General features: G+C 71.3%; 75 protein-coding genes and 1 pseudogene (2 of these 76 cut by a window edge). 42 read left to right on the plus strand and 34 right to left on the minus strand.

Going from position 1 to position 115343, the window contains the following annotated elements; all coding sequences use genetic code 11:
• The 4 genes from WMF34_RS23440 to rpsO all read right to left on the minus strand — a co-directional run.
• On the minus strand, positions 1-113 hold the beginning of the coding sequence (locus tag WMF34_RS23440; protein WP_437994601.1) for a protein kinase domain-containing protein. Its footprint begins 1801 nt before the window's first position; 113 of the gene's 1914 nt are visible here — the first part of the coding sequence; it begins with the start codon at positions 111-113; the stop codon falls past the left edge of the window.
• Positions 110-1537, minus strand: coding sequence for a pyruvate kinase (gene pyk / locus WMF34_RS23445; protein WP_012237172.1), 1428 nt, complete (start codon positions 1535-1537; stop codon positions 110-112). The genes WMF34_RS23440 and pyk overlap by 4 nt, the downstream gene beginning before the upstream one ends.
• Before the next feature lie 290 nt (positions 1538-1827).
• The gene (pnp, locus tag WMF34_RS23450; RefSeq protein ID WP_012237173.1) at positions 1828-4101 is read right to left on the minus strand and encodes a polyribonucleotide nucleotidyltransferase; all 2274 of its coding nucleotides are present in this window, start codon (positions 4099-4101) and stop codon (positions 1828-1830) included.
• 553 nt (positions 4102-4654) lie between these two features.
• Complete coding sequence (rpsO, locus tag WMF34_RS23455) at positions 4655-4921, minus strand: 30S ribosomal protein S15 (RefSeq protein ID WP_012237174.1); 267 nt, start codon at positions 4919-4921, stop codon at positions 4655-4657.
• Positions 4922-5276: 355 nt separating this feature from the next.
• Between rpsO and WMF34_RS23460 the strand changes: the two genes are divergently transcribed.
• The gene (locus WMF34_RS23460) at positions 5277-6839 is read left to right on the plus strand and encodes a serine/threonine-protein kinase (RefSeq protein WP_157906859.1); all 1563 of its coding nucleotides are present in this window, start codon (positions 5277-5279) and stop codon (positions 6837-6839) included.
• Positions 6840-6897: 58 nt separating this feature from the next.
• Here WMF34_RS23460 and ruvX read toward each other — a convergent pair whose 3' ends face one another.
• Entirely contained in the window at positions 6898-7323 is a 426-nt protein-coding gene (ruvX, locus tag WMF34_RS23465) for a Holliday junction resolvase RuvX (RefSeq protein ID WP_044965551.1), read from the minus strand.
• Positions 7324-7436: 113 nt separating this feature from the next.
• Here ruvX and hisS point away from each other — a divergent pair, with 113 nt between their 5' ends.
• Genes hisS through WMF34_RS23480 form a run of 3 tightly spaced genes read left to right on the plus strand, consistent with a single transcriptional unit; the run spans position 7437 to position 11112 of the window.
• A complete protein-coding gene (gene hisS / locus WMF34_RS23470; RefSeq protein WP_012237177.1) occupies positions 7437-8723 on the plus strand; it encodes a histidine--tRNA ligase in 1287 nt (428 codons plus the stop codon).
• Entirely contained in the window at positions 8720-10504 is a 1785-nt protein-coding gene (locus WMF34_RS23475; RefSeq protein WP_012237178.1) for a hypothetical protein, read from the plus strand. The genes hisS and WMF34_RS23475 overlap by 4 nt, the downstream gene beginning before the upstream one ends.
• Positions 10501-11112, plus strand: coding sequence for a COMM domain-containing protein (locus WMF34_RS23480; RefSeq protein WP_437989183.1), 612 nt, complete (start codon positions 10501-10503; stop codon positions 11110-11112). The genes WMF34_RS23475 and WMF34_RS23480 overlap by 4 nt, the downstream gene beginning before the upstream one ends.
• Positions 11113-11214: 102 nt before the next feature.
• Here the strand turns inward: WMF34_RS23480 and WMF34_RS23485 are convergent, their stop codons facing one another.
• Both WMF34_RS23485 and WMF34_RS23490 read right to left on the minus strand, forming a co-directional pair.
• Positions 11215-13434 (minus strand): hybrid sensor histidine kinase/response regulator, encoded by a 2220-nt coding sequence (locus WMF34_RS23485; RefSeq protein WP_012237180.1) that lies wholly within the window; start codon positions 13432-13434, stop codon positions 11215-11217.
• 47 nt (positions 13435-13481) lie between these two features.
• Complete coding sequence (locus WMF34_RS23490; protein ID WP_437989184.1) at positions 13482-15884, minus strand: hypothetical protein; 2403 nt, start codon at positions 15882-15884, stop codon at positions 13482-13484.
• A gap of 242 nt (positions 15885-16126) precedes the next feature.
• Here WMF34_RS23490 and WMF34_RS23495 point away from each other — a divergent pair, with 242 nt between their 5' ends.
• Positions 16127-17377 (plus strand): MFS transporter, encoded by a 1251-nt coding sequence (locus WMF34_RS23495; protein WP_012237182.1) that lies wholly within the window; start codon positions 16127-16129, stop codon positions 17375-17377.
• Positions 17378-17402: 25 nt separating this feature from the next.
• Here the strand turns inward: WMF34_RS23495 and WMF34_RS23500 are convergent, their stop codons facing one another.
• The 3 genes from WMF34_RS23500 to WMF34_RS23510 all read right to left on the minus strand — a co-directional run bounded on the left by WMF34_RS23500 (position 17403) and on the right by WMF34_RS23510 (position 29396).
• Entirely contained in the window at positions 17403-21992 is a 4590-nt protein-coding gene (locus tag WMF34_RS23500) for a serine/threonine-protein kinase (RefSeq protein WP_012237183.1), read from the minus strand.
• Positions 21993-22454: 462 nt separating this feature from the next.
• Positions 22455-27641, minus strand: a complete 5187-nt coding sequence (locus WMF34_RS23505; protein ID WP_437989185.1) for an nSTAND1 domain-containing NTPase — start codon at positions 27639-27641, stop codon at positions 22455-22457.
• An 849-nt stretch (positions 27642-28490) separates the two neighbouring features.
• Positions 28491-29396, minus strand: coding sequence for a hypothetical protein (locus WMF34_RS23510; RefSeq protein ID WP_012237185.1), 906 nt, complete (start codon positions 29394-29396; stop codon positions 28491-28493).
• 244 nt (positions 29397-29640) lie between these two features.
• Between WMF34_RS23510 and WMF34_RS23515 the strand changes: the two genes are divergently transcribed.
• On the plus strand, positions 29641-29871 hold the full coding sequence (locus tag WMF34_RS23515) for a Uma2 family endonuclease (RefSeq protein WP_420877279.1): 231 nt from the start codon (positions 29641-29643) through the stop codon (positions 29869-29871).
• Positions 29872-30085: 214 nt separating this feature from the next.
• On the opposite strand, the gene WMF34_RS23520 is transcribed toward WMF34_RS23515, so the two are convergent.
• Positions 30086-33676: a DEAD/DEAH box helicase gene (locus WMF34_RS23520; protein ID WP_044969020.1), complete on the minus strand. Its 3591-nt coding sequence runs from the start codon at positions 33674-33676 to the stop codon at positions 30086-30088.
• Between the two features lie 135 nt (positions 33677-33811).
• On the opposite strand from WMF34_RS23520, the gene WMF34_RS23525 reads away from it, so the two are divergent.
• The 4 genes from WMF34_RS23525 to WMF34_RS23540 all read left to right on the plus strand — a co-directional run bounded on the left by WMF34_RS23525 (position 33812) and on the right by WMF34_RS23540 (position 40374).
• Entirely contained in the window at positions 33812-34285 is a 474-nt protein-coding gene (locus WMF34_RS23525; RefSeq protein ID WP_437989186.1) for a hypothetical protein, read from the plus strand.
• A 330-nt stretch (positions 34286-34615) separates the two neighbouring features.
• Entirely contained in the window at positions 34616-35086 is a 471-nt protein-coding gene (locus tag WMF34_RS23530) for a hypothetical protein (protein WP_012237188.1), read from the plus strand.
• Positions 35087-35440: 354 nt separating this feature from the next.
• A complete protein-coding gene (locus tag WMF34_RS23535) occupies positions 35441-36691 on the plus strand; it encodes a serine/threonine-protein kinase (protein WP_012237189.1) in 1251 nt (416 codons plus the stop codon).
• Between the two features lie 845 nt (positions 36692-37536).
• The gene (locus tag WMF34_RS23540) at positions 37537-40374 is read left to right on the plus strand and encodes a DUF4215 domain-containing protein (protein ID WP_437989187.1); all 2838 of its coding nucleotides are present in this window, start codon (positions 37537-37539) and stop codon (positions 40372-40374) included.
• 329 nt (positions 40375-40703) lie between these two features.
• Here WMF34_RS23540 and WMF34_RS23545 read toward each other — a convergent pair whose 3' ends face one another.
• Both WMF34_RS23545 and WMF34_RS23550 read right to left on the minus strand, forming a co-directional pair.
• Positions 40704-40892: a sigma factor-like helix-turn-helix DNA-binding protein gene (locus WMF34_RS23545; RefSeq protein ID WP_231865024.1), complete on the minus strand. Its 189-nt coding sequence runs from the start codon at positions 40890-40892 to the stop codon at positions 40704-40706.
• A gap of 13 nt (positions 40893-40905) precedes the next feature.
• On the minus strand, positions 40906-41214 hold the full coding sequence (locus tag WMF34_RS23550) for a hypothetical protein (RefSeq protein WP_044965555.1): 309 nt from the start codon (positions 41212-41214) through the stop codon (positions 40906-40908).
• A gap of 178 nt (positions 41215-41392) precedes the next feature.
• On the opposite strand from WMF34_RS23550, the gene WMF34_RS23555 reads away from it, so the two are divergent.
• Positions 41393-42883: an RCC1 domain-containing protein gene (locus WMF34_RS23555; RefSeq protein ID WP_437989188.1), complete on the plus strand. Its 1491-nt coding sequence runs from the start codon at positions 41393-41395 to the stop codon at positions 42881-42883.
• Between the two features lie 47 nt (positions 42884-42930).
• Here WMF34_RS23555 and WMF34_RS23560 read toward each other — a convergent pair whose 3' ends face one another.
• Together WMF34_RS23560 and WMF34_RS23565 are read right to left on the minus strand one after the other, a co-directional pair.
• Complete coding sequence (locus WMF34_RS23560) at positions 42931-44631, minus strand: tetratricopeptide repeat protein (protein WP_437989189.1); 1701 nt, start codon at positions 44629-44631, stop codon at positions 42931-42933.
• Complete coding sequence (locus WMF34_RS23565; RefSeq protein ID WP_437989190.1) at positions 44618-45967, minus strand: hypothetical protein; 1350 nt, start codon at positions 45965-45967, stop codon at positions 44618-44620. The genes WMF34_RS23560 and WMF34_RS23565 overlap by 14 nt, the downstream gene beginning before the upstream one ends.
• Positions 45968-46454: 487 nt before the next feature.
• Here WMF34_RS23565 and WMF34_RS23570 point away from each other — a divergent pair, with 487 nt between their 5' ends.
• Positions 46455-47420, plus strand: a complete 966-nt coding sequence (locus WMF34_RS23570) for an ADP-ribosylglycohydrolase family protein (RefSeq protein WP_437989191.1) — start codon at positions 46455-46457, stop codon at positions 47418-47420.
• A gap of 192 nt (positions 47421-47612) precedes the next feature.
• Here the strand turns inward: WMF34_RS23570 and WMF34_RS23575 are convergent.
• Positions 47613-47980: pseudogene (locus WMF34_RS23575) on the minus strand (Rid family hydrolase); the annotation flags it as partial.
• Positions 47981-48039: 59 nt separating this feature from the next.
• Here WMF34_RS23575 and WMF34_RS23580 point away from each other — a divergent pair.
• The 3 genes from WMF34_RS23580 to WMF34_RS23590 all read left to right on the plus strand — a co-directional run bounded on the left by WMF34_RS23580 (position 48040) and on the right by WMF34_RS23590 (position 51840).
• A complete protein-coding gene (locus WMF34_RS23580) occupies positions 48040-49155 on the plus strand; it encodes a hypothetical protein (RefSeq protein ID WP_437989192.1) in 1116 nt (371 codons plus the stop codon).
• A 572-nt stretch (positions 49156-49727) separates the two neighbouring features.
• Positions 49728-50597, plus strand: a complete 870-nt coding sequence (locus WMF34_RS23585; protein ID WP_012237194.1) for a hypothetical protein — start codon at positions 49728-49730, stop codon at positions 50595-50597.
• A 763-nt stretch (positions 50598-51360) separates the two neighbouring features.
• On the plus strand, positions 51361-51840 hold the full coding sequence (locus tag WMF34_RS23590; RefSeq protein ID WP_437989193.1) for a DsrE family protein: 480 nt from the start codon (positions 51361-51363) through the stop codon (positions 51838-51840).
• A gap of 59 nt (positions 51841-51899) precedes the next feature.
• Here the strand turns inward: WMF34_RS23590 and WMF34_RS23595 are convergent, their stop codons facing one another.
• A complete protein-coding gene (locus tag WMF34_RS23595; protein WP_044965563.1) occupies positions 51900-52082 on the minus strand; it encodes a hypothetical protein in 183 nt (60 codons plus the stop codon).
• Between the two features lie 74 nt (positions 52083-52156).
• Here WMF34_RS23595 and WMF34_RS23600 point away from each other — a divergent pair, with 74 nt between their 5' ends.
• From WMF34_RS23600 to WMF34_RS23620, 5 genes are all read left to right on the plus strand, one after another.
• Positions 52157-52345, plus strand: a complete 189-nt coding sequence (locus WMF34_RS23600; protein WP_012237196.1) for a hypothetical protein — start codon at positions 52157-52159, stop codon at positions 52343-52345.
• 180 nt (positions 52346-52525) lie between these two features.
• The gene (locus WMF34_RS23605) at positions 52526-54559 is read left to right on the plus strand and encodes a multicopper oxidase family protein (protein ID WP_437989194.1); all 2034 of its coding nucleotides are present in this window, start codon (positions 52526-52528) and stop codon (positions 54557-54559) included.
• Between the two features lie 321 nt (positions 54560-54880).
• Positions 54881-56368: an APC family permease gene (locus tag WMF34_RS23610; protein WP_012237198.1), complete on the plus strand. Its 1488-nt coding sequence runs from the start codon at positions 54881-54883 to the stop codon at positions 56366-56368.
• Positions 56369-56513: 145 nt separating this feature from the next.
• Positions 56514-59144 (plus strand): cation-translocating P-type ATPase, encoded by a 2631-nt coding sequence (locus WMF34_RS23615; RefSeq protein WP_231865027.1) that lies wholly within the window; start codon positions 56514-56516, stop codon positions 59142-59144.
• 430 nt (positions 59145-59574) lie between these two features.
• A complete protein-coding gene (locus WMF34_RS23620; RefSeq protein WP_012237201.1) occupies positions 59575-60195 on the plus strand; it encodes a pyruvoyl-dependent arginine decarboxylase in 621 nt (206 codons plus the stop codon).
• A gap of 22 nt (positions 60196-60217) precedes the next feature.
• Here the strand turns inward: WMF34_RS23620 and ppsA are convergent, their stop codons facing one another.
• Positions 60218-62545: a phosphoenolpyruvate synthase gene (gene ppsA, locus WMF34_RS23625; protein WP_012237202.1), complete on the minus strand. Its 2328-nt coding sequence runs from the start codon at positions 62543-62545 to the stop codon at positions 60218-60220.
• A 165-nt stretch (positions 62546-62710) separates the two neighbouring features.
• Here ppsA and WMF34_RS23630 point away from each other — a divergent pair, with 165 nt between their 5' ends.
• The 11 genes from WMF34_RS23630 to hypE are packed head-to-tail and all read left to right on the plus strand — an operon-like array spanning position 62711 to position 73400.
• The gene (locus WMF34_RS23630) at positions 62711-64039 is read left to right on the plus strand and encodes a 4Fe-4S dicluster domain-containing protein (protein WP_012237203.1); all 1329 of its coding nucleotides are present in this window, start codon (positions 62711-62713) and stop codon (positions 64037-64039) included.
• Positions 64040-64045: 6 nt separating this feature from the next.
• On the plus strand, positions 64046-64513 hold the full coding sequence (locus tag WMF34_RS23635) for a cyclic nucleotide-binding domain-containing protein (RefSeq protein WP_012237204.1): 468 nt from the start codon (positions 64046-64048) through the stop codon (positions 64511-64513).
• Positions 64510-65388, plus strand: coding sequence for an FAD/NAD(P)-binding protein (locus WMF34_RS23640; protein ID WP_080598971.1), 879 nt, complete (start codon positions 64510-64512; stop codon positions 65386-65388). Before WMF34_RS23635 ends, WMF34_RS23640 begins: the two co-directional genes overlap by 4 nt.
• A gap of 5 nt (positions 65389-65393) precedes the next feature.
• The gene (locus WMF34_RS23645) at positions 65394-66170 is read left to right on the plus strand and encodes an oxidoreductase (protein WP_012237206.1); all 777 of its coding nucleotides are present in this window, start codon (positions 65394-65396) and stop codon (positions 66168-66170) included.
• Positions 66160-67572: a Ni/Fe hydrogenase subunit alpha gene (locus tag WMF34_RS23650; RefSeq protein WP_012237207.1), complete on the plus strand. Its 1413-nt coding sequence runs from the start codon at positions 66160-66162 to the stop codon at positions 67570-67572. Before WMF34_RS23645 ends, WMF34_RS23650 begins: the two co-directional genes overlap by 11 nt.
• Positions 67569-68291 (plus strand): hydrogenase maturation protease, encoded by a 723-nt coding sequence (locus tag WMF34_RS23655; RefSeq protein ID WP_437989195.1) that lies wholly within the window; start codon positions 67569-67571, stop codon positions 68289-68291. Before WMF34_RS23650 ends, WMF34_RS23655 begins: the two co-directional genes overlap by 4 nt.
• Before the next feature lie 4 nt (positions 68292-68295).
• Positions 68296-68637 (plus strand): hydrogenase maturation nickel metallochaperone HypA, encoded by a 342-nt coding sequence (locus tag WMF34_RS23660; protein ID WP_437989196.1) that lies wholly within the window; start codon positions 68296-68298, stop codon positions 68635-68637.
• 2 nt (positions 68638-68639) lie between these two features.
• A complete protein-coding gene (gene hypF / locus WMF34_RS23665; protein ID WP_437989197.1) occupies positions 68640-70979 on the plus strand; it encodes a carbamoyltransferase HypF in 2340 nt (779 codons plus the stop codon).
• A gap of 2 nt (positions 70980-70981) precedes the next feature.
• A complete protein-coding gene (locus tag WMF34_RS23670) occupies positions 70982-71227 on the plus strand; it encodes a HypC/HybG/HupF family hydrogenase formation chaperone (protein WP_012237211.1) in 246 nt (81 codons plus the stop codon).
• Positions 71224-72375: a hydrogenase formation protein HypD gene (gene hypD, locus WMF34_RS23675; RefSeq protein ID WP_437989198.1), complete on the plus strand. Its 1152-nt coding sequence runs from the start codon at positions 71224-71226 to the stop codon at positions 72373-72375. The genes WMF34_RS23670 and hypD overlap by 4 nt, the downstream gene beginning before the upstream one ends.
• Positions 72372-73400, plus strand: a complete 1029-nt coding sequence (gene hypE / locus WMF34_RS23680) for a hydrogenase expression/formation protein HypE (RefSeq protein ID WP_044965566.1) — start codon at positions 72372-72374, stop codon at positions 73398-73400. The genes hypD and hypE overlap by 4 nt, the downstream gene beginning before the upstream one ends.
• Positions 73401-73528: 128 nt before the next feature.
• On the opposite strand, the gene WMF34_RS23685 is transcribed toward hypE, so the two are convergent.
• A complete protein-coding gene (locus WMF34_RS23685; RefSeq protein ID WP_012237214.1) occupies positions 73529-74194 on the minus strand; it encodes a hypothetical protein in 666 nt (221 codons plus the stop codon).
• 467 nt (positions 74195-74661) lie between these two features.
• Between WMF34_RS23685 and WMF34_RS23690 the strand changes: the two genes are divergently transcribed.
• A complete protein-coding gene (locus tag WMF34_RS23690) occupies positions 74662-75402 on the plus strand; it encodes an SGNH/GDSL hydrolase family protein (RefSeq protein ID WP_162144009.1) in 741 nt (246 codons plus the stop codon).
• 12 nt (positions 75403-75414) lie between these two features.
• On the opposite strand, the gene WMF34_RS23695 is transcribed toward WMF34_RS23690, so the two are convergent.
• The 3 genes from WMF34_RS23695 to WMF34_RS23705 all read right to left on the minus strand — a co-directional run bounded on the left by WMF34_RS23695 (position 75415) and on the right by WMF34_RS23705 (position 80680).
• Positions 75415-77115, minus strand: a complete 1701-nt coding sequence (locus WMF34_RS23695) for a S9 family peptidase (RefSeq protein WP_044965569.1) — start codon at positions 77113-77115, stop codon at positions 75415-75417.
• Positions 77116-77829: 714 nt separating this feature from the next.
• Positions 77830-78402 carry a NosD domain-containing protein gene (locus tag WMF34_RS23700; RefSeq protein WP_157906863.1) on the minus strand — a complete coding sequence of 191 codons (573 nt, stop codon included), beginning with the start codon at positions 78400-78402 and terminating at the stop codon, positions 77830-77832.
• Positions 78403-79165: 763 nt separating this feature from the next.
• Complete coding sequence (locus WMF34_RS23705) at positions 79166-80680, minus strand: serine/threonine-protein kinase (RefSeq protein WP_437989199.1); 1515 nt, start codon at positions 80678-80680, stop codon at positions 79166-79168.
• 28 nt (positions 80681-80708) lie between these two features.
• Between WMF34_RS23705 and WMF34_RS23710 the strand changes: the two genes are divergently transcribed.
• Together WMF34_RS23710 and WMF34_RS23715 are read left to right on the plus strand one after the other, a co-directional pair.
• Positions 80709-84722: a protein kinase domain-containing protein gene (locus WMF34_RS23710; protein WP_437989200.1), complete on the plus strand. Its 4014-nt coding sequence runs from the start codon at positions 80709-80711 to the stop codon at positions 84720-84722.
• A 50-nt stretch (positions 84723-84772) separates the two neighbouring features.
• Positions 84773-86503 carry a hypothetical protein gene (locus WMF34_RS23715; RefSeq protein ID WP_437989201.1) on the plus strand — a complete coding sequence of 577 codons (1731 nt, stop codon included), beginning with the start codon at positions 84773-84775 and terminating at the stop codon, positions 86501-86503.
• Positions 86504-86550: 47 nt separating this feature from the next.
• On the opposite strand, the gene WMF34_RS23720 is transcribed toward WMF34_RS23715, so the two are convergent.
• A complete protein-coding gene (locus WMF34_RS23720) occupies positions 86551-87984 on the minus strand; it encodes a sigma 54-interacting transcriptional regulator (RefSeq protein WP_437989202.1) in 1434 nt (477 codons plus the stop codon).
• 262 nt (positions 87985-88246) lie between these two features.
• The gene (locus WMF34_RS23725) at positions 88247-89029 is read right to left on the minus strand and encodes a hypothetical protein (protein WP_437989203.1); all 783 of its coding nucleotides are present in this window, start codon (positions 89027-89029) and stop codon (positions 88247-88249) included.
• Between the two features lie 1001 nt (positions 89030-90030).
• Here WMF34_RS23725 and WMF34_RS23730 point away from each other — a divergent pair.
• The 3 genes from WMF34_RS23730 to WMF34_RS23740 all read left to right on the plus strand — a co-directional run bounded on the left by WMF34_RS23730 (position 90031) and on the right by WMF34_RS23740 (position 94232).
• Positions 90031-91545 (plus strand): endo-1,4-beta-xylanase, encoded by a 1515-nt coding sequence (locus tag WMF34_RS23730; RefSeq protein WP_086018251.1) that lies wholly within the window; start codon positions 90031-90033, stop codon positions 91543-91545.
• Positions 91546-91730: 185 nt separating this feature from the next.
• On the plus strand, positions 91731-93350 hold the full coding sequence (locus WMF34_RS23735) for a non-reducing end alpha-L-arabinofuranosidase family hydrolase (RefSeq protein WP_437989204.1): 1620 nt from the start codon (positions 91731-91733) through the stop codon (positions 93348-93350).
• 204 nt (positions 93351-93554) lie between these two features.
• Positions 93555-94232 (plus strand): hypothetical protein, encoded by a 678-nt coding sequence (locus WMF34_RS23740; protein ID WP_231865028.1) that lies wholly within the window; start codon positions 93555-93557, stop codon positions 94230-94232.
• Positions 94233-94527: 295 nt separating this feature from the next.
• Here WMF34_RS23740 and WMF34_RS23745 read toward each other — a convergent pair whose 3' ends face one another.
• Positions 94528-95889: a DUF1552 domain-containing protein gene (locus WMF34_RS23745; protein ID WP_437989205.1), complete on the minus strand. Its 1362-nt coding sequence runs from the start codon at positions 95887-95889 to the stop codon at positions 94528-94530.
• 29 nt (positions 95890-95918) lie between these two features.
• Positions 95919-97409, minus strand: a complete 1491-nt coding sequence (locus WMF34_RS23750) for a DUF1592 domain-containing protein (protein ID WP_437989206.1) — start codon at positions 97407-97409, stop codon at positions 95919-95921.
• A gap of 1503 nt (positions 97410-98912) precedes the next feature.
• On the opposite strand from WMF34_RS23750, the gene WMF34_RS23755 reads away from it, so the two are divergent.
• The gene (locus WMF34_RS23755) at positions 98913-99953 is read left to right on the plus strand and encodes a Gfo/Idh/MocA family protein (RefSeq protein WP_012237228.1); all 1041 of its coding nucleotides are present in this window, start codon (positions 98913-98915) and stop codon (positions 99951-99953) included.
• 88 nt (positions 99954-100041) lie between these two features.
• Here the strand turns inward: WMF34_RS23755 and WMF34_RS23760 are convergent, their stop codons facing one another.
• The 8 genes from WMF34_RS23760 to WMF34_RS23795 all read right to left on the minus strand — a co-directional run bounded on the left by WMF34_RS23760 (position 100042) and on the right by WMF34_RS23795 (position 110595).
• On the minus strand, positions 100042-101217 hold the full coding sequence (locus WMF34_RS23760) for a family 16 glycosylhydrolase (protein WP_012237229.1): 1176 nt from the start codon (positions 101215-101217) through the stop codon (positions 100042-100044).
• A gap of 30 nt (positions 101218-101247) precedes the next feature.
• Positions 101248-103011, minus strand: coding sequence for a glycoside hydrolase family 43 protein (locus WMF34_RS23765; RefSeq protein WP_437989207.1), 1764 nt, complete (start codon positions 103009-103011; stop codon positions 101248-101250).
• Positions 103012-103250: 239 nt separating this feature from the next.
• Positions 103251-103475, minus strand: a complete 225-nt coding sequence (locus tag WMF34_RS23770; RefSeq protein ID WP_044965580.1) for a hypothetical protein — start codon at positions 103473-103475, stop codon at positions 103251-103253.
• Positions 103472-104698 carry an endo-1,4-beta-xylanase gene (locus WMF34_RS23775; RefSeq protein ID WP_437989208.1) on the minus strand — a complete coding sequence of 409 codons (1227 nt, stop codon included), beginning with the start codon at positions 104696-104698 and terminating at the stop codon, positions 103472-103474. The genes WMF34_RS23770 and WMF34_RS23775 overlap by 4 nt, the downstream gene beginning before the upstream one ends.
• Positions 104699-104799: 101 nt before the next feature.
• Positions 104800-106176, minus strand: coding sequence for a DUF1552 domain-containing protein (locus WMF34_RS23780; RefSeq protein ID WP_012237234.1), 1377 nt, complete (start codon positions 106174-106176; stop codon positions 104800-104802).
• Entirely contained in the window at positions 106173-107867 is a 1695-nt protein-coding gene (locus WMF34_RS23785) for a DUF1592 domain-containing protein (protein ID WP_012237235.1), read from the minus strand. Before WMF34_RS23785 ends, WMF34_RS23780 begins: the two co-directional genes overlap by 4 nt.
• Before the next feature lie 577 nt (positions 107868-108444).
• On the minus strand, positions 108445-109575 hold the full coding sequence (locus tag WMF34_RS23790; RefSeq protein ID WP_437989209.1) for a hypothetical protein: 1131 nt from the start codon (positions 109573-109575) through the stop codon (positions 108445-108447).
• Positions 109576-110457: 882 nt separating this feature from the next.
• Entirely contained in the window at positions 110458-110595 is a 138-nt protein-coding gene (locus WMF34_RS23795) for a hypothetical protein (protein WP_162143947.1), read from the minus strand.
• Between the two features lie 46 nt (positions 110596-110641).
• Between WMF34_RS23795 and WMF34_RS23800 the strand changes: the two genes are divergently transcribed.
• The 4 genes from WMF34_RS23800 to WMF34_RS23815 form a co-directional block, all read left to right on the plus strand.
• Complete coding sequence (locus tag WMF34_RS23800) at positions 110642-111427, plus strand: alpha/beta hydrolase family esterase (protein ID WP_437989210.1); 786 nt, start codon at positions 110642-110644, stop codon at positions 111425-111427.
• Between the two features lie 126 nt (positions 111428-111553).
• Positions 111554-112756 (plus strand): alpha/beta hydrolase family esterase, encoded by a 1203-nt coding sequence (locus WMF34_RS23805; protein ID WP_012237238.1) that lies wholly within the window; start codon positions 111554-111556, stop codon positions 112754-112756.
• A 165-nt stretch (positions 112757-112921) separates the two neighbouring features.
• Positions 112922-114574, plus strand: coding sequence for a DUF1592 domain-containing protein (locus WMF34_RS23810; protein WP_437994662.1), 1653 nt, complete (start codon positions 112922-112924; stop codon positions 114572-114574).
• Positions 114571-115343, plus strand: partial view of a DUF1552 domain-containing protein gene (locus WMF34_RS23815; protein ID WP_012237240.1) — the 5' portion only. 673 nt of this gene lie beyond the right edge of the window; the window shows 773 of its 1446 coding nt (coding positions 1-773); the start codon lies at positions 114571-114573; its stop codon lies beyond the right edge, outside the window. The genes WMF34_RS23810 and WMF34_RS23815 overlap by 4 nt, the downstream gene beginning before the upstream one ends.

Below are 115343 nucleotides of genomic sequence, written 5' to 3' on the forward strand. Positions count from 1 at the left end.
AGCTCCTCGATCAGCTCGTATTTCTCGAGCTTCGGGAGGACTTCTGCGCCCGCGTTTCTGGAGAGGGATTCCTGCTCGCCCGACGAGCCCCTATCGCGGGCGGGCAGGCTCATTCAACGACCTTCACCCGAATCGTGTTGGTCGACCCCGAGACGCCGACAGGAGCGCCGAAGATGGTGACGAGCTTGTCGCCCGGCGAGACGAGGCCGTTCGCAAGCAGGTACCCGGTGGCGCGCTCGATCATCTCGTCCGAGTTCCGGAGCGCGTCGACGGGGAACGGCACCACGCCCCAGAGCAGCGCGAGCCGCCGGCGCGTCGTGTCGTTCGGCGAGAAGGCGACGATGGGCACCACGGGGCGCGCCTTCGACGCGTACCGCGCGGTGAGGCCGCTCTCGGTGAACGCGATGATGAGCTTCGCGCCGATGTCCTTCGCGATGTCGCACGCGGCGCGCGCTGTCGCCTCCGGGACGTTGGCGCGCTGGCCGGGCTGCTCGCTCGAGAGATACCGGTAGAACGAGCTCTGCTCGGCCTCGGTGACGATGCGGGCCATCATCCGCACGACGAGCGGCGGGTGCGCGCCGGTCGCGGTCTCCTGCGAGAGCATGACCGCGTCGGTGCCGTCGAAGACGGCCGTCGCCACGTCGCTCGCCTCGGCGCGCGTCGGGCGCGTCGCGGTCACCATCGACTGGAGCATCTCGGTCGCGACGATGACCGGCTTCTGGTGCACACGCGCGAGGCCGAGGATCTCGCGCTGGATGATCGGCACCCGCTCCGGGTTGAACTCCACGCCGAGGTCGCCGCGCGCCACCATGACCCCGTCCGAGGCGAGGATGATCGACTCGAGGTTGTCGATGGCGCCTGGCGTCTCGATCTTCGAGACGATCGGCGTCGGGCGACCCCAGGCCTCGCAGATGTCGCGCACGTGCCGGACCTCGTCCGCGTTGCGCACGAACGAGAGGGCGACGTAATCGACCCCCTGCGCGAGACCGAAGCTCAGGTCGGCCTTGTCCTTCTCGGTGAGGGCCGAGATGCGCACGCGCCTCGCGGGCAGGTGCACGCCGACGCGATCGCGCAGGCGTCCGCCCTGCGTCACGCCGGCGTGGACGCGCTCCCCTTCGACCTTGGTCACGGTGACCACGACGCGGCCGTCGTCGATCAGGACGACGTCGCCCGGCTGCAGGTCGGACGCGAGCCCCTCGTAGAGGATCGGGATCTCGCCGGGCGTGGCAACTGGGCTGTCCCTGTTCGCCTCGATCAGGGTGACGGAAGCCCCGTCAGCCACCTCGAAGGTGTTGCCGGGGAAGCGACCGGCTCGGATCTTCGGGCCGCAGAGGTCCTGCAGGATCGCGACAGGCTTCCCGCATGCCTCCGCAGCCGCACGGACCGTGGCGATTGCTTTGCCATGATCCTCATGCGAGCCGTGAGAGAAGTTGAGTCGAGCGACATCCATACCGGCGCGGATGAGCTGCTCCAGCGTCGTTTGAGAGTCACACGAAGGGCCAATGGTACAGACGATTTTCGCTCTGCGTACGAGCACGGGCGGAGCATGCCACGAGCAGGGGTCGCGACACTACCCTGATTGTGAACGGGCCATGCGGACTTCACCGGATTCCAACAAAGCAGCTGGGGGATGAGCCGCTGCGCGGCGCGGCGCACGCGCGCGTCAACGCAGCAGCGGAGCGCGGCGTCCGGCCGTGCGCAGCGGCGACCCGCGCGCACGGCCGCGGATCGCTGCGAATCGGAGATCTCTCTGAAGGGTAGTGAGCGGCGGGACGGCTCGGGCGCGCGCCGCAGCGCGGCATGAGGTCCCGCCTTGGGGTCTTGTACCTAGGAGCGGCGCTCTCGGCGCTCGCGCGGCGGGCCGCCACGATCGCGGTCCAGGCCGGGCCGCGATCCGCGATCGCCGCCGCGATCGCCGCCTCGCCCGCCCGGTCCATCGCGCCGGGGCGGCGGGCCGGCGTCGCGCGCCTGCGCCATGCGCTCGCGCGCCCGATCCCCCTCTTCGCCTTCAGGGAGCGGGAGCAACTCGCGCCGGCTCAGCCGGATCTTCCCCTCGCGATCGACGCTCAGCACCTTCACGTCGAGCGAATCTCCCTCCTTGACGACGTCCTCGACGCGCTCGACGCGCGTGTGGGCCATCTCCGAGATGTGCAGCAGGCCGTCGGTGTTCGGGAGGATCTCGACGAAGGCGCCGAAGTCGGTGATGCGCTTGACCGTCCCCTTGTAGGTCGCGCCGACCTCGGGCTCGGCCGTCAGGCCCTTGATGATGTCGAGCGCCCTCTTCACCGCGTCGGAGTCGGCCGACGCGACGTTCACGGTGCCGTCGTCCTCGACGTCGATCGCGACCCCGGTCTGGTCGACGATGCCCTTGATGGTCTTGCCGCCGGGGCCGATGATCAGCCGGATCTGGTCGGGCTTCACGCGCACCGTGGTGATCCGCGGCGCGTACTGGCTGAGCTCGGGCCGCGTGGTCGGCAGCGTCTCGAGCATCTTGCCCAGGATGTGGAGCCGCCCCTCGCGCGCCTGATCCAGCGCCTGCGCCAGGATCTGCCGGCTCAGGCCCGCGATCTTGATGTCCATCTGGATCGCGGTCACGCCGCGCGCCGTGCCGCAGACCTTGAAGTCCATGTCGCCGAGGTGATCCTCGTCGCCGAGGATGTCCGAGAGCACCGCGTACTTATTGCCCTCCATGATGAGCCCCATCGCGATGCCCGCGACGGGCGACTTGATCGGCACGCCCGCGTCCATGAGCGAGAGGCACCCGCCGCAGACGGCCGCCATCGACGACGAGCCGTTCGACTCGAGCGTCTCCGACACGATGCGGATCGTGTACGGGAACTGATCCGGCGCCGGGATCATCCGGGAGAGCGCGCGCTCGGCGAGCGCGCCGTGGCCGATCTCGCGCCGGCCGGGGCCGCGGAGCGGCTTCGTCTCGCCCGTCGAGAAGGGGGGGAAGTTGTAGTGGAGATAGAAGCGCTTCCACGTCTCCCCCATCAGGCCGTCGATCTTCTGCTCGTCGGTCGAGGTGCCGAGCGTCGTCGTGACGATCGCCTGCGTCTCGCCGCGCTGGAACAGGGCGCTGCCGTGCACGCGCGGGAGCAGGCCGACCTCGCACATGATGGGCCGGATGCTCCTGCCGTCGCGGCCGTCGATGCGCCTGCCCTCCTCGGTCACGTAGGTGCGAACGACGTGCGCCTTGCGCTCCTCGAACTCCGCCTTCACGAGCCCCTGGAGGGGCAGGAGCTTCTCGGCGCCGAGCTCGGCGCTCAGCGTCTCGGTCAGCTTTTTCTTGAGCGAGCTGTAGCCGTCGTAGCGCGCCTTCTTGTCGGTCACCTTCGTCGCGGCCTTCAGGTCCTCGTCGACGATCTGGGCGACGCGCCGCTTGATCTCGTCCGGCAGCGCCGGCGCGACGAACTCGCGCTTCGGCTTGCCCACCGCGGCGCGCATCTTCTCGATCAGATCGATCACCGGCTGCGCCGTCTCGTGCGCGAACATCAGCGCGTCGATGATCTCCGCCTCGGTCGCCTCCGCGGCGCCGCCCTCGACCATCACGATCGCGTCGCGCGAGCAGGCGACGACGAGGTCGATGTCGCAGCGCTCGATGTCCGCGACCGTGGGGTACGCCACGAACTCGCCGTCGAGCCGGCCCACGCGCACGCCCACGACAGGCCCGTGCCAGGGGATGTCCGAGATGTGCAGCGCGGCGCTCGCCCCCGTCAGCGCGAGGACGTCGGCCTTGTTCTGCTTGTCGCTGGAGAGGACGGTCGCGATGATCTGCGTGTCCCGCTTGAAGCCCTCCGGGAAGAGGGGGCGGAGCGGGCGATCCATGAGGCGGCTCGAGAGGATCTCCTCCTCGCGCTGGCGCGCCTCGCGTTTGAAGAAGCCGCCGGGGATCTTGCCGGCGGCGTACGTCTTCTCGACGAACTCGCAGGTGAGGGGGAAGAAGTCGAGGCCCGGCCGCTCGTCCTGCGAGACGGCGGTCACGAGCACCATCGTATCGCCGTAGGTGACGAGCACGGCCCCGTGGGCCTGCTTGGCCAGGCGGCCGGTCTCGAGGGTGAGGGCACGGCCGCCCACCATGACGGATTCACGAACGAACATTGGGATTTCAGCTCTCTCTCGCACGATCGCGAGGGCCGCTGCGTGCGGCGCTACGCCGAGCGCGAGGGGCTGCTCTTCTTCCTCGGTTCCTGCGCAGGAGCCGACCTGCTGCGCACGAAGCGAAGACGAAGACGCGCGGAGCCCGCGCTCGGGAACGGCGAGGCCCGATCGCCCCGCCGGTCCGTGGTCAATGAGTGACCTCCTTAGAGCGTCCGCTCCACTCTCGCCAGCGCAAAACGCAGGCGTTCAGGGGTGCGTGCCGCAAAACCTCCCGAACGGAAGGGACCGGAACGGCCGCGCGCGCAGGGGTGCTTGTGCAGAAAGGCGCGCGCGCAGCCGCGGATGAGGCGGACCGCGCGCGTGCGAGCCGCGAGCAGGACCGACCCCACGCGGACGGGCCGCCGGGGAACCGCCAGTGGTGGCGTGAAGCAGCAGGTGGGACAGACAGGCCCAGCGGGCCGACGGCAGGCGAGGTCGCCTGCTCTCGCGCAGCGCGGGCGTGCGGCGCACGCCTCGCGCCGGGACCTCAGGCCTGATCGGCCCGAGGATCGCGCTACTTGCGGAGGTTGAGGCGGTTGATGAGGCTGCGGTAGCGCTCGATGTCGACGCGCTTCAGGTAGTCGAGCTGCCGGCGGCGCTGGCTCACCAGCTTCAGCAGGCCGCGGCGGGAGTGGTGGTCCTTCTGGTGCGTGCGGAAGTGCTCCTGCAGCTGGTTGATCCGCTCGCTGAGGAGGGCGATCTGGACCTCCGGCGACCCGGTGTCGCCGTCGTGGATCGCGTACTTCTGGATGATGTCCGTCTTCTGAACCGAGTGCAGCATGGCTGGCTCTCCATGGCCCTGCCGGTGCGCTACCGAGCGTCCGGGCCGGCTCGTCCTCTCCGACAACGGAAGAACGGGACCGGCGGCTGGCCAAGTGACGCCTGAATGTGAGCCCCACGCCCGTAGTGGCGGGAGCCCGCGAAGTTCAGGCCAGTGAGCTGAGGAGCGCGCGAGTATACGCAGGTGCCTCGGTCCGTCAACGCGGTCGACACGGCCGCGCGATTTGTCACCCCCAGAACGGCCGATTGGTTACCCTCGGTCGGCGATGCCCGGCACCATCCGGCCCCCCGACGAAGCCTCCCGACCGCAGTCGGACGCGCGCGGCTCGCAGTCGGACCTTCATATCGCGAACGCGATGACGAGCCTCTCCTCCTCCGCCACGGCGCTCCCGACCACCGGGAGCGACAACTCGACCCCCAAGGTCTGCCCCACCTGCGGGGTCCGGTACCCGGCCGAGTTCAGGGTTTGCCCGCGCGACGCCGCGACGCTCGACGAGTCGGAGGACGACGCGCTCCGCGACGATCTCGTCGGCAAGACGCTCAACGAGACGTACACGGTCGTGCGCGTCGTCGGCGAGGGCGGCATGGGGCGCGTCTACGAGGCGCGCCACACGCGGATCTCCAGCAAGCGGTTCGCCATCAAGATGCTGCACCCGGAGTTCGCGCGGCAGCCCCAGGTGATCTCGCGCTTCCAGCGCGAGGCCGAGGCCGCCGCCGCGGTGCAGAGCCCGTACGTCGTCACCGTCTTCGACGTCCACCGCACCGCGGAGGGCCGTCCGTTCCTCGTGAACGAGTTCCTCGAAGGCAAGGAGCTCGCCGACTACCTCAACGAGGCCGGCAAGATGAAGACCGGCCCCGCCGTGCGCATCGTCCGGCAGATCTGCAAGGCGCTCGCCGCGGCCCACGCGAAGGGCGTGGTGCACCGCGACATGAAGCCGGAGAACGTGTTCCTCACCGGCGACCTCGCGATGCCGACGGCCAAGGTGATCGACTTCGGCATCTCCAAGGTCGACGACGCGCCGGGCGCCGCGCTCACGCAGACCGGCATGATCATGGGCACGCCCTCGTACATGGCGCCGGAGCAGGCCCGCGGCGAGCGCGTCGATCACCGGGCGGACATCTACGCCGTCGGCGCGATCCTCTACTGCGCCCTCACCGGCAGCCGCCCGTTCGACCGCAACGATCCGACCGCGACGCTCACCGCGGTCCTCACCGAGGACCCGCCCCGCCCGCGCTCGCTCGAGCCGAGCATCCCCGAGCCGCTCGAGATGATCATCCAGCGGGCCATGGCGAAGGAGCCCGGCCATCGGTACCAGACGATGGAGGAGCTCGACGCGGAGCTCGCGCTCTACGACACGAGCGAGGCCGAGCCCAAGGAGCTCGACGCCCCCGGGTCGCCCGGGCCGCGCGTGTCGATGCCGTCGGCGCCGCGCGTGGCGCCGACGATGCAGCTCCGCCAGGCGCAGCAGGTGACCATGGCGAGGCCGCTCATCCTGCTGCTCTTCGCGCTCGGCCTCTTCTGGGTCGCCGGCAGCCTGATCACGCTCGTCACCGCGATCATCCGCCTGTCGCGCGGCGGCCAGGTGACCGACAACCTGACGGGCCTCGAGGCCGTCCTGCTCGCGTCCGGGATCGGCTTCGCGCTGATCACCCCCGCGCTGATCAGCGCGAGCCACGTGCGCAAGACCGTCTGGAACAACAGCATGAAGGCGGTCGATCTGGCCGACAACCTGCGCCGGCCGATCGTGGTCGGCCTGTGCGCGTACGGCTTCGCGTCGCTGCTCGTGCGGGTGGTGGAGGCCGTCGTCCTCCGGCGCGCGGCCGGCGTCGCGTGGCCCATGTGGGACGTCGTGCTGTTCGCGGTCGGCGCGGTCGGCGCCGCCGGCGCGTACCTCTTGCTCCGCAGCGAGAGCCGGTAGCCGCGACGGTCCCTGGCCACGCGCCTCCCGGTCGAGGCCAGAGCCGGGTGGCAGCGGTCTAGCCCCGACGGTCCAGCCACGCCTGGAGCAGCAGCGCCGCCGCCGCCCCGTCGACGCGCTCCTTGCTCTTCCGCCCCGAGACGCCCCCGTCGCGCAGCCGCCGTGCCGCCTCGACCGTCGTCAGCCGCTCGTCGACGAGCTCCACCTCGACGCCGGCCGCGTCCGCCAGCGCCTGCGCGAAGGCCAGCGCCCGCCGCGCGGCGGGCCCCTCGTCCCCGTTCATCTCGAGCGGCAGACCCACGAGGAACCGGGTGATGCCTTCGTCCCGAGCGAGCGCCGCAAGGGCTTCCAGGAGCGCCTTCCGGTTTCGCCCGTCGAGCAGCGGCCGCGGGTGCGCGTAGAGCCCGAGCTCGTCGGTCACGGCCACGCCCACGCGGGCCTTCCCAAGATCGATCGCCGCAGCGCGTGCCTTCGCCTTCGCCATGCCTCTGGAAAGACCCCATAGTCCTCGGGCGACGCGCCGGCGAGACCGAAGCTCACCCGGAAGCATCCGACCGGCTTGACCCGCTCGCCAGCACCGACCATAAGCGCCGCGCGATGGAACTGCGCGCGGTACGGGGGATGAACGACATCCTCCCCGAAGAGGTGGAGCGCTGGCACAAGCTCGAGGGGGCCTTCCGCCTCCACGCGGAGCTCCACGGCTATGCCGAGGTGCGCACGCCGCTGCTCGAGCCGACGGAGCTCTTCCGGCACCAGATGGGGGAGACGACGGACGTGGTCGAGAAGGAGATGTACTCCTTCGAACGCCACGGCGATCACCTCACCGTCCGCCCCGAGGGCACCGCGGGCGCCGCGCGCGCCTACGTCGAGCACGCGGTCCACGCGAAGGAGCCGGTCACCCGCTGGTACTACCTCGGCCCGATGTTCCGCGGCGAGCGGCCGGCGAAGGGGCGCTACCGCCAGTTCTACCAGGCCGGCTGCGAGCTCTTCGGCGATCCCGGTCCGCTCTGCGACGCCGAGACGATCGACCTCGTCGCCGGCTTCCTGCAGCGCATCGGCGTCGGCGAGTTCGTGGTCCACGTGAACTCGCTCGGCAGCGCGGGCACGCGCGAGCGCTACCGCGAGGCGCTGCTCGCCCACTACACGCCGCGCAAGGCCGAGCTCAGCGAGGACTCGCAGCGCCGCCTCGAGAAGAACCCCCTGCGCATCCTCGACTCGAAGGACCAGCGCGATCACGAGGTGTCGCGCGACGCGCCGTCGATCCTCGATCTGCTCGACGACGCGGACCGGGCGCACTGGGACGGCGTGCGCCGCTGCCTCGACGTGCTCGGCGTGAACTACGTCGTCGATCGGTCGCTCGTGCGGGGGCTCGACTACTACACGCGCACGCTCTTCGAGGTGAAGGCGACCGCGGGCGATCTCGGCGCCCAGAGCACGCTCGCGGGCGGCGGCCGCTACGACGCCATGGTCGCGGGGCTCGGCGGGCCGAGCGTGCCCGCGATCGGCTTCGCGATGGGGATGGAGCGGCTGCTCACGATGATGCCCGGCGCCTCGCCCCGCCGGAGGCCAGGCTGCTTCCTCGCCCCGCTCGGCCAGAGCGGCGCGGATCAGGCGCTCGTGCTGGCGAAGCAGCTGCGCGCGCTCGGCGTCCCGGTCGAGCTCGACGGGCGCGGCGGGCGGCTCAAGGCGATGCTCCGGCGCGCGGACTCCCTCGGCGCGCGGCTCTGCGTGATCCTGGGCGACGCGGAGATCGAGCGCGGCGTGCTCCAGATCAAGGATCTCGTGGCGCACGTGCAGGAGGAGATCCCGCTGGAGGGTGCGGCGCGCGTGCTCGCGGATCGGGCCCTCGAGGCGCCGCCCGGCGGCCAGCGGGGAGCGCGTTGACCTCCGAGGCGATGGGAGCGCGGGGCTGCTCGCGAGGGGCGCGCGGCGCGCCGGCGGGCGAGGGGCGGGGCCGCGCTCGGCGCGCGCGATCGGCGCTGTCGCTCGCCGCGGCGCTCGCCGCGCTCGCCGCGCCGTCCGTCGCGGCGGCGCAGCTCGGCTTCGGCCAGCCCGGCATGACGCAGCCGCCGCCCGCGAGCGCGCCGCCGAAGCCGCCGCCCGGCACGCCGGAGACGCACGCGGCGCCGACGTCCGAGGAGAGCCCGATCCAGACCCAGGAGCCGACCCTGCCGGAGGACCCGCTGGCGGTGCCGCCCGCGGTCAAGAAGCAGATCGGCACGAACGACGTCGGCGAGTGGGAGCGCGGGCGCGCCGCGGAGATCCAGCGCGACTGGTACGGCCCCTATTACAGCGAGCGGAGCGGCAGCTACCAGTTCAGGACGCTCTTCCCCCTGTGGGCCGAGCGCCGGATGCCCGGCGACCGGGCCACGATGGTGACGCCGCTCTACTACAACCGCCGGAGCAAGGACGTCGACGCCGACGTGCTCTTCCCCTTCTTCTGGAAGCTCCGCGACGAGAACACGTACACGACGATCGTCGGCCCGTTCATGCACCGCGAGTCCGAGGGGCGCCCCGCGAGCCCGGGGCGGAAGGCAGAGCCGGGCCGGCACGACAACTGGCTCGCGCCGCTCTTCTTCGAGGGCAAGCGCGACGACGGGAGCGGCTACTTCCACATCCCTCCCCTGCTGACCTTCACGCACCACACGGCGCAGAGCGGCTTCAACCTGGTCGGCCCCCTCTTCTGCAGCTGGAAGGGCGGCCCCGCGTGCGACACGCGCTCCGCCGACAAGATCGATCTCGGCCTGGCCCCCCTCTACTTCTACGGCCACGACGAGAGCAGCGAGTACGAGGTCATCCCGCCGCTCCTGCACTACTACCACTACAGCGACGTCGGAGACCGCTCCACGAACGTGTGGGGCCCGCTGATGTGGCAGCACTCCCGCAAGGGTGACGTGTTCAACGTCATGCCCTTCTACTGGCACAGCTGGGGCAAGAACTACGATCGCACGACGCTGTTCCCGTTCTTCCACTACGGGTACGAGGGCAACAAGAGCCTGCTCGTCACGCCGCTCTTCCTGAAGGCGCGCGGCGAGGAGGGGGAGAGCACCTTCGCGACCTGGGGCTACGCTCGCTACCGAGGGCGGACGGAGCTCGACATGATCACGCCGCTCTTCTGGCAATACCGGGATCCGGACATCGATCTCGAGCGGACGTTCCTGCTCCCGTTCTATTACCGGAACACCTCGCCGCGCAGCGATGATCTCGTCCTCTTCCCGTTCTATGGCCGCTTCAAGCGCCACGGGTTGAGCGACACCACCTGGCTCACGCCGCTCGTGCGGCACACGCGGGATCTCACCGGCTGGGAGACGGACATCTATCCGTTCTTCTACTCGGGGAGGAACCGCGACTCGACGCACCTCGTCGTCGCGCCGTTCCTCTGGGACTTCGCGTCGCCGACGTCGCGCACCACGGTGGCCCTGCCGTTCTTCTTCCGGTTCGCGGATCCAAACTCGGTGACGCAGGTCGCGCTCAACACCGTGTACCGGGAGCACCGGGTGCGGAACGGCAAGGAGTGGGAGTTCCATCTCGTCCCCCTGTTCTCGTACGGCGAGACCCCGGACGGTCACTGGTGGAACGTCCTGTTCGGCCTCGCCGGGTACACGCGCGCGGGCACGGCGGCGAAGATGCGGGCGCTCTACATCCCGATCCAGCTGAGCCAATGAGCCCGCGCGGCGCCGAGCTCCGCTCCCTCGGCGGCGCGCCGCCGCCCCCGGAGCTCGCCGCCGACCTGCGCCGGCTCCTGGAGCTGCCCGAGGGCGCGCGGCAGCGCCTCTGGGAGGCGCTCGGGCCGAGCCTCGGCGAGCCGGTGCCCGCCGCCGTCGAGCGGCTCCTCGACGCGTTCTGCCGCCGGCACGAGGTCGGCTCCGAGGCGCTCGCGCGCGTGCTCAAGGCGTGCCGGTTCCTCGTCCGCGAGGCGAGCAAGCGCGACCTCGACCGCGCCGCGCTCGCGGCCGACCTCGCGGCGCTCGCGCCGGGCGAGGGCGCCGAGGAGCTCCAGGCGATCCTGCTCGCCGGCTACGACCAGGCCCGAGCGGTCGTGCGGCGGGAGATCGTGCGCGGCGCGCTGCTCGACCACGGCAAGCTGCTCACCGGCGTCGACTGGCGCGTCGACACGATCGCGGCCGCGAGCCGCGGGGCGAAGATCGCGGCGCCCGTCGTCCTGCTCACGCTGAGCTACCAGGAGGGCGAGCACCGCTCCCGGATCACCTTGCAAGCCACCCCAGACGTGCTGCGGGAGCTCCAGCAGATCTGCGCGCAGCTCCTCGGCTGATCGGTCCGTGACCAGCGCGCTCCAGCGGGCGCGCCGGTCACGGATCGCGAGCGCGCGACGTGGACGGCGGTGAGGCCCCGCTGGCGACAGCGCGGGCGCCTCTCACCTGCTGCTGTCGCGCGCCTCCGGGCGGGGCGCGGAGTTCGCGGAGACGACCTCGGCGATCGCGGAGAGCGCGTCCTCGGCGGAGAACGGCTTCTCCAGGAGCGGGCGGCCCGACGAGGCGAGGAACCGCTCGACGTCCGCGCCGAAGCCGACGCCGGTCATGAAGATGAACCCCTGCGCCAGCACAGGATCGCTCTCGCGGATCCGCGTGTAGAAGACGTCGCCCGACATGCCGGGCATGCGCAGATCGCAGAGCACCACGTCGAAGCGCTGCCCGCCCGCGAGCATCCCCATCGCGGCGTCGGCGCTCGGCGCGAGCGCCACCTCGTGCACGCGGCCCAGCTGATCGGACAGCGCGCGGGCGAGCGACGCCTCGTCCTCCACCACGAGCACCCGCACCCGCTTCGAGACGAGCCGCGGCACAGGCGAGACGCTCGGCGTCGCCTCGTCCGTCCGCCCCGCCGCGGGCAGCGAGATGATGAACCGCGCGCCGCCGGGCGGGACGCGCCCGGGGACCGGGCTCTCCGCCGTGATCTGCCCGCCCGCGCGCTCGATGATCTCGCGGCTGATCGACAGCCCGAGCCCCGTGCCGACCTCCGGACCTTTCGTCGTGAAGAAGGGCGCCCAGATGCGCGGCAGGTTCTCCTCCGCGATGCCGGCGCCGGTGTCGGTCACCACGATCTCGACCGTCTCCCCGTCGCTCCGCGTCTCGACCGTCACCGTCTGGTCGCGGGCTTCGTGCTTCGAGCCCGGCTTCGGGATCGCCTGGGCCGCGTTGACGAGGAGGTTCACGATGACCTGGCCGAGCCGGCCGTCATCCATGAGGATCGGCGGCACCTCGGACAGGTTCTTCACGATCTGCGCCCGCTCGATGATCTGGCCGCGCGTGAGGCTCAGCGCGGAATCGACCGTGCGGTTCGCGTCCGTCAGCGTGCGCCGCGAGCCCTCGGGCTGCGGCGGGCTCGCGAACAGCTTGAGATCACGGACGATGTCGACGATGCGCTTGATCGAGTCGCGCAGCTCCTTCACGAGCTCCGACGCGCTGGAGGCGGCGCTGCCCTCCATGCGCACGTTCGGGCCGCGCAGGAGGCGGTCGAGCATGTCCAGGCCGAGCAGGATGAACGCCGCGGGGTTGTTGATCTCGTGCGCCACGCCGGCCGCGAGCGTGCCGAGCGTCGAGAGGCGATCGACCTGGATGAGCCGGGTGCGCGCCGCGTGCTCGGTGCTCACGTCCGCGAGGACGCCCTCGATCGCCACGACGCGGCCGCGATCCGAGACGAGGGGGTACACCGTGCCGCGCGCGGTGATCGCGTCGCCGCCCCGCCGCCGCAGGCGCGCCTCGTAGGAGGCCGACGGGGCCCCGAGCTTGGCCCGCGCGACCGCGTCCTCGAAGCACATCACGCCCTCCGGGTCGGCGTGGGCCTCCCCGAGGAAGCCCGGCGTCCTGAGCGCCTCGGCCACCGGCACGCCCAGGAGCCGCTCGGCGTGCCGGTTCAGGAACGAGAGCTCGCCGGACTCGGGATCGAGCCGGAAGATGATGAGCGGCGCGTTGTCGAGGAGGTTCCGGTGCTGCTCCTCGAGCTCGCGGATCCTGAGCAGCCGCTCGGCGGCCTCGCGCTCCCCGGCGACGACGCGCAGCGAGCGATCCAGGCCGGCGCCGAGCGCGTCGGCGATCTCCTCGAGGAGCGGGATCGGCGCCGAGGCCGCCGCGCCGGCGTCTCCGTAGCCGACGACGAGCGCCGCGATGATCGGGCAGCCGAAGCCGCCGGCCGCGGCGCCGGCCGGCCCGGAGCGCGCGGCGGGGTGGCCGGGCTCGGCGCCCGGAGGCGCGGCCCGCACCGGGAGCGCGACGTACGAGAGGCACCCCTCGCTGGCGCCCATCTCGGCGAGGGCGTTCCCCGCGCGGGCGTCGTCGCAGGAGAACGGCTCGCCCTCGGCGAACACGCGCCGGAAGAGCGCCGCGGGCGCCGGCAGGCGCGCGCCGAACGGCGCGGCGGCGAGCGCGTCGCCGCGGAAGACCGCGTACGCGCGGAGCCCGCCCTCCGGCTCCGGGAACACCACCGCGAAGAGCTGGAACGCGGCGAACCGGCCGACGGCCCCGGCGAGCTCCTCGAACGGCCTCGGCAGGAGCAGGTTCGAGTGGCGGGCCACGACGGTGAGGACGGCGTTCAGCGCGACGAGGCGGCCAACCCTCTCGCTCGCAGGCTCAGCGTGCATTTCCACGACATCTCACCACGTCAGCGCGCAGGGACGAGAGGCATTCTTCACTTTTCTCCGGCCGGCGGGTCGCCCGCGGTCGCCGAGGACGTAGGCCGGGCCGCCGCGCCGGCGCAGCGCTCGAGCAGGCGGAGGGCGGCGTCCCGGCGCTCCTCGCTCACGGCCGGCCCCGTGCCGGCGGCCCCGTCGTGCGCTGCGTACTGGGCGAACATCCTGCGGGCGGTCTCGACGTCCTCGACGCCGCACGCGACCACGAGCCGCAGCCGCTCGGCCTCGATCCAGACCCGCTGGACGGGCAGGTGGGCCGCGAGCGCCCGATCCAGGCGATCTGCGGCCTCATCGAAGCGGCCGTCGCTCAGGTAATGGCGGCCGAGCAAATAGTTCGGCAGACCATCGCCGGGGGATTGCGCGGCCCACGCGCCGAGGAGCTCCGCCGCACGGATCCTGTCGGGCGCGCCGCCGCGCGTACCGATCAGCAGCTCGACGATGGCCGCGCGGGCGCGTTCGTCGTTCGCGGCAGCGATCTTCACGTCGAGCGTCCGGAGCCGATCCTCGTCGACGAGCCGGCCGGCGACCTCGCTGTACCGCGCCGCGGCGCGCTCCCGGTCGCCCGCCGCGAGCGCGACGTCGCCGAGGCGCTCGGCCGCGCGATCGCGCAGGTGGCGCGGGATCGACGCGTCCCCGGCGATGCCCTCGAGCTCGCGGATCCCCTCGCTCCGCGCGCCGGGCGCGTCGCTGGCGAGCCGCGTCTCGGCGATGGCGATGCGCGGCGCGGGGCTCCGGTCGAGCGACAGCACGCGCCGGTACGCGGCGATGGCGCCCTCGTGGTCGCCGCGCGCGCGCAGCGCCTCCGCCTCGTGGGTGCACGCGTCGACCACGTGCGGGCAGCGCCGCTCGAAGAGCGCCGGCCGATCGAAGCGGGCCTTCGCCTGCGCCTTCGCCGCGTCGGGGAGCGTGAGCGCGTCGAGATCGGCGTGCCACGCGCGCTCCATCACCTCCCACGAGGCGCCGGTGATCTCCGGCAGCGCCTTGCCGCCGTACCAGGCGCGCACCGCGTCGGCGCCGTACGTCGCGCGCACGTGGCCGACGAACGCGCCGCTCACGGTGTACGCGGTCGACGAGTTCTCGGCGAGGAAGCCGAGCGCGAACAGGCGCGCGAGCGGCGGCAGGATCCCGAGATCTTTCATCGCCTTGGCCCACGCGCGCGGGCTCAGGTCCTCGCCCTCCCTGGGCGAGCCGGCGACGGCGATCCCCTCGATGAGCCCCGGGTCGGGGAGCCACCCGCCGAGCCGCCCGGCGATTTTGAACGGGCCGCGGGCGAAGGCGCCGGCGAGCACGTGCATGATCTCGTGCCCGAGCGTCGGGTGCGGGTAGCCGGCGGCCTGCAGGTACACCTCGTGGCGCCATGGCTTCGCGACGTACGTGCGCGACGCGCCCATGAGCGCGCCCTTCTGCGCCGCGCTCTCGAACAGGTAGGCGCGGACCCGCAGCGGCTGGCCATCGACCGCCGCGGGCGCCCCGAGCCAGCGCTCGCCGGCCTCGATGTGGGCGTCGCACTCGCGCACGAAGCGCTGGACGTCGGCCTCGCGCATGCCGCGCGGGTGGACGACCTCGCAGCGCTGGCCCTTCGAGAGCGCGCCGAGCTCGGCCGCGATGCTCTCGGAGGTCTGGAAGTGGCCGAGGCGCTCGCCCTCCAGGACGGTCGCGGCGCTCAGCGCGGCGCTCACGCCGCCGAGCAGGAGCAGCCCGGGCCGGCCCTGCGGCTGGAACGACACCCGCCCGCCCGCGTCGTGCACGAGGTGCTGCGCGAGCGCCGACGCCGCGAACAGGGTGGCCAGCGTCCCCGCGCGGTACGTCAGCAGCCCGGACGCGTCGACGACCGTGTCGTAGAGGGTGCCGCTGAAGAAGCCGGCGAAGGGGTCGTAGGCGAAGACGATCGGGCTCGTGTAGAAGCGGACGGCGCTCACGCCGATCGCGCCGAGGGGGGCGGCGAGCGCCGCGAGGACGGCGATGAGCCGGCGCCGCCACGCCGGGCGGGGAGGCGCGGCGTCGTCGCGCCGGATGCCGGCCGCGAGCTCGCCCGCGACGGCGCCCCAGGCGCCGCCGAGCGCCGCGCCGAGCCCGGGCCCGAGGGCGAAGTGCGCCGAGCCGCCGAGCACATCGCAGAAGCCGGCGCGCAGGCCGTGCGCCAGCGTGGTGGCGTACGCGACGACCGCGAGCAGGGCGCCGCTCGCGACGCCGCGGCGGAACGCCTCGACAGGCGGCGGCCGATGCGCGGCGACGTCGAGGGCGGTCACGATCGCCGCGGCGCCCGGGACGATCAGGCCGGCGGCGAGCGCGCTCTCGTAGCCGGGGCCGTCGAAGAGGGGCAGGAAGCCGACGAGCGCCATCGCGATCGCGACGAGCGCGGCGCCGAGCCTGGTGGCCGGGGAACGCAGCAGCGTGGGCATGGTCGCGTGGGACTCCAGGCCCGCCTTCGTAGCCGCGCCTGCCCGGAGAGGCGAGCGGGATGCGGGCGCCCCGGCGCAATCCAGCGAGCTGCGTTCTCCATGGACGGTCCGGGGAGGACGGCGGTGTCTTCCGAGAACCGGACGAAGCCGTGAGCGGTGATCGCATGGCCACCGATCGGCCGCGTTCGATAGTGCGCGCTTCTCCTTCCCTCCTCTTTTCTGCTCTGCTCACGCCCCAGACGATGTCCCCTCCCCCCGCCGGCCTCTCTCGCCATCCCGACTTCCTGCGCCTCTGGGCGGCGCAGGCGGTGAGCGCCGTAGGCAGCCGCATCAGCCGGACGGCGCTGCCCGTGATCGCCATCGTGGGCCTCGGGGCCGACGCGTCGGGCGTGGCGGTCCTGTCCGCGGTATCCACCGCGCCGGGCGTCCTCGTGGGGCTCTTCGCGGGCGGGCTCGTCGATCGCTCGCGCAAGCGGCCGCTCCTCGTCGGCGCGGATCTCGTGCGCGCGGCGCTGATCCTCTCGGTCCCGATCGCGGCCTGGACCGGCACGCTCACCCTGCTCCAGCTCTCCGTGGTGGCCGCGCTGGTGGGCATGGCCACTTCCCTGTTCCAGATCGCCGACAACGCCTACTTGCCGGCGCTCGTGGGGCAGGAGCACCTGGTCAAGGCAAACGCCAGGCTGGAGGGGACCGAGGCCGCCGCGGAGATCGCCGGCCCCGGCGCCGCGGGCATCCTGATCCAGGCGCTGACGGCCCCGGTGACGATGGTGGTGGACGCGCTGTCGTATCTCGTGTCGGCGGCGCTCCTCGGGCGCATCCGGGCGACGGAGGCGCCGGCCGTCCCGGCGGGCGGCGGAGGTGATGGGGGCGCCTCGCTGGTCGAGGATCTCCGGGTCGGGCTGCGCCACGGCCTGGGCCACCCCGTGGTCGGGGCGACGTTCCTGGCGATGGGCGTCCACGCCCTCCTGCTCGGCGGGGTCTTCTCCGCGCTGTACATGCTCTATCTCCTGGAGCATCTGCGGCTGGACACGACCACGGTCGGGCTGATCATCAGCGTGGGCGGCATCGGCGCGCTGGGCGGCAGTTTCCTCGCCGGCTGGCTGGGCCGACGCCTCGGCGCCGGGCCGGCGATGATCCTCAGCCTGTTCATGAGTCAGGCCGGCTGCGCGCTCATCCCGCTGGCGGCGCAGCTCGGGCGGCTCGCGGTCCCTGCCCTCGTGGTGCACCAGCTCGTGGGGGACGCGTTCCTCATGGCGTTCATGATCCACGCGGTGAGCACCCGGCAATCCATCCTGCCGTTGCACGTGCTCGGCCGGGTCGATGCAACGCTCCATGTGCTCACCGGGGCGCTCCTGCCGGCGGGCACCCTGGCGGCCGGCTGGCTCGCGGGGCGGATCGGCGTGGAGGCGACCGTCTGGGCGTTCGTCATCGCGGGGTTTGCCGCGCCGCTCCTGCTGCTGCGGCCCGCGGTGTGGAGGCTGCGGGCGGGGTGAGGGCGCGCTCGATGGAGGGTGCTCGTCATCGACCGGCGGTGTCGCTCGGTCGGGCAGCCGAGCCTGGCTGGGACCCGGGGGCGGCCACGCGGGCCGCCGCGACGCGGCGCAGGCAGTCTTCCTGATGGGTCCGGGCCAAGGCTTCTGGCAGACGGAGAAGCTCTATCCGCCGCTCGATCGGCATGCAGTAGGTGGTCGCAGCCCACAGCTTCGGGTCATCGACGCCGCGGAGCGGCTCCAGATCGGTCCACACCCGGACGGCCCTGTCATCCGACGCGCTGAGGATGCGCTTGCCGTCGGGGCTGAACGCTACGCTGTTGACCGGAGACTCGGAGCCGCGAAGAACCAACGGCTCGCCAGTACCATCGGCATTCCATACCCGTACCGTTCCGTCCTGGGACCCGGTGACGACGCGCTTGCCATCAGGGCTGAACGCCACCCCCAGAACCCAGTGCTCGTGACCACGAAGAACCACCGGATCGCCGGCGCCATCCGCTTTCCATAGGCGCGCCGTCTTGTCCCAGGAGGCCGTAGCGATGCGCTCGCCATCGGGGCTGAACGCCACCCAGTAGACGACATCCTCGTGGCCGCGAAGGATCAGCGGCTCACCTTCGCCATCCGCGTTCCATACCCGTACCGTCTTGTCGAAGGACACGGTGACGATGCGCTTGCCATCGGGGCTGAACGCCGCTGAATAGAGCTGAGCCTCGTGACCGCGAAGGACCACTGGATCGCCGGTGCCATCCGCGTTCCACACACGTGCTGTCCTGTCCCACGACGCCGTGACGACGTGCTCGCCATCGGGGCTGAACGCCGCGGAACAGACCTGAGCCTCGTGACCGCGAAGGATGAGCGGCTCACCCTTGCCATCCGCGTTCCACACACGTGCCGTCCTGTCCCACGACGCCGTGACGATGCGCTTGTCATCCGGGCTGAACGCCACCGAATGGACAACGTCCCTGTGACCGCGAAGGACCACGGGATGGCCGGTGCCATCCGCGTTCCACACGCGCGCGGTCCTGTCCTCGGGCGCCGTCACGATGTGCCCGCCGTCGTGGCTGAACGCCACCGAAGCGATCGGCTCGTGGTCACGGAGAAGGACCAGAGGCTCGCCCGTGCCATCCGCGCTCCACACGCGCACGGTGGTGTCGTACGATGCGGTCGCGATGCGCTTGCCGTCGGGGCTGAACGCCGCCCAGACCGCATCCTGGTGACCACGAAGGACCAGGGGCTCGCCCGTCCCGTCGGCCTTCCACACCCGCGCCGTCTTGTCCCGGGACCCAGTGACGATGCGCCGGCCATCGGGGCTGAATGCCGCCGAATAGACCGGAGCCTCGTGACCCCGGAGGACCAGCGGCTCGCCCGTCCCATTGGCCTTCCACACACGTGCGGTCTTGTCCGACGACGCCGTGACGAGTTGCTGGCCATCGGGACTGAACGCCACCCCCTGAACCTCGTGCTCGTGGCCGCGAAGGACGACTGGCTCGCCGCTCCCATCCGCGCTCCACACGCGCGCGGTGTGGTCGTACGATCCGGTCGCGATGCGCTTGCCGTCAGGGCTGAATGCCACCGCATAGACCGGAGCGTCGTGCCCCCGAAGCACCAGCGGCTCGCCCGTCCCATCGGCCTTCCACACACGTACGGTCCTGTCGTGGGACGCGCTGGCGATGCGCTGGCCATCGGGGCTGAACGCCGCCGAATTGACCCGCCCCTCATGGTCCCGGAGGACCAGCGGCTCGCCCGTCCCATCGGCCTTCCACACACGTACGGTCCCGTCCCATGACGCCGTGACAATCCACCTTCCATCCGGGCTGAACGCCGCGGAGCTGACCCCGTTCTCATGACCTCGGAGGACCAGCGGTTCACCCGTCATGTCGGCCTTCCACACGCGCGCATTCCTGTCCAACGACGCGGTGACGACGTACTTACCGTCGGGGCTGTAGCTCGCCCCCATGACGCCGCCTGGATGGGTGAGCACCGCCCGAGCGACCCAGCTGTGCAGCGCCCCGCGCGCCACGACGGCCCACCCGCGCGGCACATCGGGCGGCTCGACCTCGCGCAATATCGAGAGCGCGGTCGTGGGGTCGGCCTGCAGCTCGCGCGCCGCGGCCATGCGGGTGGCGTTGCGCGCTTGCAGGGCTTCGGCTTGTGCACGGGCCGTTTCCTGGTCGGCGCGCGCGGCTTGCTGCTCGGCGCGCCTGGCTTGCCGGTCGGCGCTGATCGCGAGATAGGACACCATGAGAGCGATCGCGGTGAGCATCGCGATCACGCCCATGGCGATCTGCCGCCGCAGCCGCCGCGCGCGCTCGGACAGGGCCACGACGGCAAGGAGATAGCGCTCCTCGCGCTGGCCGAGCCCGGAGCGCCACTCGGCGCCCTGCTCGGCGCGGCGGCGCTCACGCCACGCTCGAGCCTCGCGCGCCGCGCGATCCCGCCAGAGCAGCCCCTCGGCGTGACCGCTCGCCTCCCACTGCTGGGCCGCGGCGCGCAGCCTGGCAAGGAACTGCGCGTCTTGCTCGCTCTCGGCGAGCCACTGCCGGAGCTTTGCCCACCTCTCGATCAACGACTCGTGAACCAGCTCCACCGTCGTGCCCTCGCGCTCGCCGCCGGCCTCGGTGAGCAGCAGCCGCGCCCCGGCCAGGTGCTGGACCACCTGCGCGATCGCCTCACCGGCGTGGTCTTCGCCGTCCTGTGCGAGCTCACACAGCTCGTCCAGGCTGACCACCGCGCGCGTGCGCTCGGGCGTGACGAGGCGCGCCAGCACCGCCCGAGCCAGCCGCTGCTCGCGCACCGGCAGCGCCGAGAGCACCGCGTCCGCATGCGCGGACAGCGCCCCGGCCACGCCGCCGAGCTGCTCATAGCTGTCCCGCGTCAGCAGCCGGCGCGCGCGGTCCCGCGCCTCCCACAGCTTCGCGGCCGTGAATTGCAGCAGCGGCAAGGGGCTGCGCGTGCTCTCCAGCGTGTCCAGCATGTGCTCGACCATCTCGGCGGTCTCGAAGCGAAGACCGGCCGCGTCCAGCGGCCTCGTCAGGGCTTCACGCAAGCCTTCGCGCCCCATGGGCGGCAGCAACGAGAGACCACGAGTCACGTGGGTCATGAACTCGTAGTCATCGGCGACGCGGTCGAGGAAGTCCGAGCGGATGGCGAGCAGGACCCGCAGGGGCGACGAGGCGTCGTCGGCCGCGCCCTCCAGACAGGCGACGAACGCCGCCCGTTCCTCGCGGCTCGCGCCGAGCGTGTACAGCTCCTCGAACTGATCGACGAAGAGCAGGACGTGGTGCCTCGTCCCCTGACGGCGGCAGCGCGCTCGCAGCCGGGTGCCCAGGTAGCCCGGCTGCGCGCGCAAGGTGGCGACGAGCCCACCGTTCCCGGCGAGCTCGACCGGGCCCGCCGGCGCGCCCGCGCGCTCGGACTCGGCCACCTGCGCGAGCACATCGACGAGCGCCGATATCGGGTGGCGCCCCGGGCGCAGGGTGAACGTCTCCCAGCGGTCGCTGGAGCGCTTCAACGCAGGGATCACCCCCGCGCGCACGAACGACGACTTGCCTGCCCCGGAGGGGCCGGCGACCGTGACGAGCGGCTGGTAGCGCAGCCGCGCCGTCATGGCGGTCACGTCCCGATCGCGGCCGAAGAAGCGCGCAGCGTCCGACTCCTGGAACGCGGAAAGCCCCGCGAACGGGCAGTCGTCCTCGCCGAGCCCGGGCGCCTTGCGACCGGGCAGCAGCGCCTCGAGCTCGGCGAGCAGCTCCCTGGCCGAGCCGATGCGCTCGTCCTTCCGCTTCTTCAGGCACCGGTCGACGAGGGCGCCCAGCGCGCCCGCATCAGGGCGCCGCGTGCCGACGCGCGGCATGGGAACATCGAAGTTCACGATGTCCGCGAGCCGCTCGATCGGCGATGGGTCAAGCGGGTGCGCCCCCGTGAGCAGCGTGTGCAGGAGGATGCCCACGGCCCAGAGGTCGCTGCGCGCGTCCACGTCCTCACCCAGCAATTGCTCGGGCGACATGTAGGACGGCGTTCCGACGAGCGCGCTCCGAAAGCTCTGTTCATCATCTCCCGGGAGCTCCCCCCGCGCCTCCGTGAGCGTCGATAGCAGCTTGGCATCGAGTTGCTTGGCGATCCCGAAGTCGACCACCTTGATGCACCCTGCGTCGTCGATGAGGATGTTCTCCGGCTTGAGATCGCGGTGCACGATCCCGAGCTCGTGCGCGCAGACCAGCGCGCGGACCACCGGGATCATGAGCTCGACAACCAGCCCGACCGGCATCGGGCCCGGCGCGCCGGTGCGCTCGCGCTCGGCTCGCCACTGGCTCAGCGTCCGACCCTTGATGTACTCGAGCACGAGGTACGGGTGTCCACGGATCTCGTCCACCTCGTGGATCACCACGATGTGCTCGTGCCGGCAGCTCGCCGTGGCACGCGCCTCGGCCAGGAAGCGCTCGATCCCCTGCCCGCTGTACTCGAGCAGCAGCTTGATCGCGACGAGGCGCCCGAGCTTCGTGTCCCGGGCCAGGTACACGATGCTCATGCCGCCTTGCCCCAGCTCGCGGATGATCTCGTAGTGCTTGATCGTCCCGCCGACATCCACGAGCGTCGAGCCCTGAGCGCGGTACGCCATCGTCGCTCCCGCCAACGTCTTCGACGCCGGCGACGGCCGGACCGCGGTCTCTTGCGCTCGCTCCTCGGGCATCGGGCCGGCCACGTCCTCCTCCGCGCGCGCGTGCTCGGGGAGCACGAGCGTGCGCACCGCCTCTTCACCAGGAGCGCTGCTCGAGGCGAGAGAGCTCGACGGCGCATCCGGCTCGACGCTCAGGCAGCCTTGCTGCCTATCCTTGCTCGACGGCATCGTCCCCCCCGCCCCGTCCGGCGTCGCCGCTCTGGAGGTCCGGACGGCTCCCTTCCCCACAATCTCAGTTCACTCGACGTTCCAGCGATTTCCGCGCAATGGTCTTGTCGAGCGTGACACCCTGTTATTGCAGTCGCACCTCGGGTGAGCAACCTGGCCGACGGGCAGACCGCGACGTTGCGCTGCGTGCCGACCCGCCATGGCAGCATGTACGACGCGGGGGAACAACGCCCGTCATCGGCCGGCCGTGCCGCGCAGCCGGCCCCCCGAATCCGCCTGCCCCCTCGGCGCGGCCGCGCGGACCGCGGCGACCTGACGCAGACAGGCCTCCTGGCTCGCCCGGGCCGCCGACTCGGGCACACGAAGGAGCTCGATCCTCCGCTCGACGGGCATGCAGTAGGTCGTCGCCGTCCACAGCTTCGGGTCATCGACGCCGCGCAGCGGCTCGAGGTCGGTCCACACCCGCGCGACCTTATCGTCGGACCCGGTGACGATGCGCTTGCCATCGGGGCTGTACGCCACCGCGTTGACGGACGCATCGGACCCGCGCAGCACCAGGGGCTCGCCCGTGCCGTCGGCATTCCATATCCGCGTCGTCTTGTCGTCGGACGCGGTCACGACATACTTGCCATCAGGGCTGAACACCGCAGCATTGACCAGGTGCTCATGACCGCGCAGGACCACGGGCTTGCCTGTGCCGTCGGCGTTCCACACCCGCACCGTCTTGTCCCACGACGCCGTGACGACGCGCTTGCCGTCAGGGCTGAACGCCGCCGATACGACCCAACGATCGTGCCCTCGCAGGACCACGGGCTCGCCCGTGCCATCGGCGTTCCACACACGCGCCGTGTTGTCATACGAGGCGGTGACGATGCGCTCGCCGTCGGGGCTGAACGCCGCCGAACGCACCCTGTCCGCGTGACCACGGAGCGTCACGGGCTCTCCAGACCCATCGGCGTTCCACACACGCGCCGTCTTGTCGAAGGACGCCGTGACGATGCGCTCGCCGTCAGGGCTGAACGCCGCTGACCGAACCCTGTCCGCATGACCACGGATCACCAGCGGTTCGCCCGTGCCGTCGGCGTTCCACACACGCGCCGTCTTGTCGTCGGACGCGGTGACGATGCGCTTGCCGTCAGGGCTGAACGCCGCCGAGAACACCTCCCCCTCGTGGCCACGGAGGATCACGGGCGCTCCCGCGACCTCAGCGTTCCACACCCGCGCCGTCCGGTCCCACGACGCCGTGACGATGCGCTTGCCATCCGGGCTGAACGCAGCCGAGGAGACCGAATCGTCGTGACCACGGAGGCTGAGGGGCTCACCCGTGCTCTCGGCGTTCCACACCCGCGCCGTCTTGTCATAAGACGCCGTGACGATGCGCCTGCCGTCGGCGCTGAACACCGCAGAGTAGACCCGATCCTGGTGCCCGCGCAGGATCCGAGGCTCCCCCGACCCGTCGGCGTTCCACACCCGCGCCGTCTTGTCCCACGACGCCGTGACGATCCGCTCGCCATCCGGGCTGAACGCCGCGGAGTAGACGACATCCTCGTGGCCGCGCAGGATCCGGGGCTCGCCCGACCCATCGGCGTTCCACACCCGCGCCGTCTTGTCCCACGACGCCGTGACGACGCGCTTGCCATCCGGGCTGAACGCAGCCGAGTAGACGGCGTCCTCGTGACCGGGCAGGACCACCGGCTCGCCCGTGCCGTCCGCCTTCCACACCCGCGCGGTCCGGTCGAACGACGACGTCACGATGCGCCCGCCGTCGAGGCTGAACGCCGCGAAATAGACCGGCTCCGCATGACCCCGGAGGACGACGAGCTCGCCCGTGCCATCGGCCTTCCACACCCGCGCGGTCCGGTCGAACGACGCCGTCACGATGCGCCCGCCATCGGGGCTGAACGCCGCCGAATAGACCCCTTCCTCGTGACCGCGGAGGACGAGCGGCTCGCCCGCACCCGCCGTGCGCCACACCCGCGCGGTCCTGTCGTCGGACGCCGTCACGATGCGCTCGCCGTCGGGGCTGAACGCCACCGAGTTGATCGGCGCGTCGTGGCCACGAAGGACCAGCGGCTCGCCCGTGCCGTCCGCGTTCCACACTCGCACGGCCCTGTCCGCGCAGATCGTCGCGATGTGCTTGCCGTCGGGGCTGAACGCCGCGCGGATGACGAAATCCGGATGGGTGAGCACCACGCGCGCTACCCAGCTGTGCAGCGCCCAGCGCGCGAGGGTGGCCCACCCGCGCGGCACCTCGGGCGGCTCGACCTCCCGCAAGAGCGCCAGCACCGTCGTGGGATCGGATTGCAGCTCGCGCGCCGCGGCCATGCGGGTGGCATTGCGCGCCAGGAGCGCGTCCGCCTGCGCGCGGATCGCCAGGTACGACACCATGACCGCGAACGCGCTGAGCGTCGCGATCACGCCCACGGCGAACTGCCGTCGCAGGCGCCGCGCGCGCTCGGCGAGCTCCACGACGGCCAGGAGATAACGCTCCTCGCGCTTGCTCAGCCCCGCTCGCCCGTCGGCGCCCTGCGCGGCGCGCCGGCGCTCGTACCATGCCCTCGCGTCCTGGGCCGCGCGGTCGCGCCAGAGCAGCCCCTCGGCCCAGCCGCTCGCCTCCCACTGCTGCGCCGAGGCGCGCAGCCGGGCCAGGAACTGCGCGTCTTGCTCGCCCTCGGCGAGCCACTGCCGGAGCTTGGGCCACCGCTCGATCAGCGACTCATGCACCAGCTCCACCGTCGTGCCCTCGCGCTCGCCCCCGGTCTCGATCAGCAGCAGCCGCGCGCCGGCCAGGTGCTGGACCACCTGATCGATGGCCTCGCCCGCAGGACCCCTGCCGCTCTGCGCCACCCCATGGAGCTCCTCCAGGCTGACCACCGCGCGCGTGCGCTCGGGCGTGACCAGGCGCACGAGCACCGCGCGGGCCAGCCGCTGCTCGCGCACCGGCAGCGCCGAGAGCACCGCGTCCGCGTGCGCGGACAGGGCGCCCGCCACGCCGCCCAGCCTCTCGTAGCTGTCTCGCGTCAGCAGCCGGTGCTCGCGATCCCGCGCCTCCCACAGCTTCGCGGCCGTGAACTGCAAGAGCGGCAGCGGGCTCCGCGTGCTCTCCAGCGTGCCCAGCATGTCCTCGATCATCTCGGCCGTCTCGAAGCGATGACCGGCCGCCTCCAGCGGCCTCGTCAGCGCGTCGCGCAGGCCGTCGCGCCCCATCGGCGGCAGCAGCGACAGACCGCGCGTCACGTCGATCACGAAATCGTGATCATCGGCCATGTGATCGAGGAAATCCGAGCGGACGGCGAGCAGCACGCGCAGGGGCGATGACGCGTCGTCGGCCACGCCTTCCAGGCAGGCCACGAACGCGGCCCGCTCCTCGCGGCTGGCGCCCAGCGTGTACAGCTCCTCGAACTGATCGACGAAGAGCAGGACATGGTGCCTCGTCCCCTCGCGGCGGCAGCGCGCGCGCAGCCGAGCGCCCAGGTGCCCCGGCTGGGCGCGCAGCGTGGCGACGATCGCGTCGTGATCGGGGAGCTCGGCCGACCCGGAGCCCGTACTGGCCACCTCGGACTCGGCCACCTGCACGAGCACATCGACGAGCGCCGACAGCGGCCGGCGCCCCGGCCGCACGATGAACGTCTCCCACCACTCGCTGCCGCGCTTCAACGCAGGGATCACCCCCGCGCGCACGAACGACGACTTCCCCGCCCCCGACGGCCCGACGACCGTGAGGAGCGGCTGGTAGCGCAGCCGCGTCGCCGTGGCGGCGATCTGGCGATCGCGGCCGAAGAAGCGCGCCGCGTCCGACTCCTGGAACGCGGACAGCCCCGCGAACGGGCTCTCGTCGTCGCCCAGCTCGAGCGCCTTTCGACCGGGCAGCAGCGCCTCCAGCTCCGCGAGCAGCTCCTTGGCCGAGCCGATGCGCTCGTGCTGGCGCTTCTTCAAGCACCGATCGACCAGGTCGCCGAGCGCGCCCACGTCCGGGCGCCGCGCGCTCACGCGCGGCATGGGGAGATCGAGCTTCACGATGTCCGCGAGCCGCGCGACCGAGAACGGGTCGAGCGGATGCGCCCCCACGAGCAGCGTGTACAGCAGGATGCCCACGGCCCACAGGTCGCTGCGAGGATCGATGTCCCCGCCCAGCAATTGCTCGGGCGACATGTAGGCCGGCGTGCCGATGAGCCCGCTCCGGTGGCCGTCGCCCTGGCCTCGCGCGAGCGTCGCCTGCGTGCCCGTGAGCGTCGACATCACCCTGGCGTCGAGCTGCTTCGCGATCCCGAAGTCGAGCACCTTGATGCTCCCCGCGTCGTCGATGAGGATGTTCTCCGGCTTCAGATCGCGGTGGACGATCCCGAGCTCGTGCGCGCAGACCAGCGCGCGAACCACAGGGATCATCAGCTCCACCACCTGGCCGGGCGACATCGGGCCGGACGGCCCTATCGCGGCGAGCGGCCCTGGCGCGCTCGGGTGCTCGCGCTGGGTCAGCCATTCGCTCAGCGTGCGACCCTTGATGTACTCGAGCACCAGGTACGGGTGTCCGCGGATCTCGTCCACCTCGTGGATCACCACGATGTTCTCGTGACGGCAGCGCGCCGTGGCCCGCGCCTCGTCCAGGAAGCGCTCGTTTCCTTGTCCGCTGAACTCGAGCAGCAGCTTGATCGCCACGAGGCGCCCGAGCTTCGTGTCGCGGGCCAGGTACACGATCCCCATGCCGCCCCGGCCCAGCTTGCGGATGATCTCGTAATGCTTGATCGTGCCGCCGACGTCCGGAAGCGCCGAGCCCGGACCTCGCCCCGTCGGCGCCGCTCCCCCCGCCGTGGTTGCGCCGTGCGCGTCGTGCACCGACGGCGCTGCGGCCTCGCGCGCTCGCTCCTCGGGCGTCACGCCGGCCGACGCCTCCGTGGGCGCCAGGCCGGCGAGCGCGAGCGTGGTCTCGGCCGGTTCGCCACGCTCGCCGCGCATTCCGCTCGATCCCGGCCGCTCCGGCTGTCTCTGCTCCCGGGCCTCGGCGTCGCGGCGCGGGGTCTCCTTGAGCTCGAGCGTCGCCTGCGGCAGGGTCGCGCCGAGCGCGTGCTGCTGCAGGTCGTCCTGCGAGGGCATCACCTCCCGCAACGTGTGTCCCGGCATGAGCTCGAAGACGGTATAGAGCCGTCCCTCGCCGGCGTGCCCCCAGTCGACGGGCCGGACGCTCGGAGCGTGGTGGAGCCGCGTGCCAGAGCGCATCTCCCGCAGGAACCGCGAGATGGATCGCCGCGCAGGGTGCCCGCCGTCTCCATCGCGAGGCAGATGGAGAATCTGGAGGACGATCGGCCGACCGCCCCCGATGCGCCGGCCCCTGTAAAGAACCGTTCGGCCGCTCGCTCGGCAGCAGGACAGGATCTCATAGCGACCCTGGAACACCGTCCCTGGCGCGAGGGTCTCGCGGCTCATCCTGGCCCCTCCGATCGCTGCCACGCCCGCGCGGCGGCTCCGGGTGAAACGTCCCCACCCCCTGTCGACACGCAACGCTCCCGAATGTCGAGCTCGTCGCGCCGCTCTGGCGAGAGACCCCGACGGCGTACCCGGACCGATGCTCAAGCAGCCAACGTCGCTGCCTGTTGGGAGGTTCTATAGCATACCCCCTCACATCGTCCGGTGTCGGCGCCTCGGATGCGTCAGCCCCTCTCCTTCACGCCAATTCACACCAGCGCTCCCGTCGTTCTCCTCCTGTTCTTCCGCCATTTCGGGCCGCTCGGCATTGCGGCAATTCCCAGGCGCCGAGCCTGGCACATGCGAGGAGCCGGGCTGAGGCTCAGGGGACGAGCCAGGTCATCCAGGCGGCTAACCCGGTCATCGCTCAGGTGACGAGCCCAGTCATCGCTCAGATTCAGGCGAGGAGACGGGCTGTGGCTCGGGCGAGGAGACGGGCTGTGGCTCGGGCGACGGGCCCAGGGATGGCTCAGGCGACGAGCCCGAATCGTGGTTCAGGCGAACAACCGAGTCGTGACGCGGACGACGACCCCAGTGGACGGGGCGAGTCTCCCTCGCGGCGCGGCCCCTGCACGCGGCCGTGTTCGTGCCGTGCGGGACGTTCCGCCGGGGCCCTCCGAGCGCGACCTTTTGCTGGATACCGCAAACCATTGCGGAAGAGAGCAAGCGGTTGCGTAGCCGCGTCCGCGGCCTGGCGCCGCGCGGGCTCCCGTCACCCGCCACCGGTGTGGCCGGTGCGCCTGCGCGGGATCTGCGCTGGCGGCGAGGGCGCCGCGGGCGCCGGTCCGGCACCGCGGCGGCCGAAAAGCGTCAGCCGAGCGGCGGCTCCGCGCCGGTGACCTCGCCGTCGGCGCCCTCGTCCTCGTCGAGCGACACCTCCTCCTCGATCACCTCTCCGGCGGCCGCCGTGCGCCTCACGGCCGTGAGGCCGAGCTGGATCTGCGCCTTCACGGGGAAGACCTGCCGCAGCGTCGTCGCCCAGTCGTTGAACCAGTCCTGCAGGCCCTCGATCCCCTCCCGTTGCTCCCGCCAGGCCCTGGCCAGCTCGGCCGAGGGCACCCGGGGCGGCTGCGCCTGCGACCCGGCGCCGGCCTCGAGCTTCGCCAGCAGATCGCGCACCTGCTGCACCTTCGCCTCGGTCAGCCCGCGCGCCGCGAGCATCTTGTGGACCTTCTTCGCGTCGCCATCGCTGTTCCTGGCGAGCCCCTCGAGGCGGCGGAGGTACGTCCCGACCGACATGGTCACCGTCGACCCGAGCGGCTGCGGCTCCAGGTGCTTGAAGAACGCGGCCTCGAAGCCGTCGCGCCGCTCGCGCGGCACCACGCGGCGGATGATCGCGCGCGTGCGCGGGAACCACGTGTTCTCGAAGACGTCGACCTCCCGGAGCAGCTGCATCCGCTCGGCGCCCTCGACGCCTCCGCCGCTCGCGGCCTCTATCGCGGCCTCCGCGAAGAGGTGCTCGAGCGGGCGCTGCTCGCCCGAGGCGAGCTTGAACAGCCGCCACCCCTCGCGGTGCTCGTTCGCCGCGTAGCCCTCGCGACGCGCCCGCGCGATGAAGGGCGCGGCCTGGACGTTGACGAGGAACCGGAGAGCGCGACCCAGGAGGTCCTGCTCGGCCGCGCTGAGCGCCGGCGGCAGGGACGCCTCGAAAGGCCCGGACGGCGCGGGCCGCGCTCCCGGGTTCCGGGAAGCGCTCGCGGACTTCGCTTTCGGCATGTCGTTTCTCCTCGCCGGCGCTCGTTGACAGACCTGGAGCGCTCGGCGGCGTCGGCCGATTGCAAGCTGCGCGCCAGCGGGATGGACGGTCGCCGCGCGTTCGCCACGTTACGCCGCGATTGAACAGCCCACCACGAGGCCGCGCTCCACCCGCTCCCAGGCGAGGAACCTGATGCAATCGACGTCGGAACCCATCTGATGACAGAAAGCATCCCAAGCGTCGAACCTTCCTATCTGCGAGGTCCTGAGCCCCTCGACCGAGCAGCACGATCGCAAGGACAAGATGCCCGTCTATGCGCGCGAGGGCGTGCGGCACGTCTGGCTGATCGCGCCCCTCCAGCGGACCCTGGAGATCTTCACGCTCGCCGCGGACCGCAGCTGGGCACCGATCGCCACCCACCGCGACACCGCGAGCGTCCGCGCCACGCCCTTCCAGGCCATCGAGCTCGATCTCGCCGTGCTCTGGGCGACCTGATAAACGCCCTCATTCTGCAGCCCTTTCAGCGGAAAATTGAACAGGGAGGCAGGGAGACGGGGAGTATTTTGAAGATCCCTCCCCGTCTCCCTGCCTCCCTGTTCAATTTAATCTTCTCGGAAATTCCGAGGAAAATGCTTCCGCTGGGCGACGCAGCGCCCACGTTCGGTCCACGGAGAGCGGAAGTCGGACGGCACGAGTCAGAGATCCCGAGTCAAAGAGCGCGACTCGGAGGGCTTGAGTCCGAGAGCTCGCCGTCCCCGCCCTCGCCGCCGTCCGGCCCACGGAGCTGCTCCGAGAGCAGGCCGACGAGCTCCTGCGTCGAGAGCTTGCCGGCGGTGTCCTTGCCGCCGAGCACCTGCGCCACGAGCGAGCGCTTCTCCGCGTGCAGCGACAGCATCTTCTCCTCGATCGTCCCGAGCGCCACCAGGCGATAGATGGTGACCGGCCGCCGCTGGCCCAGGCGGTGCGCCCGGTCCGAGGCCTGATCCTCGACGGCGGGGTTCCACCAGGGGTCGAGGTGGATCACGTTGGTGGCCGCCGTGAGGTTGATGCCGAACCCCCCCGCCTTCAGCGAGATCAGAAAGAGCGGCGCCGACCCCTCCTGGAACTCGCGCACCCGCTCGGCCCGGGCCTTCCGGGGCGTCTCGCCGTCGAGGTAGACGTACGCGACGCCGCGCGCCTCGAGCGCCTCGCGCACCAGCGCGAGGTGCGACGTGAACTGGCTGAACACGAGCGCGCGCTGCCCCTCCGCGCACAGCTCCTCGACGAGCCCGAGGAAGCGCGCGAGCTTGGACGAGTCGAGCGTCGAGCGCGCGTCGTAGAGGCGCGGGTGCGACGCGAGCAGCCTGAGGCGCGTGAGCGCCGCCAGCACCTCGACGCGCCGCTCCTGCTCGCGCCGGACCGCCCGGGGGGTCTCGAGGTCGGACAGCGCCGCGAGGCGCGCGTCCTCGTACAGCTGCCACTCGGCGCCCGAGAGCACGACCGGCACGCGCACCTCGGTGCGCGCCGGCAGCTCGGCCTCCACCTGCGCCTTGGTCCGCCGGAGGAGGAACGGGGCGAGCACGCGCGCGAGCGCCGGCCCCGCGGCGGGGTCGATCTGCCGCTCGATCGGCATGGCGTAGCGGTCGCGGAACGCGTCCCAGCCGCCGAGGAGGCCGGGGAAGACGAGCGCGAAGAGGCTCCAGAGCTCGCCGAGGTGGTTCTCGATCGGCGTGCCCGAGAGCGCGAACCTGAAGTCCGCCTGGAGCGCCCTCGCGGCGCGGAAGCGCTGGGTGGTCGCGTTCTTCAGGCTCTGCGCCTCGTCGAAGACGACGGTGGCGAAGCGCCGCGCCGCGAGGCGCGCGGCGTCGCGCACGAGCAGGCCGTAGCTGAGCACCAGCACGTCGCCCGGGCCGAGCCGCGCGAGCGCGCCGTCGCGATCGACCTCGTCCGCGTAGACCGTGAGGCGGAGGGAGGGCGCGAAGCGCCGCGCCTCGTCCTGCCAGTTGAAGGCCACCGAGGTGGGCGCGACGACGAGCGCCGGCCCGCGCTCGCCGCGCTCGATGAGGACGGCGAGCGCCTGCACCGTCTTGCCGAGGCCCATGTCGTCGGCGAGCACGCCCCCCGCGCCCCAGGCCGCGAGGCGCACGAGCCAGCGGTACCCGTCGAGCTGGTAAGGGCGGAGCTCAGCCGCGAGCGCCGCCGGCGCGGCGGGGCAGAGCTCGCCGGCGGCCACGACCCGCTCGACGAGCCCCCGGAACGCGCCGTCCGCCTCGATCGCGGCGCCGGCCCGCTCGAGCTCCCACAGCACCGCGGCGGCCGAGGGGCCCACCGAGAGGCCGTGCGGGGAGTCGTGGACGTGATCGGCCAGGCGCTCGAGGTGGGCGCGCAGGGCCTCGCCCAGCTCCACGTAGGTGGTGGCCTCGACCTGCACGTAGCGCTCGTGGCGGCGCGCCGAGTCGAGCAGCCGGGCCAGCTCCACGCGCTCTCCCGCGACGCTCAGGCCGCCGAGGGCGCCGAACCACTCGCGCCGCTTCTCGAGGACGACCTTGAGCGCGCGGGGGCCCCCGTCGCCCACGACGCGCAGGGGCTCGCTGACCCACTCGAGCTCCGGGGGCGGCTCGCGCCGCGCGCAGGCCGCGAGCAGATCGAGCGCGCCCTGCGCGCTGGCGAAGCGATAGTGGAACGGGCGATCCTCGAACGGCTCGGCCCCGGCGAGCGGGAGCTCGGCGGCGAGCGCGGCGGCGAAGTCCTGTTCCCGGCGCAGGTCGCGCACCGCGTGCAGGGCCCGGTCGCCGCGCCGCACGTGGACGTCGCGCGCGCCCGCGCCCGGCACGAGCGGCGGTGCGTCCGCGAGTGGCCGCACGCGCAGCTCGACCTCCACGGCGCCGCGGGGCTGGGCCGTGAGCCGCAGCACCGGGAGCAGCTCCGGCGGGACCGACTCGCCCATCACGCTGCGCGGCATGGCCACGGGCACGCGCAGCGCCCACCGCGAGAGCGCGGCGAGCAGCGCGCCGTGGCTCTCGGGCGGGAAGACGTCGCCCTCGCGCGCGAGCACGTCGAGCAGCGCCCGGATCTCGGCCTTCACATCGAGCAGCGTGAGCCGCCGCGCGCCCTTGTCCCAGTCCCAGAGGAACAGCACCTCCTCGGGCCGGGCCCGGCGCGCCCGCTCGAGCAGCGCGGGGGGCAGCGCGGTGCCCTCGACGCCGGCGCTCACCCGCACGGCGCCGTGGCGCTCCTCGGCCACGACGCCCACCGGCGCGCGCTCGATCCGCACGGCGACGTCGGGCGTGTCGTCGAGGAAGAGGCGCGGGTGGCCGATGAGCGCGTCGAGCAGCGCCCGCGAGGCGAAGGCGTTGCCTTCGGGCAGGAGGGACGCGATGCGGGCGTCCTCGGGGGAGAGCTTTCCGCCGTGCTCCAGCAGGAGGCGCTTCTTGCCGAGCCGCGCCCCGGCGCCGCGCTGCGCCTTCTTGCCCAGCCGGTGGATCCAGGGCGCGACCACGACGCCGGCCGCCTCGACGACGTCCAGCCGGAAGGAGAGCTCGACGCCGCCGCGCGCCCCCGGGCCCTCGTCGAGGGCCCTGTCGAGCGCCAGCAAGGCGCGCTCCCAGGCGGGGCGGCCGAGCTCGTCGAGCGCCTGGAAGAAGGCCTCGCTCGGGGGCTGGCGGAGCCAGAGCAGCGCGGCGTCGATGGCCGCGAGCGCGTGGACGCAGCCGGCCGCGCCGCAGTCGCACTCGGCGCGGAGGGCTCCGGGCGCGAGGGTCAGCCGCGCCTCCGGCCTGACGAAGCCGGCGCCCGCGCGGTGCGCCTCGAAGGGCCGCGGGTCGTCGAGGCGAAAGCCGGGGAGCGCGGCGTCGAACCGCAGCGCGGCGGCCCGGAGCGCCCGCTCGGGGCGCGGGGCCGTCGCGTCCGGCACGCGCGCGCGCAGCTCGCAGAGCCGCTCGTGCGCCGACAGGGCCCGCGGCTCCTCCGGCGCGCGCAGCAGCGACGGCGCCGCCGCGCGCGCGAGCGCGGCGTCGTCGCGCTCGTCCTCCAGGAAGCGAGCCACGAGGGGCGGCAGGACGTCGCGGAGGCGCGAGGGCGCGAGCCACGCGAGCGCGCTTGCGAGCGACTCGGCGCTCGCGAGGTCGATGAGGCGCCGCCGCGCGCCGAGGAGCTGCAGCTCGGGCCAGAGCGTGGGGTCGACGCGCGGCGCCACCGCCTCGAGGCTCAGCCGGGCCAGGTGCGCGACGCCGTGCTGCGCGAGCCAGGCGAGGAGGGCCGCGCGGGTCTCGAAGGGCGCCGCGGGGGCTACGGGGGGGACGGCCTGGGGGTCGGCTGGCATGACGGGCGGCGTAACGTCGTAGGTACGAGGGCCCGGTTCAAGGGGTTCCGGCGCGCCGGCCCCCGCGAGCATCCCGCTCGCGCACGTTTCCTCGTGCGGGCCGCGGACGGCTCGGTCCCTGACGAGGCGCTCGAGGTGCAGCGCCTGAGGAGGCTCGTCGCCGACCACGAAAACGTGCATTTTTACGTGTGCCAGCTCGATCCGGAGCGGCTGAGCGAGCATCGGGAGCTCTGGGGTCGAGATCCCAGCGTGACGCTCGACGCATTCGTCGCCGCGATCGGACTCGGCTACCCAGGCGCACGAGTGGAACGCTGGGACCTGCTCGCGAGAACCCAGGCGCAGCGCCTGCTGTCGGCCGTGCTGCAGCGGGAGCAAGCGTACGACGCTCCGCGCCTCGAGCTCGCCCTCGCGGAGCGGATCGCGAGCGCTTTCGTGGAGCTTTTCGAGGAGCAGGCGCGCTTCTTCACCAACGGGACAGTCGAGGAGACGCCCCTCGGCCTCCGCACCAACGCCTGGTACGGATCGGTGACCCTTGCCACGTTCGAGACGGGTGTAATTGCGGTGGACGAACGCCGCATCGGCCTCTTGTACCTCGCCGACGAAGACTGAGCCGACGAAGACTGACGGCGGCGCCTCCCAAGGAGTCTTGCTCCCATGACGCCACGCCTACCGGGATCAATCCGGGCGGCGCGTATAGTAGACCCCAGCATTGCATAGGTACACCTCCCCACAAGGGAAAGGGCCAGGCCATCACACGGCACGAACGCGTGGTCGTGCTCGTGCTCGTGCTCGTGCTCGTGCTCGTGCACGTGCGCGTGCGCGTGCGCGTGCACGACACACGTGTCTATCGGCACATCCTCGTCACCATAGCGGCGAGCCTTCCCTCGTTCCTGTTCCGGCAAGGCCAGCGCCTCGCTGTGAAGAAAATATGGCGGCCCCATGGCGCTCGAGGATCTTTCGTGGAAGCCGCCGGCCGCGGATTACCAGCACGCGCAGCCCCGTTACGCCGTGCGCATGACCACCGCACGAACCAGCCAATTCCGTCTCCTTCTCTGGATCCAGCTCCCGCTGTTCGCCGCCGCCGCCGCGGGCGCCTACCTCGGCCTGCTCCCTACCTCTCTCCCGTCGGTCCCGCACGCCGACCTCGCGGCCCACGCGCTGGGCTTCGGCCTGCTCGCCCTCTGCGTCGACGGGGCGCTCGGCTACAGGCCCATCCTCCGTCGCGGGCCCGCGTTCCCGCCCCTCGGCCCGGCGCTGGTGCTCGCCGGCGCCGGCCTGGAGGAGCTCGCGCAGGGACTATCGCCGCGCCGGACCTCGTCGCTCGCCGACTTCGCGGCGGACGCGGCGGGCGTGCTGGTGCTCTCGTGGCTCGCGCGCCCCTCCGGATCGGCGGACGCTCCGCCGACATGAGGTGCGGCCCCACGCGGGGTCACTGGCGCACACTCATCCTCGACGACTTCGCGCTCGAGGCGATGAGCAAGGAAGAGAGCCGCGACGTCTACCGGCTCTTCCTCGAACGTACGAGCAATGGGCATCGTCAACACCCGCACGCCACGTGGCGCATGCGCCGATGTCCACCTCCCTCGTACGCTCCTGTGAGAGCAGGTCGGCGACAAGCTCCCTGCTAGGTCCCGCCGTCCGGGATTCCCAGGGTCGCATGTTCGCGATACGCTCTGGGCATGCCCCGGTCCCTGGCCCCAGCGCGTCGCCCGAAAAGGACACCGGCGTGGCTGGGACACAGAGGCGGCACGGAGGTGCTCGACCGTGTTCCATCCTTCCTCGTTCGACTCACAACCTGACTCCCAGCGGAGAGACGGCGCGCGCGCCGCAGCCGCGCTCGTCGATCGACCTGCCGACTCCCGCCCAGCCTCTTCGCGCCGCTCCGTACGGCTGCGCGGCCGCCTCATCGACGGGCGTTACCAGGTCGATCAGCTGCTCGGGCGCGGCGCGATGGGCGAGGTCTGGCGCGCGCACGACGGCGTCCGGCGCGCCGATGTCGCGCTGAAGTTCCTCACGGTCGCGCGAGGCGGGCGGAACGTCGATGCGATCGAGCGGTTCCGCCTGGAGGCGCGGGTCGCCGCGCAGCTCGGACAGAAGACCCGCGGCGTCGTCGCCGTGCTCGACGCCGGCGAGGACCTGGCGGCGGGCCCGTACATCGTGATGGAGCACGTGCGCGGCAGGTCGCTGCGTCAGCTGCTGGAGGAACGAGGGACGATCCCCGCCGTCGAGCTCGCGTCGCTGCTGCGGCAGCTGGGAGAGGCGCTGTCGGCGGCGCACGGCCTCGGCGTCGTGCACCGGGACATCAAGCCGTCGAACATCCTGCTCGTCGAGGGGAGCGACGGCCATCTCTGCGCCAAGATCACCGACTTCGGGATCGCCAAGTGGGTCGGCCAGGATCGGCCGGCCGATTTCCGCCGCCGCACCGCGGACGGCGTCGTGCTGGGCACGCCGGCCTACCTGAGCCCGGAGCACACGTGTGATGGCCTGGGCGGCCCGCAGCTCGACATGTGGTCTCTCGCGGTCGTCGCGCACGAGGCGCTGACCGGGCGGCAGCCGTTTCCGGGCCGCAACCTGGCCGCGGTGCTCGCGGCCATCCTGGTCAGCGGGCGCCCCCCGCTGGCCACGTTGTGCCCGGGAGCGCCGCCCGCCCTGGAGGCGTGGTTCGCGCGGGCGTTCGCCATCAGCCCGGCGGAGCGGTTCCCCAGCGTCCAGGCGATGATCTCCGCCTTCGAGGCCGCGGCAGGGGTGCCGGTGGCGCCGCCGGCAGCGGCCCGAGCACCGGTGACGCTGCCGGTCGCGGCGCGGGGGCGGCGCCTGCGCGTCGCGATGGCCGGGGTGGCGGTGGCGCTCGGGCTCGCGCTGCCCGCGGCGCTGCTCTGGGCGCAGGCCGGGAGCGACGGCTCACGCCGCGTGGACGACGTGGTCAGCGACGCGGCGCGCGCTGCCGCCCGCATCGCCGACGCCGCGCAGGCGATGACAGCGCGCCTCCTGGAACGCCAAGGAACAACGCCCTGATCGCGGATTTCGCGCCGCGTCCACCTCGTCAGGACGCGGGCATGCCGTCCAGGAACGCACGCGCGCCGTCTGCTGCATCCGACCCAACGGGCACGTCTTCAGGGCGCCATCCGCGCTCGTCGTGCCACAGCGCTGCTGTCGTTGCTCCCCCGTGTCGCTCGAAGCTGCGACGAACTGGCCGGATTCGAGCAACCGATGGTTCGTCAGAATCGTTCCGGAGCACTGGCTCGCGTCTCGTACAGCCATGCTGTAGCCGACAGAGCATTCATTTATGCGATCCACCACCTCCGGGAAAAGCGACGTTATATCAACCACGGATCCACGCATCGCATCAAAGCCGCAGCCTTCACGCCACAGCCACAGCCACAGCCTGCGGGAGCCTGTGATCGGCACGCCGAGCGCGATCCGCCCGGCAGGAGGCAGGCGCAGAGCAAAATCGGCGCGCCCGTAGGCCATTGCTCGCCGCCGAGCGCTCGGATACCAGGGGGAAGGCGGGCCAGCCCCGCGGCGCGCCGTGTCCCGCGCGTCCCCTGCGACCGGCACCTTTCCCATTTCCAGGAGAAACAACGATGCTGAAGCGCCCCGTCGCGCTCGCCGTGAGCTGTCTTGCGCTGCTATGGGCGTTCGCTGTCGTCGTCGCCCTGCCACGGGCCGCGCGCGCCGATACCGTCATCGCGGGCGGAAACATCGTCGACACGACGTGGACCCCGGCCGGGAGCCCGTACATTGTGCAGGACGACATCACCGTCCCGGCCGGCGCCAAGCTCACGATCCTGGCGGGGACCGAGGTCCGGTTTGCCTGGGGCGACGGCCACGGCTCCGGCAGTGATAGTTACCGAGTCGAGATGTACATCCGGGGCACGCTCGAGGTCGCGGGAACCGCGACGAGCCCTGTGATCTTCCGCTCCGCCGCCGCAAGCGGCGTCGGAGGCTGGTACGGCGTCATCGTCGACGCCCCCACGGCCGTGCTGACGGCAAACGATCTCGTGGTGCAAAACGCGTGGTATGGTGTCCACGTGACCAACAGCGCGGTCACGTTGAACCGGGTCGTCACGCACACGAACTCGACTGGAATCCTCATCTCGGAGAACGGCAGCGCGACGCTCACGGGCTGCATTTCTCGGCACAACGAGGGCATCGGCCTGTACGTCACCGCGCTAGACGGCGTGAGCACCGTGTCGGTCTCCGGGTCGACGATCCACGCGAACGGACGCGCCGGCGTCTCGGTCCAAGCGTCGACGACACGCGCGAGCGCGACGGTGGACATCAAGGACACCATCATAACGAACAACACCACGGACGGCGTCTATCGTCGGACGACCGAGGGGACGACGAACGTGACGGTCACGCACTCGAACGTGTGGGGGAACGGCAGGAACTACAACGGAGTGAGCCCGGGCGAGGGGACGCTCTCGGCGAACCCGCTCTACGTGGACGCGTCGCAGAACCTGCGCCTCACGTCAAACTCGCCCAGCCGGTTCGCAGGGGAGGCGGGGAACGACATCGGGGCGCTGCCGTACGCCGGAGACCCGACGCCGCAGCTCGTGGGCGTTCTCTGGACCGACCTGACGCTGACCCTGGCGGGCAAGCCGCAAGGCGTGTACAGCGTCCCGGGGGATCTCACGGTCGCGCCCGGGGTCACGCTGACGCTCGAGCCGGGCGTGCAGCTGGCGTTCGGGACGAGCGACATCATGGCGTCGCTCAAGAACTTGCAAGCGACGGAGTTCGTCGTGAGAGGGACGCTGAAGGCGGGCGGCACGCCGGCGCGGCCTGTCGTGCTCACGTCGACGGGCACCGCGGCGGGGAGCTTCTGGGGCGTCCGGCTCGAGCCGTCGTCGACCGGCCACGTGTTCTCGAACGCGGTCATCTCGGAGGCCATGTACGGGATCTATGCGGAGCAGGGCACGCATGTGATCGACGGGCTGACCGTCCACACGAGCTGGCACGGCATGTACCTCACGGGCTCGGCCTCCGCGGCGGTGACAAACACGATCTTGCGGAACAACACGTTCGACGGCCTCCGCGTCCTTATCTCCTCTCAGGACGTCAGCGCGGTGTCGACGGTGACGCTCACGAACGCGACCATCCACGCGAACCAGCGCGACGGCGTTTTCATCCAATCGAACGGATCGTCGAGCGCGACGGTGTTCATCACCAACTCGATCGTGACCAACAACACCTCGCACGGTGTCTTTCGTCAGCCGGGCCCCGGCCCCGGGACGTCGAGCGTGACGATCACGCGCTCTAACTTGTGGGGGCACTTGACGAACCACAGCGGCGTGAACGCAACCGCGGGGCTCACCTCGGTGGACCCGCGCTACGTCGCTGCGCCGGCGAACCTGAAGCTCCAGGCGATGAGCCCGTGCATCGACGCCGGCACGGCCGAAGGCGCGCCGAGCCACGACATCGAGGGCAACCCGCGCCCGCTCGACGGCGATCTGCTCAACGGGCCAGCGTTCGATATGGGGGCGTACGAGTTTGCGCCGCCGGCGGTGGTGTGCGGCGACGGGATCGTCGGCAGGGGCGAGATGTGCGACGACGGCCCGGAGAACGGCCAGTACGGCCGATGCAGGGCCGACTGCTCCGGCGCCGGCCCCTTTTGCGGCGACGGCGCGACGAGCGGACCCGAGGCATGTGACGACGGCAACGTGAGCGACGAGGATGGGTGTCTGACCACGTGCGTCGCGGCGAGCTGCGGCGACGGCTTCGTGCAGGCCGACGTCGAGCAGTGCGACGACGGCAACGCGAGCGACGAGGATGGGTGTCTGACCACGTGCGTCGCGGCGAGCTGCGGCGACGGCTTCGTGCAGGCCGACGTCGAGCAGTGCGACGACGGCAACGCGAGCGACGAGGATGGGTGTCTGACCACGTGCGTCGCGGCGAGCTGCGGCGACGGCTTCGTGCAGGCCGACGTCGAGCAGTGCGACGACGGCAACGCGAGCGACGAGGATGGGTGTCTGGCCACGTGCGTCGCGGCGAGCTGCGGCGACGGCTTCGTGCAGGCCGACGTCGAGCAGTGCGACGACGGCAACGCGAGCGACGAGGATGGGTGTCTGGCCACGTGCGTCGCGGCGAGCTGCGGCGACGGCTTCGTGCAGGCCGACGTCGAGCAGTGCGACGACGGCAACGCGAGCGATACGGACGCCTGCGTCGCAGGATGCAAGCTCGCGGCGTGCGGCGACGGCTTCGTGCAGGCCGACGTCGAGCCGTGCGACGACGGCAATGGGGTGGCCGGCGATGGGTGCAGCGAAGCGTGCTTGCTTGAAGGCGGCGCCGCCGGACAGGGCGGCGGTGGCGCCGGTGGGCAGGACACCAGCGGCCAGGGCGGCGCGGGCGGCGACGGCGCAGGCGGGCAGGACACCAGCGGCCAGGGCGGCGCGGGCGGCGACGGCGCAGGCGGGCAGGACACCAGCGGCCAGGGCGGCGCGGGCGGCGGGGACAGCAGCGGCGGGGCCGATGGCGGCGAGGTGCAAGGCGGCGCCGGCGGCAACGATGGAAGCGGCGGCAGAGGCGCGCAGGGGGGCGATGCGTCGCCGGGCGGCCCAGGCGGCTCGTCTGACGACGGAGGCGGCTGCGGATGCCGGGTGGCAGGCGCGGACGACTCCTCGACGGCCCAGGGCGCGCTCGCGCTCGGCGGCCTCGCGATCGCGATCGCCCGCAGGCGGCGCGCGCGCCGCTCGTAGGCGCCGGCGGCCCGGCGCAGATCGAATGACACTGCGGCGCGAAAGCCTGCGCGTCGGCGGCGCGGCGGCCCCGGCCGCAGCCAGGCCCGCAGCGGCGCCCGTGCCGCCGCCCGCAGCGGCGCCCGTGCCGCCACTCGCAGTGGCGCCCGTGCCGCTGCCGTCTCCCGGCGCGACCGAGCCGCCCGCCGGGCCCGGCCCGCCGAACGGGAGCCGCGCCGCGAGCCGCGCGAGCCGAGGCGCGTCCGGCACGTCGCGCCGCGCGGCCTCCAGGCCGAGCCGGAGCGCGTCCGGGCTGTCCTCCGCGTCGATCAACCTGGGAGGCTCGCCGCTCATGCGCTGCTCCTCTGGGTCATCCGCGCGGCCCCTTCCCGCGGCGCACCGGGCTCTTGCCGGCCCATCGCCGCCGCGATCTGCGCCCGCGCCGCGCGCAGCCGCGAGTACGCCGTTTGCAGCGGGCACCCCGCCGCCTGCGCGATCTCCGCCATCGGCAGCTGCTCGATCTCGTACAGGACGAACACGGCGCGCTTGTCGTCATCGAGCTGAGAGCGCGCCGTCCGCGTTGGCGACAGCGATCACCGCCAGCCCCCCGCCGGCGTCACCCGGCGCGATGCGCCCTTCGATGGTGAGGTCGGCCCGTGCGGCCGACACGAGCGCCGCGCGCCCGAGGCGCGCCTCCACGGCCTGCGCGAGGGTGCGCGCGCCGACGCACGCCTCGGCGCCGGCGAGCCGGACCCAGCTCAGCGAGGCCGTCTTCTCTCCGGAGGAGGCGGCAGCGGGGCGCTCCGCGGCGACGAGGGCGACGAGCGCCGCGAGTCGAGCGAGGACTGGGAAGGACGTCATGGGAAGGGTGCGAGGCGGCGAGGCGCAGGTAGGCGGGAGCGCGTTGCGCCACGTGGGCCCGAGGCGCTCCGGGGTAGCACATCAGAGCAGCCGAACGCCGGTCATGGAATATGCCTCGTCGTCGAGGAGCGCGCGTGCCTCGCAGCGGCGCCGCGTCTGCTATAGCCGGATGCTTGAGATGAAGAGAAACACCCAGACGCGACCGAACCTCTGCTCCTTTCTCGTCGTCGCCGCCACCCTCGCTGCGGGGGCAGGCTGCACCCCTCCCGACCGGCGTTTCTCGGACAGCGGCGCGGGTGGCGGAGCGGGCGGCGGTCCGAGCGATGCGCAGGGCGGCGGGGGCGACGGCGCGTCCGGCGGGGGTGACGGCGGGGGCGCGTCCGGCGGGGGCGCGTCCGGCGGGGGCGACGGCGGGGACGCGTCCGGCGGTGGGGGCGGGGGCGGCGGAGGTGATCCTGGATGCCAGATCCCGCCAGACAGCCCCACGCTCGCCGACGCCATCATGGTGGCCGCGGGCGGCAGCCATACGTGCGCGATCCGGCATGACGGCTCTCTCACCTGCTGGGGGGACAACTCGTTCGGCCAGCTGGGTGTTCCGCAGGCGATGGCGCTCTCCTCGAGCACGCCGGTGAAGGTGCAGTTTCCCGCGTCGCTCGGCGCGGCGACGATCACGCAGATCGCGCTGACCGAGCAGTCGACCTTCGCCATCGACAGCCAGCTCCGACTCTGGGCCTGGGGGAACAACGAGACCGGCATCCTCGCGAATGGCTCCAAGGACGCGATGGCCCACGACGTCCCGGCGATCGTCAATGACGGTGCGGCCCCGTTGCTCGTGCGCAAGATCGCGCCGGAGTGGTACGCGGCCTGCGCGCTCAGCTCGACCAGCAGCATTTACTGCTGGGGGTCCAACCAGTTCTCGAGCCTCGGGCCGGAGGCGACCGGCGAGGAGAGCCTCGTCCCGGTGAAAGCGTTCAACTTCACCGCGACGGCCGGTCCGAGGGCCATCCTCGCGCCGGGCATCGGCTCGATAGGCAGCTGCTTCTCGACAGGCGCCGCGGAAGACGGGCTGCGTTGCTGGGGCGCGATGGGCGGCGGATACATCCTCACGAACACCCCCGCCGGCTCCGAGGGCGGCGTGAACTACAGCGCGCACATGCCGCTCAGCGCGGCGGGAGCGACGCTGCCCCTCTCCGAGATCTCCTACGGCACGAACTTCGGCTGTGCGCGCGATGACGTGGGAGGCCTCTTCTGCTGGGGGACGAACAACAGCTCAGGCCAGCACGGCGCCGAGGCTCCCCCGGCCGGGACGGCGGCTGCGATCCCGGGTGTCTGGGGTCCGATGTCCACAGGCTACGTCTTCGTCTGCGCGATCGACGACCAGAGGCAGCTCCGCTGCCGTGGCAGCAACGAGCAAGGGCAGCTCGGTCGCAGCACGCCGGTGAGGGCCGATAACACGCGAATGGAACCCGTCGTGCTCGGCGACGGCACCGCGCTCGCCAAGGTCGTCGCGGTGAGCGCCGGCTTCTTCCACACGTGCGCGATCGTCGAGGGGGCGTGCGGCCCCACGGGCCCAGGCCAGGTCCTGTGCTGGGGCAGAGGCACCCTGGGTCAGCTCGGCGACGGCGCCGGGGCGAGCTCCACGGTCCCCGTCGAGGTGAAGGCGCCCTGACCGCTCTCGTGGACACAGGCCGCAACGCGCCCTGAACGGCTGGGGAGTCATGGAGTCGTGGCGTCAGGAGGGCTGGGGAGGGCGTAGGGGTCGCGGCCGGCGTCCTGGAGCCGCTGAGAGGCTGCAGCGACAGCCGCCTGGCGGAGAGCTTCGGCGTTTTCCTGGAGGTCGGCCCACGCCTCGGCGGGCAGCGTGTGCTGTGCCTGTTCAAGGAGGGCAGCGTAGCCCTGGGTGCGATCGACCTCGCGGAGGGAGGAGCAGAGATCGCGGAGTAGAATGGCGGTGGCTAGGGACGCCCGGCCGTCCTGCAGGCTGGAGAAAAGCCGGAGCTGGAGCTCCAGTGTAATTCTCTGACCAAAGCGATCGTGTATCCGCCGGCCGATGTCCAGAGAGCGCTCTGCGAGGATCAACGCCTGGTCCGGAGCGCCGACAGCCGCGGCTGCGCGTGCGAGGTAGCCGTGAACAGCCTGCTCGCCAACTTGATTCCGGATCTCGCGATGGCGGGCGAGCACCTCCAGGAAGCGCTGAAAGGCTTCCCTGGGCTCGCCGGCCGCGAGCGCCAGGAGACCGAGGCTCTGAAGGCAGTTGGCCTCCCCGAGGCGATCGCGAATCTCGCGAAAGATGGGCAAAGCGAGGGTGTAGGAGGCGCGAGCGGCATCCAGGTCGTCGACGCGCATGTCGAGGTCGCCGAGGCTCTGAAGGCAGTTGGCCTCCCCGAGACGATCGCGAATCTCGCGAAAGATGGGCAAAGCGAGGGTGTAGGAGGCGCGAGCGGCATCCAGGTCATCGACGCGCATGTCGAGGTCGCCGAGGCTCTTCAGGCAGGTGGCCTCGCCAAGGCGATCCTGGGCGCCTCGAGAGATCTCCAGGCCATGCTCGTATGCCTTCCTTGAGCGTTCGAGATCGCCACGGAGCATCGCTACGATGCCTTCAAGGACCAAGGCAGCGGCAACCGCGCCATGATAACCGATCCCCTCCGCCAGGCGCCTCGCCTCCCTTGAGCTAGCCAGCACCTCGTCGAGGGCATAGTGATGAATTAGCAGCTTCTGCCCGAGATTCAGCCATGCATCGGCCAGCGCGGCCGGCGGCGGTGCCTCCGGCGAAGTCATCCTCTCGCGAAGTCGGGCTGCTGTCGCCCTCAACTCGTCAAGCTCATCGATGGATCCCGCCGGACGTCGCGCTTCTTCGGGCGGCGCTGCGAGCCTCGCTGCATCGCCCAGCGTGGCGCCCGGGAGCGCTTCCACCTCGCATGTCCCTGATCGCACGTCGAACAGATCAGGGGCCACCCGAGGCAGGTCGGCGGCGCGGTCCGGCGAAAGCACCAGCACGAGCGGTCCCACGATCACGCGCGCCAGCGTATCGCGCGCGACGTTGAGCGCCTGGATTGCGCGACCTTCCGCTGTGTCGAGCAACGACGCTGTATCCGGCACGACGACACCCCGGAGCGGCTGGACAGGACCCGCGGTCTCCAGGAGTTCTTCCACGGCGCGCGCGCCCTGCGATCCATCCGGCAGGAACTGGAACGCCGGGAGCCCCTCCTGCCCGCTCCATCCTCGCATCCGCCGCAACACCTCGGCCCGCGCTGCGCCGGACGCCAGCACCACGAACAACGCGAACCGGTCGGCGCGCCGCAGTCCCCGGCGGAGCGCCCTGAGCCGCTCCTCGGACTCGTCGGTCAGGTTGGCGATGGGCTCGGCAGCCGACCCCGGCAGGTACGAATCCCCGCCCGCAGGCTCACCCGTGCTCACGGTACTTCCGGCACCGCTCCACGAGCGGGTGGACCGCGTGCCACGGGTCCGGACCGCCGTTCTGATATTCGAGGACGAACAGGTTGAGCAGCAGGTCGCGCTTCACCCCTTCCTCGCACTGATCCGGAAATCGATTCGTCTCTGCGATGTGGCGCAGAATCGGCACATATCGCTCAGGCAGCGCCCGCTCGAAATCGGCCTGCAATATGGCGGCGGCCCGATCGACCGAGGCCGCGGTCACCGGAGGGTCATCGTGCTCATTGCTGGCTGCCCGCACCATGTGGAGCGCGTGCCGGATGCAGCCGCCGCTGAGGCACGCGATTCGCTCCGCCGCCCTGTCGCCCTCCTCGAACAGAGGATCGAACCGCACTCGCTTCCTGAGCAAGCCTGCCAGCGCGGTCACGCCGCTCTCGTTGTCCCCACCGCCGTCCGCGGCGCGCCGGCGGACCTCGATCATCGGCACGACGACGATCTCGCCGCCGTAGAGCCCGCTCAGCCCCGCGCCGGCCGGCGCGTAACAGAGATACAGCGGGACCGTGATGACGAGATGCGCGTCGAGGCTCTTCAGGGCGCCCATCCGCTCCCGGTAGAGCCGCTCCACCCCCTCATGGTGTGCCTGGCTCAGCTTCTCCATGTTGTCGATGAGCACCACCAGCGGACCCGCGCCGTCGTCCGGCGCCTCGCTGGTCGCGGCGAATGCCTTGTTCAGCCCCTCGATCAGCACGGCCGTCGTGGAACGCAGGGCGGTGCGGATATCCTTCCGGCGCTCCGCGCTGGACAGGCGGACCTCGCCGAGGACCCGGGTGAGCGCCTCCGAGATGTCGCCGGAAAGGTTGGTGATCGTCTTGCTCAGCGCCTCCTTGATCTGGTCCTTCCACAGCGGCAATAGCACCTTCGCGGCCGCGGCCTTCCGCTGCTCATCAACGAGCTTCCACAGCGCGAGGAGGATGTCCTCCAGGTCGATGTCGGTCCGGTTCAGCATCACATCAGCGTCGAGGAACAGGACCGTCGCGAGCGGCGCGCCGTGAGCGGCCGTCTCCAGCTGGACCTTCATCCGAAGGAGCTCGGTGGTCTTCCCGCTCCCGAGGTGACCGCTGACGAAGTGGAGGGTGAGGATCCCACCGGAGCGGCGGATGTTGCGGACGATCCGGCCGAGGCGATCGCTGCCGCGGATGGCCGTCAGGTTGGCGAACAGGCTCGAGTCTTCCCGGGCGTCCAGCGGCGAGTAGGGGTCGCAGAGGCGGACGGCATCGTCCAGGTTCTGCGCGGGCGGCGGGGTCAGCACGCGGCTGGAGACCGCGTGGCCGCGGAGGGTGGCGATCGGGGCGTTGCTCATGGCAGAGGAGCTCCGGAACGGACGCTACCACCAGCGTCCCCGCGCGGCAGCGGCACCACCGCCCGCGTCCCCCCGCCCTACCGGCGCTGGACAGCGTTTGGACCTTGCAGCGCAGCGCCGATCCGTGAGACCTTCCGTGAGGACGGTCACAAGGACGACGATCTCTACAGACCTGATCCAGCGGCTTCGGTTGACCAATCGACTGATAGTTAGAAGAGACTAGAGCGACAAACGGGTTGAAGCTGCCTGAAAAACGCAGAATTTCGAACCGCCAAGACGCCATAAGACGCCAAGATTTTCTATTTCCTTGGCGTCTTATGGCGTCTTGGCGGTCAATTTCTCGCTTGATCAACGTGATCGGCGTTCTAGTACTACAGCCGTACTTGGTCCGAGGTGCGGCTGTAGACATCAAAATCGTCGAGAAATCCGTGCCCGTCCGCCCGTCTACAGCCGCAAATGGACCGAAGTACGGCTGTAGTACTAGGCCGTGATTCCGAGCATTTCGCTCAATGACCGCCGACGCGGCGTCCTCATCGGCACAGTCGTCGGTGATGCCTTCGGAAACCCGCTCGAGGGCGCACCCGCCAGCGCTCTCATCGCCCAGCTCCGGCGACGCACGCAGCACCCCGGGCCGTGGCGCTACACCGACGACGGTGCCATGACCATCGCCCTCGCGGAATCTCTCCGAGAAGCCGGAACCATCGACCCGGTTCATTTATTGACCAGATTCCGCGCACACTACGAACCCGCGCGGGGTTTCGGTCGTGGAATGAAGCGCGCCCTTTCGGCCCTCGAACGTGGCTCCCATTGGGCGGACATCGCCTTCACTGCCTGGCCGGAGGGCTCTCGCGGAAACGGCGGCGCGGTTCGGGTTGGCGTTGTCGCGTTGCGCCCCTGGCTCGACGTCCCGTCCCTCCGTTCCGCGGCTCGTCTGGCAACGCGGGTCACGCATGCCCATGACGACGCCATTGCCGCCGCTCTCGTTCAGGTCACCCTTGTCGACCTCGTCCTCCGAGAACCAGCGCTGCTCGACTCTCCTGCTGAGCTTCTTCAGCATGCCGCTCTACTCGCGGACGACTGCCCCTGCGCCGTGTCGCTCATCGAGAAGGTCAAGAAGGCCGTCGCGCAGCAACTTTCTCCGACCGAGATTGCGCGCTCCTTCGGCACCTCCACGCTTGCCGTTGAATCTGTGCCCGCCGCGCTCGCGTCCTTCCTCCTCTATCATTCGACGTTTGAAGACGCCGTACTTCAGGCTGCTTCGCTGGGCGGCGACGTCGATTCCATCTGTGCTCTCGTCGGATGCCTTGCCGGCGCGCTCCATGGATACTCCGCTATCCCTGCTCTCTGGATCGATGCTCTCGCGACCGAGACGCCTTCTGTTCAAGCATTCTGCGCTCTGGCTGACGACCTCGGCTCCCTCGCTCCAGCATGCTTCAACGACGTGGCTGCCTGACTCCGCGTTGCAGCAGACGAACCCTCGCTGGCGCTCGACTTCTCCCGTCGGGTGCTCCGGCACCCTATTTGTGGTCGCGGACCGACCGGGACGTGACCTTGCCAAATCGGAGAAGGGGACCGAGGCGTACGAGCGCACGGCGGATCTCCGCCGCCTCCGGCGCGGTGACGGCCGGCGGACCGGGCTCGTTCTTCAGGCGCCGCTCCGCGAAGGGGTGCGCGCCCTCGGCGACCTGGCGGAACACCTTGGCGACCTTCCGCTGCGCATCTCTGGCAGCCCCGGCGCGGCGCCGCCAACCTGCGTCCAGAGGGGAGCATGATTCGGCATGTATCGTCGAAAGAGCTTGACCATCGACTCGTTGACCTCGGAAGAAAGTCCCCAACAGGGTAGGAGTTGACGTGGACGACATTCTCCCAGCCAGCGCCCGCTGCGGCCGAGGTGCGCTCCACGTTCCGGAACGCCTGAGCGATCTCATCTTCAAGCGATCCAGGGAACCGAAACTCGTCATTGCAGCCGGCCTGGCCCGAGGTTTCCACCCGGTTCCCGATTTTCAGCGCTTGGTCCGAGCCCCGGCGCGAACTTTCAGCACCGGACGGCTCCCCGCGTAGAATCCCGCTCCATGTCCCTCGTGCTCCTGCTGGTCGTCGTCGGCGTCGTCTTCGTGGCGGGGCTCGCGGCCCTCGCATGGCGCGCTCGAGCCGCTCAACCCGCGCCGGTCCCTCCGAGCATCGCGACGGAGCCGGCTGCGGTCCCGCCGGTCGTCCCGCCCGTCCCCGCGTACCCGAGCCCGGCCTACCGGCTCGCTCCGGGCCTGTACATGTTCGGCCAGCTCTGGCGCTTCGACGGCCGCGCGTGGCAGGCCGTGCTCGGCGACGACTGCGAGCCGGTCGTCGCGATCTTCGACGCCGGACCGCTCGGGACCTGTGCGGTGACCTGGGACTCGGTCTACCGGCGCGCGAGCCGGAACGGCCCGTGGACCCGCGAGTACGAGTCGCCCGGCGGGCGGCCTCGCCTCTCGTCAGGCTGGGGCCACCCGTCGCATGGGCTCTTCGCGGCCGGTGGTCGGGGCACCCTGCTGTGGTCGCGGGGCGACGGCGCCTGGGATCGCGAGTCCGTCCCGGAGTCGATCCGCACGGTCCTCAGCGCCGTGTGGGGCGACGACGCGCGGCTCTACCTCGGGACGGCGGACGGGCAGATCGCGTCGCGGTCCTGGTCCTCGCCGGGCGCGTGGGAGGTCCACTCGACCCCGACGAGCGACTTCATCTTCGGCGGCGTGTGCACGGCGCGCGGCGTCCACGCCATCTCTCAGTCGGGCGACGTGCTCTTCGCGCCTGGCGGCGAGGCGCGCTGGGTCGTCGAGCGGAAGCTCGAGGGAGCGGCGAAAGGCCTCCTCGCCGACGCGTCCGGGCGCGTGTGGGTCTCGGGCCGCGAGGGCATCCTCCGCAGCGATCGGCCGGGCCACTGGGTCCGCGAGGAGACCGCGACGAACGACGAAGTGTGCGCGCTCGGCTCGAATGGATCGGCGTTCTGGGCGGGCGGCGGTCGATCGGTGCTGATGCGCCGTGACGCGGGCGGGAGATGGATCGCTTCCGCGCCCGGTCGGTCGGGCACGATCCAGTGTCTCTGGGTGAGCCCGGACGGCGAGCTGCTCGCAGGCACCGATTTCATGGTCGAAGTCGGCGCCGCCGGCGCCGGCAAGGACGTCGAGGTGGTCGCGTCGATCCGCACCACCTGAACCGCCCGGAGGGGCCCGCCGCTCGCGCCGACTCGCCGCCTGAGCCTTGCCGCTCACCGGCGCCCGCAGTCGCGGACATCGAGGAGCCGATCGAGCTGACCAGGCGCGCGGGTTCTGGGGAGTCATGGAGTCGTGGCGTCAGGAGGGCTGGGAAGAGCGTAGGGCTCGCGGCCGGCGTCCTGGAGCCGCTGGGAGGCCGCAGCGACGGCCGATCCGCACGAACCCCCCTCCACGCATCGCTGCGTCGGCACGAGCATCCAGCGCGCTCTTCTCGCTTGCCTCGGTAGACCGCTCCTCGACGGGCCGATCGATCCTTGAGGAGTCCCCGCTTTCTCACCCAGCGAACCGCTGCGCAACGGCGCAATCCGTTGCGGTTCACGGCAGGGCGTTGCGCTCCCCTCCTCTCCCCCTCCTCTCCGTCCTGCGCGGCAGCGCCGAGCCACGGGCTCACCTCGCACCGGCACACGTGTTGCCATGCCGCAACGCCGCAACGAAACCACGGCGTGTCGCCACGGCGGCAGGCCGGATCCCATCAGACATCACAGGAGGTTTTCCCCGTGAGTGAATCACCCATGTTTTCGACCCTCGTCCTCCCCCCGGATCTCGTCGCCGACGATGTCATCGCTGTCCGAGATCAGGTGAGCGCGCGAATCGCCGCCGTGCTCCGACCCAAGAGCGGCAAGCGCAGGGAGGGCGACGCGCCGCTGCCCAAGGGGGTCGAGCTCCTCGCGGCGCTGCCGCCCCACATCGACAGGCCGTGGAAGCGCTTCGACGCGGCCACGACAGAGCTTCAGGGGTTCCGCAGCATGCGGGCGAGCGCGCAGGCCGACCGGCGCCACGCGGCGGCGAGCGAGGCCGAGCGGAGCGCCGCGAACATCGACAGCGACGACCGGTGGCGCGCGTTCGAGCAGTGGAACGCGGGAGCCGCCGGGCTCTCCGACGACGGGGAGGCGCCGGCGCCGTCCGAGGCGCGCTGGCTCTATGCGCAGCTCTTCCCGGCGCCCGATGGGCTTCGCTTCATCACGCGCCGGCCCCGGGTCCAGTGGACCGCGATGGTGCAGCGGATGAAGACGCTCGAGGAGGAGCGCGCGCAGGCGGTGATCGAGGGGTTCGGCGGGACCCGGCACCACCGGCAGCTCGTCGCCGCCCACGCGCGCTTCGGCGACGCGTACGGGTTCACGGCCGTGGCCACCGCCAAGGAGAGCGGGCCGACCGACGGCCGGCCGCAGTGGAGCGCCGCCCGGGATGCGCTGCGGAGCCTGATCCAGAAGATCGAGAGCCACGCCGACCCGGAGATCCCGGGGAGCGAGGCGCTCGCCGCGTTCCTGCTGGCGCCCTACGTCGAGATGGTCGACGACCTCGCGAGATCGCGCCGGAGAGCCCCGGCCAGGAAGGACGAAGCCGTCTCGGCGCCCCCGGTCGAGGCGGGCGGTACGCCGTGAACCCATCCGGGTGAGCCGGCGCGTCCACGCGGGAGATGCCTGGCACCCGTCTCCCGGTGGACACGCCTCCAAGAAAAGATGGGTCACCGTCATCTCCGAGGTGGACACGCCTCCAGCAAAAGATGGGTGGCGCGCGTCTCCCGGGGACCACGCTTCCAACAAAAGACGGGTCGCACCCGTCTCCGGGGTGGACACGCCTCCAGCATGGGATGGTGCCCCCCGTCTCCCGGTGGACGGGCCTCCAGCAAAAGACGGATCGCACCCGTCTCCGGGGTGGAGGCGCCTCGGCTCGTCCAGGATCCACCTGCCGCCAGGACCCCTCCCCGGCGATCATGACGCCAGCCAGGCGGGCTTGCAGAAAGAGGAGCACCCACATGGCGCACGGGTTCGCGCATCCTGGCCGACGTACTGAAGAAGCGGGCCGGCGTCGACGTAGGAGGCCAGCCCTCGGGGAGGCCATGAGCCGCCGGCTGGAGCTGGAGCACGACCAGCTCATTCCGATGCTCGATCGGGTGCGGGTCGTCGCCGAGCGCATCGACCACGCATCGCGCCCGAGGCCGCCGGGCCGCGCTGGTCTGGCCGCGTCCGGGCGCGATGTCTTGACGCGACGAGCGCCGCGGCACGCGGGCTGCTTATCCATCCTGCTGAGCCGCCAGACTGTACCACGAGGCGGCAGGCGTGCGATCGAGCGCGAGCTGGCCGCGGCGCGAGACTCAGTGAAGAGCCCACCCGAGCTGGCAGCGCCGATCGAGAGGGAGCCGCAATGTCGAATCGAGCTGTGTATCGCGCATGGATGCTGGGGCTCGCGATCGCCTCCGCCGTCTCGGCCGGGGCCGGCTGCGCCTCACCACCGAAGCAGGCCGCCACCGCGGAGGACGCCCGCCAGCGGACCTTGTTGTTCAACGTGACCAGCGGTCAGGAGGATGTGCACGCGGCGACCATGGCCCTCATGGCCGCGAGCAACTCGCTGGATGCCGGGTGGTCCACGATCCTGTACTTCAACGTGCACGCAGCCGCGCTCGCGTCTCGAAATCTGTCGGACAGCGTCGCGCTCGCGGGCGAGCGCCCCGTGAAGGAGCTCCTGGCCGCTGCGATGGCCAAGGGAGCCAAGGTGTTCGTCTGCCCGCATTGCATGCAGGTTGCAGGGGTGAAGGCCGAGGAGCTCGTCGAGGGCGCCAAACCCGCGGCCCTGCAGACCGTGCTCGATCAGCTGCACGGGGACGTCATTTCCCTCTCGTATTGACCCAGGCGCGACGCCGGGGCGGCGGTCGCCGCGCGCTCAGCGCGAGAACCATCGCTCGCTCAGCTACTTCTCCGAGCCTCCGCGTGCACCGCGTCGTCGCGGCGATCGACGGCGGCACGCTGGTCAACCCCGATCCCGTTCGTCCTCTGGGCGTGGAGCGCGTGGAGCCCCCGCCCCGGCAGGATGACGCCGGTGGCCGCGCCGTCGCAGGCATCCGGGCTGTCGGCCAAGGCGATCCTCATCGTCGACCCTCGAACGACGGTACGACGTATGTCGGCGGCAACCTCGTGGCGGACGCTGCAGCGGCATTGCCGGGGTGCGCGAGGCCCTGGCGCACCCGGACGGAAAGCCCGTCTCCGTGCACCTCGTGGCGGATCCGCGTCACGGGTTCGGTGCGGCCGCGACGAAGTGCGCGCTGTCGAGCCGATACGCCCCTGCCCGGAACGGTGAGGGGGAGTCGATCGAGGGCGTGACGCAGCCTATCACCGTCGATTTCGTGTGGTGACGGGCGCCTCGGCGCGCGGGCGCAGGCCCTGCGCCGAGGCGCGCGTGTGATTGCAAACATCGGTGTCGGGCGCGGCCTTGCGGCCGCGATGACGAGAGTCGCGTGGTAGGACATCGTGGTTGCGTCGGAGGGAACAGCCTCTATGCTTGCGCGCCAGTGTTCGACACGGGGGGTGGGGGGATGTTCACACGACGTCAGTTCTTCAAGATCGGGGCGGGGGGCACGACCCTCCTCCTCCTCGACAGGGTCGGCGGCTCCGTTCGCGCGGCGTGCGCGGCGATCCCCGGCGGCACGCTCGACCCGCTGGTCGTGGACAAGTACGTGACGCCGCTGCTCGTCCCGCCCGCGATGCCGCGAGCCGGCAAGATCACGCTCCACGGCGGCCGGTTCATCGACTACTACGAGATCGCCGTGCGGCAGTTCGCGCAGCAGATCCTGCCTCCTCCCCATCCGGCGACGACCGTGTGGGGATACGGGCCGAAGGTCGCCCAGGGCGGGCCCCAGATCTTCCACGCGCCGTCGCTCACGATCGAGGCTGATCACGAACGACCGGTGCGGATCAAATGGATCAACGAGCTGGTGGACGCCGGCGGCAACTACTTGCCTCATCTCTTGCCGGTCGACCAAACCTTGCACTGGGCGAATCCGCCGGGAGGCAGGGCGGGCCGCGACATGCGCCCAGAGTTCGAGGAGACGCCGGGACGTTACACCGGTCCCGTGCCCATCGTCACCCACGTACACGGCGCCGTGAGCGTCGGCGACGAGAGCGACGGTTACGCCGAGGCGTGGTATCTGCCCGCCGACGCCAACATCCCAGCGGGGTACGCGACCAAGGGGACCTGGTACGATTTCTTCGCGGCGAAGGCGCTCGCCAAGTTCGGCGTGACCTGGGGGCCTGGATTCGCGATCGCCCAGTATCCGAACGCGGGTCGGGCCTCCACCCAATGGTATCACGATCACACCCTGGGGATGACGCGCGCGAACGTGTACGCCGGTCCGGCGGGCTTCTACCTGGTCCGCGGCGGCCAGGGCGACGTGGTGCTGGACGCGCGCACCCACAAGCCGGCCGTGCTCCCCGGCCCGGCCCCTTCGCGGGGCGACGCCCCCAACATCCACTATCGCGAGATCCCGATCGCGATCCAGGACCGCTCGTTCAACTCGGACGGGTCGCTGTTCTACCCGGACACCCGGGCCTTCTTCGACGGCATCACGGGTCCGTTCATCCCGCAAAGCGACGTCCCGCCGATCTGGAATCCCGAGTTCTTCGGCAACATGATCATGGTGAACGGCAATACCTGGCCGTTCCTGGCGGTCAAACAGCGCCGCTACCGCTTCCGCTTCCTCAACGGCTGCCAGGCGCGCTTCTTGATCCTGGATTTCAATCAGATCCCGGGTGTAGAAGTCTGGATGATTGGAAACGAGGGCGGCTTTCTGGATTCACCCGTGAACCTCACCGCGACCAACGGCAACAGGCTGCTCATGGCGCCGGCCGAGCGCGCGGATCTCATCGTCGACTTCGGCCGTGTCCCGAAGGGCCGCCACATCCTCGCCAACGTCGGCCCGGACGCGCCGTTCGGCGGCGGCGTACCAGGCGTCGATTTCGACCGGGCGGACCCGGACTCGACCGGACAGATCATGGCTTTCGACGTGATGCGCACGCCGGGATGCGATCACAGCACACCGCCGCGCTGCCTGCTGTTGCCGCCCGCTCCGCCCCTGCCGCGCGAGGACGTGACGCGATCGCTCGTCCTGAGCGAGGTCACGTCGGAGGACTTCCCGGACGCGCCGGTGGCGGTGCTGCTCGGGAGGGGCGTGAAAGGTAAGGTCGAGCTGCTGCCGTGGGAGGCCGATGTCACCGAGAATCCGCGGGTGGACGACACGGAGGTCTGGGAGCTCCACAACTTGACGGCCGACGCCCATCCCATCCACATCCACGAGACCGTGTTCGAGGTGGTCAATCGGCAGGCCCTGGACATCGAGGCCTCGCCGGAAGGGCAGTTGCGGTCGCCCGTCGGCGCTCCACGTCCGCCGGAGCGGTGGGAGACGGGCTACAAGGACACGGTGATCGCCTATCCAGGCGAGGTGACGCGCATCCGGGCGCGGTTCGCCACCGCCGGCCAGTACGTGTGGCACTGCCACATCCTCGAGCACGAAGACAACGAGATGATGCGGCCGTACCGCATCGGCCCCGTCCAGCCGGGACAACCGACCTGAGGGGCGCGACGAGGAGCGAGGCCTTCCACGCGCGGCCGCGGGATCGCAGAACGAGAGCGCCGCGGCTCATCGCGAGGACCATCGCTCGCTCAGGTATTTCTCCCCTTCGTCCGGGAACAAGGTCACCACGTTCCTCAGGGCAGGGCTCTTCTCCTTGACCCGCCTGGCGGCCGGGAGGTTCGCACGGGGCCGTCTCCGGACGCGGGGGCGCTCGGCGTGGCAGGCTCGGCTCGTCCGGCGGCGCGGGGGCCGCTCCTGGCTCGACGGGTCTCCGGCTTGACGTGCCGGGGGTCGGGCCGCAGAGCCATCAGACCGAAGGCCATGGGGAGCCGGCTGCTCGTCCGCAAACCGCTGTCGGTCATGAGAGAAGAGCTGCAGGGGGAGCACCGCCTCCGGCGGGTCCTCGGGCCGCTTCAGCTCACGAGCCTCGGGATCGGCGCCATCATCGGGACAGGTATCTTCGTGCTCACCGGCCAGGCCGCGCACGACAAGGCAGGTCCTTCCCTGATGCTCTCCTTCGTGGTCGCGGGGATGGCCTGCGTGTTCGCGGCCCTCTGTTACGCGGAGTTCGCGGCGATGGTGCCGGTCGCGGGCTCGGCCTACGCGTACGCGTACGCGACGCTCGGCGAGCTGCCGGCGTGGATCATCGGGTGGGATCTCGTCCTCGAGTACGCCGTCGGCGCCGCCACCGTGGCGCACGGGTGGTCCCATTATTTCCAGGACTTCATCGGGATCTTCGGGGTAGAGCTGCCGAGAGAGCTCAGGAGCGCGCCGTTCGACTACAAACCGGCGCTCGGCGAGCTCGTGTCCACGGGGGCGATCATCGATCTGCCCGCCGCTCTCGTGACGATCGCGGTCACGGTGATCCTGCTCAAGGGCATCCGCGAGAGCGCGACGCTCAACGCCGTGATGGTCGCGCTCAAGCTCGCGGTCGTGCTCTTCGTGATCGCGGTGGGCGCGTTCCACGTCGACCCGGACAACTGGCGGCCGTTCGCGCCGTTCGGGCTCGCGGGGCTCAGCTTCTTCGGTCACACGGTCTTCGGTGAGACCGGTAAAGGGGGAGAGCCGCTCGGGATGCTCGCCGGCGCGGCGACCATCTTCTTCGCCTACATCGGGTTCGATTCGGTGTCGACCCACGCCGAGGAGGCGAAGCACCCGCAGCGCGATCTGCCCATGGGCATCGTGGCCTCGCTCGTGATCTGCACGCTCCTCTACGTCTCCGTCGCGGCGATCCTGACGGGCATGGTGCCCTACACCGAGCTGAGCATCGACGCGCCGGTCTCCGATGCCTTCGCGCGCGTCGGCCTCCCGTGGGCGCAGTTCATCATCTCCTTCGGGGCGGTCGCCGGGATCACCTCCGTGTTGCTCGTGCTCATGCTCAGCCAGCCGCGCGTGCTGCTCGCCATGGCCCGTGACGGGCTCCTGCCCAGGCGCTTCTTCGGATCGGTGCACCCGGTCTTCAAGACACCGTGGAAGTCCACCTTGCTCACCGGGTTCGTGGTCGCCACCCTCTCGGCGCTCCTCCCGCTGCGGATCCTCGCGGAGCTCGTCAACATCGGGACGCTCCTTGCGTTCGTGTTCGTCTGCGCGGCGGTCCTGATCATGCGCCGGACGGCGCCGGACGCGCCGCGCCCGTTCCGGGTGCCGCTCTACCCGCTCACGCCGATCCTCGGGATCGTGATCTGCCTCCTCCTCATGTTCTCGCTGCCCACCGAGAACTGGCTGCGCCTCGCCGCCTGGCTCCTCCTCGGGTTCGCGATCTACTTCGGCTACAGCCGCAAGCACAGCGCGATGACGGCGCGCCCGTGACGCTGATCCCTGAGTCCCCGCGCTACCGCGTGGCAAGGGGGCTCGGCCGAGGCCCGCGGAGGTGAGCCGTTCGTCTCCTCCCGTCGCCGCGGTCGGACAGGCAAGGCCGTCCCACGGCACCTGCGCTCAGCCACGCATCCGTCCTTTGGAGCTCGCCGCGCTCCCGGTCGAGGGGCGAATCCAGGCATTGCGGTCCGCTCCGGATGGGCTGACCGAGGCCGAAGCGGCGAGGAGGCGGCTCGCTCACGGCGACAACGAGCTCGCGCCGCCCCGGCGTTCACGTCCGCTCCGGGCGCTGCTCGCGCAGCTCACCCATACGCTCGCGTTGCTGCTCTGGCTCGGCGCTGGGCTGGCCTTCGCCGCGGGCGCCCCGGAGCTGGGGTTCGCCATCGTCGCTGTCGTCGTGCTCAACGGCGCGTTCGCGTTCATCCAGGAGCACCGCGCCGAGCAGGTCGTGAGCAGCCTGATGCGCCGTGTGGCGGTGCGCGCCCGCGTCGTCCGGGCGGGCATCGAGCAGCGAATGCCGGCGCGCGAGCTCGTCCCGGGCGACGTGGTCCGGCTCGCGGCAGGTGAGATCGTGCCGGCCGACTGCATCTTGCTCGGCGCAGACAGCCTCTCGATCGACCTCTCGATGCTCACGGGGGAGACGGTGCCGGTCGATCGCGACGCCGCGACGATTGACTCGCCGGGCCGTGCGGGGGAGCTCGCGCTCCCGAGCCTGCTCCCGAGCGGCGCGTCCGTGGTGACCGGCGCGGGCGAGGCGCTCGTGTTCGCGACAGGCGCGGAGAGCGCGGCGGGCAAGATCGCCAGGCTCCTCGAGCAGGGCGGGCGCGAGGGCTCGCTGCTCGAGCGCCAGGTCGCGCAGCTCTCGCACGTCACCGCGGCCATCGCGGTGATCGCCGGCGCGGCCACGCTGGTGCTGGCGCAGGCGTTCCATCGCGTCGGCCCGCTCGGCGCGCTCACGTTCGCGATCGGCGTGATCGTGGCGCTCGTCCCCGAGGGGCTGCTCCCGACGCTCAGCGTGTCGCTCGCGATCGGCGCGCAGCGCATGGCGGCGCGCGGGGCTCCGGTGCGGCGCCTCTCCGCGGTCGAGGTGGTCGGGTCCGTGACGACCATCTGCACGGACAAGACGGGAACCCTCACGCAGAACGCGCTCTCGGTGCGCGGCTTCATCCCCGCGCGCGGCGCGCCCCCGGACGCGGAACAGGCGGCGCGGCTCGCGGCCGCGCTGTGCAACAACGCGCGCCCGGCGCCGGCGGGCGGCGATTACGAGGGCGATCCGGTCGACGTGGCCCTCGCGCGCTGGGCCGCGGCCGGCGGAGTGGACCTGGCCGAGGCGCGCGCCCGGCGGCCGCGGATCGCCGATACCGCGTTCGACGCGCGCCGGCGCTACATGGCCGTGACGTGCGCGGAAGGCGGCGCCACGCGGGACTTCGTGAAGGGGGCGCCCGAGGCGGTCGTCGCGCTGAGCGGCGCGCCGGCGCCCGCGGGCCTCGACGAGGCGGTGGTGGGCGCGGCCGAGCGCGGCGAGCGCGTCCTCCTGCTCGCCGTGAGGGAGGCCGGCGGCCCGCTCACGTGCCTGGGCCTCGCCTGCCTGCACGACCCGACGCGGCCGGAGGTCCCCGCGGCGATCGCCGCGTGCCGGCGCGCGGGCGTGCGGGTCGTGATCCTGACGGGCGATCACCCCGCAACGGCGCGCGCCGTGGCCGCCGCCATCGGGCTGGATGCGGCGGACCGCATGGTCGAGGGGCCCGAGATCGACGCGATGGACGACCGGGCGTTGCTCGAGCTGCTCCAGGCCGGCGCGAGCCTCGCGCGCACGACGCCGGAGCAGAAGCTGCGGGTCGTGCAGGTGCTGCGGCGGTCCGGCGAGGTGGTCGTGGCGACCGGCGACGGCGTGAACGACGCCCCCGCGCTCCGCGCCGCCGACGTCGGCGTGGCCATGGGCCTGCGCGGCACGGAGGTGGCCAAGCAGGCGGCGGACATCATCCTGTCCGACGACAACTTCGCCACGATCGTGGCGGCCATCGAGGAAGGCCGGGCCATCAAGCAGAATATCCGCCGCTTCGTGAGTTATGTGTTCACGAGCAACGTCGCGGAGCTCGTCCCGTTCCTACTCTACATCTTCCTTCCGATCCCTCTCCCGCTGGCGATCGTGCAGGTGCTCGCGATCGATCTCGGGACCGACGTGCTCCCTGCGCTGGCGCTCGGCGTGGAGCCGGCGTCGCCCGCGACGCTCCACGTCCCTCCGGAGCCGCCCCGCAAGCCGATCCTCACCCGGGCGCTCGCGCTGCGGACTTTCTTCCTTTACGGGGCCGTCGAGGCGCTGCTCGGCGTTCTGGCATATTTCGGCTTCTACTGGGCGCACGGCTGGAGGCCGTTCGACTCGCTCGATCCGCTTCGCGGGCTGGAGCGTGAGGCGGCGACGATGACCTTCGTGGGGATCGTCGCCGGTCAGATAGGGTGTCTGTTCGCGCAGCGCGACGGGCCTCTCCGGAAGCGGCTCGCCTTCTGGTCGAACCCGTGGGTGGCCGCGGGGCTCGCGATCGAGGTCGCGTTGACGATAGCGCTGCTCTATGTGCCTGGGCTGAACCGGCTCTTCGCGATGGTCCCGGTGGGATCGGCGTGGCTCCTGTGGCTGCTCGGCGGCGCCGCCGTCATGGTGCTCGTCGATGCGCTGCGGCGAGCCACGCTGGCGCGCTGCCCGGCCGACTCAGCATCGGGGAGAAGCGCCGCTCCCGGTCAGCGGGAACACCTCCGCCACGTGAGGCGGTAGCTCTGCTCCCTCACGGTGATCCGGCCTGTCCCGGCGGAATTTTGGCTATTGTCGATATCGACGGACATCCTGATGACGAGCGGCGCGATGGATCCGTACGGCGACCATACGGCGGTCTCCGGCCCCAGCGTGTCGCGGCGCGCAAAGCCGGATTCCGGTGTGGTCATGAGGCGCTCCTGCGGTGAGGGGACCCGCGCCATCTTCACCGCTCCCGCACGCGACAGCCAGCGATCCTATCGATGCGCCAGACAGCGCGGACGGCGCGAGTCCGTCACCGTGGTCCTCGCACAGCGGCGGAGACGCCGGGGCGGCGCCGGCATCTCATGCTGCCGGGTGCGCGAGGCCGGGCGAGCGCGCGAGGATCACGGATCTCGGGCGCAAGCGCCGAGACGCGCCGCGCGGACCCCGGATGTCCCGGAGGCGAGCCCCGATGCAACGAGAACCGAATTACCTCACCCGCGTGCCCCTGGCCTACTTCGTCACGTCGGGATACGGAGACACCGACTACGGTGGTGGGCTCGATCCATGGCATACAGGGTCGTTCGATCTCGCCCTGGCGATGGGCGGGATCGAGAACTTCAACATCGTCGTCTGCAGCTCCGTGATCCCGCCGGAGGCGTACGAGATCCCCATCGAGGTCGCAAAGCCCCATTTCCGGCACGGCGCGGTGATGGAGGTGATCCTGGCCTCCGTGAACGGGAGGGCCGGCGAGACCGTCACGGCGGGGCTGGGCCGCGTCCGCGTCCGCGATCGGTCGACCGGCGCCTGTCTCGGCGGGTTCGCCGCCGAGTACGAGGGGCACGACGACGCCGCCACGGCCGCGAGCACGCTCCGTCGCGAGCTGGAGGGAATAGCGCTGCGCCGCTATGGCGCCGCGCAGGTCGACCTCGAGTTCGACGAGCCGGCGATCGCCTCGCGCCAGGTACAGAACAAGCACGGCACCGCCATCGCCGCGCTGTGCTGGCTCACCTATTCGTTCCCGCAGCTGACTGAGGCGCAGCGCGAGGCCCTGCGCGCCGCGGAGAAGGCGCGGTGTCGAGCGGGTAAGTAGCCAGCAGGGCCCGTCGCCGCCGTCACGGCCGCCGCGCCGCGTCGAGCAAGAGCCGCCGCTCGGCCGCCGCGATGACCTGGCGCGCCGCCGGCTCGGCGTCCGGGTTCACCGAGATCGAGGTGATGCCGAGCCGCACGAGGTGCTCGGCGAACTCGGGGCGGTTCGACGGCGCCTGGCCGCAGAGCGACGAAGTGATCCCTGCCGCCCTGCACGCCTGGATGATCCGCCCGACGGCGTCGAGCACCGCCGCGTCGGACTCGTCGAACAGCTCGGCGCACACCGCGGAGTCGCGGTCCACCCCGAGCATGAGCTGGGTCAGATCGTTCGAGCCGATCGAGACGCCGTCGATGCCCATGCGCGCATACTCCGGGATCCAGAACGCGACGGAAGGCACCTCGGCCATGACCCAGCGGTGCAGCCCGCGCTGGCGGCCGAGCGGGCTCCGGTCGATGAGCTCCAGGCAGGCCGCGAGCTCCCAGCGCGTGCGGACGAACGGGATCATGACATGCAGGTTCGGCGTCTCCTCGCGGACGCGGGCGAGCACCTCGAGCTCGAGCGCGAACAGCTCCGGCTCGCGGACGTACCTGTAGCAGCCGCGGTATCCGATCATGGGGTTGTCCTCGGCGGGCTCGAATTGCTCACCTCCCTTGAGCCCGCGGAACTCGTTGGTGCGGAAATCGTACGTCCGGTAGATGACCGGACGGGGCTGGAAGGCGCGGGTGATGCGGAGCAGCGCGGCCGACATCTTCTGGAGGAACTCGTCGCGGCCGCCGGACGCGATCAGGGCCTTCGGATGCACGCCGCCGAGCGCGTCGAGCAGCATGAACTCGGCCCGGAGCAGCCCCACGCCGTCCACGGGCAACGCGGCCACCTCCTCGGCGCGCTCGGCGATCGCCAGGTTCACGTAGAGCCGCGTGCCGAGCACCGCCGGCGAAGCCGCGCGCGAGCCGGCGGCGGCCGGCGCGCGCTCGGCCGGCGCCTCGGCCTTCGCGGCGGGCCCGGCTCCCGCACCCGCGGGCGCCCCGTCCGGAGCGGCCCCGGGCGCCTCCGCGGCGGCCCGGGCTCCTTCGAGGACCTTGCCGTGCGCGCCGTCGACGGTGACGGTCTCGCCGTCCCGCAGGGTCCGCGTGGCGGCGCGCGTGCCCACGACACAGGGGATGCGGAGCTCGCGGCTGACGATCGCGGCGTGGCAGGTCATCCCGCCGCTGTCCGTGACGAGGGCCGCCGCGCGCCGGATGGCGGGCACCCAGTCGGGCGACGTCATGGGCGCCACGAGGACCTCGCCGGCCTCCAGCCGGTGCCCCTCCTCCGGCGAGCGGAGCACGCGCACCGTCCCGGAGGCCGTGCCCGGAGACGCGCCGAGCCCCGAGACGAGGACCTCTCCGGGGGCGGGGTGCGGCGCGCCCAGCGTGGTGATCGGGCGGGTTTGCACCAGGTACGTCGCCCCGCCCTCGACAGCCCACTCGATATCTTGGGGAGCGTCGTAATGCCCTTCGACCTGCAGCGCGAGGCGCGCGAGCTCGAGCACCTCGTCGTCGTTGAGCACGCGCCGCGCGCCCTCGTCCTCCGACAGATCCACGCGCTGCTCTCCGCCGTCCGGCGCGCGCACCAGCTTGAACGCCTTGTGGCCGACGCGCGCCTCCAGCAGCCGCGGCCCGCGCTTCGCGACCGTGTACGTGTCCGGCTCGACCTGCCCGCCCACCACGACCTCGCCGAGCCCGAACGCCGCCTCGATGACGAGGCGTGACGTGTCCTTCGTGGCGGGATCCGCGGTGAAGATGACGCCGGAGCGCTCGGAGCTCACCATGCGCTGCACGACGACCGCCAGGGCGGGCTCCTCCGTCAAGCGCTGGGATTTCCGATAGCTGACCACGCGCTCGCCGAAGGCGGAGGCCCAGCAGTCGCGCACGCGATCCAGCAACGCTTGCTCGCCGGTCACGTCGGTGTACGTCTCGTGCATGCCGGCGAACGAGGTCGATGCCGAGTCCTCCGAGGTGGCGGACGACCGGACGGCCACGAGAGTGTCGAGCCCCAGCCTCCGGTAGGCATCGACGATCTCCGCCTGCATCTCTGCCGGGAGCGGCGCGGCCCGGACGAGGCGCTGCAGCGCGGCGCAGGTCGCGCGCAGCGCGGCCGGGTCGCTCGGATCGGCCTCGGTGAAGAGCGCGACGAGCTGCTTTCGCACGCCCGCGGCATCCATCGCCGCGAGGTACGCGTCCGCGGTGATGACGAAGCCCGGAGGCACGGGCAGGCCGGCGCGCGCGAGCTCCCCGAGGTTGCTGCCTTTTCCGCCGGCGGAGGCGACATCCGCGCGAGACAATGAATCGAACCAGAGGACGTGCGCGGTCACCGTGTCTCCTCATCGAGCTCTGGATGCCTCCGCTCGGCGCTACTGCGCCGGCGGACGCTCGATCGCCCGTGCGTGCGTCGGAGCAACAAGCGGACCCGCCGCCATGCCCGTGTTGGTCGTCTGCTGCTCGAACCCAGCGGCACGGACCGTGCCCACCGGCCCCGCATGAGCGGCGCAGAGACCGGCTTTCATCCTGGCGATCGCGCCGTCCTCGGCCGGCCGGGGATCGCCGCGCTCCTCCAGGGACTGCGCGAGGACGGGTACCGGCTCATCGGTCCCACGCTCCGCGGCGGGGCCATCGTGTACGACGAAATCCAGGGCGCGGAGGAGCTCCCCGCCGGCTGGACCGAGCAGCAGGAGGCCGGCCGCTACCGGCTCGCCAGGCGCGCGGACGAGGCGCTGTTCGGCTACGCGGTCGGGCCGCGGTCGCTCAAGCACCTCCTGTTCGTCCCCCGGCTTCGCCTGGTGCAGCTCAGGCGGCGAGGCGGATCCATCTCGCGGACCGACGAGGCCGAGGCCCCTCCGCGCCTCGCCGTCCTCGGCGCGCGGGCGTGTGATCTCGCCGCGATCGACGTGCAGGACCGCGTCTTCATCGACAGCCCGCATCCGGATCCCGACTATGTGGCGCGCCGCGGGAGCCTCTTCGTCATCGCGGTGCAGTGCGGACAGGCCGGCGGGACGTGCTTCTGCGTGTCGATGCGTACCGGGCCGCGCACCGAGCGTGGCTTCGACCTCGCGCTGACCGAGCTCCTCGACGATGGCCACCGTTTCTTCGTCGAGGTGGGCAGCGACGCCGGCGCTTCCCTGCTCGCTCGCGCCGGCGCTTCCAGAGCGGGCGAGGACGACGCCCGCGCAGCCTTCGAGGTCTCGCGGTGCACGGCGACCCAGATGGGCAGGAAGCTCGATACAGACGGCATCAAGGAGCTCTTCTATCGAAACCTCGAGCACCCCCGCTGGGATGACGTGGCCGAGCGCTGCCTCGGATGCACGAACTGCACGCTCGCGTGCCCGACGTGCTTCTGCAGCACGATCGAGGACGCGACGGACCTCCCGGTCGACGCGGGTCAGGACGTCGTCAACACGGGTCGGGACTCCGCGTCCGCGGGTCCCTCCGTCCACATGGGTCGGGACTCCGCGTCCGCGGGTCCCTCCGTCCACATGGGTCGGGACTCCGCGTCCGCGGGTCCCTCCGTCCACATGGGTCGGGACTCCGCGTCCGCGGGTCCCTCCGCCGTGGCCGAGCGCTTCCGGCGCTGGGACTCGTGCTTCTCGCTCGACCACTCGTACCTGCACGGCGGCAGCGTCCGCGCCTCGCTCCGGGCCCGCTACAGGCAATGGCTCACGCACAAGCTGGCCACGTGGATCGATCAGTTCGGCACGTCCGGCTGCGTCGGCTGCGGCCGGTGCATCACGTGGTGCCCCGTCGGGATCGACATCACCGAAGAGGCGGCCGCCATCCGGGCCGGAGACGGCGCCGTCGCCGGGAAGGGGTAGGCGCCGATGAAGGCGGAGGAGCTCCTGCCCCTTCTCGGAGCCCACCCGTTCCTGGACGGGCTCCCGGCCGCGCACCTCGCGCGCCTGGCCGAGGGCGCGTTTGCGCGGAGCTTCCCGGAGGGGGCGTTCCTCCTCCGGGAGGGAGGCGAGGCGGATGCGCTCTACCTGCTCGCGCAGGGGCGCGTGACGCTCGAGATCCACCGCCCCGGTCGCGACCCGGTGCAGGTCGAGAGCCTGGCGGGCGGGGACATCCTGGGCCTGCACTGGCTCTTCCCGCCGCGGCGATGGGTGCTCGACGCGCGCGCGGTCACGCCGGTCCGCTCGATCGGGCTCGACGCCGGGCACCTGCGGGCGTGCTCGGACGCCGATCCCGCGCTCGGGTACGCCGTGTCCCTGCGCCTCCTGCGGCAGCTCTACGCGCGGCTGGAGCGCGTGCGGCTGCAGCGGCTCGACGTCTACAGGGCCGAGCCATGACCTTCGTGCCGCGGGACGCCCCGCTGCCCTTCGCGCCGGACGCCGCGATGCCAAGCCCCTGGGCGCCGGAGCCGGCGCGCGTGCGGCGCGTCCACCGCGAGACAGCGGCGACGTTCACGGCGACGATCGACCTGCCGGGCCGCCCGGGCGGCCTCGCCTTCGCGCCCGGCCAGTTCAACATGCTCTACGCGTTCGGGGTCGGCGAGGTCGCGATCTCGATCAGCGGGGATCCCGCGCGGCCCGATCGGCTCCTGCACACGATCCGCGAGGTCGGCCCGGTCACGCGCGCGCTCGGGCGCCTCCGCTCGGGCATGGCGCTCGGGCTGCGCGGCCCGTTCGGCAATCCGTGGCCCGTCGACGAGGCGCGCGGCGCGGACGTGCTGCTCCTCGCCGGCGGGCTCGGGATGGCGCCGCTGCGGCCGGCGCTCTGCCACATCCTCCGGCACCGGGCCGCCTATGGCCGCGTCGCGCTGCTCTACGGCGCCCGCGGGCCCGAGGACCTGCTCTACCGCAGGGAGCTCGATCGCTGGAGCCGTCGCGCCGACCTGCAGGTGCTCGTGACCGTGGACCGCGCAGGCCCCGGGTGGCGCGGGCACGTCGGGGTCGTGCCGGCCCTCCTGCGCCTCGCCGACTTCGAGCCGGGCCGCGCGATCGCGTTCGTCTGCGGGCCGGAGGTGATGATGCGCTTCACGGCGCGCGAGCTCGAGCGCCGCGGCGTCCCCCGCGAGCGCGTCCACGCCTCGCTGGAGCGGAACATGAAGTGCGCGGTGGGGATCTGCGGCCGCTGCCAGCTCGGGCCGAGCTTCGTCTGCAAGGACGGCCCCGTGCTCCGCTACGACCGCGTGGGGCCGCTGCTCGCGGTCCGGGACCTGTGAGCGCCATGGCGCGCCGCGCGAAGCCGAAGCTCGCCGTGTGGAAGTTCGCCTCGTGCGACGGCTGTCAGCTCAGCGTCCTCGACCTCGAGGACGAGCTCCTGGCGCTCGCCGCCGCGATCGACATCGCCTACTTCAAGGAGGCCACGAGCCTCGAGCGCGCGGGGCCGTTCGACCTGTCGCTGGTCGAGGGGTCGATCACGACGCCCGCCGACGCCGAGCGGATCCGCGAGGTCCGGCGGCGGTCGAAGGCGCTCGTCACGATCGGCGCCTGCGCCACGGCCGGGGGCATCCAGGCGCTGCGCAACTTCGCGAATGTACGTGAGTTTCTGTCGGTCGTGTACGCCTCGCCCGCGTACATCGAGACCCTCGCCACCTCCACGGCGATAGCCGACCACGTCCCCGTCGACTTCGAGCTGCGCGGCTGCCCGGTGAACAAGCGCCAGCTCCTGGAGGTGATCAGCGCCTTTCTCCACGGGCGCCGGCCCAATGTCGCGAGCCACAGCGTCTGCGTCGAGTGCAAGAGCCGCGGCAACGTGTGCGTGATGGTGACCGGGACGCCGTGCCTCGGCCCGGTGACGCACGCGGGCTGCGGCGCGCTCTGCCCGACCTACCAGCGCGGCTGCTATGGCTGCTTCGGGCCCATGGAGGCGCCGAACATGGAGTCGCTCTCGCGCGCGTTCCGGGCGGCGGGCGTGCCGGAGCGCGACCTCGTGCGGCTCCACCGCACCTTCAACGCGAACGCCCCGGCGTTCCGCGCGGAGAGCGAGCGGCATGAGCGCTGAGAGTCGGGACAACGCTCGGAGCTCCGGGTCGCCTGACGGCGCCCTGCGCCCCGAACCCCGCACCATCGCGGTCGACTACCTGGCCCGCGTCGAGGGCGAGGGCTCGCTGACGCTCGTGATCGAGGACGGGCGAGCGAAGGAGGCGCGCCTGTCGATCTTCGAGCCCCCGCGGTTCTTCGAGGCGTTCCTCCGCGGCCGGGGCTTCGCGGAGGCGCCCGACATCACGTCCCGCATCTGCGGCATCTGCCCGGTCGCGTACATCACGAGCGCGTGCCGCGCGATGGAGGACGCGCTCGGCATCGAGCTCGGCCCGGAGCTCCGCGCGCTGAGGCGCCTCCTCTACTGCGGCGAGTGGATCGAGAGCCACGCCCTGCACGTCTTCCTGCTGCACGCGCCCGACTTCCTCGGCTACCCGGACGCCGTCGCCATGGCGCGCGACCACCGCGACTGGGTCGCGAAGGGGCTCGCCATCAAGAAGGCGGGGAACGCCGTCGTCGCGCTCCTCGGTGGCCGCGAGATCCACCCGGTCAACACCCGCGTCGGCGGCTTCTACAGCGCGCCGTCCCGCGCGGACCTCGAGGGCCTGCTCCCCGAGCTGCGCGCCGGGAGCGAGCGCACGCGCGCGTGCCTCTCCTGGATGGCGACGCTGCCGTGCCCGGAACTCGAGCGGCCCTACGAGTTCGTCGCGCTCCGCAGCGACGACGTGTACGCGATCGCCGAGGGGCGCCTCGTCTCCTCGGGCGGGCTCGATATCGAGGTGCGCGACTACGACGTCCATTTCGTCGAGGAGCACGTCTCCTGGTCGACCGCGCTGAGATCGAGGATCCGGGGTTCGGGGCGCAGGGCGCCGGCAGGCGACCCGGAGCCCCGAGCGTCCGAACACGGCAGCGGCAGTTACCTGTGCGGCCCGCTCGCGCGCTTCAACCTGAGCTTCGATCGCCTGCTCCCCGAGGTCCAGGACGCGGCGCGCGCCGCCGGCCTCGCCATCCCGTGCCGCAACCCGTTGCGGAGCCTGCTTGTGCGCCTCGTGGAGATCCTTCAGGCGTTCGAGGAGTCGATCCGGATCATCGAGGCGTACGCGCTCCCGCCGGCGCCGTTCGTCGCGCCTCGCGCGCTCCGCGCGGGCACGGGCTACGGCGGCTCCGAGGCGCCGCGCGGCTTCCTGTACCACCGCTACACGCTCGACGCCGAGGGGACGATCCTGGACGCCAAGATCGTCCCGCCCACGTCGCAGAACCAGCTCTCGATCGAGGAGGACCTCTGCGCGCTGTCGCCGTCCTTGGCGTCGCTGCCGGTCCGCGAGGCGACCGCGCGCGCCGAGCAGGCCGTGCGCAACCACGACCCCTGCATCTCCTGCGCGACGCACTTCCTCACCCTGCGCGTCGAGGAGGCGCCCCGATGACCACGCGGATCATCGGCCTCGGGCAACGCGCAGCCGGAAACGACGCTGCCGGGCTCGCCGTGCTCGAGGCGCTGCGCCGCCGGGGTCTGCCGGGCGGCGCGGAGGTCGTCGAGGCGAGGGACGCGACCGCGCTCGTCTCGCTCCTCCAGACGCCCGCGACGGTCGTGGTCGTCGACGCCGTGCTCGCGTCACCGCCCGGTGAGGTGCTCGATCTCTCGCCCTCGGACCTCGCCGACGGTGCGCCTGTCCCGGTCTCGACGCACGGCCTGGGCGTCGGGCAGGCCATCGAGCTCGCTCGCATCACGGCGCCGGATCGGCTCTCACCCGACATCCGCATCGTCGGCGTGAGCATCGGCATGATGCCTCATCAGCGGGGTTCGGGGCGCAGGGCGCCGTCAGGCGACCCGGAGCCCCGAGCGTTGGACCGGGGTTCGGGGCGCAGGGCGCCGTCAGGCGACCCGGAGCCCCGAGCGTTGGACCGGGGTTCGGGGCGCAGGGCGCCGTCAGGCGACCCGGAGCCCCGAGCGTTGGACCGGGGTTCGGGGCGCAGGGCGCCGTCAGGCGACCCGGAGCCCCGAGCGTTGGACCGGGGTTCGGGGCGCAGGGCGCCGTCAGGCGACCCGGAGCCCCGAGCGTTGGACGAGCCCGGCCTGTCGCCCGACGTGGCCGCGGCGGTCCCCCGGGCTGTCGCCCGCGTCCTGTCGTTCCTCGGAGGGTGAGCCCGTGCACGAGTCGTCCATCGCTCGACAGCTGCTCTCCGCCGCCCTGGACCGCGCCGCGGCCGAGGGGGCGACGCGGGTCGTCTCGGTGCGCGGCTGGGTGGCCGAGGCCGAGGCGCTCTCGCCGGAGAGCCTCTCGCTCCACTTCGCGGCGCACGCGCGCGGCACGCCGGCCGAGGGGGCGCGCCTCGATCTGCGGCTCCACCGCGTCGAGGCGCGCTGCCTCTCCTGCGGCGGCACGTACGCGCCCGACCATCACGTGGTGCTTTGCCCGCGCTGCGGCGGCGACCAGGCGACGCTCCTCGGGCGCCTGGGGCTCGGCCTGGATGCCATGGAGGTGGAGTAGCCGTGCCGCGCCTCGGGCTCCGTGTGTACGGCATCGTCCAGGGGGTGGGCTTCCGGCCGTTCGTGTACCGGCGAGCGTCCGCGCTCGGCCTGGGCGGCTGGGTGCGGAACCGCCCCGGCGAGGTCGAGATCGAGGTGCAGGGGCCGGAGCGCAGCCTGCACGCCTTCGTCGCGGGCCTGACCCGCGAGCCCAGCGCGCCCGCGCGCGTCGAGCGCATCGAGATCGAGCGGCGGGCCGAACAGGACGGCGGCCCGTTCCAGATCCTCGGCAGCGAGGCCGGGAGCGGTGCGCGCCCGTCGGTGCCTGCGGATCTCGCCGTCTGCGAGGAGTGCGCCCGCGAGGTGGACAGCGAGACCGGCCGCCGCCGCCGCTACCCCTTCACGAGCTGCGCGCGGTGCGGTCCCCGCTACACGATCCTCTCGGGCCTCCCGTACGACCGGGCCAGGACCACGATGGATCGCTTCCCGATGTGCCCCGCGTGCGCCGCGGAGTACGCGGACCCCTCGGACCGGCGCTTCCACGCGGAGCCCATCGCCTGCCCCGCGTGCGGCCCGCGCGTCCAGCTCGTCGCCGCAGCCGGAGACCCGATGGATCCCGGCATTCGGAGCTCCGGGTCGCCAGACGGCGCGCTCCGCGAGGCCGCGGCCGCGGTGCTGGCGGGGAAGGTGGTCGCCGTGAAGGGGCTCGGTGGGTTCCATCTGCTGGTCGACGCGACGTCGCCGGACGCGGTCGCGCTCCTGCGCCGGCGGAAGCGCCGTGACGCCAAGCCGTTCGCGGTGATGTTCGGCTCGCTCGACGCCGTGCGCGGCGCCTGCCGCGTGTCTGCCGCCGAAGCGGACGCGCTGCGCGGTCCCGAGGCGCCGATCGTGCTGCTGCGGCGGCTCTCGCCCGCCGCCGCGCGGGTCGCCATCGCCGACGCGGTCGCGCCGGGCACGCCGCGCCTGGGCGCGCTGCTCCCCTACACCCCGCTCCACCGGCTGGTGCTGGAGCTCGTCGGTCGCCCCGTGGTCTGCACGAGCGGCAACCTCTCGGACGAGCCCATCTGCACCGACGCGTCGGACGCGCTGGAGCGCCTGAGCGGCATCGCCGACCTGTTCCTCGTGCACGACCGGCCGATCGTGCGCCCCCTCGACGACTCCGTGGCCCGCGTCGGGCATGCTGGCGTCGAGCTCCTCCGCCGCGCGCGCGGCTTCACCCCGCTGCCTCTGCCGCTGCGGGTCGACGCCCCGCCGATCCTCGCCCTCGGCGGCCACCTGAAGAGCACGACGGCGCTCTTCTTCGACGGCCAGGTGGTCGTCAGCCAGCACCTCGGCGACGCGCACACCGCGGAGGGCGCCGCGCTCATCGAGCGCACGGCCCTCGACCTCACGCGCCTGTTCCGGGTGCGGCCGGAGCGCATCGCCTGCGATCTCCACCCCGACTACGCGGGAAGCCGCATCGCCGAGCAGCTCGCGGCGGCCTTCCGCGCGCCGCTCGTCCGGGTGCAGCACCACCACGCGCACGTCGCCGCCTGCGTGGCCGAGCACGGCCTCGACGGACCTGTCCTCGGCCTCGCGTGGGACGGAGCCGGCTACGGGCTCGACGGCGCCCTCTGGGGCGGCGAGGCGCTGGTCGTGGACGGGGCGTCGTTCCGCCGCGCGGCGCACCTGCGCTCCTTCCCGCTGCCGGGCGGCGAGCACGCCATGAGGGAGCCGCGCCGCTCCGCGCTCGGGCTGCTCTGGGAGCTCCTCGGCGAGGGCGCCCGCGACCACGCCCGCGCCTGGTTCCGCGACGCCGAGCTCGGCCCGCTGCTCTCCATGCTCGCGCGCGGGACGGGCTCGCCGCGCACGACGAGCGTGGGGCGCCTGTTCGACGGGGTGGCGGCGCTCGCGGGCCTGCGCGGGGCGGCGAGCTTCGAGGGGCAGGCCGCCATGGAGCTGGAGTGCCTGGCCGAGGCGGCCGGCGAGCAGGCGGGCTATCCGCTGCCGCTGCGCGCAAGCGCGGCGGGGATGCCGGCGGTGATCGACTTCGGACCGCTGCTCGATGCGGTGCTTGGCGATCGGCGTGACGGTGTGCCGCCGGGCGTCATCGCGGCCCGCTTTCACGCGGCGCTCGCGGACGTCGCCGAGGCGCTCGCCGCCGCGAGCGGCCTCGGGCGCGTCGTGCTCGCGGGCGGGTGCTTCCAGAACGCGCTCCTCGCCGCGTCGATCCGCGAGCGCCTCGCGGCGCGGGGTGTCGAGGTCTTCACGCCGAGGCTCTACCCGCCGGGCGACGGCGGCCTGTCGCTCGGCCAGGTCCTCGTGGCCGCGCGGCGCGGCACAGACGCGGAATCGGACGTGGAATCGGACGTGGTGGAGATGTGACGATGTGCCTCGGCGTCCCCGGCAAGATCCTCGGCGTCATGGGGGGCGACCTCCGGCTCGGCCGCGTCGCCTTCGGCGGGATCGTCAAGGAGATCTGCCTCGCTTACGTGCCCGAGGCGGAGGCCGGCGATTACGTGATCGTGCACGCGGGCTTCGCGATCAGCCGCATCGACGAGGCGTCGGCGCGACGGACGCTCTCCTACCTCGACGAGCTCGGCGCGGCGCGCGAGGGGGAGGAGCCGCGATGAGGTTCATCGACGAGTACCGCGACGCGCGGCGCGTCGGGCCGTACGTGGAGGCGATCCGGCGGGTGGTCTCTCGTCCCTGGTCGATCATGGAGGTCTGCGGCGGTCAGACGCACGCCATCGTCCGCTTCGGCCTGGACGAGCTCCTGCCGCCGGAGATCTCGCTCCTGCACGGCCCTGGCTGCCCGGTGTGCGTCACGCCGGTCGAGCTCATCGATCGCGCGCTCGAGATCGCCTCGCGCCGCGAGGTCACGTTCTGCTCGTTCGGCGACATGCTGCGCGTCCCCGGCTCCAGCGACGACCTGTTCGCGGTCAAGTCGAGGGGCGGTGACGTGCGCGTCGTCTACTCGCCGCTCGACGCGCTCGCGCTCGCCGAGCGCCTGCCGGATCGCGAGGTCGTCTTCTTCGCGGTCGGCTTCGAGACCACGGCGCCCGCGAACGCCATGGCGGTGTTCGAGGCGCGGCGCCGCGGCATCCGGAACTTCTCCCTCCTCGTGTCGCACGTGCTCGTCCCGCCCGCGATGGAGGTGATCCTCCGGGCGCCGGATCGGCGCGTCGACGGGTTCCTCGCCGCGGGCCACGTGTGCACGGTGATGGGCATCGACGCCTACCGTCCGCTCGCCGCCGAGCACCGCGTCCCCATCGTGGTCACGGGCTTCGAGCCGTTGGACATCCTCCAGGGCATTTTCATGTGCGTCCGGCAGCTCGAGGAGGGCCGCGCCGACGTGGAGAACCAGTATGCCCGCTCGGTGCGCGAGGCCGGCAACGAGGCCGCGCAGCGCATGCTCCGGGAGGTCTTCGAGATCGTGCCCCGGACCTGGCGAGGCATCGGGCCGATCGCCCGGAGCGGGCTCGGGCTCCGGGCGCCGTACGCGGACCACGATGCAGAGCGGCGGTGGGCGCCGGCGGGCGACCTGGAGCCCCGGGCATCGGAGCGCAGGGCGCCGTCAGGCGACCCGGAGCCCCGAGCGTCGACCGACTGCAAGAGCGGCCTCGTGCTCCAGGGGGTGATCAAGCCGCCGGACTGCCCCGCGTTCGGTGTGCGCTGCACGCCGGAGACCCCGCTGGGCGCCACGATGGTCTCCTCGGAAGGCGCGTGCGCGGCCTACTACCGTTACCGGAGGGCGGACCCACCGCGCGGTTCGGGATGAGCTGCCCCGCGCCGCTGCGCCAGAGGACGGTCCAGCTCGCTCACGGCGGCGGCGGGCGGCTCATGCGTGAGCTCATCGAGCACGTCTTCCTGCCCGCGTTCGACAGCGCTGCGCTCTCGGCCCGTCATGACGGCGCCGTGGTTCGGCTCGGCGGCGCGTCCCTCGCGTTCACCACGGACACCTATGTCGTGCATCCGCGCTTCTTCCCCGGAGGAGACATCGGCAAGCTGTCCGTCTACGGCACGGTGAACGACCTGGCCATGACGGGCGCCCGGCCCGCTTACCTGAGCGCCGGCTTCATCGTGGAGGAGGGGCTGCCCATCGGCGAGCTCCAGCAGATCGCGCTGTCGATGCGCGCCGCTGCGGACGCGTGCGGGGTCGAGTTCGTGACGGGTGACACCAAGGTGGTCGACCGGGGCAAGGGAGATGGGCTGTTCATCAACACCGCCGGCATCGGCCTGGTGCCCGAGGGCGTGGCCATCGCGCCGCGCCGGGTCCGGCCGGGTGATGCCGTGCTCGTGTCCGGCGACGTGGGGCGGCACGGGATCGCGGTGCTGTCCGTGCGTGAGGCGCTGGCGTTCGAGGAGCCCGTGGAGAGCGACTGCGCGCCTGTCGCCGAGCTCGCGGCGGCGCTGATCTCGTCGGGGATCGACGTCCACTGCCTGCGGGATCCGACCCGCGGCGGGCTCGCGGCCGTATTGAACGAGATCGCGCTCGACGCGGGCGTCCACGTCGAGGTGGAGGAAGCGCAGATCCCCATGGAACCTGCGGTCCTCGGGGCGTGCGAGCTCCTCGGGCTCGACCCGCTGTACGTTGCGTGCGAGGGTCGGCTCGTCGCGTTCCTGCCGGAAGCCCAGACGGAGCGCGCCCTGGCGAGCCTGCGCGACCACCCCCTTGGCCGGGGGGCCGCGCGCATCGGTCGGATCGCCGGCGAGGGGAAAGGGAGCGTCGTCCTGAGGACCCGGCTCGGGACCCGGCGCACGCTCGACCTGCTCTCCGGCGAGCAGCTCCCGCGCATCTGCTGAGGCCGCCTCCAGCAATCGATGGATGCACCCGTCTCCGGGGCCGGCCACGAGATGGACCAATGCGGGTCTGTACGCGCCGCGCTCGTGGGCTGCCGGTCTGAACCGTTACCAGGCCACCGGACCGTACCCTACCCAAGGAGCGGTCGGAACACGTCGGGCAGCACGCCCCGATCCGCCGCGCTCCGGAGCGCATCCCGGCAAGCAGCGCACCTCGCCGCGTGCTCGCGGTAGCTCGGCGTGAGGCCGTCCGTGCGGAAGACGCCGGCAGCCGCGGCCTCCGTGTCCGGGTGCACGTGGAGCTGGACCGGCACGCCGAGCGCGTACAGCGGCGCGCCGTCGCGCCGCAGCACGTAAAGCGAGTAAGGCGTGTCATCCCCCGTACGCCACCGGTCGATCGAGAACAGATACGGCGCCTCGCCCGCGGCGCTGGCGTGCCGGCGAAGAAAGCACACGTCGCCCGCATACGAGACGAGCTCGTCGAGGTCCGTCGCCACCGAGACGGGGATCGGGTGCTCCAGCCACCGCTCGAGCGCGAGCCACGCGGCCCCGAGGACGGCCGGGTCGGCCGCGGCGTGCTCGTCCACCACGAACGCGCGGTCCACGGCGCTCGCCTCCGAGGGACCGCGCACGCCGTAGACCGAGGCCAGCGCCGAGAGCGCGATCTCGGCGTCGAGCGGCGCGCCGCCTCGCTCCTGGTCGCACGCCGCCGCGAAGGCCGCGGCGTCGATCTGTGTCGCGAGGCCCGCGCGGCGCAGGCTCGCGAGCGCTTCCTCGGGGCGGAGGGGAGTCGTCATGTGCTCACGTCCTCCGTCCAACCCCGCCGCGGGATCGCGGCGCATCCGCAGGGCACCATCGCTCGATGATGCACGATCGCGCCGTGAAAAGATATGCCCGGGAGCGCACCCGATGGGCACGTCCTTCCCATCACCTTGCGCTGATTACCCTGCCTCGCCCTGCGAGCGTGTGTCGACCGAAGGTCGGATCCCCGTCAGTTCATCAATCCAATGCTCATTCCGATCGTTCGTCTCACAGGATGACGGGCTTCCGTCCCTCGGGAGCGCCTGAAGCTCGGCGAGCGGCGTGAGGCGGATTGTTTGGATACCTCGCAGCTCCCGGGCGGCGTCGCAGCCACGCCCGGACGGATGGCGCGCCGTGGCGCGCCGTGGATCAACGAATCGTCCACGTCACCATGCCCCTTGGCTGGCCACGTGATCAGCCCGCGAGGAGCGATTCAATGGATATCTAGCTCGGTGATGAAGCGGTGCTATCCTTCTTGATGCGCTCGTTCCGCCCGCTTCTCCTGCCCGTTTTGCTCCTGCTCGGCGGGGTTCTCCTCGCCTTGCTTCTGCTCGGCAGCAATCCACGGAGCGCGACCACCGGTGCCAGCGAGGATGTCGCGACCACGCGCGGGCTCCAGGAGATCCGCTATCTGGCGCTCGGCGACTCCTTCACGGCAGGGACCGGGAACCCGCCGTCCGACGCGTTCCCCTCGCGTCTCGCTGACCTTTGGCGCGCGCAGGGCCGCCGGGTGATCCTCAAGAACGTGGCGGTCAACGGCTACACAACCGAAGACGTGCAAGAGCGGGAGATCCCGGAGGTGGCGCCGTTTCGCCCCACGTTCGTGACGCTCGCGGTGGGCGCCAACGACTACGTGCGTCGCTGGAGCGCGGACGTCTACCGCTCGCGCGTGCGGGTGCTCCTCCGAGCGATCATCGACGCTGGCGTCGCGCCGGATCGGATCGTGGCGCTCCCACAGCCCGATTGGTCGCTCTCTCCGGCCGCCGCCTCGTTCGGAGATCCGCGGCAGATCGGCGCGGACATCGTCGCCTTCAACACCATCCTGCGCGACGAGGCGGGGGCCGCCGGCGTGCGCTACGTGGACCTCTATCCGCTCATGCACGCGCAGGCGGAGGCGAAGATGCTCGCCAGCGACGGCCTGCACCCCTCGGCGCGCGCGCACGCGGAGTGGGCGGCGGCGCTCCACGAACAGGTAAACCCATGAGGTCTGGGGCCGCTACTTTTTCTCGTTCTTCTCGTGGTTCACCATGTCGAGGAGCTGCCCCGCGACGGTCTCCTCCACCCGGAGCGGCATGACCCCGAAGCCCGCTGCCACCGCGTCCTGCTCGAACAAGAAGCGCCGCAGCACGTCGCTCGGATACTCCTCGAGCGGCAGCGCGTACGCCCCGTACGGCTTGCCGTCGAGCGCCAGCGCGTGGTGCGCCCGCGCGCCGATGCCACGGAAGCTGTGGCACTTGACGCACCCTTGCTCGCCGATCAGCGCCTCGCGCAGCCCGCCGGAGAGGGAGCGGAACGGCGCGAGCGGGTCGTTCTCTACCCAGCGAAAGCTCGCCGCGTCGAGCCCGAAGGCCGCGTAGGTCTTGTTCCCCAGGTCCGCGGGCAGCGGCGTCCGGAAGTGCAGGAACGCGCCGAGCGGCCGGATCATCATTGGCATTGGCTCCTCGCCCTCGATCCACGAGTAGGCGCGCTTCAGCCGGTAGAAGTCGACGAGGCGGTAGAGATTGTCCTCGTCGTCGAGTCCGACCACGATGACCGCCTGCGCCTTCTTCAGCGCCTCGCGCGGGAAGTACTGCTGCTCTCCCCGAAGATTCGAGACCACCAGCCAGTCCCCTTCTCCCACCTCGGACTTCGGCCGCGCGGCCAGGTAGGCGAGCAGATCGATGGCCTGATACGTCCTGCCGGGCAAGGGGTAGCGCTCGAGCCCCCCCTTGCCGAAGAGCGCGCTTATCGTCTCCCGCAGCGCGGCGTCGACCGGGTAGGTGGTGATGGCCCGGGGATCCTTGCGGAGCTCCGACATGTCGAGGGGCGGCCTTGCACCCCAGCGGCGGAGCACGCCGAAGGGGTTGTCGATGGGGAGGTCCCTGGGGCCCGAGGCGACGAAGGGGAACACCAGATCGCCGACCATGTCTCCCCTTCCGCCCCAGTGCACGATGCTGTGTGCATCGCGCCTGGGGACGACGAAGTAGTCGATGTCGGGCGCGCCCGCATTCTGGAGTGCGCGCGCGAAGGGGCGAGCGAGGCGCGCCCAGCCGATGTCGTCCTCCGCGCCGAACAGCATCAAGAACGGCGGCGCATCGGACCGGGCGTACGTGACGGGCGAGGACTCCCTGCGATCTTCGACCGAGGCCGCGAAGAACGCCGCGTCGGGGTGCCCCTCGAGCGCCGCCTCGCCGAGGTCGTAGGTGCCACGCAACAGGATGACCCCATCGACGCGCTTGGGATCCATGCCGGCCCCCTCGAGGAGCCGCCGATCGAGCGCAAGGAGGGACGCCATCCACGCGCCGAGGCCGCGACCGACGAGGACCACGCGCGTCGGGTTGCGCGTGCTGGTGACCTCTTGCAAGACCCGGGCGACGTCCGCCGCGCACGCGCGCAGCGTGTAGCCGGCGTGGATGTTGAACGAGACGGCGGCGGCGGCGACCCCGTTTCGCTGTAGGGAGTCGCCGACATTCGCAGCGAAGGCGAGCCGCTCGTCGGGCTGCGAGGGCTCGTTCCCCTGCAAGAGAACGACCAGCGGGCCGCGCTTGCTCGCGCGCGGCGGCGCATAGAGATCGACGCTGACGTTCGGCCCATCAGGTCCCCTCCGCTGAATCCAGGCATACGTCACCGTGGCTACGGAGCGGGCTCCAGCTCCTGCGCGCCGCTTGAGGAGCTGTGTGCCGAGGACGATGAGCGCCGCGAGGAGGCCGACGCCCACCCATTGTCGCGTTCGACCCAGCCATTGCCACGTTCGACCCAGCCATTGTCGCGTTCCAATACCCAACATGGATCCGCTCTGGTGCCCGACGCCGAGCGCGTCAAGCGGCAGCGTCGTCGGTCGCCGCCCGGCGACACCGAGATGACCAGCGCAAACGAACGCGACTTCGAGAGTGGACAGCTGCACAAGCCGGGCATCGACCGTGTGATCCAAAAGCCCTTCAACGTCTCGAGACCGGCAGCAGGACGGTCTACGTCACGGGCTTCTGGCTCCGCCTACGATCGACGGCGCCCGCCACGTCGCAGGCGGCAACGGCGCGTGGGCCCGTGGCGGTGGTCTCCGTCGAAGTGCGGTATCGTGGATTACTCTGAGACGTCGGTCAAGGTGTCAATCGTGAATGTCGCCGGCTGCGCCGCCTTCGACGGAACCCCGGGGCCCTCCTGGAATACCTCGGTGACGAAGGCTGCGATGGCCGCGCCACGTCGTCGTCCGCGTGTGTCCCCTCAGCCTCGCGGGACGCCGCGGGCGGAACGGCGCGCAGCCGCCATGTGCAGCGAGCTCTCTTTTTCCTCGGGCGCGGCGTGCGCTCGATCTACCCTACCCGGGCTCCCCGGCCCACGGGCGTTAACCAGCCTTCGCGCCGCGCTCTCCTGCATCCGAACGTTCACGTTTACGCCGAAGCGCGCGCGGCGGCTGCCGAGCCCGGACGGAGTCCTATTTGCAGCGAGCGTGACCGATCACATAGTTGCAATTGGAGGATTGGATCGCGCCCTGCGCAGGCGAGCTGCTGTTGCCCGTCGCGCCGCTGCCGCAGTATTGCTTTTCGCTCCCGCCCGTCGCCTGATCGACGCCGTGGCTTCCCAGCTCGTAGTTACAGGAAGCCGCGGGCGAGAAGGCCGTGGTGTTGTTGAACTGATTGTATGCGATGGTGTTCTGCGAGACGCGCGCGGTCGAGCTCCCGGGAACGCCCAGGAGCTTGATGTTCGTCTCGTTGTTCTGAACCACGTTGCCCGCCGCGGCGAACGAGCCGCGCGCGACGCCTATTCCATTGTACGAGCTGCCATAGAGGACGCCGGCGGTCGGCGTCGTCCGCGAGCCCGGGCCGGCCGAGAGCTGGATCCCGACGTTCGCGTTCCTGACGGTGTTGCTCCAGAGGAAGTTGCTGTCGGACTCGGAGAGATGGATGCCAATGGACCCCGCGTAGCCGCGGCCTGGACCGTTGACGGTGTTTCCCGACACGTCGCAGCTGTGGTCGCGGTGGAACTGGATGCCGCGCGCATTCGCCATGGCGGGCATGTTGATGGTGTTGCCGGGGCGGGCTGTTCGTGGCCGTGCAGCCGTGGACCTTGTTGTGATGCCCCATGACGACGATCGTGTCGCCTGGCACGTTCTCCGTGTAGCAAATTTGAACCGCCAAGCGCGCCAAGGACGCCAAGATTGTGTTTTGTTCTTGGCGTCCTTGGCGCCTTGGCGGCTCATTTCTCGCTCGATCAACGCGATCGGTGTCCTAGGTTGCCCGCGAGAGGGGCTGACGTTCATGTTCGCCGTCAGCGTTCATGTGAAGCGCGGTCGTCGCGAAGTCGCTGACGATCCAGCTTTCCGAGAGGGGCGCGGCGTCGATCACGAGCAGGATCCGCCGCCTCGACGGCGCAGCCGGCGGCGGACAGAGCGACAACGGCGACTGCAGAGCGAGTGATGCGCATGGTGCGTGTCTCCATGGCTCGCCTGTTCCCGAGGAGAAGGCGGCCAGCCGCACAGCGCACCAGGAGTGGCACGGCCGGCGGCGCTTCGCGGCAGAGCGCAATCGCAAGCGCCTTGCCAGCGCGGCGCTGGCTGCCTCGCGTCGGCCACAGAGGGCCATGCCCACCGGCGGCGTACGAACGACGCGCAGCGCGGCGCCGTTCGCGACCGTCGGCGCGCTCGCTGCAGGACGGCTCCACGCCGCGCAGGCGCCCCGCCTGTCGCAGCCCGGCTGTCCCTGTCACACCGCCCCTGTGACACCCTGTGGCAGCAGCCGTGTCAGTGCGCCGCCCGCGTCAGGCCGCGGCGCTCACGGCGCCACCCGGCGCAACGCGCCGCCCTCGGCCGGGCGCGGCGCTCGCTCGATTTCCTCCGCCTCCCCCTCCCGGGCGTCCCCTTCCCCGGCGTCCCCCGCCCCGGTGAGCCCCTCGGCGAACGCGTGGGTCACGAACACGCCCGCCCCTGTCGCGGCGGGCGCCCAGCCGCGCAGCGCCTCGGGCTCGGCCGCGTGCAGCGCGAGGCGCGGGAGGACCTCGGGGCTCGCGCCGGCCCGCGCGCCGAGCTCCGCCCAGAGCTCGAGAGCCCAGCCGAGCGCCCGCTCCGGCGCGCGATCGTACGGCGCGGGCAGCGCCGCCAGCAGCGCGTCGGCGCTCTCGACGACGAGCGTCGCCCCGAGCCCGACGAGCGCCGCGCGCGCCGCCTGGACCAGGCGCTCCACGTCGGCGAGCGCCTCGTCGCCGGCCTCGTCCGGCGCCGAGAGCCGGGCCTCGACGAGCAGCGCGGCGCGCGGCCCCCACGGCGCGCATGGCCCCCGCGCGCAGGCGCCCGCGAGGCGAGCGTCGACCGGCGAGCGCGCCGCGGGCGCCGCGATCTGGCGGCCCGGCGCGGCGACCGCCTGGCGGAGCGCGGCGAGCAGCTCGGGCACGCCCGCGTACCTGTCCGCCGGCTCCTTGGCGAGGCAGCGGCGCACCACCGCGCCGAACGCTGCCGACACGGGCGCGCGGTCGCTCGGGCAGGGCGGCGGCGCGCGCAGGTGCATCTCCTCGGTCTCGACCGCATCGGCGCCCTGGAACGGCAGCTCGCCCGTCACGAGCTGGTAGGCGAGCAGGCCCACCGCGTAGATGTCCGTGCGCGCGTCCACCGCGCCGCCGAGGATCTGCTCCGGGGCCATCGTGAGCGGCGTGCCGAGGATCAGGCTGCTGCTCTTGGCGCCGCGCGCGCGATCGACGTCGCGCGCGCGGAGGAGCTTGGCGATGCCGAAGTCGACGAGCTTCACGCGCGGCGCGCCGAGCCCGCCCGCGCCAGGGCAGACCATGACGTTCTGGGCCTTCACGTCGCGGTGCACGACGCCGATCGCGTGCGCGGCGGCGAGCGCGCCGCCGACCTCCTCGAGCAGGGCGACCGCCTCGGGCGGCGAGAAGGCGCCCCGCGCGCTCAGCTCCGCCGCGAGGCTCCGGCCCTCGACCCACTCCATCGCGATGTACGGCCGGCCGTCGTCCAGGGCGCCCACGCCGCGGACCTCGACGATCGCCGGGTGCTTGAGCCGCGCGAGCACCTCCGCCTCCCGCTGGAAGCGCCGGAGGATCGCCGGCAGGAGCGACAGGCCGCGGCGGAGGACCTTCAGGGCGACCGGCGCGCCGCCCCCGACCGGGACGGCGCGGTGCACGACGCCGAAGCCACCTCCGAGCCGCACGTCGTCGAGCACGTAACCCCCGACCACCGCGCCGGCGGGGAGCGCGTCGCCGGCGGCGCTCGCCTCGAGCTCCAGCGGTCGGCCCGAGATGACGGCTGTCTCGTCCTGGTGGGGCTCGGCAGGCGTCCGCATGGCACCTACCCCAGTATACTCGCGCCCCATGCGCTGCTCCGAGTGCCATCGCCGCCTCCCAGCGCGGGCCGGCGCCGCGTGCCCGGCGCACCCTCTGGCCCCATCGCCGACGACGAGCGCCGACGAGCGCGAGCACGAGGCGCTCGATCAGGATCCGTCGCCGCTGGTGCCCGGGCTCCGCGTCGAAGGGTTCCGTGTCGAGCGGCTGCTCGGGCAAGGGGGGTTCGCGCGCGTCTACGCGGCGACGCGCGAGGGCGACGGCCGCGCCGTGGCGCTCAAGGTGGCGCGCCGGCAAGACGACGGCCGGATCGAGCGGGAGGCCGCGGCGCTCGCCCGCCTCGCGCCGCCGCTGGCCCCCGCGCTGCTCGGCCGCGGGCGCTCGGGAGAGCTCGGCCCGTTCCTCGTGCTGGAGCGGCTCGAGGGCGGCTCGCTCGCGCGCTGCCTCGCGGACCTGCCGGGCACCGGCGCGATGCCGATCGAGCAGGCGTCGGCGATCGCGCGCGCGCTCTCGGTCGCGCTGGACGCGGCGCACGACGCCGGGCTGGTGCACCGCGATCTCAAGCCCGAGAACGTGTGGCTGCGGCCGGGCGGGGAGGTCGCGCTGATCGACTTCGGCCTGGCCGCGCAGGCGCGCGCCGGCGGCGATGCGCGCGCGGCGCTCGGCCCCGACCTGACGCAGACCGGGGCGATCCTCGGGACGGCGGCCTACATGGCGCCGGAGCAGTGCCTCGGCGCGCGCGCCGTCGACGCGCGCGCCGACATCTACGCGCTCGGCGCGATGCTCTTCGAGCTGCTCACCGGCCGGCCGCCGTTCGTCGGCGAGGCGGCCGAGGTGCGGCAGGCCCACGTGGCGCGCCGCCCCGACCCGCCGTCGTCGCTCGCGCCGCTGCCGGAGGGCGCCGACGAGGCGGTCCTCCGCTGCCTCGCGAAGGATCCCGAGGCCCGCCCGGCCCGCGCGAGCGACGTGGCGCGCGCGCTCGCGGCGTCGCTGGAAGCGCGCGTCGCCCCGCCCCGAGGGCGCGCGGCTCCCTCCGGCGCGCCCGCTCCCACCACCGACCCGCGCCGGGCGGTGGCGCTGCTCGCCCTGCGCACGCGGGAGCGCGCGGACGCGCTCGTCGAGATCGCCCGCGCCGAAGGCGGCATCCTGGCGCGCTTTCGCGGGGAGCGCATGGTGCTCGCCTTCCCCGCCGCTGGCGCGCCGGGCGACGGCGTGCGCGCGGCGGCGCGGGTGGCCCAGCGCCTCGCCGCGGCCGGCGCAGCGGAGCCGCCCCTCGTGGTCCACCTGGCTCCGCTCCGGGTGCGCGAGGGCACGCGCGGCGTCACGCTCGCGGGCGCCGCGCTCGAGGACGCGGAGACCTGGGGGGCCGGCCCGGGCGACGCGGACGCCATGCCGCCGGCGGTCCTCACGGCCGAAGCGCGGCGCGCGCTCGCGGACGGCCAGCACGACACCCCGCCCTCTCCGCGCAACGCGCCCCCCGACGAGCCCGGCGAGACCGCCCTGCGCGGTCGCGACGCGGCGCTCTGCGCGGCCCTCGCCGCCGCGCGGGAGGCGCTCGCCGGCGGCGGACCGGCGCTCGTCACCGCGCTCGGCGCGGAAGGGCACGGAAAGAGCCGGTTCCTCGGGGCGCTCGCGGCGGCGCTTCACGCCGGCGACGCGGCCGTGCACGCCGCGGCGGCCCTCCGGCCAGAGGCGGCCGAGCACGGCGCGACGCTCGTCGCGCTCCTGCGCGCGGCCCTGGATCTGCCGGCCGGCGGCGAGCGCGACGCGGATGCCCAGGAGGCGCTCGTCCAGCGGCTCGGCGCGGCGGAGGCCGCGCGCGCCTGGCCGGCCGTCGGGCTCGCCCTTGGGCGGCTCGCCCCGGGAGACCCGGCCGCCGCGCCGCTGCTCGGGGCGCCGGGCGCGCGCCGCCACGCCGAGGCCCGCGCGCTCGCGGCCGCCCTCGCGGCCGCCGCGCCGCTCGCGCTGCTGCTCGACGACGCCGACCTCGCCGACGCGTCCGCGCTCGACGCGATCGAGCTCGCCACGGCCGAGGGCAGCGCGGCGCGCCTCGCGATCGTGCTCGCCGCGCGGCCCTCGATCGCGTCGCTCCGTCCGGGGCTCGGGGAGCGCGCCGCCCGCCGCGTGGCGCTCGACCTCGGCCCGCTCGACGCCGAGGCCGCGGGCGCGCTGCTCCAGGACCGCCTCCGCCCCGTCGAGTTCGTCCCCCGCGCCGTGCTCGATCGCCTCCACGCGCTGGCGCGCGGCGTCCCGCGCGACCTCGTCGAGGTGGCGTGCGCCCTGCGCGTCGGCGGCGCGATCCAGCGCGCCCGGGGCGGCGAGGGCTGGACGCTCGCGCCGGACGAGCTGCTCTCCCTGTCGGCCGCGCCGCTCGGCGAGCGCCTCGCCGAGCGCGCGCTCGCGGCCCTGCCGCCGCCGCTCGTCGACCTGCTCGAGCGCGCGGCGATCCTCGGCGACGACCTCTCCCCGGCCGAGCTCGAGGCCGCCCTGCGGGCGCAGGATCGCGCCACCGGCGCGCCGCCGCCGGCCGGCGCGCTGGACCCGGGCGTCGGCCTCGCGCGCCTCGCCCGGGCCGGCGTGCTCGTCGCGCGCTCGGCGTCGCCGCCGCGCTACGCCTTCCGGCACCCGCTCCTGCGCGACGCCGTCGAGGCGCGCATCCCGCCCGCCCGCCGCCGCGCGCTGCACGCCGCCGTCCTCCAGGGCCTCCTTGGCGCGCCGCGCGCCGCGGGGGCGCGCGCCCGGATCGCCCGCCACGCCACCGCCGCGGGAGACCTGGCCGCGGCGGCGGCGGCGCACGCCGAGCTCGCGGACGAGGCGCTCGCCCGGCACGACGTCGTCGAGGCCGAGCAGCGCTTCACCGCGGCCCTGCGCCTCGCCGGCCTCCTCGAGCGCGACGACGCCTCGACCCGCGCCCGCGCCCGCGCGCTCGCGGGCCGAGGCCGCGCGCGCTACCGCCTGCAGCGCTTCGAGGAGTCGCTCGCCGATCTGCGCGCCGCCCGCGCGCTGGCCGAGGCCGCGGGCGACCGGGCCCGCGCGGCCGAGCTCCTGCTCGAGGAGGCGACCGCGCTCGACTGGCTCGAGGACTTCCCCGCCTCCGCGGCGCTCGCGGCGCGCGCCGCCGAGCTCTGCGCCGGCCTCGGCGACGTCCGCCTCGACGCGCGCTGCCTGCTCGCGGGCGGCCGCTCGGACTGCCGCGACCAGCGCGTCGACGAGGGGATCCCCAAGCTGGAGCGGGCCGCCCGCGGCGCGCTCGCCGTCGGCGACCACGAGGCGCACGTCATCGCCCGGCTCGTGCTCGTCGCCTCGCTCTCGGTGGCCCGCCGCCTCGACGAGGCCGAGCGCCACGCCGAGGCCGTCGTCGAGGCCTGCCTGCGCGCCGGCGACGTCTTCCACCTGTGCACCGCCTACATCAACCGCGTCTTCATGTGGGTGAAGCGGCGGGAGGAAGGGCGCGCTGTCGCGGACCAGCGGGAGGCCGTCCGCCTCGCCCGCGAGCTCGGCCACGCCCAGCTCGAGCGCTGGGCCACGCTGAACCTGGCGGAGCTGCGGTACTGGCTGGGCGCGCCGGACGAGGCTCTCCCGCTCGCGCGCCGCAGCCTCGACCTCCAGCGGCGTTATTTCAACCAGCGCCCTTCGCCGGACGACGTCCTCCTCCTCGCCCGCATCCACCTCGCCCGGGGCGAGCACGACGAGGCGGCGCGCCACCTGGCCGAGGCCCGCGCGAGCCTCCCCGAGCCCGACCTCACCCCGTGCGCCCGGACGCTGGCACGCCTGGTGCAGCAGGCCCTGGACGACCGGGCAGCCGGTCGGTTCGACGCTGCGGCATGGCGCGCGCTCGTGGACGAGGCGCGGCAGACCGCGATCCTTCACGAGCACGCGGAGGCGCTCCACAGCGCGGCCCTCTCGGCGCTCCGCGCGGGCGAGGGCGGCGAAGCGCGCCTGTTCCTCGCCGAAGCGAGGGCGACGTCGGCGGGCTTCTGGCAGCAGCGGTTCGACGAGATCGAGCGCGCCCTGCTCACGCCCGGAGCGCCCGGCGCCGCGTGAACCGACCGGTCGAATCGCCCGGATCAGAGACAAGAAAGGAATCGGACCGCGTGAAGATCTACCGGACACGAGGGTTGATTGCGCTGTGTTTCGGGCTCTCGCTCGTGGGCGCGGGCTGCGCCGTCGCGGGCGGCGACGCCTCCCCGCTCGACGGGCCGCCGCGCGCGGCGCCGGCGGGGAGCGGCTCGTCGAGCGGGTCGGTCGTCGGGCCGGCCAGCGGCGGGTCGGCCAGCGGCGGGTCGGCCAGCGATCTGGTGGCGGCCATCGCGGACGCGGCGCAGGGCGTCTGGGGCAACGGCCTCTCCGCCGAGGCGCTCACCCGCAACGCGCTGATCGCGAACCCGCGGGCCAATCCCGTCATGGTGACCGTCCCGCTCGCGACCGCGAGCTACGCCGACGACAGCAAGCACCCGGAGCTCCGCTACCAGCTCCGCCACGAGCCCACGCGCGAGGTGATGGACTACCTCGTCGCCTGCGCCCTCGAGCAGGGCCAGAGCGTCTCGTACACCGACACGTCGACAGGCGAGGAATTCACCTTCGAGGGCAAGATCGGGATCTGCCCAATCTGGGCCGTCGACAAGGCGGGGCCGAAGTGCCAGCAGCTCGTCTCGGCGTGCATGCTCTCGCTCGTGAACGCCATGGGCCGCTCGATCACCGTCTCGCTGCGAGGCCAGGCGTTCCCCGAGCACCGGCCGGGGCTCCTCACGCCGGCGCCCTCCGTCCGCGTGGTGAGGAACACGGAGGACGGCGACACCATTGCGAGCTTCAGGCGGTGCGCGATCGATTCCGCGGGCGCGTCGCGCAACTGTGGATGGACGGCCCAGGACGTCGGCTCGTGCACCCCGGGCTCGACCGTGTTCATCGCGACCGGCGACGCGCCCCTGACCGGCTGCGCCGACGACCCGGCGAGCGCCGTCGGGCTGCCCGTCAGCGATACGGTGCTCCGCGTCTGCAGCGGTATCCGGGGTTGCGACGCCGACTCACCCGATCACATCGATCCGAGCGAGGTGCGCTGCGACGGCCGCCCCGAGCCCGCGCTCCGCTTCGTCTGCCCTCAAAGCGCCTACTTCAGCCTCATGAGCGGCCCGCGGACGAGCGGCCGCGCCGGCCTCCTGGCGCCGGGCGGAGGCGTCGCCGCGGTGCTCGAGAGGAACCGCCGCTTCAGCGTCGCGAGCCACCCGCGGCCGAGCCCCCCGCCGCCGCCCGGCGCCATCTCCATCAACGAGGCGACGTTCCGCCCCGCGGTGTATCCGGCGGCGGAGGCCGATGTCTTCGGCTGGCGCGAGGGCGCGTTCTACGGGAACCTGTGGGGCAATGAGCCCCTCCACCCCCGGCTCCGGGTGGGGATGAACGAAGTGGACGAGAAGGGCAAATTCCACCCTGCTCCGATCGCCGGGGAGGACTCCGGGCAGGCCATCTATCAGCACGCCTTCGCCTGCACGGGTGAATACTGGACCGATCACGCCGCGTACGTGGGGGAACGCCTCTGCGCCGGCGCCGAGGGCGACGTCGACTGCGTCGCGACCTCGGTCGGCGCCTGCGACGAATCGCTCCTCGTCGCGGAGTGTCCGGCGCTCCACCAGTGCTCCGTCGACGACGGGGGGCTCGTGGAGGGCGACAGGGACTTCCAGCAGTGCAAGGGCGACGGGCGCACATGGCGCCATCCGATCACCGTGTTTCTCAACCACCCGTCGGATGTCGTCCGGGACTTCCCGTTCTCCCCGTTCGCGCCGTTGTTGCCCGGCAGCGTGCTGTCCGCCGGCGCGCAGTACTGTCCCTGACCGGCGGCCGCGCCGTCGCGCGGTCGCGCGGTCACCCAATCGCGCGCTCACCCGTCCCTGTAGTCGCCAGGCTCGATGCCATAACGCGCGATCCACCGGTGGATCTGCGTTCTCCCCTTCCCCATCGCCCGCGCCACGGCGCTGACGTTCCCGCGGTGCTCGCGGAAGAGGCGGATGAGCGCCTCGCGCCGCTGCTGGTCCTCCTCGGCGGGCCGCTGGCGCTCGACGGGCTGGACGTCGGGCTTCGAGGCCTCGGGCGGGTGGCTGCCCCGCGGCACGACCACGGGCGGCGGCAGGTGGTCGAGCTCCACCCGGCCGCCGCCGGCGAGCACGATCGCGGTCGCCAGGCACTTCTCCAGCTCGCGGACGTTGAGCCGCCACTCGCGCAGGAGGAGCGCGCGCGCCGCCTCGCAGCCGAGCGAGATCGACGCGGCCCGGTCCGGGGCGGCGCGGCGGAGCAGCGCGGCGATGAGCAGCCCGAGATCCTCCCGGCGCCTGCGCAGGGGCGGCAGCTCGAGCACGAAGCCCGAGAGGCGCGCGAAGAGATCACCCCGGAAGTCGCCGCGCTCGACCATCGCCGGGAGGTCGCGGTGCGTGGCCACGACCACGCGGAGGTCGACCTTCACGGGGCGCGTCGCGCCCACCGCGACGACCTCCGACTCCTGCAGCACGCGCAGGAACGCGGTCTGCGACGCCGCGGGCAGATCGCCGATCTCGTCGAGGAAGAGCGTGCCGCGGTCGGACGCGCGGATGAGGCCGGGCCGGTCCTCGGCGGCGCCGGAGAAGGCGCCCTTCTTGTGGCCGAACAGCTCGGACTCGATGAGGCTCTCGGGCAGCGCGCCGCAGTTGATGGCGACGAACGGGCCGGGCCGCCCCGAGAGCGCGTGGACGGCGCGCGCGACGACCTCCTTGCCGGTGCCGCTCTCGCCCTGGAGGACGACGGGGATGGGCGCGGGCGCGACGGCCCGGAGGGCGGCGAAGCGCTCGGCCAGCTCGGGCGAGAAGGTGGCGAGGCCGAACGGCTGATCCGCCGCCTGGGCCGCGTCGCTCGCCGCCTCCTCGGGCGCCGCGACCTCGCGGAACAGAAAGAACGTGTGCCCGAGCTCGATCAGGTCCCCCTCGGCGAGCGTCGCGCTCCGCCGTGGCACGCCGTTCACGAAGGTGCCGTTCGTCGAGCCGAGGTCCTCCAGGCAGAGCTGGCCGCCGTCGCGCGTGATCCGCGCGTGGCGGGACGACACCCAGCCGTCCTCGAGGCGCACGTCGAGCAGCGCCCGGTCCGCCTCGGTCCGCCGGTCGATCGAGCGCACCGGGCCTCGCCCGAACCGCACCTCGTCGACCCCGTCGAGCGCCAGCCGCGCGGGCGGATCCATGGGCCGCTGGCACTGCAAGACGAGGAAGAGGAACGGCCGCGGCTCGGCGGCGGAGCCGGCGCGCCGCCGGGTGCGGACCAGCGTCGACGGCTCGTCCCGACCCGCGCTCATCCTGCCCCTCTCCGCCCCCGGGAGGCCGAGCACGGAGGAGGCGCCAGGGAATCGACCCGAGGCTGCATGCCGCAGGCCCACGATCTATCACGCCCCGCCAGCCAGTGGAGCAAGCTCAGGCGCGCGAGGTGGTCCCGGCGCCGGACGACAGGCGCCCGCCGCGCAGTGGTCCCCGCGAGGGTGCGCCCAGGCGAGACCGACCCGAGGGCGGCCGACCTCGCCTGGGCGGCTCGCCGCGCGGGAAGGCGCGGCGGGCCGCCGCCTACTGATCGCCGTGGACCGAGAGATGATAGGTGTTGCCAGGGTCCACCTGCGAGATGACGACCGTGTACGTATCGTTGTTTTCTGTCTCGTACGAGAACACGCCCCCCGTCGACGTGACGGTCCGGAGGAAGACCAGGACATCGTTGCCCCACATGTTCCTGTAGTACACCGCCATCTGGATGGTGCCCGAGGTGGAGTCCGCGTGGGCGTGATACCACTTGGTGCCGTTGACCGTGACCGTGCGGTTCACGGTGCTGTCGGTCCAGCAATAATCGAAATCGACGCTGCTCGGGCTGCAATAACGCGCCACGAAATCGCTCGCCGTCAGGGCTTGCGCGGCGGTCCCGAGCTCCTCTCCGGCGCTCGGTCGCGGCGCCTGCGCCGGCTGCGCCTCCTCGATCACGTCCACGCCGGGCGCGATCGCGGTGCCCGCGAGCCGGGCCGCGTCCATGCGCTCCTGCGCCGCGATCAGCGCCGGCGGCGCGGCCTGTCGCGAGAGCGCCTCGTAGAGCGCGACGGGCGGCAGCCGCTCCATCGACTCGGCGATCTTGCCGGTGGTGAAGGCCAGGACGCGGCCCTCCTCCGGCTCGTAGAAATGAACCTCGGCGCCGTTCGAGAGCTGCAGGCTCGTGATCGGGGCGAGCCCCTCCTCGACCGCCTCGTCCGCCGGTTCCTGCCCCGCGGCGCAGCCGCCGAGGGCGCAGAGCCCCAGCGCGAGGGCCGCGGCGCGGCGGGCGGTGCGAGCCATCGAGACAACACGGAGCATCGAATTCAAGGTCATTGTCATTCTCCTCGGTCCTACGTGGGTTGAGCGCGGGCTCCCGCCCGCGCGGCGGCCGTCGCGCGAACCACCCTCGATCACGACGGATGCGGCGCGCCCGCGGGCCACCCCGCGGGCTCGTCGGCTCGTCAGCGCGTCGCGGCGGCCTTCACCGCAGCACATGGCAAGAGCGGGGCCAGCAGCGATGACGAGCCGAGATATCGCGCGACACGCGGCCGTGTCCGATGAATCTCACGCTCTGTCCCCTGCCGCCCGGAGGACACCCCCTCCCCCGGGAGCGCCGGCGCGCACACGCGCGGCGGCCGGGTGCCTGCCACACTGACCGGTGTGGCACGTGTCAGGTGTGACAGGGGTGATACGGCGCAGCCGCATGCCGCCCTTGGCATGTAGGGAGCGAGGAAGAACCAATGTAGGAAAAGGGGGTCCAATGTGGAGGAGCGGAGAGGGAATTCCAAACCCTTCGGAGACGTCAAGTCCCAACTGCGGAAGCTGCCCTGGGTCGAGCGTCCCTGAAAAAGCGACACTATATCAGCAACTTACCCAGGAATCGAAGGCGCCGCCTTCCCTCGACTGCCTTCCATGATTGACATCGGAGATGTGAGCGTTCACATTGGCGCTCGTCGGTATTCTTTTGCTTCGCTTCGGAAGGGCGCTCATGCGCACGGAGATCTTCGTCAGCCGCTCGATCTCGGCATCGGCTCAGCTCGCCACGTCGACACGGACGCGAGCAACGGTGAGCCCGCGAACGTTCCGGTCGCGCCTCAGCAGCGGTGGGCGCGAGGTCTCCACGGCGATCCGCGCGCCCGCGGCGCTGCACCGGGTCGCTCGCCTTCGGAAGCATCAAGCCCCAGCTGCGGGAGCTGCCCTATGTTGACACAACATCTTTCCATGTGACCCGGCTCCACGGAAGCGCGACGCCACATCAACAGCTTATTTACGCGTCGAAGGGGCCGCTCTCACGCACCGTCCACGACATTTACGCTTAAGTACAGGAGAACCTTATGAGAATGCGATTTGAACGATGGGCCCTGCTGACGACGATCGCGCTCAGCGCGTGCATCTCGGCCGAGCAGCTCGATGAAGACGGCTACGAGTTCGAAGAGCTGGCCGAGGGCGTCACCATCGACACCGCGGCGACCTACACGATCGTCGGCGTCCAGAGTGGGAAATGCGTCGAGGTGGCCGGTGGCAGCACCGCGGACGCAGCCGCCTTGCAGATCGCCAGCTGCAACGGCTCGACGCGGCAACAGTTCCGCATGGAATCGGCGGGCGGCGGCTACTATCGCATCCGCAACGTCAACAGCAACCGTTGCATGGACGTCGCGGGCGCCTCCACCAGCGACGGCGCCCGCATCCAGCAGTACTCCTGCTGGAGCGGGGAGAACCAGCAGTGGTCCTTCACGGACGTCGCCAGCGGCGTCGTCCGCCTCACCGCACGCAACAGCGGCAAGTCCCTGGACGTCTACGGCCGCGGCACCGCGGACGGCACTGCCGTGATTCAATGGACATCGAACGGCGGGACCAACCAGCAATTCCGGATCACCCCCGTGAGCTCGGGCACCGGCGGCACAGGCTCCGGCGGCACCGGCGGCAGCGGCGGCACGGGCGGCACCGGCGGCACGGGCGGCACCGGCGGCAGCGGGGGCGGCGGTACCGGCGGCAAGTTCGTCGGCAACATCACGACCGGCGGGCAGGTGCGATCGGATCTGTCCCGGTACTGGAACCAGATCAGCCCAGAGAACGAGGGCAAGTGGGGCTCCGTCGAACCCACGCGGGACGTCATGAACTGGGCCGGCATGGATCGAGTCCGGGATTACGCTCGCCAGAAGGGCATTCCCTACAAGGGCCACACCCTGATCTGGGGTGCCCAGCAGCCGGGCTGGATCGCCAATCTGTCGCAGAGCGAGCAACGCGCAGAGGTAGAAGAGTGGATCCAGGCGTTCTGCCAGCGCTACCCGGACGTCGCCGTCATCGACGTCGTGAACGAGCCGCCCCCGCACACCACCCCGTCGTACATGAACGCCCTCGGCGGCGCGGGCTCGAGCGGCTACGACTGGATCGTGCAAGCGTTCAAGTGGGCGCGGCAGTACTGCCCGAACGCCAAGCTGCTGCTCAACGACTACAACAACATCGAGTACAGCGCTGACAATCAGAACACGCTCAATATCGTCAATCGGATCCGCGCGGCGGGGGCTCCCATCGACGGCATCGGAGCCCAAGCTCACGACGCGTACAAGCTCAACACCAGCACCGTCAAGGGCTTCCTCGACCGGCTCGCCGGCACCGGCCTGCCGGTCTACATCACCGAGTACGATATCAACCTGGCGAACGACACGCAGCAGCTCAACGTGATGCAGAGCCAGTTCCCCATGTTCTACGAGCATCCGAGCGTGAAGGGCATCACGCTGTGGGGGTACATCAGCGGCCAGACGTGGGTGGCGAACTCAGGACTCATGAGCAGCAGCGGCCAGATGCGGCCCGCCATGTCCTGGCTGATGAGCTACCTGGGGCGCTGACGCCGGACGCGCCGACGCGCGTTTCACGGACATCCACGCGCCCGGAGATCGCTGCGCAGGCTCGTCGGCTCGGTCGCATGTCGACGGAGTCTACCCGCAAGGCCAGCGCTCGCGCGGCCGATCCCGGGCGCCTTCCCATGTGCCTTGCTTCCCGCTTCGCCTACCTTTGAACAGAGGGGATGATGATGAGAATCCGATTCAGACGATGGTCGCTGCTCACGACGATCGCGGCCACGGCCGCGTGCGTCTCCGCCGAGCAGCTCGATGAAGACGGCCACGAGTTCGACGAGCTCGCCGAGAGCGTCACCATCGACACCGCGGCGACCTACACGATCGTCGGCGTCCAGAGTGGGAAATGCGTCGAGGTGGCCGGTGGCAGCACCGCGGACGCAGCCGCCTTGCAGATCGCCAGCTGCAACGGCTCGACGCGGCAACAGTTCCGCATGGAATCGGCGGGCGGCGGCTACTATCGCATCCGCAACGTCAACAGCAACCGTTGCATGGACGTCGCGGGCGCCTCCACCAGCGACGGCGCCCGCATCCAGCAGTACTCCTGCTGGAGCGGGGAGAACCAGCAGTGGTCCTTCACGGACGTCGCCAGCGGCGTCGTCCGCCTCACCGCACGCAACAGCGGCAAGTCCCTGGACGTCTACGGCCGCGGCACCGCGGACGGCACCGCCGTGATTCAATGGGCATCGAACGGCGGGACCAACCAGCAATTCCGGATCACGCCCGTGAGCTCGGGCACCGGCGGCACAGGCTCCGGCGGCACCGGCGGCAGCGGCGGCACGGGCGGCACCGGCGGCACGGGCGGCACCGGCGGCAGCGGTGGCAGCGGCGGCAGCGGGGGCGGCGACGGTTGCGGCTTGCCCACCACCTTCCGCTGGCAGTCGAGCAGCGCGCTGGTGAGCCCGAAGTCCGACGCGACTCACAACATCGTGTCCATCAAGGATCCGACGGTCTCCTTCTTCAACGATCGATGGCACATCTACGCCACCACGGCGAACACCGCCGGGAACTGGCAGATGACGTACCTGAACTTCACCGACTGGTCCCAGGCCGCGTCCGCATCCCATTACTACATGGATCGCACGCCTGGCTTCAGCGGCTATCGGTGCGCGCCGCAGATGTTCTTCTTCAGGCCTCAGAACAAGTGGTACCTCATCTATCAATCGCAGCCGCCGCAGTTCTCCACGACCAGCGACCCGAGCCGCCCGGACACCTGGACCAGGCCCCAGAACTTCTTCGCGTCCACGCCCGCCGGCATGCCCAGCCTGCCCATCGATTACTGGGTGATCTGCGACAGCGCCAACTGTTACCTCTTCTTCACCGGCGACGACGGCCGGATGTACCGCAGCCAGACCACGCTGCAGAACTTCCCGAACGGATTCGGTCCGGTCTCGATCGCCCTTCAGGACTCGAACCGCAACAACCTGTTCGAGGGGAGCTCCACGTACAAGATCAAAGGCATGAACAAGTACTTGACGCTGATCGAGGCCATCGGCCCGACGGGCGCCAGGTTCTATCGCTCCTTCACCGCGGATCGCCTCGACGGCGCGTGGACCCCGCTCGCGCATACCTGGAACGCGCCGTTCGCAGGTCAAAACAACGTCACCTACGCGCCGGGCGTGGCTGACTGGAGCGACGACGTCAGCCATGGCGAGCTGGTGCGCGATGGCAACGACGAAACCGCGACGATCGACACCTGCAATCTGCAGTTCCTGTACCAAGGACGCAACCCGAGCTCGGGCGGCGAATACTCGCAGCTCCCGTACCGCCTCGGCCTGTTGAAGGCGGTTCGCTAGAGCGGCGGTCACCCGCTTCGGATACGGGCCCACCTCGACGTTTTCGGTGCTCAGCGCACTGGAGTGCGCTTGCGCGCCGAAAACGCCGAGGTGGGCCCGTCTCCTGTGCGGGAGACCGCCGCTCTGCTCGGTGCAGAGGAAGTGAAGCCCTCGCTGCTGCTCGCGTCTCGTACAGCCGCGCTGTAGCCGAGAGAACTTTTCCTTATGCGCTCCACCACATCCGGAGAACGCAACGCCAAATCAACTACTTTTTCAGCCATTGAAATCGCCGCCTTCACCCCACAGCCACAGCCCGCGGGGCGCCCCTCGCTGGGATCCTTCGCGCGTGTTAAGATAGCCCGCATGGTGTGGGTGGTCCTCTTGGGCGCGCTCCTCTTCGCGAGCGCCTGTGACAGCACCGTCGTCGTTCGCGAGGACGGCCATGGCGCGAGCGACGGCGGCGACGGCGGCGGCGGAACGTCAGCACCAGGCGCCGGAAGCAGCGATACCAGCAGCTCGTCCTCATCACCCGGTTGGACGGTGCCGCCCGATCGGGTCTACAGCTATATCGATTGCGGCGACGAGCCCGCCGGCTCGACGCTCTTCGTGGAGATCTCGCCGAGGGGCTCCGGCTGTCTGCCCGCGCCGGACGTCGTGGACGATGTGCTCGTGTTCGGGATCGTGAGGTGGGACGGGCAACCGGGAACGTTCACGCTCGGTGTCGAGACGCCGCACGGCATGGCGCTGGCCAGCAGGGGCTTGCAGCCCAATCCCCTCACCGGCACGCTCACGATCGAGCCATACGCCGGGGCGCCTTCGGCGATCGCGTGGGATCTATCCGTGGGCGCTGGCCGCACCGACCTATCCGTTTGCGGCCGCTTCGACGACTTCCCGTGCCGGTGAGCCTCACTCGCCGTTGGCGAACGGCACGTCGAACGAGCCCTCCGTCACGTTGACGTGGACCGCGCACGTGGGCGAAAGGGTGGACCCTTTCGTCCTCGCATCCGCGCCAAAGGCGGCGCCACGAACGGTTTGTGAACGCGGCTCAGGCCTTCGAACAGCCTCGCTTCGTCGGTCCACAGCGGGCCGCTCGATCGCGAGGTGGGTTGTCCTCGATCCGGGGACGATGGGCGGCGCGGGCAGGTCCGCGAGCGCCTGCGAGCGCCTCTTCCAGACGCCGCGGCGCGTGCTGGCGTGGTCAGACCTGGATGCCCGCGAGCGGCGACGTGACCCGCCCCGCGTCGACGCCGAACTCCGTCACGTTCAAGCCCATGACCTGGGCGATCGTCAGGAGCGCCTTGCTCAGGTTGTCGCCGGGGAAGTTGCGGTGCTCGTCGCCGCGCAGCCGCCCTCCGGCCTTCCCGGCGAAGAGCACCGGCCATTCCGTCCTCGTGTGCACCTTGCCCCACGCGGTGTCGGACGTGACGTACACGAGCGAGCTGTCGAGCAGGTTCGAGCTGCCGTGCGGCGTGTTCTTGAGCTTCGTCAAGAACTCGTTCAGGCAGCGCATCGTGTAGATCACGCCCTTGTCGACGCGAGGCTGGCTCGATTGATCCCCGGCGTCCCCGTGGCAGATGGTGTCGTGAAAGTCGTCGTTCATGTCCTGCGCGAGGTGCCGGTAGTAGACGTGCGCGGCGGGCAGCGAGAACATGAACGAGAGCACGCGGGTCCTCTCGCAGGCGAGCGCGAGCGCCGAGAGCTCGACCATGGCGGAGTTCACCGCAGGGGGCGCCTCGCTCTGCGCATCCTTGCCGACGGTGGGGGCCGTCGGGCTCTTGCACGCCGACGTCGAGCCGCCGCCGGACGGCATGCTCTCGAGGCGCTGCTCGATGGCCCGGATCGACTCGAGGTGCTCGTCGATACGATGCCTGTCGGCCGCCCCGAGCCGCTGCTTCAGGCTCGCGCCGTCCTGCATGACGGAGTCGAGCACGCTCTTCCGGACGTTCGCGAGCTTCGCGGCCTGCTCCGCGCCGTCGTCGCTGGGCTCGGGCAAGCCGTTCATGAACAATCGGTTGAACACGGCCTTCGGATCGAACTCCGGGTTGTTGCGCGCGTTCGGCCCCCTGTGCGAGACCGTGTGCAGCGAGTCCTGAGGGCCGCCCGGCGTCGCCGGCGTCAATCCCACCTCGAGAGAGCGGTACGGCGCCCCCTCCGAGATGGCGTTCGCGACGACCTGGTCGATGGACGCGGCCCGCACGGCGTTCCCGCTGAGCGGCGCGCCGGTCGTGGCCCCGGCCGACCCCGTGGGGTGCTCGACGCCGGAGACCACGAGCTTGTTCTCGAGGCCGCTGATCACCGTGAGATACGACTTGAGGTCCGCGAGCGGCTGGAGCTCGGGGCTGAGGTCCCAGGCCTGACCGGAGCCCGTGCGCGTCGGCTTCCAGCGACCGGGCAGCGTGCCGTTCCCGAAGAACCACGTGACATAGAGCGGCGAGACCGGGGTCTTCGTCTGGGCGTGCGCCGTGCCGCTCTCGTTCAGCATGATCTCCAGCAAGGGGAGCGGGATGGTGACGGCGGCGCCCGTCGCCAGAATGCCCCGGAGAACAGTTCGTCGGCTCAAAGCTTTGTTCGTCATGGGGGTACCTGCGATCAGGGTTGGGGGGCGACGGACGAGAACGCGTCGTTGGTCACGACGTCGAGGACCAGCTCGCGCAGCTTGTACCCCGACCCTTCGAAAGAAGCGGTCAGCGCGTCCAGCACGCGCTTGTCCACCTTTCTCTCCTCGTGACCCGCTGCATACATGTAGTACTTGCGGACGAGGCACTCCGCGACCGAGGCGCTCTCGCTGAGGGTCACGCCGAGCGCGCGCGCGTCGGCGACCGGCACCCCGTCGAACTCGCCGCTCGGGTCGATCGGCAGGCCGTGATCGGTCGTGCGGAAGCGGCCGATCGCGTCGAACGTCTCGAGCGGCAGGCCCAGCGGGTCCATGAACGAATGGCAGCCGGCGCAGGCGGGCTCGGTCCGGTGGATCTCGAGGCGCTGACGCTTCGTCAGGGGCTTGTCCGCCGGCGGCTCCGGGAGCTCGAGGGCGACGTCGCCGGGGGGCGGCGGGATGGGCGTGCACATGAGGGCGTCACGCATGAACTTGCCGCGCAAGGTCGGAGAGCCCTCCTTCTGGTTCGCGAACTGCGAGAGGAAGCCCGCTTTGCTGAGGATCCCGATGCGCGGGCCGTCCGCGGGCAACGAGCGGACCTCGAAGGCGCCCGAGCCGAGGCCGGCCGTGTCGAGACCGTAGAGCTGGGCGAGCTCGGTGTTGACGACGGCCTTCGTTGTCGAGAACAGCTCGAGCGCGCTCGCCTGATCGTCGAACGCGAGCACCTCCCAGGTGCCTCGCATGTCGCGGATCATCGCCGCTTGCAGCGCGGGGCTGTACTCCGGAAAGAGCCCCGCGTCCTTTGCCTGCGTGCTGATCCGATCGAGCCGCATGTACTCCTCGGCGAAGGCGCCGACCGCCTCGCGCCCCGCGGGCGCCTCGAGCAGCCGCGTCGCCGCCGCGCGGATCCCCTCCACCGTTCCGAGCGCCCCGCTCGCGGCCTGATCGAGCAGCTCCTGGTCTGGCAGGCTGTTCCACACGAGGAACGCGAGCCGGGACGCCATCTCGTAGCCCGTCAAGCGAAGCGAGCCGTCGGCGCTCGGAGCGCCGAGCTCCGGGCGATACAGGAAGTTCGGAGACGTGAAGAGGGCCACCGTCGCCCAGCGGGCCCCCTCGACGGCGCTCTCGAGCTCGGCCGCGGCCTTCGTGGCGACGGCCGCGAGCCGGTCGACCTCGGCGGCCTCGAGCGGGCGGCGCCACGCGCGACGCCCCTGCGCCTCGATGAAACCGCGCACGCACGCGTCGTCCTCCGCGCCGCTCGGCGCGCAGCCGATGAACTGGTCCCGCCTCGCGGGATCCGCGAACACCGCGTCGACGGCGCCCTCGATGGCCGCGTGGTACTGCTCGACGCCGCGCTCCGAGGTCACGACGGTCGCGGCGCCGATGACCGCAAAGTTCCCGTTCCAGCTGTCGGCGTCGAGCTGATGGATATCGACCTCGACGCCCAGCATGTCGCGCACCGCGTTGCGGAACTGCGTTCTCGTCAAACGGCGCAGCATCCCGGCCGCGGGTTGGAACTGCGGCGGGTCCGAGCCCGTCGACGCTCCATCACCCCCGGCAGAGGAAGAGGACTCCCCAGGGCCGTCCGTCGTGTCACCCAGCGCGCCCGTGCACGCGGCAGCGAACGCGAGCGCGCAAACGGCGGCGACTTCTCTCGAGGAACGGAGCTCGTGCCATGACGGCTTCTTCATCTTGCTCTCCGATAATGCAAGGGGGTGACGACGCGCGGGGACCCACATCTCGCGACCATGCCTCAGAGCAGGCGCTCGCATCACGGAGCCCATCTCGCCCGGCGTGATGCAGCCTGGAGCACCAGATACAGGACGGGGCCCGTGTGATGACACTGCTGCGCCCGAAAAGGGGTTGAGCATAGCCCGCCGCAACACAGGTCACGCCGCCCCCGAAGTTGCCATCCGGCCGCTTCGCCGGACTCCCAAGAAATTTCCAGTGAACAGCACCTAGCGGTTCACGACAGCCATCGAGTCAGCAAGGCTTGTCGTGGCCTCTGGTGTTCACCTCTGGCGAGACACCAAGCACCATCGATCGGCAATCGCTTCAGCGACGGCCGTTCGAACGGAATCGGCGCCGGGACCGCTCAAGAAGACGAACGTCTCGGCGCGCAGGATACCCCACCGAGGGCGAAGCAAAAGGAGGCCCTGAGCGCAATGTGAACGATCACATCCCGGGAGTCAACGCCAATCGACGGGCGCGCGGGCCCCCCCCTCAAGCCCGGGGGAGGACGACGCTGGCGGGGTGCTCCAGGGCCGCGCGCATCCTGGGCGAGGCCGAGCCGGCGCAGCGCGAGAGCCCCCTCCGGGCTCCCCGGAACCCACGATCTCGTGCAAGCCAAGCTCGTGTGACAGCTCACGCGGGCGCCGCGGCCGGCCGCCGCCACGCATCGCCCGCCGCCGCCACGCATCGCCCGCCGCCGCCACGCATCGCCGGCCGCCGCCACGCATCGACTGCGGCCGAGGATGGCTGCACACCGGTCCATTTTGATTGACCCCGATCATGTGAACGATCACAATCCGTCTCTGAGCTGCGATCATGCGGCTGAGCTTGCCCCTTCCCTGATCAGGAGACATCGGATGTGGATGAGCGTGAAGCTGATGGGGGCCGTGATGATGAGCGTCGGCACTGGCTTTGCCTTCGGGTTCGCGGGCGGCTTTGCGGGCGCAGCATGGGCCGCGAGCGGGACGGCGGACGTCCCCGCATCGGTCGCCGAAGGGAAGGATTTCAGCTGCGGCGACAAAGGACAGAGAGCCTGTCCGACACAGGTCCTGGATCAACGGGGCTCTGCACAAGGTGGAGTACGAGGCGAAGCACCGTGACGACGCCTTCTGAGGCGCCGCGCCCTGCTCTCGCCCTCTCCGCTCCTCGCGCAGGGCGGGCGCTCTCCCTCCAGCCCCTGGCCTGACCGTCGGGTCGATTCACGTCGAGCGTTCTCAGACGCGCCGTCGGCCGCCAGCGTCGCGCGCTGCAAGGTGTCCATGTCCACATCCGCGCAAGATCCGAAGTCGAGCGAATCCATCACCCCCGTGCGCTGGGGCGTCCTCGGGGCGAGCAACTTCGCGTTGAAGGTGAGCCTGCCCAGCATGTGGCGGGGGCCCCTGACCCAGCTCGCCGCGCTGGCATCGCGCGACATCGGCAAGGCGCGCGCCGCCGCGGAGTCGCTCGGGATCCCGAAGGCGTACGGAAGCTACGACGAGCTGCTCGACGATCCGGAGATCGAGGCCGTCTACATCCCGCTGCCCAACCACCTGCACGTGAAGTGGTCGGCGCGCGCGGCCCGCGCCGGCAAGCACGTCCTGTGCGAGAAGCCGATCGCGCTCAGCGCCAAGGACGCCGCGGCGCTCGTCGACGTCCAGCACGAGACGGGCAAGCGGATCGCCGAGGCGTTCATGGTCCGCTATCACCCGCAGTGGCAGCAGGCCAGGGACTGGGTACGAAGCGGCCGGATCGGCGAGCTGGTCAGCGTCCAGGCGGCGTTCTCGTATTTCAACCGGGACGCGACCAACATCCGCAACAGGGAACAGGTCGGGGGCGGCGCCCTCTACGACATCGGCTGTTACGCCGTGAACACGTCGCGCTTGCTGTTCGGACGCGAGCCCGTGCGGGCGATGGTGCTCGTCGAGCGCGATCCCGAGTTCGGCACCGATCGCTTGACCTCGGGCCTGCTCGATTACGGCGGCGCGCACCTGACGTTCACGTGCAGCACGCAGGCGGTGGCCTACCAGCGCGTGAACGCGCTCGGCACCAAGGGCCGCATCGAGATCGAGATCCCGTTCAACGCGCCCGCCGACCGGCCGTGCAAGATCTTCCTCGATGACGGCTCGACGCTGAACTGCAGCTCGGCCAAGGTCACCTCGTTCCCCGTCGTCGACCAGTACCACCTGCAGAGCGAGGCGTTCTCGCGCGCCATCCGCACGGGCAGCCCGATCGAGAACTCGATCGAGGTCGCGGTCGGCAACATGCGCGTCATCGACGCGCTGTTCCGTTCCGCCGAGAGCAGGCGCTGGGAGAAGATCTAGCGGCGCCCCGCGGCGCCGCCCTCGTCACGACCGCGGCGGCGAGGGCACCCTCCCCCGCCCCGCGGCGCCTTCGAGCATCCTGATCAGGTCAGCCGCGGGGCCGGCGCCGCCGCATCGCCAGGGCGGAGAGCCCCAGGGCGAGCGCCGCGGCCCACGAGCTCGACGTGGTGCTGGCTCCGGCGGCCACGCACCCGCCACCTGCGTCGGAGGACTCGCCGTCCGGCGTGGTCCCGCCGACCCCACCTCCCTCGCCCGATGCGTCGCCGCTGCCGGACGAGCTGGCCGGCGTCCCTGCCGCGCCCACGCCGTTGCCGGAGGAGCTGGCCGCCGTCGCCGCCCCGCCCTCGCCGCTGCCGGAGGAGCTGGCCACCGTCGCCGCCCCGCCCTCGCCGCTGCCGGAGGAGCTGGCCGCCGTCTCCGCCCCACCCGCGCCGGTGGCGGAGGAGCTGGCCGCCGTCGCCGCCCCGCCCGCGCCCGACCCGGTGTCCTCATCGCGGGGTACATTTCCGTTGAACCCGGTCTGCCCCTCCCGTGTCAGCGACAGCACCAGCGTGCCGTCCTTCACCGTCACGTTCTGCGGGTCGAAGTCCACGCGGTTCCCGTCGAACGTCCAGTCCGCTTTGCTCCATCGCGTGCTGTCCAGGGAGTTGAAGTCGTCCTGCCACGCGAGCTCGAAGTTCCCGTTGTTGTAGCGATAATACTTGATCCAGTTGACGAACTGGTGCGCCGGGAGGACGGAATCGTCGAACGGTCCGACCCATTCCGTGGCCTCCGAGGACCACGTGTTGAAGCGGAAAGACTGGGCATTCTTCAGGGCGGTCACCTGCGCCCCCGTCGACCTCTTGATCTCTCGCCCGTCGATGCTCCAGGACACGTAGTCCGGGGTCCACTCCAGCGTGTAGGTGTGATAGCCGTCCGCGAGGGAGACGCCCGCGTCGTGCACCCCCTCCGACGTCACCCTCGTGCCCATCCCGGTGATGATGTTGGACTGCCAGCTCCGGGCGTTGTTCTTCCCGAAGACCTCGATGTCGATCTCCTCCCAGAACGCGCCCGACATCTCTGAGCCGTTCTTGTAGGTGAAGAAGGTCGACAGGATGCCGCTCCCGCGCACCATGCGCATGCGCATCTCCATGCGGCCATGAAGATAGCTCTGGGCCGAGTAAAGCTCTGCGCCCTTGTAAGGCTTCGCTGCCGCGGTCGAGCTGACCGCGAGCGCCAGCGAGGCAGCGGCGAGCATCAGACCTGCGCGGACTCTCGTGAACATGATCAAACCTCCAATGATTGCATCAGACCGTCAATTCGCGGCGGATCCGCTCCGCCCGGCTCCTCGGGCACGACGCCGCCTCGCGGCGACCGCGCCGAGCGCGATCAAGGCGGCGAGCGCGCCCGCGGGGGAGCTGGGCCCCGATTGGACCCGGAAGGCGCACCCGCCCTCGTCGCCGCTGGCGCCGTCAGCGGGGGTACCGCCAGCGCCGCCCGTGCCGCTCCCCGCCGTCGCTCCGCTCCCCGCCGTCGCTCCGCTGCCCGCCGTCGCTCCGCTGCCGGTCGTCGCTGCGCTGCTGCTGCTCGCCCCCTCGCCCGACCCGCCGCTGCCCGCCGCTCCCCCTTCACCCACGTCCGGAGCGCCCCCCGCGCCAGCGCCCCCCGCGCCGGTCGGATCCGGGGCGTCGAGCGGAGTGAACTTCCACCAGTTGACATTGAACAGGAAACCGCTCCCACCGGTGAACTTCAGGTACAGATCGTGTATCCCTGTCGCACCGTCGACCGCGCAGGACGTGGTGACCCAGGTCTGCCAGCCTCCGGTCCCCTGAACCATGCAGGTTCCCACCAGCGTGCCCGTCGCGCCGTCGAGGCGCAGCTCGATGCTGCCGCCGCTCGTCGCCGAGGCAACTCTCGCGTCGAAGGACACCGCGCCGGTGCCAAAATCGACGCCCTTCACCTTGATGTAGTCCCCGTTCTCGATCGACCCGACGTTCATTCCCCCCTCCCCGCATACCTCGGTCTCGACCCCGGATTCCCAGGCGATGGTCTCGGCCTCCGTCATCACATACGGATTCAGGTTGCCGACGCCAGGCGGGCCCTCCTTGGTCATCTTGATCGTCGGGAATGTACCGTCGGCGTTGAACGTGAACCGCTCTACGGCCGTCGAGCGATGATAACCGCCGCCGCCCGGCAAGGCGCCGTTGTGATAGAAGAAGTAGGAGCTCCCCTTGAAGTCGATGACGCCCGCGTGATTGGTGAAGCTGCTGCCCTCCGTGGGCATGATCACCCCCCGGTACGTCCACGGGCCGGTCGGCTTGCTGCTCGTCGAGTAGGCGATGTATTCGGAGATAGGGCCACCCGCGTACACCAGGTAGTACAGCCCATCGCGCTTGTAGAGCCACGGGCCTTCTTCGTACTTGGTCTTGTGGCGACCATCGTCATTCCCGGTGCGCTGTCCGAAGCTCTCCGCCGTCATGGGCACGCGCACGACGTCTCCCTGATAGGAGATCATGTCCTGGTTCAGCTTCACGTAGCACACGCTCGGGTTTCCCCAGTACAGATAAGCCTGGCCGTCGTCGTCGATGAACGGCGTCGGATCGATGTCTCCGCAATCGGCCGTGATCAACGGCCGTCCCAGGGCGTCCTTGAACGGACCGGTGGGGCTGTCCGACACGGCAACGCCGATGGTCATCCTGTTCAGCGAGCGGCTCGTGACAGGAACGTAGTAGTAGAACTTCCCGTTCCTGTGGATGGCCTGGCCTGCCCACGCGTCGCCCTTTGCCCAGCTGAAATCGCTGAATTTCAGCGGCGACCCGTGATCCGTCCAGTTCACCATATCCTTGGAGGAATACACCCTCCATTCGTTCATCGTGAACCAGTCCGTGGCGCTGTCCTCGTCATGCCCGGTATAGAGGTATACCGTGTCATCGTGGACCATGGGCGCAGGATCGGGTGTATAAATGGTCTGTACGATGGGGTTGTCTGCCAGGGAGACCGACGGAAACGCGGTCACGCCGCAGAGCAACAGCGCCGCCCCGAGGAGCTCACGTTGGAGGGAGTTCGTGCTCGTCGACATTCTAGGATCCTTGCTGCTCTCCTGAAGCTCGGTCAGGCATCGTCCATGTCGCGGGTCGCTCGGCTCATGGCGCTCCGGCGCCTCTCGCCGGGGTGGTTCGCCGTGAAGACAGCCCGCCGGGCGAGCCCGCGGACATCGCTTTGTGCGGAAGGTGGGCATCGACGGCGGACGACGTTCGAGCTCCCGGGCCCGGCGGCTCTCCGACGGAGCGCGCCGAGCGCCGCCGCTCAACCCTCAGCTCAGAGCTGCGTGAAGTAACCCCGGACCTCGCGAGGATCCCAGGTCGTCGGCTGGCCGTTGTCCTTCGGCGAGGGCGTGTGATCCCCGTCGAACGCACGCCGGCGCGCGTGGTGCCCGTTCGGGCAGCCCGCGTACGAAGCGCGGCTGCGCGCGCCGCTGCCCTCGGCCAGCTCGGGCGGACCTTGCGCCGCCCAGCCGTTGTTCTTCAGCGCGACATCGATCACTGGCGATCCAGGAAGTCCATCAGCCACTGCATGGCCGGCCGCATCCTGTTGTCATCATACTGGATGCCGGTGTTGTCCCGCCAGGTGGTGCCGACGATGTAGCCCCACAGGGTGATGCCCTGGACCGAGGGGTGGTTCCAGTACATCGTGAACTGCTCCTCCATGATCTGCTTCTGCCTGTTGTCGTTCGCCTCGCCGATGTCGTACTCGGTGATGTACACAGGCTTGCCCAGCGAGGCGAGCTGGTCGACGAAGCCCTTGACGGTGTTGGTGTTGATCTTGTACGCGTCGTGGGCCTGCGCGCCGATGGCGTCGACCGGGGCGCCCGCCGCGATCACCGCCCGCGCGATCTTCATGAAGTTGTTGTGGTCGTTCTGGTACTCGATGTTGTTGTAGTCGTTGAGGATCAGGACCGCGTTCGGGCAGAACTCGCGGGCCCACTTGAAGGAGTTGACGATCCAGTCCCAGCCGCTGGCGCCGTCGCCGCCGATGCCGTTCTTGTAAGAGGGCGTGGTGTGGGGCGGCGGCTCGTTGACCACATCGATGTACTTCGTCTTGGGGTAGCGCTCGCAGAACGACTTCATCCAATCCCGCACGGCCGCCTGCTGGTCCGGCCCGGAGAGGCTCCCGACCCAGCTGGGCTGCTGGGAGCCCCACACGAAGACGTGGTGCTTGAAGATGATGTTGTTGTCCTGCGCGTACTTGTAGATCCTGTCGAGCTTGCTCCAGTCCTTGTTCCCGCGGCTCTTCTCGACCTCGCCCCACTTCCCCTCGTTCTCGGGCGTGATCTGGTTCCAGTAGTTCGCGAAGCCGTCGCGCACGGCGCCGCGCGTCGTGATGTTGCCGACGAACTTCCCCGTGGGCTCGGGGTCGCCGCCTCCGGAGGTCGTGCTGCTGGACGTGCTGCTGGACGTGCTGCTCGACGTGCTGCTCGAGGCGCCCCCGCCGCCGCCGCCTTCGTTTGATCCGCCGGTGCCGGCGCTTGTCGTGCTGTTGCTGGTCGTGCTGCTGCCGGTCGTGCCGTTGCCGGTCGTGCCGTTGCCGGTCGTGCCGTTGCTGGTCGTGCCGTTGCTGGTCGTGCCGGCGCTGGTCGTGCTGCCAGCTCCTCCCGCGCCGCCCGCGCCACCGCCGTCGCCCCCATCGCCGCATGCAGCGAGAGCCGCGACCCCGAGCGCGATCCACGTCGTACCGCGCAGCCATCGAGAAGAACGGTTCATATTCATGTTGGATTTCCGCAGATTGAGCGATTGAAGATGGCGATGTTTTGAGCGGCGAGCCGACAGGCAGCGGCTCGAGCCCCGAAACGTCCGGATTCTTTGCTTCTTCAGGCGATGATCGGGTCGACGAGCCCGCCTTCGAGGCTCTCGTCGCCGAAGTCGTCGAGCGGCCCTCCCTGGCTGTTGGTGCATCCGACCGCCGCGCCGATCGTGTTGAGCAGCTTGTTGTTGGTGATCTTGACGTCGACGAACTGGCCGGTCTTCAGGTAGCCCGCGGCGCCGCCGGCGAGGATGTAGGGGACCTTCCGAAACCCGTGGAACTTGTCGGCGTTGTCATTGAGCCACACCGCCACGCCGTGATCGAGGAGCGTCCCCGAGCCGAGCTCGTAGGACGACAGCCTGTCGAGCAGGTGCTTGAAGAGCCGCGCGTGGATCCTGTCGATCTGGTGGTGCAGCTCCTGAGCGCCCTCGATCGGCGGGCCCGAGGTGCCGTCGCTGTCGATGCGGTGGGAGATCTTGTGGTAGCTCTTCTGCCGGACGCCGTTGATCGTGTACTCGGTCCCGTCGTTGCCGTCACCCACCTGGAGCGTCGCCGCGCGCGTGACGCCGCACGCCATCGCGAGCGCGATGATATCCATCTGCATCCGCGTGACGGCCTCGACGTTCTCGGATTTGCCGACGTTCGGCGAGATCGCCTCCATCTCGGCGACCTGCTCCTCCGGGAGCTTGCACGCGAGCGCGACCTCGAGATCGCGGATGCTGTCGAAGTGGAGCTGCAGCCGCTCGCGATCGCTCTTGCTGATGTCCTTCCGGCTCATGAGCGCCTTCATCTCCCCGCGCACCAGGTCGTTGACGCTGGTGCGGCGCTCGACCAGCGACTGCTGGACCTCGGTGTCCACGTCCGCGAGCCCGAAGAGCTTCTTGTACGCGTTGGCCGGGTTGCGCTCGGCTGCGCGCAGCAGCTTCGGCCCGCGGTACGAGAGCACCTCGTTGATGTAGCCGGACATCCTGCCCGCGTAGAGCGTCAGCGGCTCGACGCCCGCCGGGTTGAGCTCGGTCGCGATGCGGTTGTCGATCGACTCGCCCATCGCCAGCGACTCGTTGCCCGCCGGCTGGTCCGACACGCGCGCGGCCGTGAGGCACTGGTTGCCGCCGCCGGAGTGGCCGCACCCGTTGGCCTTGAACGCGAAATCCACGCCGCGCAGCAGGATGAGCTTGCTCGCGTAGTCCTTGAGCTCGCTGACCGCGCGGTCGCTGTCCCGCTCCATCGACGCGGCGGTCAGCGCGCCTGTCTCGCTGGGCCAGAACATCTCGGGCTCGTCGCCGGCCGCCTGCGCCACGCCGTTCGCCTGGCGCATGAAGATCGCGAAGGGCGGCACGTCCCCCGTGCCGGCCGAGGCACGCCGCGGCGCGAAGGTCTCCAGGAACGGGAGCGCGACCGTGACGCCGAACAGGCCTCGAAGCACACGTCGTCGGGTGATCATGGCGCCTCCGCGGGAACTCGAGCGAGGAACGGAGTGGAGGAGACGATCTCGAGGAGGAGCTCCTTGGTCGAGGAGCCGCCGCGCGACGCCTCGCCGAGCTGCTCGACGAACGCCTTGTCCTTCACGTCCGCGTCGCGGCCATGGGCGAACTCGAGCCATCGCTCCGCGTAGCACGCGTGCGCCTCGCTGCTCTCGGCGAGCAGCTGGCTGAACTCGATGGCATCCGCGTAGCTCCTCGGCTGGCCGCCGAGCGTGTAGGCGTCGGCGGAGTTGACCGGCATCCCGTTGTCGGTCGTGCGGTATTTGCCGATCGCGTCGTAATGCTCGAAGGCGAACCCTGCCGGGTTGATGAGCACCCCGTGGCACGACGCGCCGCAGGTCCCCTTGCCCGTGTGCGCCTCGACGCGCTCGCGGTTGGTCGCCTGCTCGCCCGGCGGCAGCGAGGTCGCGTCGTCGGGCGGCGGCGGCAGCGCGGCGCAGAGGATCCTGAGGTTCACGAAGACGCCGCGGTGGATCGAGTCCGGCTGCCGCGCCGTCGCCTTCGCCGCGAGGAAGCCGAGGCGCGTGAGCAGCCCCGAGCGCTCGGCCTCGTCGAGCTCCACCTGCTCGAGCTCGTCCGAGAAGTCGCCCTCGACGCCGTAGACCGCCGCGAGGTGGTCGTTCACGAACGCCGTGCGCGAGGTGAGCAGCTCGGTGAGGCCCCCCTCCCTCTCGAAGACGACATGATCCACGAAGCGCTCCGCCTCGCGCTGCATGTCGTCGCCCATCTCGGGGACGAACTCGGGGTAGAGCGCCTTGTCCTTGTTGAGGTCGTGGTACTGCTCGTAATCGTAGAGCTGCCGGTGGAACGCGCGGACGACCTCGCGGGCGCGCAGGTCGTCGAGCATCCCCTCGGCGTAGGCGCGGACGGCCTCGCGGGTCGAGAGCTCGCCCGCCTTCGCCGCCTCGAGGAGCGCGTCGGACGGCATCGAGTTCCAGAAGAGGTACGAGAGCTTGGCCGCGATCTCGTGGCCGCTCAGCGGGATGAGCCCGCCCTTCGCCGGCCCGGCGCCGCGCTCGACCCGGTAGACGAAGTGGGGTGACTGCAGAAACGCCTCGAGCGCCGCGCGCACGCCTGCCGCGAACGGCTCCTCGCCCTCGAAGAGCTCCCCGCCGCGACGGAACAGCGCGACATACGTGTCCCGCTCCTCGGCCGTGAGCGGGCGCCGGAAAGCCCGCTCGCCGAACCGCTCGATGAACGCCTGCGCCCGCGCCTCCGGCTCGACCGGGAGGTCGGCGGGCACGAGCCGGCCGAGCTTGTCCTCGTCGGCGGTCACCATCGCCGCGAGCTCCTCCGCGGCGCGCTGGTAATCGCTCCAGAGGCCCGGCGTCACGAGGAGCGCAGCTTCGTTGTTGTCGAACACGCCGCCGAGCGGGTCGCTCGTGAAGGACGCCGAGAGGCCGGGCCTGTCGTCCAGGCGCAGGAGATCGCGCACCGTGTTCTCCCACTGCGCGTGGCTCAGCCGCGGAAACATGCTGCGCTCGGCGACCTGCGGCGCCGCAGCGCCGCCCGGCAAGGGGCCGTCGCCCTCCTCGTGAGCGCCCAGAGAGCCCGTGCACCCCGCGAGCAGGAGCGCCGCAGCGTACAGCGGCGCGCCCAGCGCCCGCCTCCAGCGTGGCAGGAGGATCTTCGAAATAGACGGTGGGGTCATCGTCTGTCTCTCCTGGTGAAGCGCTGGCGACCGAGCGGGCAGGTCAGCGTGGATCTCAACGCGACTACCATTCAGCAGAAGCCGTGGTGTTCACTCCGTCATCGCACGCGGCGTCGATCTTGCCTGTTGCATGGGACCCGCGGCCGTTCAACACTGGACGATTCGAGCATGATCGGAGCTCGTGAGCTCGCGAACGAGCGCGATCACGAGAGATCGCGCGGTCTCGAGAGGGCGGCCCGAGGGCCTGCGGGGCGCCGATCGGCCGCCCTCGGTGCGCACCGCCGACCGAGCGGAGCCGTTGCCGACATCCATCGAAGATCGAAGGACGAAGGTCTCGGTCCGCATGACGACCCACCCAAGACGAAGCAGAAGGATATCGCTCCGGAGCAATGTGAACGATCACAAGATCGATGTCAAACCCAATCGACCCGCCCGCATGGTTCCTCCGGCCCGAGCGAGGACGCTGGCATGGCCGTGAGACCGTGAAGACTGGAACTTTCCGCCAGCGACACGCATGCTGAGAGCGCCGTTGCGTACGCCGAGCGACGTGTGAGGCACGCGACGAGCGCGGAGGCTGCTAGCGGTCGAAGAAGTCGAAGACGTCGGGCAGCACGAGCGGAACCATGCCTGCATGGTCCGCATCGACTTCCTTGTATGTGATCGTGTAGCCGCCAGCCATCATCCAGTCGCGCAGCGCCCGGCTGCCGGTCAGGGAAGGCGTGCCGACGGTCCCTTCCGTCACGAAGATGGGCACGTCGAGCAGCCGGTCCCACGGATAGCCCGACTCCTGGACGAAGGGGCCGGACATCGGCGCCAGAGCCGCCCAGTAGTCGGCGTATTTACCGCCGATGTACCAGGTGCCGCCGCTCCCCATCGAGTGTCCGGTGAGGAACATCGCGCCGCGATCGATGGGGTACTCGTTCAGCACCAGCTCCAGGACGTTGATGACGTCCTTCTCGCTGAGCTCCTGGGCGCGTTCTCGCTCGGGCGTACGCATGGCCAGGAGCTTCTCCGCCTCCTCGGGTTGCCCGAACACGGCCGGCAGCCGCAGGAAGTTGCCGTAGGCGCCCTGATAGCCGAGCGGCGAGACCAGGAGCACGCCATGCTGGTCGGCGAGATTCACCATCTGCCTGTTGTTCTGATCCAGGTACGAGCTCTCGTCGTTCGAAGCGCCGTGCAAGAACATCACGAGGGGCAGCTTCGACGCGCCGTCCCAGCCCTTCGGGACGCAGACGCGGTAAGGAACGTCGGCGCCCGCTTCTGGAAAGCGATACGTCCTGCGCTGGTCGCCTTTGGCGCGCCACTGCGGAGAGCCGGGATCGGCGACGGACTCGGCGAGCGCCCGCGCCTCGAGCACCTGGGTGCGCGGATCGAGCGTGGTCCCGAACCAGATGCTCACCGGCTCGAACTCGTCCGAACCGCCCGCCCCGCCCGCCCCTGCGGCGCCGCCCTCGCCGCCGGCCGACGTCGTCCCGCCGCTGGGCGCTTCGCCGCCCGTGCCGGCGCCCGCTTGGCCGCCCGCGCTGGAGGAGGCGCCTCCAGGAGAGCCCCCGCCGGGGCCGCTGGAGGCAGCGCCCGGCGCGCTGGCGCCGCCCCCACCTTGGCCGGTCGAGGCGGCGCCCTTGCCGGCATCATCGCTCCCGCAGGCGGCGAGCGACAGCGCGCAGCCGATGCAGGCCAGTGACGAAAGGAATCGACGTGTCGTCATGCTCACTCCGGGGGCGAGATCAGCCCGTTCTGGGCGCGCTGCCGAGCGATCGTGGTTCTCCGAGGCCTCGTGGCGCGCGACTCGATGGCCTTTTCGCGGCTCGCAGAAAAATGCACTGACACCAATCAAGCTCACGTCACGAGCGAGCTGCTGGCGCCCACAGAGTCCAGCGGCCCCCAGCGCGATGCGTCGAGCCGTTCCGCTGAACCACCGATTCGCGCATCGCGGCTCGTGTGCCTGCGCAAATACGATGTCAGCAGCATGCCCCTCGAGGGCGGACCGTGAACGATCACATTCAGGGCGTCAAACAAAATTGACCAGCCCGGCGGCTCTCCTCGATCCGAGTGTTCTGGTCGGCTTCGAGCCAGTTGCGCGATCCGGTGAGGTGCCCCACTGGAGGTGCCCCACTGTATGATGGCCCAGATCGCGGAGATGGCGGCCCGACGCCCTGTGCCCCGCTTGACGCGCCGCTTCGTCGGAGGAGCCACGCCAGCCCTGTCCTCCTTCGGGATCGAGGAACTCCGCGGTCCCGTCGACAAGAGTTGACATCGATCTTGTGAACGATCACAATGAACACCTTGTCGCGAGCGCGGCGAGCGAAAATCCAGCGAGACGGCTTGTTTACATCAAAGTCGCGCAAGGTCGCTGAATCCCAGCTCAGCCGTCGGACTCGGGTCCTTCAATCAACTGGAAACGACCTCACGCTGCGGGCGCGCCTCGTGGAACGCCGCCGGTGAGGGAAAAATCGCGCCTGGGTATTCGAATGACGAACCAATCTACACTCGTTCGAGCCACATTGTTCGCGGCGCTGGCCGGCTCTTGCGCTCTCTCGGCTTGCGGGGGCGGCGTCGATGACGGCGCGAGCTCGTCGGGCGACGACCCTCACGCCGGGACGGGCGGGGCCGCCGTCTCAGGCAGCAGCGCCAGCACCACGACCAGCAGCAGCGCCACGACCAGCGGCGGCGCCACGACCGGCGACAGCAGCGCGTCCGCGGGCGGAGCGGGCGGTGAGGGGGGCACGAGCGGAAGCGGCGGTTCGCCGGGGGCGGGCGGAGCGGGCGGATCGATGGGAGGCAAGGTCCCCCCGGAGCCGAGCACGGGTTGCGGCAAGGCCAATCCGCAGACGGGCAGCGCGCAGAGCCCGCTCACCGTATCGGGTCACCAGTACTACGTGAAGCTGCCGACCAACTACGACGCCAGCAAGCCGTATCCGGTGATGATCATGTTCAACCCGACGGGCAACCCGATCAGCTGGGCAGAGCAGAACGCGGGCTTCGAGACGACCGGCCCCAAGGAAGCCTGGATCCGCGTCTACCCTCACCCGGCCAACTCCAGCTCGGGCTGGGGGGCGAACGACGTCTCCTTCTTTCAGCCGTTCTACGATCAGATCACGGGCAACTTCTGCATCGACAAGGCTCGCGTGTTCGCGGCGGGCGAGAGCTCGGGCGGCGACTTCTCGAGCATCCTCGGCTGCGAGCACGCGGACAAGCTGCGCGCGATCGGCCCGTGCGCCACCAAGAACGTACAGCAGTACCCGCTCAACGCCAGCACCCGGAAGTGTACCGGGCAGGTCACGGCGGTCGTCATCCATGGAAAGCGCGACTCCGTGGTCGGGACGGACAACGGCCCGAAGACGCGCGACTTCTATACCGCGCTGAACCACTGCGAGGCGAGCACGACGCCGGTCGAGGGGTACACGGACGATCTCTCGAACTGCGTCCTGGCTCAGGGCTGCGACGAGGACTATCCGGTCTATTGGTGCCAGCACGGAGACCCGAACTACAGCAACACCAATCATGGCTGGCCCGCGTTCGCGCCCAAGTTCCTCTGGAGCCTGTTCTCGACCTATTGAGAATCATGATTGGCCCGGCGGCGCCCGGTGCATGACGCCTGCATCAACCGGCCGAAGGGGGGCGTGGCGAACGACCCCCGATCGCCCGAGCCCCCGGCGAGCAGAAGTTATCGAGGTGGTGTCCTTATGAGTAGATCTGTGTTTGGTCTGAACGTTCTCTTCTCCGTAGGCGTGGCGGCGGCGCTGGCCGCATGCGGCTCGGAGGCGGATCCCGTCGACCCCGGCGCAGCCGGCTCCTCTGGCGCATCCACGAGCGGCGGCACCACCTCGGGAGCGACGTCGGGCGGAACGTCCAGCAGCGGCGCGGACACGGCCGCGAGCACGGTCGCGAGCACGAGCAGCTCTGCCGGCACGGGCGGCGGCTCGACGGGCACCGGCGACGGCGGCTCGACGGGCGCCGGCGACGGCGGCTCGACGGGCGCTGGCGACGGCGGCTCGACGGGCGCCGGCGACGGCGGCTCGACGGGCGCCGGCGACGGCGGAACGATGAACCCTGGCGACGGCGGCTCGGTGGGCTGCGGCAAGGCCGTGACGCGCCCCAACCCTCGCACGCAGCAGACGCTGACGGTCGGTGGGGTGACGCGCTACTACCTGATTCACGTGCCGGAGAACTACGACCCGAGCAAGCCGCTGCCGCTGGTCTTCGGTATCCACGGCCTGAACATGAACAACGTGTGGGCCGCTCACGACAACAGCGGATTCCAGCTCATCCAGGAGACCAACAACCAGGCGCTGCTCATCTACCCGCAGGGCTTGCCGGCGAACGGGCAATCCACGCCTCCGAGCACCGAATCGCAGTGGGGCACCGCTGACTCCAACTGGGGCGGTCCGCCGCCCAACGCCAATCAGGCGCGCATGACGGCCGACCTGGCGTTCTTCGATGCCATGCTGGAGCACGCCAAGACGAACTACTGTGTGGACACGAAGCGCGTCTTCGCGGTCGGGTTCAGCCAAGGTGGTTTCATGACGAACACGCTCGGCTGCCAGCGCGCCTCCGTGTTCCGCGGCCTCGCCCCGGTCGCCGGGTGGGGCCCCAACGGATCCCAGCCCACGTGCAGCGACGCCAGCGCCGCGCACGCGCTGATTCAAACGCAAGGCGACAGCGACGGGACCGTGACCCCCCAGCTGGGACAGGCGACCCGAGACTTCTGGCGCGGCCGGAACGGCTGCCAGGCGACCACGATGCGGTCGAGCTTCGGCGACTCGTGCGTCGAGTACCAGGGCTGCAAGGAGGGCCAGCCGGTCGTGTACTGCACGCACCCCGGCGGTCACAACGTACCGTCCGGCGCGGGCGGGCGAGCCTGGCGCTTCTTCCAGTCGCTCAAATGAGCCGCGCAGGCCGTGGACCGAGCGTGGTCTCTTCGATGCATGGATCCTCGATTTTCAGATGAACAAGACAGTTACTGGATGATGGCTGCATTGCAACTGGGCTGAATAGTTGATTCGTCACCCGAGCTTGGTCAGGAGGCAATCATGACCCGACCGTCTTTTTTAATGACCGGCTTGCCACGCGGCAGGCGGGCGCTGGGCGCGGGGCTCTGCGTCACCGCGCTCCTGCTCGCGGGATGCACGGGCGCCTTGGGCGATCCGGAGGAGAGCGGCGATCCGGCGCCGGACGTGAACGGCCCAGTCACCGGCGGGGTGGCGCGCGGCATCGACATGCCGGGTGGGCCGCAGTACCACCGGTTCGTGCGGCTCACGAACTCGCAGTGGGCGCGCAGCGTTCAGGTGGTCCTGAACCTCGACGCGGCGCCGTCGCTGTCCGACGGGTTCGAGAAGCCCGTCTCCGGCACGACGGACTTCACGAACAACGAGCACCTGCTGAGCGTGAACCAGCGCTCGTGGAGCGACTACCAATCGGCGGCGGAGGCGCTCGCCGAGCAGGTGACGGCTTCGGCGGAGGCGCTCGCCGACGTTTACCCGGGCACGGACGAGGCCGGCTTCATCGAGACCGTGGGGCGCCGCGCGTATCGCCGTCCGCTGACGGACGATGAGATCGCCGGGTACACGGCGCTCTTCGAGACCGGAACGGCGATGTCCGGCGCGAAGAGCGCGTTCGCCAAGGGCGCGCAGCTCGTGATCCGGACGATGCTCCAGTCGCCGCACTTCCTCTACCGCACGGAGCTCGGCGAGGATCGCAAGCCGCTCGATGGTTACGAGATCGCGGCGAAGCTCTCGCTCTGGCTGCGCGACGCCGCGCCGAGCGACGAGCTGCTCGACAAGGCGCCCACGCTCACGACGCCGGAGGCGATCGCCGCGGTCGCCGAGACCATGCTGGAGGAGCCCACCGCGGCCCTGGGCATGCGGTACTTCCATCGCGAGCTGCTCCACTTCGATCGCTACGCCACGATCAGCAAGCTCGGCGTGCCGACCTACAACGAATCGTTGAACGCGGAGTACGAGGAGAGCGCGTACCTGTTCTTCGACAAGATCTTCACCGAGGGTCTCGGCGTCAAGGAGATCCTTACGTCCACCAAGGGCTTCGCGGGGCCGGGGATGGCGAGCCTCTACGGCCTAGCGCCGAGCGGGAGCCGCGTCGTGGAGCGAGACCTCGGTCCCGATCGCGTCGGCTTCTTCTCGCAGCTCCCTTACCTGACGCTGAACGCTCTGAACGAGGAGTCGGACTCGATCCACCGCGGCGTCAGCATCAACCTCGACGTGCTGTGCACGCCGCTCGGCGCGCCGGCCCCCAACATTCCGCCGGTCCCGCCGCTCGAGCCCGGGCAGACGAACCGTCAACGCATCACGCGGCTCACCTCCGCCTGCGGCGGCGCGTGCCACAACCAGCTCATCAACCCCGTCGGCTTCGCCTTCGAGCACTTCGACGGCATGGGGCAGTATCGGGACGAGGAGAACGGAGGCTTGCCGATCGACAGCAGCGGTGTCTACGCGTTCTCCGAAGGGGACAAGTCGTTCGCGGACGCCGGCGAGCTGATGCATTACATGGCGGAGGGCGAGCAGGCTCACCTCTGCTACGCGAAGAAGCTCGCGAGCTTCGCGCTCCAGCGCGACGTCGTCCCGTCGGACTTGCCGCTCGTCGAGACGCTCGCCGAGGTGAGCCGCGGCGCCAGCGGCTCGGTGAAAGCGATTATGCTCGAGCTCGTGAAGAAGGACGCATTCCGGACTCGCATGGGAGGTACGCTGTGAACCCCAAGATCGCAATGAACCTCGCTCCTCCGAGCGCAGCGCACCGGCGCGGCATGAACCGGCGCGCGTTCCTGCGTGCGGGCGGCGTCGCCATCGCCCTTCCGTTCCTCGAGGGTCTGCCGTTGCGCTCCGCCTGGGCCGCGGACAACCCGCCCGTGTTCAGCCTCTACATCGTGGCGGCGTGCGGCGTGGTGGGTAAGAAGTTCTTCCCGGACCAGACTGGCCAGCTCACGACCGACGGGCTCGCCGCCATGACGGACAAGGCGACGCACGTGCTCGCGCCTCACGCCTCGAACCTGCTGTTCATCCGCGGCATCAACTTCCCGATGAATGGGCCCACCAACTGCGGCCACGCGCAAGGTCTGAGTCAGTCGCTCACCGCGCGCCCGGCGCAGGGCGGCGGCAGGACCGTCGCCTCGACCGGCGTGTCCGCTGACGTGGTCGTCGCCAAGCTGGTGAACGAGGGCGGAGCCGAGCCGCTCACGCTCTACGCCGGCAACCTCAAGAACGGGTACATCGCCGAGCGCATCTCGTTCAAGGGCGGCGGCTCCGGACAGGTGCGCTCCGCGGACGACAACCCGTACACGCTCTACTCCAAGCTCGTCGGCCTGGCGAGCAGCGGCGGTGGCAGCAGCAGCGGCGGCAGCGGCGCGCAGGCCGCCGAGGAGCTCATCCGCAGCCGCAAGAGCGCGAACGACTTCGTGCGCGAGGAGCTGAACAGCCTGATGCGCATGTCGGCGCTGAGCTCCGCCGACAAGCACCGCCTCCA

Source organism: Sorangium sp. So ce145 (assembly GCF_051525985.1).
Lineage (GTDB): Bacteria > Myxococcota_A > Polyangia > Polyangiales > Polyangiaceae > Sorangium > Sorangium cellulosum_B.

Excerpts from the sequence above, each read along its gene's own strand:
- pnp (WP_012237173.1), bottom strand. The coding sequence starts at position 4,101 with ATGTTCGTTCGTGAATCCGTCATGGTGGGCGGCCGTGCCCTCACCCTC.
- rpsO (WP_012237174.1), bottom strand. The coding sequence starts at position 4,921 with ATGCTGCACTCGGTTCAGAAGACGGACATCATCCAGAAGTACGCGATC.
- WMF34_RS23460 (WP_157906859.1), top strand. The coding sequence starts at position 5,277 with ATGACGAGCCTCTCCTCCTCCGCCACGGCGCTCCCGACCACCGGGAGC.
- ruvX (WP_044965551.1), bottom strand. The coding sequence starts at position 7,323 with ATGGCGAAGGCGAAGGCACGCGCTGCGGCGATCGATCTTGGGAAGGCC.
- hisS (WP_012237177.1), top strand. The coding sequence starts at position 7,437 with ATGGAACTGCGCGCGGTACGGGGGATGAACGACATCCTCCCCGAAGAG.
- WMF34_RS23480 (WP_437989183.1), top strand. The coding sequence starts at position 10,501 with ATGAGCCCGCGCGGCGCCGAGCTCCGCTCCCTCGGCGGCGCGCCGCCG.
- WMF34_RS23485 (WP_012237180.1), bottom strand. The coding sequence starts at position 13,434 with ATGCACGCTGAGCCTGCGAGCGAGAGGGTTGGCCGCCTCGTCGCGCTG.
- WMF34_RS23490 (WP_437989184.1), bottom strand. The coding sequence starts at position 15,884 with ATGCCCACGCTGCTGCGTTCCCCGGCCACCAGGCTCGGCGCCGCGCTC.
- WMF34_RS23495 (WP_012237182.1), top strand. The coding sequence starts at position 16,127 with ATGTCCCCTCCCCCCGCCGGCCTCTCTCGCCATCCCGACTTCCTGCGC.
- WMF34_RS23500 (WP_012237183.1), bottom strand. The coding sequence starts at position 21,992 with ATGGCGTACCGCGCTCAGGGCTCGACGCTCGTGGATGTCGGCGGGACG.
- WMF34_RS23505 (WP_437989185.1), bottom strand. The coding sequence starts at position 27,641 with ATGAGCCGCGAGACCCTCGCGCCAGGGACGGTGTTCCAGGGTCGCTAT.
- WMF34_RS23510 (WP_012237185.1), bottom strand. The coding sequence starts at position 29,396 with ATGCCGAAAGCGAAGTCCGCGAGCGCTTCCCGGAACCCGGGAGCGCGG.
- WMF34_RS23520 (WP_044969020.1), bottom strand. The coding sequence starts at position 33,676 with ATGCCAGCCGACCCCCAGGCCGTCCCCCCCGTAGCCCCCGCGGCGCCC.
- WMF34_RS23530 (WP_012237188.1), top strand. The coding sequence starts at position 34,616 with ATGGCGCTCGAGGATCTTTCGTGGAAGCCGCCGGCCGCGGATTACCAG.
- WMF34_RS23540 (WP_437989187.1), top strand. The coding sequence starts at position 37,537 with ATGTACATCCGGGGCACGCTCGAGGTCGCGGGAACCGCGACGAGCCCT.
- WMF34_RS23550 (WP_044965555.1), bottom strand. The coding sequence starts at position 41,214 with ATGACGTCCTTCCCAGTCCTCGCTCGACTCGCGGCGCTCGTCGCCCTC.
- WMF34_RS23555 (WP_437989188.1), top strand. The coding sequence starts at position 41,393 with ATGAAGAGAAACACCCAGACGCGACCGAACCTCTGCTCCTTTCTCGTC.
- WMF34_RS23565 (WP_437989190.1), bottom strand. The coding sequence starts at position 45,967 with ATGAGCAACGCCCCGATCGCCACCCTCCGCGGCCACGCGGTCTCCAGC.
- WMF34_RS23580 (WP_437989192.1), top strand. The coding sequence starts at position 48,040 with ATGTCCCTCGTGCTCCTGCTGGTCGTCGTCGGCGTCGTCTTCGTGGCG.
- WMF34_RS23585 (WP_012237194.1), top strand. The coding sequence starts at position 49,728 with ATGTTTTCGACCCTCGTCCTCCCCCCGGATCTCGTCGCCGACGATGTC.
- WMF34_RS23590 (WP_437989193.1), top strand. The coding sequence starts at position 51,361 with ATGTCGAATCGAGCTGTGTATCGCGCATGGATGCTGGGGCTCGCGATC.
- WMF34_RS23595 (WP_044965563.1), bottom strand. The coding sequence starts at position 52,082 with ATGAGGATCGCCTTGGCCGACAGCCCGGATGCCTGCGACGGCGCGGCC.
- WMF34_RS23605 (WP_437989194.1), top strand. The coding sequence starts at position 52,526 with ATGTTCACACGACGTCAGTTCTTCAAGATCGGGGCGGGGGGCACGACC.
- WMF34_RS23610 (WP_012237198.1), top strand. The coding sequence starts at position 54,881 with ATGGGGAGCCGGCTGCTCGTCCGCAAACCGCTGTCGGTCATGAGAGAA.
- WMF34_RS23620 (WP_012237201.1), top strand. The coding sequence starts at position 59,575 with ATGCAACGAGAACCGAATTACCTCACCCGCGTGCCCCTGGCCTACTTC.
- WMF34_RS23630 (WP_012237203.1), top strand. The coding sequence starts at position 62,711 with ATGAGCGGCGCAGAGACCGGCTTTCATCCTGGCGATCGCGCCGTCCTC.
- WMF34_RS23635 (WP_012237204.1), top strand. The coding sequence starts at position 64,046 with ATGAAGGCGGAGGAGCTCCTGCCCCTTCTCGGAGCCCACCCGTTCCTG.
- WMF34_RS23640 (WP_080598971.1), top strand. The coding sequence starts at position 64,510 with ATGACCTTCGTGCCGCGGGACGCCCCGCTGCCCTTCGCGCCGGACGCC.
- WMF34_RS23645 (WP_012237206.1), top strand. The coding sequence starts at position 65,394 with ATGGCGCGCCGCGCGAAGCCGAAGCTCGCCGTGTGGAAGTTCGCCTCG.
- WMF34_RS23650 (WP_012237207.1), top strand. The coding sequence starts at position 66,160 with ATGAGCGCTGAGAGTCGGGACAACGCTCGGAGCTCCGGGTCGCCTGAC.
- WMF34_RS23655 (WP_437989195.1), top strand. The coding sequence starts at position 67,569 with ATGACCACGCGGATCATCGGCCTCGGGCAACGCGCAGCCGGAAACGAC.
- WMF34_RS23670 (WP_012237211.1), top strand. The coding sequence starts at position 70,982 with ATGTGCCTCGGCGTCCCCGGCAAGATCCTCGGCGTCATGGGGGGCGAC.
- hypD (WP_437989198.1), top strand. The coding sequence starts at position 71,224 with ATGAGGTTCATCGACGAGTACCGCGACGCGCGGCGCGTCGGGCCGTAC.
- hypE (WP_044965566.1), top strand. The coding sequence starts at position 72,372 with ATGAGCTGCCCCGCGCCGCTGCGCCAGAGGACGGTCCAGCTCGCTCAC.
- WMF34_RS23685 (WP_012237214.1), bottom strand. The coding sequence starts at position 74,194 with ATGACGACTCCCCTCCGCCCCGAGGAAGCGCTCGCGAGCCTGCGCCGC.
- WMF34_RS23700 (WP_157906863.1), bottom strand. The coding sequence starts at position 78,402 with ATGGCGAATGCGCGCGGCATCCAGTTCCACCGCGACCACAGCTGCGAC.
- WMF34_RS23705 (WP_437989199.1), bottom strand. The coding sequence starts at position 80,680 with ATGCGGACGCCTGCCGAGCCCCACCAGGACGAGACAGCCGTCATCTCG.
- WMF34_RS23710 (WP_437989200.1), top strand. The coding sequence starts at position 80,709 with ATGCGCTGCTCCGAGTGCCATCGCCGCCTCCCAGCGCGGGCCGGCGCC.
- WMF34_RS23720 (WP_437989202.1), bottom strand. The coding sequence starts at position 87,984 with ATGAGCGCGGGTCGGGACGAGCCGTCGACGCTGGTCCGCACCCGGCGG.
- WMF34_RS23725 (WP_437989203.1), bottom strand. The coding sequence starts at position 89,029 with ATGACCTTGAATTCGATGCTCCGTGTTGTCTCGATGGCTCGCACCGCC.
- WMF34_RS23730 (WP_086018251.1), top strand. The coding sequence starts at position 90,031 with ATGAGAATGCGATTTGAACGATGGGCCCTGCTGACGACGATCGCGCTC.
- WMF34_RS23735 (WP_437989204.1), top strand. The coding sequence starts at position 91,731 with ATGAGAATCCGATTCAGACGATGGTCGCTGCTCACGACGATCGCGGCC.
- WMF34_RS23740 (WP_231865028.1), top strand. The coding sequence starts at position 93,555 with ATGCGCTCCACCACATCCGGAGAACGCAACGCCAAATCAACTACTTTT.
- WMF34_RS23755 (WP_012237228.1), top strand. The coding sequence starts at position 98,913 with ATGTCCACATCCGCGCAAGATCCGAAGTCGAGCGAATCCATCACCCCC.
- WMF34_RS23760 (WP_012237229.1), bottom strand. The coding sequence starts at position 101,217 with ATGTTCACGAGAGTCCGCGCAGGTCTGATGCTCGCCGCTGCCTCGCTG.
- WMF34_RS23765 (WP_437989207.1), bottom strand. The coding sequence starts at position 103,011 with ATGTCGACGAGCACGAACTCCCTCCAACGTGAGCTCCTCGGGGCGGCG.
- WMF34_RS23775 (WP_437989208.1), bottom strand. The coding sequence starts at position 104,698 with ATGAATATGAACCGTTCTTCTCGATGGCTGCGCGGTACGACGTGGATC.
- WMF34_RS23780 (WP_012237234.1), bottom strand. The coding sequence starts at position 106,176 with ATGATCACCCGACGACGTGTGCTTCGAGGCCTGTTCGGCGTCACGGTC.
- WMF34_RS23785 (WP_012237235.1), bottom strand. The coding sequence starts at position 107,867 with ATGACCCCACCGTCTATTTCGAAGATCCTCCTGCCACGCTGGAGGCGG.
- WMF34_RS23790 (WP_437989209.1), bottom strand. The coding sequence starts at position 109,575 with ATGACGACACGTCGATTCCTTTCGTCACTGGCCTGCATCGGCTGCGCG.
- WMF34_RS23800 (WP_437989210.1), top strand. The coding sequence starts at position 110,642 with ATGGGAGGCAAGGTCCCCCCGGAGCCGAGCACGGGTTGCGGCAAGGCC.
- WMF34_RS23805 (WP_012237238.1), top strand. The coding sequence starts at position 111,554 with ATGAGTAGATCTGTGTTTGGTCTGAACGTTCTCTTCTCCGTAGGCGTG.
- WMF34_RS23810 (WP_437994662.1), top strand. The coding sequence starts at position 112,922 with ATGACCGGCTTGCCACGCGGCAGGCGGGCGCTGGGCGCGGGGCTCTGC.